The 115,343-nt window shown below is 45.1% G+C and carries 102 protein-coding genes, 1 pseudogene and 1 riboswitch (1 of these 104 running past the window's edge); of the genes and pseudogenes, 60 read left to right on the top strand and 43 right to left on the bottom strand.

Annotation, left to right across the window (positions count from 1 at the left end; translation table 11 throughout):
- The 4 genes from IJ23_RS11800 to IJ23_RS11785 all read left to right on the top strand — a co-directional run.
- On the top strand, positions 1–611 hold the 3' portion of the coding sequence (locus IJ23_RS11800; protein ID WP_033906353.1) for a Gfo/Idh/MocA family protein. The gene continues 322 nt to the left of window position 1, outside the view; only the last 611 of its 933 coding nucleotides appear in the window; its start codon lies off the left edge, out of view; it ends in the stop codon at positions 609–611.
- A 218-nt stretch (positions 612–829) separates the two neighbouring features.
- The gene (locus IJ23_RS11795; RefSeq protein WP_005373685.1) at positions 830–1,261 is read left to right on the top strand and encodes a YccF domain-containing protein; all 432 of its coding nucleotides are present in this window, start codon (positions 830–832) and stop codon (positions 1,259–1,261) included.
- Positions 1,262–1,953: 692 nt separating this feature from the next.
- Positions 1,954–2,292: a hypothetical protein gene (locus tag IJ23_RS11790; protein WP_017635147.1), complete on the top strand. Its 339-nt coding sequence runs from the start codon at positions 1,954–1,956 to the stop codon at positions 2,290–2,292.
- 257 nt (positions 2,293–2,549) lie between these two features.
- The gene (locus tag IJ23_RS11785; protein WP_005373688.1) at positions 2,550–3,398 is read left to right on the top strand and encodes a patatin-like phospholipase family protein; all 849 of its coding nucleotides are present in this window, start codon (positions 2,550–2,552) and stop codon (positions 3,396–3,398) included.
- A gap of 142 nt (positions 3,399–3,540) precedes the next feature.
- Here IJ23_RS11785 and IJ23_RS11780 read toward each other — a convergent pair whose 3' ends face one another.
- Positions 3,541–4,389, bottom strand: a complete 849-nt coding sequence (locus tag IJ23_RS11780; protein WP_017635146.1) for a pirin family protein — start codon at positions 4,387–4,389, stop codon at positions 3,541–3,543.
- 401 nt (positions 4,390–4,790) lie between these two features.
- On the opposite strand from IJ23_RS11780, the gene cspE reads away from it, so the two are divergent.
- From cspE to IJ23_RS11755, 5 genes are all read left to right on the top strand, one after another.
- Positions 4,791–5,000, top strand: coding sequence for a transcription antiterminator/RNA stability regulator CspE (cspE, locus tag IJ23_RS11775; protein ID WP_005373691.1), 210 nt, complete (start codon positions 4,791–4,793; stop codon positions 4,998–5,000).
- A 240-nt stretch (positions 5,001–5,240) separates the two neighbouring features.
- Positions 5,241–5,450 (top strand): hypothetical protein, encoded by a 210-nt coding sequence (locus IJ23_RS11770; RefSeq protein ID WP_005373692.1) that lies wholly within the window; start codon positions 5,241–5,243, stop codon positions 5,448–5,450.
- A 50-nt stretch (positions 5,451–5,500) separates the two neighbouring features.
- Positions 5,501–5,641, top strand: coding sequence for a PA3496 family putative envelope integrity protein (locus tag IJ23_RS11765; protein ID WP_017633782.1), 141 nt, complete (start codon positions 5,501–5,503; stop codon positions 5,639–5,641).
- 237 nt (positions 5,642–5,878) lie between these two features.
- Positions 5,879–5,978, top strand: a riboswitch (purine riboswitch).
- A gap of 89 nt (positions 5,979–6,067) precedes the next feature.
- Positions 6,068–7,084: an adenosine deaminase gene (locus IJ23_RS11760; protein WP_017819853.1), complete on the top strand. Its 1,017-nt coding sequence runs from the start codon at positions 6,068–6,070 to the stop codon at positions 7,082–7,084.
- 126 nt (positions 7,085–7,210) lie between these two features.
- Positions 7,211–7,684, top strand: a complete 474-nt coding sequence (locus IJ23_RS11755; RefSeq protein ID WP_005373699.1) for a peroxiredoxin — start codon at positions 7,211–7,213, stop codon at positions 7,682–7,684.
- A gap of 50 nt (positions 7,685–7,734) precedes the next feature.
- Here IJ23_RS11755 and IJ23_RS11750 read toward each other — a convergent pair whose 3' ends face one another.
- The 3 genes from IJ23_RS11750 to yghU form a co-directional block, all read right to left on the bottom strand.
- The gene (locus IJ23_RS11750) at positions 7,735–8,142 is read right to left on the bottom strand and encodes an SPOR domain-containing protein (RefSeq protein ID WP_005373701.1); all 408 of its coding nucleotides are present in this window, start codon (positions 8,140–8,142) and stop codon (positions 7,735–7,737) included.
- Positions 8,143–8,354: 212 nt separating this feature from the next.
- Positions 8,355–9,524: a D-alanyl-D-alanine carboxypeptidase family protein gene (locus tag IJ23_RS11745; protein WP_033906352.1), complete on the bottom strand. Its 1,170-nt coding sequence runs from the start codon at positions 9,522–9,524 to the stop codon at positions 8,355–8,357.
- 1,183 nt (positions 9,525–10,707) lie between these two features.
- Entirely contained in the window at positions 10,708–11,565 is an 858-nt protein-coding gene (gene yghU / locus IJ23_RS11735; protein ID WP_033906351.1) for a glutathione-dependent disulfide-bond oxidoreductase, read from the bottom strand.
- Positions 11,566–11,818: 253 nt separating this feature from the next.
- Here yghU and IJ23_RS25740 point away from each other — a divergent pair.
- Positions 11,819–11,938 (top strand): annotated as a pseudogene (locus tag IJ23_RS25740) (dihydrofolate reductase family protein); the annotation flags it as partial.
- A 64-nt stretch (positions 11,939–12,002) separates the two neighbouring features.
- Here IJ23_RS25740 and IJ23_RS11730 read toward each other — a convergent pair.
- From IJ23_RS11730 to IJ23_RS11720, 3 genes are all read right to left on the bottom strand, one after another.
- The gene (locus IJ23_RS11730) at positions 12,003–13,457 is read right to left on the bottom strand and encodes a sucrose-6-phosphate hydrolase (RefSeq protein ID WP_033906350.1); all 1,455 of its coding nucleotides are present in this window, start codon (positions 13,455–13,457) and stop codon (positions 12,003–12,005) included.
- A gap of 31 nt (positions 13,458–13,488) precedes the next feature.
- Entirely contained in the window at positions 13,489–14,412 is a 924-nt protein-coding gene (locus IJ23_RS11725) for an aminoimidazole riboside kinase (RefSeq protein ID WP_033906349.1), read from the bottom strand.
- Between the two features lie 165 nt (positions 14,413–14,577).
- On the bottom strand, positions 14,578–16,017 hold the full coding sequence (locus IJ23_RS11720) for a sucrose-specific PTS transporter subunit IIBC (protein WP_025767958.1): 1,440 nt from the start codon (positions 16,015–16,017) through the stop codon (positions 14,578–14,580).
- A 235-nt stretch (positions 16,018–16,252) separates the two neighbouring features.
- Between IJ23_RS11720 and IJ23_RS11715 the strand changes: the two genes are divergently transcribed.
- On the top strand, positions 16,253–17,239 hold the full coding sequence (locus IJ23_RS11715; RefSeq protein WP_005373712.1) for a LacI family DNA-binding transcriptional regulator: 987 nt from the start codon (positions 16,253–16,255) through the stop codon (positions 17,237–17,239).
- Between the two features lie 63 nt (positions 17,240–17,302).
- Here the strand turns inward: IJ23_RS11715 and IJ23_RS11710 are convergent, their stop codons facing one another.
- From IJ23_RS11710 to IJ23_RS11680, 7 genes are all read right to left on the bottom strand, one after another.
- Entirely contained in the window at positions 17,303–18,676 is a 1,374-nt protein-coding gene (locus IJ23_RS11710; protein WP_031781088.1) for a carbohydrate porin, read from the bottom strand.
- 995 nt (positions 18,677–19,671) lie between these two features.
- A complete protein-coding gene (locus IJ23_RS11705; protein WP_033906347.1) occupies positions 19,672–20,247 on the bottom strand; it encodes a hypothetical protein in 576 nt (191 codons plus the stop codon).
- A complete protein-coding gene (locus tag IJ23_RS11700) occupies positions 20,244–20,795 on the bottom strand; it encodes an AHH domain-containing protein (protein ID WP_050550087.1) in 552 nt (183 codons plus the stop codon). The genes IJ23_RS11705 and IJ23_RS11700 overlap by 4 nt, the downstream gene beginning before the upstream one ends.
- Before the next feature lie 440 nt (positions 20,796–21,235).
- The gene (fabG, locus tag IJ23_RS11695; RefSeq protein ID WP_033906346.1) at positions 21,236–21,955 is read right to left on the bottom strand and encodes a 3-oxoacyl-ACP reductase FabG; all 720 of its coding nucleotides are present in this window, start codon (positions 21,953–21,955) and stop codon (positions 21,236–21,238) included.
- A 299-nt stretch (positions 21,956–22,254) separates the two neighbouring features.
- Positions 22,255–23,049 (bottom strand): metal ABC transporter permease, encoded by a 795-nt coding sequence (locus IJ23_RS11690; protein ID WP_033906345.1) that lies wholly within the window; start codon positions 23,047–23,049, stop codon positions 22,255–22,257.
- A 3-nt stretch (positions 23,050–23,052) separates the two neighbouring features.
- On the bottom strand, positions 23,053–23,979 hold the full coding sequence (locus IJ23_RS11685; RefSeq protein WP_033906344.1) for a metal ABC transporter solute-binding protein, Zn/Mn family: 927 nt from the start codon (positions 23,977–23,979) through the stop codon (positions 23,053–23,055).
- On the bottom strand, positions 23,969–25,111 hold the full coding sequence (locus tag IJ23_RS11680; RefSeq protein WP_033906343.1) for a hypothetical protein: 1,143 nt from the start codon (positions 25,109–25,111) through the stop codon (positions 23,969–23,971). Before IJ23_RS11680 ends, IJ23_RS11685 begins: the two co-directional genes overlap by 11 nt.
- Before the next feature lie 208 nt (positions 25,112–25,319).
- Here IJ23_RS11680 and IJ23_RS11675 point away from each other — a divergent pair, with 208 nt between their 5' ends.
- Entirely contained in the window at positions 25,320–25,991 is a 672-nt protein-coding gene (locus tag IJ23_RS11675; RefSeq protein ID WP_033906342.1) for a cupin domain-containing protein, read from the top strand.
- Between the two features lie 73 nt (positions 25,992–26,064).
- Here IJ23_RS11675 and IJ23_RS11670 read toward each other — a convergent pair whose 3' ends face one another.
- Positions 26,065–26,304 (bottom strand): YdcH family protein, encoded by a 240-nt coding sequence (locus tag IJ23_RS11670; protein WP_005373737.1) that lies wholly within the window; start codon positions 26,302–26,304, stop codon positions 26,065–26,067.
- Positions 26,305–26,532: 228 nt separating this feature from the next.
- On the opposite strand from IJ23_RS11670, the gene IJ23_RS11665 reads away from it, so the two are divergent.
- Entirely contained in the window at positions 26,533–27,336 is an 804-nt protein-coding gene (locus IJ23_RS11665; protein WP_025767963.1) for an SDR family NAD(P)-dependent oxidoreductase, read from the top strand.
- 77 nt (positions 27,337–27,413) lie between these two features.
- On the opposite strand, the gene IJ23_RS11660 is transcribed toward IJ23_RS11665, so the two are convergent.
- Complete coding sequence (locus tag IJ23_RS11660; protein ID WP_017633593.1) at positions 27,414–28,316, bottom strand: LysR family transcriptional regulator; 903 nt, start codon at positions 28,314–28,316, stop codon at positions 27,414–27,416.
- 80 nt (positions 28,317–28,396) lie between these two features.
- Complete coding sequence (locus tag IJ23_RS11655; RefSeq protein ID WP_033906341.1) at positions 28,397–29,266, bottom strand: AraC family transcriptional regulator; 870 nt, start codon at positions 29,264–29,266, stop codon at positions 28,397–28,399.
- Between the two features lie 124 nt (positions 29,267–29,390).
- On the opposite strand from IJ23_RS11655, the gene IJ23_RS11650 reads away from it, so the two are divergent.
- Positions 29,391–30,539 carry an aminotransferase-like domain-containing protein gene (locus IJ23_RS11650; protein WP_017819834.1) on the top strand — a complete coding sequence of 383 codons (1,149 nt, stop codon included), beginning with the start codon at positions 29,391–29,393 and terminating at the stop codon, positions 30,537–30,539.
- Positions 30,540–30,949: 410 nt separating this feature from the next.
- Positions 30,950–31,978, top strand: coding sequence for a hypothetical protein (locus IJ23_RS11645; RefSeq protein ID WP_033906340.1), 1,029 nt, complete (start codon positions 30,950–30,952; stop codon positions 31,976–31,978).
- Positions 31,979–32,057: 79 nt separating this feature from the next.
- Here the strand turns inward: IJ23_RS11645 and IJ23_RS11640 are convergent, their stop codons facing one another.
- Positions 32,058–32,384, bottom strand: coding sequence for a DUF4156 domain-containing protein (locus IJ23_RS11640; RefSeq protein ID WP_025767966.1), 327 nt, complete (start codon positions 32,382–32,384; stop codon positions 32,058–32,060).
- Between the two features lie 225 nt (positions 32,385–32,609).
- Between IJ23_RS11640 and IJ23_RS11635 the strand changes: the two genes are divergently transcribed.
- Positions 32,610–33,320, top strand: a complete 711-nt coding sequence (locus tag IJ23_RS11635) for a lipoate--protein ligase family protein (protein WP_033906339.1) — start codon at positions 32,610–32,612, stop codon at positions 33,318–33,320.
- A gap of 285 nt (positions 33,321–33,605) precedes the next feature.
- On the top strand, positions 33,606–35,174 hold the full coding sequence (locus IJ23_RS11630; RefSeq protein WP_033906338.1) for a DEAD/DEAH box helicase: 1,569 nt from the start codon (positions 33,606–33,608) through the stop codon (positions 35,172–35,174).
- Positions 35,175–35,279: 105 nt separating this feature from the next.
- Here the strand turns inward: IJ23_RS11630 and IJ23_RS11625 are convergent, their stop codons facing one another.
- Positions 35,280–38,159, bottom strand: coding sequence for an MGH1-like glycoside hydrolase domain-containing protein (locus tag IJ23_RS11625; RefSeq protein WP_033906337.1), 2,880 nt, complete (start codon positions 38,157–38,159; stop codon positions 35,280–35,282).
- 220 nt (positions 38,160–38,379) lie between these two features.
- Here IJ23_RS11625 and IJ23_RS11620 point away from each other — a divergent pair, with 220 nt between their 5' ends.
- The gene (locus IJ23_RS11620; RefSeq protein WP_005373761.1) at positions 38,380–39,291 is read left to right on the top strand and encodes a LysR family transcriptional regulator; all 912 of its coding nucleotides are present in this window, start codon (positions 38,380–38,382) and stop codon (positions 39,289–39,291) included.
- Here IJ23_RS11620 and IJ23_RS11615 read toward each other — a convergent pair.
- Positions 39,244–40,179 (bottom strand): LysR family transcriptional regulator, encoded by a 936-nt coding sequence (locus IJ23_RS11615; protein WP_033906335.1) that lies wholly within the window; start codon positions 40,177–40,179, stop codon positions 39,244–39,246. The genes IJ23_RS11620 and IJ23_RS11615 overlap by 48 nt on opposite strands.
- A 198-nt stretch (positions 40,180–40,377) precedes the next feature.
- Between IJ23_RS11615 and grxB the strand changes: the two genes are divergently transcribed.
- Entirely contained in the window at positions 40,378–41,007 is a 630-nt protein-coding gene (gene grxB / locus IJ23_RS11610; protein ID WP_033906334.1) for a glutaredoxin 2, read from the top strand.
- A gap of 10 nt (positions 41,008–41,017) precedes the next feature.
- The gene (locus tag IJ23_RS11605; protein ID WP_033906333.1) at positions 41,018–42,142 is read left to right on the top strand and encodes an alkene reductase; all 1,125 of its coding nucleotides are present in this window, start codon (positions 41,018–41,020) and stop codon (positions 42,140–42,142) included.
- Positions 42,143–42,225: 83 nt separating this feature from the next.
- Here IJ23_RS11605 and IJ23_RS11600 read toward each other — a convergent pair whose 3' ends face one another.
- Genes IJ23_RS11600 through IJ23_RS11590 form a run of 3 tightly spaced genes read right to left on the bottom strand, consistent with a single transcriptional unit; the run spans position 42,226 to position 44,603 of the window.
- Complete coding sequence (locus IJ23_RS11600; protein ID WP_033906332.1) at positions 42,226–43,284, bottom strand: zinc-binding dehydrogenase; 1,059 nt, start codon at positions 43,282–43,284, stop codon at positions 42,226–42,228.
- A 4-nt stretch (positions 43,285–43,288) separates the two neighbouring features.
- Positions 43,289–43,801 carry a 2,4'-dihydroxyacetophenone dioxygenase family protein gene (locus tag IJ23_RS11595; protein WP_033906331.1) on the bottom strand — a complete coding sequence of 171 codons (513 nt, stop codon included), beginning with the start codon at positions 43,799–43,801 and terminating at the stop codon, positions 43,289–43,291.
- A 40-nt stretch (positions 43,802–43,841) separates the two neighbouring features.
- A complete protein-coding gene (locus tag IJ23_RS11590; RefSeq protein WP_033906330.1) occupies positions 43,842–44,603 on the bottom strand; it encodes an SDR family NAD(P)-dependent oxidoreductase in 762 nt (253 codons plus the stop codon).
- Between the two features lie 131 nt (positions 44,604–44,734).
- Between IJ23_RS11590 and IJ23_RS11585 the strand changes: the two genes are divergently transcribed.
- Positions 44,735–45,757: a helix-turn-helix domain-containing protein gene (locus IJ23_RS11585; RefSeq protein ID WP_033906329.1), complete on the top strand. Its 1,023-nt coding sequence runs from the start codon at positions 44,735–44,737 to the stop codon at positions 45,755–45,757.
- Positions 45,758–45,777: 20 nt separating this feature from the next.
- On the opposite strand, the gene ehuR is transcribed toward IJ23_RS11585, so the two are convergent.
- Positions 45,778–47,211, bottom strand: coding sequence for a MocR-like ectoine utilization transcription factor EhuR (ehuR, locus tag IJ23_RS11580; protein WP_081886418.1), 1,434 nt, complete (start codon positions 47,209–47,211; stop codon positions 45,778–45,780).
- Between the two features lie 271 nt (positions 47,212–47,482).
- Between ehuR and doeA the strand changes: the two genes are divergently transcribed.
- The 6 genes from doeA to IJ23_RS11550 all read left to right on the top strand — a co-directional run bounded on the left by doeA (position 47,483) and on the right by IJ23_RS11550 (position 54,149).
- Positions 47,483–48,670: an ectoine hydrolase DoeA gene (gene doeA, locus IJ23_RS11575; protein ID WP_005373780.1), complete on the top strand. Its 1,188-nt coding sequence runs from the start codon at positions 47,483–47,485 to the stop codon at positions 48,668–48,670.
- Positions 48,671–48,723: 53 nt separating this feature from the next.
- Complete coding sequence (gene doeB / locus IJ23_RS11570) at positions 48,724–49,731, top strand: N(2)-acetyl-L-2,4-diaminobutanoate deacetylase DoeB (RefSeq protein ID WP_005373782.1); 1,008 nt, start codon at positions 48,724–48,726, stop codon at positions 49,729–49,731.
- Between the two features lie 123 nt (positions 49,732–49,854).
- Entirely contained in the window at positions 49,855–50,334 is a 480-nt protein-coding gene (locus tag IJ23_RS11565) for an Lrp/AsnC family transcriptional regulator (RefSeq protein ID WP_033906328.1), read from the top strand.
- Positions 50,335–50,489: 155 nt separating this feature from the next.
- Positions 50,490–52,010, top strand: coding sequence for an NAD-dependent succinate-semialdehyde dehydrogenase (locus tag IJ23_RS11560; protein ID WP_017633578.1), 1,521 nt, complete (start codon positions 50,490–50,492; stop codon positions 52,008–52,010).
- 41 nt (positions 52,011–52,051) lie between these two features.
- On the top strand, positions 52,052–53,455 hold the full coding sequence (locus IJ23_RS11555) for an aspartate aminotransferase family protein (RefSeq protein ID WP_033906327.1): 1,404 nt from the start codon (positions 52,052–52,054) through the stop codon (positions 53,453–53,455).
- A 172-nt stretch (positions 53,456–53,627) separates the two neighbouring features.
- On the top strand, positions 53,628–54,149 hold the full coding sequence (locus tag IJ23_RS11550; RefSeq protein WP_033906326.1) for a DUF2058 domain-containing protein: 522 nt from the start codon (positions 53,628–53,630) through the stop codon (positions 54,147–54,149).
- 92 nt (positions 54,150–54,241) lie between these two features.
- Here the strand turns inward: IJ23_RS11550 and IJ23_RS11545 are convergent, their stop codons facing one another.
- The 3 genes from IJ23_RS11545 to IJ23_RS11535 form a co-directional block, all read right to left on the bottom strand.
- Positions 54,242–54,856: a LysE family translocator gene (locus IJ23_RS11545; protein WP_033906325.1), complete on the bottom strand. Its 615-nt coding sequence runs from the start codon at positions 54,854–54,856 to the stop codon at positions 54,242–54,244.
- A 77-nt stretch (positions 54,857–54,933) separates the two neighbouring features.
- Positions 54,934–55,326: a ribosome recycling factor family protein gene (locus IJ23_RS11540; RefSeq protein WP_033906324.1), complete on the bottom strand. Its 393-nt coding sequence runs from the start codon at positions 55,324–55,326 to the stop codon at positions 54,934–54,936.
- A gap of 19 nt (positions 55,327–55,345) precedes the next feature.
- On the bottom strand, positions 55,346–56,215 hold the full coding sequence (locus IJ23_RS11535) for a LysR family transcriptional regulator (protein WP_005373812.1): 870 nt from the start codon (positions 56,213–56,215) through the stop codon (positions 55,346–55,348).
- 105 nt (positions 56,216–56,320) lie between these two features.
- On the opposite strand from IJ23_RS11535, the gene IJ23_RS11530 reads away from it, so the two are divergent.
- Both IJ23_RS11530 and ansB read left to right on the top strand, forming a co-directional pair.
- Positions 56,321–57,577, top strand: a complete 1,257-nt coding sequence (locus IJ23_RS11530; RefSeq protein WP_005373814.1) for an adenylosuccinate synthase — start codon at positions 56,321–56,323, stop codon at positions 57,575–57,577.
- Between the two features lie 371 nt (positions 57,578–57,948).
- Positions 57,949–59,013, top strand: coding sequence for an L-asparaginase 2 (ansB, locus tag IJ23_RS11525; RefSeq protein ID WP_005387068.1), 1,065 nt, complete (start codon positions 57,949–57,951; stop codon positions 59,011–59,013).
- Positions 59,014–59,089: 76 nt separating this feature from the next.
- Here the strand turns inward: ansB and ppsR are convergent, their stop codons facing one another.
- Complete coding sequence (gene ppsR / locus IJ23_RS11520) at positions 59,090–59,926, bottom strand: posphoenolpyruvate synthetase regulatory kinase/phosphorylase PpsR (RefSeq protein ID WP_005373820.1); 837 nt, start codon at positions 59,924–59,926, stop codon at positions 59,090–59,092.
- Positions 59,927–60,177: 251 nt separating this feature from the next.
- Between ppsR and ppsA the strand changes: the two genes are divergently transcribed.
- From ppsA to tyrS, 4 genes are all read left to right on the top strand, one after another.
- On the top strand, positions 60,178–62,550 hold the full coding sequence (gene ppsA, locus IJ23_RS11515) for a phosphoenolpyruvate synthase (RefSeq protein WP_005373822.1): 2,373 nt from the start codon (positions 60,178–60,180) through the stop codon (positions 62,548–62,550).
- A gap of 170 nt (positions 62,551–62,720) precedes the next feature.
- Positions 62,721–63,500 carry a lipoprotein gene (locus IJ23_RS11510; RefSeq protein WP_033906323.1) on the top strand — a complete coding sequence of 260 codons (780 nt, stop codon included), beginning with the start codon at positions 62,721–62,723 and terminating at the stop codon, positions 63,498–63,500.
- Positions 63,501–63,693: 193 nt separating this feature from the next.
- Entirely contained in the window at positions 63,694–64,500 is an 807-nt protein-coding gene (locus tag IJ23_RS11505; RefSeq protein ID WP_033906555.1) for a LuxR family transcriptional regulator, read from the top strand.
- An 82-nt stretch (positions 64,501–64,582) separates the two neighbouring features.
- Positions 64,583–65,842 (top strand): tyrosine--tRNA ligase, encoded by a 1,260-nt coding sequence (tyrS, locus tag IJ23_RS11500; RefSeq protein WP_033906322.1) that lies wholly within the window; start codon positions 64,583–64,585, stop codon positions 65,840–65,842.
- 106 nt (positions 65,843–65,948) lie between these two features.
- Here the strand turns inward: tyrS and IJ23_RS11495 are convergent, their stop codons facing one another.
- Positions 65,949–66,983: an ABC transporter substrate-binding protein gene (locus IJ23_RS11495; protein ID WP_033906321.1), complete on the bottom strand. Its 1,035-nt coding sequence runs from the start codon at positions 66,981–66,983 to the stop codon at positions 65,949–65,951.
- Between the two features lie 137 nt (positions 66,984–67,120).
- Complete coding sequence (locus IJ23_RS11490; RefSeq protein WP_017819807.1) at positions 67,121–67,480, bottom strand: DUF6559 family protein; 360 nt, start codon at positions 67,478–67,480, stop codon at positions 67,121–67,123.
- Between the two features lie 112 nt (positions 67,481–67,592).
- On the opposite strand from IJ23_RS11490, the gene IJ23_RS11485 reads away from it, so the two are divergent.
- The 5 genes from IJ23_RS11485 (at position 67,593) to IJ23_RS11465 (ending at position 74,672) form a co-directional block, all read left to right on the top strand.
- Positions 67,593–68,474, top strand: a complete 882-nt coding sequence (locus IJ23_RS11485; protein WP_033906320.1) for a LysR family transcriptional regulator — start codon at positions 67,593–67,595, stop codon at positions 68,472–68,474.
- 104 nt (positions 68,475–68,578) lie between these two features.
- Positions 68,579–69,661 (top strand): efflux RND transporter periplasmic adaptor subunit, encoded by a 1,083-nt coding sequence (locus IJ23_RS11480; RefSeq protein WP_033906319.1) that lies wholly within the window; start codon positions 68,579–68,581, stop codon positions 69,659–69,661.
- A 10-nt stretch (positions 69,662–69,671) separates the two neighbouring features.
- Positions 69,672–72,734: an efflux RND transporter permease subunit gene (locus tag IJ23_RS11475; RefSeq protein WP_033906318.1), complete on the top strand. Its 3,063-nt coding sequence runs from the start codon at positions 69,672–69,674 to the stop codon at positions 72,732–72,734.
- Positions 72,731–74,233 carry an efflux transporter outer membrane subunit gene (locus IJ23_RS11470; protein WP_033906317.1) on the top strand — a complete coding sequence of 501 codons (1,503 nt, stop codon included), beginning with the start codon at positions 72,731–72,733 and terminating at the stop codon, positions 74,231–74,233. Before IJ23_RS11475 ends, IJ23_RS11470 begins: the two co-directional genes overlap by 4 nt.
- A 184-nt stretch (positions 74,234–74,417) precedes the next feature.
- Positions 74,418–74,672, top strand: coding sequence for a hypothetical protein (locus IJ23_RS11465; protein ID WP_005387084.1), 255 nt, complete (start codon positions 74,418–74,420; stop codon positions 74,670–74,672).
- Positions 74,673–74,773: 101 nt separating this feature from the next.
- On the opposite strand, the gene IJ23_RS11460 is transcribed toward IJ23_RS11465, so the two are convergent.
- Positions 74,774–77,182: a beta-mannosidase gene (locus tag IJ23_RS11460; RefSeq protein WP_033906316.1), complete on the bottom strand. Its 2,409-nt coding sequence runs from the start codon at positions 77,180–77,182 to the stop codon at positions 74,774–74,776.
- 303 nt (positions 77,183–77,485) lie between these two features.
- Here IJ23_RS11460 and IJ23_RS11455 point away from each other — a divergent pair, with 303 nt between their 5' ends.
- Positions 77,486–79,072, top strand: coding sequence for a BCCT family transporter (locus IJ23_RS11455; RefSeq protein WP_005373846.1), 1,587 nt, complete (start codon positions 77,486–77,488; stop codon positions 79,070–79,072).
- Positions 79,073–79,134: 62 nt separating this feature from the next.
- On the opposite strand, the gene IJ23_RS11450 is transcribed toward IJ23_RS11455, so the two are convergent.
- Entirely contained in the window at positions 79,135–79,863 is a 729-nt protein-coding gene (locus tag IJ23_RS11450; protein WP_033906315.1) for a UTRA domain-containing protein, read from the bottom strand.
- Positions 79,864–80,073: 210 nt separating this feature from the next.
- Between IJ23_RS11450 and IJ23_RS11445 the strand changes: the two genes are divergently transcribed.
- The 9 genes from IJ23_RS11445 (at position 80,074) to IJ23_RS11405 (ending at position 90,596) form a co-directional block, all read left to right on the top strand.
- On the top strand, positions 80,074–81,141 hold the full coding sequence (locus tag IJ23_RS11445; protein ID WP_005373851.1) for an ABC transporter substrate-binding protein: 1,068 nt from the start codon (positions 80,074–80,076) through the stop codon (positions 81,139–81,141).
- A gap of 12 nt (positions 81,142–81,153) precedes the next feature.
- Positions 81,154–81,978, top strand: a complete 825-nt coding sequence (locus IJ23_RS11440; RefSeq protein WP_033906314.1) for an alkaline phosphatase family protein — start codon at positions 81,154–81,156, stop codon at positions 81,976–81,978.
- The gene (locus IJ23_RS11435; protein ID WP_033906313.1) at positions 81,975–82,865 is read left to right on the top strand and encodes an ABC transporter permease; all 891 of its coding nucleotides are present in this window, start codon (positions 81,975–81,977) and stop codon (positions 82,863–82,865) included. Before IJ23_RS11440 ends, IJ23_RS11435 begins: the two co-directional genes overlap by 4 nt.
- Before the next feature lie 2 nt (positions 82,866–82,867).
- Positions 82,868–83,656, top strand: coding sequence for an ABC transporter permease (locus IJ23_RS11430; protein WP_033906312.1), 789 nt, complete (start codon positions 82,868–82,870; stop codon positions 83,654–83,656).
- Complete coding sequence (locus IJ23_RS11425; RefSeq protein ID WP_005373862.1) at positions 83,653–84,672, top strand: ABC transporter ATP-binding protein; 1,020 nt, start codon at positions 83,653–83,655, stop codon at positions 84,670–84,672. Before IJ23_RS11430 ends, IJ23_RS11425 begins: the two co-directional genes overlap by 4 nt.
- A 2-nt stretch (positions 84,673–84,674) precedes the next feature.
- On the top strand, positions 84,675–85,334 hold the full coding sequence (locus tag IJ23_RS11420; protein WP_017633566.1) for an HAD family hydrolase: 660 nt from the start codon (positions 84,675–84,677) through the stop codon (positions 85,332–85,334).
- 192 nt (positions 85,335–85,526) lie between these two features.
- Entirely contained in the window at positions 85,527–86,183 is a 657-nt protein-coding gene (locus IJ23_RS11415; protein ID WP_025767986.1) for a TetR/AcrR family transcriptional regulator, read from the top strand.
- Positions 86,170–87,498 carry an efflux RND transporter periplasmic adaptor subunit gene (locus tag IJ23_RS11410; RefSeq protein WP_025767987.1) on the top strand — a complete coding sequence of 443 codons (1,329 nt, stop codon included), beginning with the start codon at positions 86,170–86,172 and terminating at the stop codon, positions 87,496–87,498. Before IJ23_RS11415 ends, IJ23_RS11410 begins: the two co-directional genes overlap by 14 nt.
- Positions 87,495–90,596, top strand: coding sequence for an efflux RND transporter permease subunit (locus IJ23_RS11405; RefSeq protein WP_033906311.1), 3,102 nt, complete (start codon positions 87,495–87,497; stop codon positions 90,594–90,596). The genes IJ23_RS11410 and IJ23_RS11405 overlap by 4 nt, the downstream gene beginning before the upstream one ends.
- A gap of 507 nt (positions 90,597–91,103) precedes the next feature.
- Here IJ23_RS11405 and IJ23_RS11395 read toward each other — a convergent pair.
- The 5 genes from IJ23_RS11395 to IJ23_RS11375 form a co-directional block, all read right to left on the bottom strand.
- Positions 91,104–91,943 (bottom strand): hypothetical protein, encoded by an 840-nt coding sequence (locus IJ23_RS11395; RefSeq protein ID WP_033906310.1) that lies wholly within the window; start codon positions 91,941–91,943, stop codon positions 91,104–91,106.
- Positions 91,944–92,107: 164 nt separating this feature from the next.
- Positions 92,108–92,956 carry a hypothetical protein gene (locus tag IJ23_RS11390; protein ID WP_005387103.1) on the bottom strand — a complete coding sequence of 283 codons (849 nt, stop codon included), beginning with the start codon at positions 92,954–92,956 and terminating at the stop codon, positions 92,108–92,110.
- A 395-nt stretch (positions 92,957–93,351) separates the two neighbouring features.
- Positions 93,352–93,618, bottom strand: coding sequence for a hypothetical protein (locus tag IJ23_RS11385; RefSeq protein ID WP_005373876.1), 267 nt, complete (start codon positions 93,616–93,618; stop codon positions 93,352–93,354).
- Positions 93,619–93,942: 324 nt separating this feature from the next.
- The gene (locus tag IJ23_RS11380) at positions 93,943–97,101 is read right to left on the bottom strand and encodes an efflux RND transporter permease subunit (RefSeq protein WP_033906309.1); all 3,159 of its coding nucleotides are present in this window, start codon (positions 97,099–97,101) and stop codon (positions 93,943–93,945) included.
- Between the two features lie 13 nt (positions 97,102–97,114).
- A complete protein-coding gene (locus IJ23_RS11375) occupies positions 97,115–98,272 on the bottom strand; it encodes an efflux RND transporter periplasmic adaptor subunit (RefSeq protein WP_005387110.1) in 1,158 nt (385 codons plus the stop codon).
- A 518-nt stretch (positions 98,273–98,790) separates the two neighbouring features.
- Here IJ23_RS11375 and IJ23_RS11370 point away from each other — a divergent pair.
- Both IJ23_RS11370 and IJ23_RS11365 read left to right on the top strand, forming a co-directional pair.
- Complete coding sequence (locus IJ23_RS11370; RefSeq protein WP_033906308.1) at positions 98,791–100,308, top strand: phospholipase D family protein; 1,518 nt, start codon at positions 98,791–98,793, stop codon at positions 100,306–100,308.
- A 90-nt stretch (positions 100,309–100,398) separates the two neighbouring features.
- A complete protein-coding gene (locus IJ23_RS11365; protein ID WP_017819795.1) occupies positions 100,399–100,986 on the top strand; it encodes a class I SAM-dependent methyltransferase in 588 nt (195 codons plus the stop codon).
- A gap of 54 nt (positions 100,987–101,040) precedes the next feature.
- Here the strand turns inward: IJ23_RS11365 and IJ23_RS11360 are convergent, their stop codons facing one another.
- Entirely contained in the window at positions 101,041–101,511 is a 471-nt protein-coding gene (locus IJ23_RS11360) for an ASCH domain-containing protein (protein ID WP_033906307.1), read from the bottom strand.
- A gap of 200 nt (positions 101,512–101,711) precedes the next feature.
- Between IJ23_RS11360 and IJ23_RS11355 the strand changes: the two genes are divergently transcribed.
- Together IJ23_RS11355 and IJ23_RS11350 are read left to right on the top strand one after the other, a co-directional pair.
- Positions 101,712–102,557 carry a tetratricopeptide repeat protein gene (locus IJ23_RS11355; RefSeq protein ID WP_005373890.1) on the top strand — a complete coding sequence of 282 codons (846 nt, stop codon included), beginning with the start codon at positions 101,712–101,714 and terminating at the stop codon, positions 102,555–102,557.
- Positions 102,558–102,570: 13 nt separating this feature from the next.
- Complete coding sequence (locus IJ23_RS11350) at positions 102,571–102,966, top strand: DUF2391 family protein (protein WP_005373896.1); 396 nt, start codon at positions 102,571–102,573, stop codon at positions 102,964–102,966.
- A gap of 9 nt (positions 102,967–102,975) precedes the next feature.
- On the opposite strand, the gene soxR is transcribed toward IJ23_RS11350, so the two are convergent.
- The gene (gene soxR, locus IJ23_RS11345) at positions 102,976–103,410 is read right to left on the bottom strand and encodes a redox-sensitive transcriptional activator SoxR (RefSeq protein ID WP_005373898.1); all 435 of its coding nucleotides are present in this window, start codon (positions 103,408–103,410) and stop codon (positions 102,976–102,978) included.
- A gap of 201 nt (positions 103,411–103,611) precedes the next feature.
- Here soxR and IJ23_RS11340 point away from each other — a divergent pair, with 201 nt between their 5' ends.
- The 5 genes from IJ23_RS11340 to fusA all read left to right on the top strand — a co-directional run bounded on the left by IJ23_RS11340 (position 103,612) and on the right by fusA (position 110,323).
- Positions 103,612–104,820 (top strand): MFS transporter, encoded by a 1,209-nt coding sequence (locus IJ23_RS11340; RefSeq protein WP_017635140.1) that lies wholly within the window; start codon positions 103,612–103,614, stop codon positions 104,818–104,820.
- A gap of 154 nt (positions 104,821–104,974) precedes the next feature.
- Entirely contained in the window at positions 104,975–105,856 is an 882-nt protein-coding gene (locus IJ23_RS11335; RefSeq protein WP_025767997.1) for a LysR family transcriptional regulator, read from the top strand.
- A 101-nt stretch (positions 105,857–105,957) separates the two neighbouring features.
- A complete protein-coding gene (gene dgcN, locus IJ23_RS11330) occupies positions 105,958–106,962 on the top strand; it encodes an N-acetyltransferase DgcN (RefSeq protein ID WP_025767998.1) in 1,005 nt (334 codons plus the stop codon).
- Between the two features lie 50 nt (positions 106,963–107,012).
- On the top strand, positions 107,013–108,005 hold the full coding sequence (gene dgcA / locus IJ23_RS11325; RefSeq protein WP_033906306.1) for an N-acetyl-D-Glu racemase DgcA: 993 nt from the start codon (positions 107,013–107,015) through the stop codon (positions 108,003–108,005).
- A 293-nt stretch (positions 108,006–108,298) separates the two neighbouring features.
- A complete protein-coding gene (gene fusA, locus IJ23_RS11320) occupies positions 108,299–110,323 on the top strand; it encodes an elongation factor G (protein WP_033906305.1) in 2,025 nt (674 codons plus the stop codon).
- A 75-nt stretch (positions 110,324–110,398) separates the two neighbouring features.
- Here the strand turns inward: fusA and IJ23_RS11315 are convergent, their stop codons facing one another.
- Positions 110,399–110,593, bottom strand: a complete 195-nt coding sequence (locus IJ23_RS11315; protein ID WP_005373920.1) for a hypothetical protein — start codon at positions 110,591–110,593, stop codon at positions 110,399–110,401.
- A 187-nt stretch (positions 110,594–110,780) separates the two neighbouring features.
- On the opposite strand from IJ23_RS11315, the gene IJ23_RS11310 reads away from it, so the two are divergent.
- Positions 110,781–111,593, top strand: a complete 813-nt coding sequence (locus IJ23_RS11310) for an aminoglycoside phosphotransferase family protein (RefSeq protein ID WP_050550085.1) — start codon at positions 110,781–110,783, stop codon at positions 111,591–111,593.
- On the opposite strand, the gene nqrM is transcribed toward IJ23_RS11310, so the two are convergent.
- Genes nqrM through IJ23_RS11295 form a run of 3 tightly spaced genes read right to left on the bottom strand, consistent with a single transcriptional unit; the run spans position 111,571 to position 112,575 of the window.
- Entirely contained in the window at positions 111,571–111,780 is a 210-nt protein-coding gene (gene nqrM / locus IJ23_RS11305; RefSeq protein ID WP_017635136.1) for a (Na+)-NQR maturation NqrM, read from the bottom strand. The two genes, IJ23_RS11310 and nqrM, sit on opposite strands and share 23 nt — an antisense overlap.
- Position 111,781: 1 nt before the next feature.
- Complete coding sequence (locus IJ23_RS11300) at positions 111,782–112,288, bottom strand: NifB/NifX family molybdenum-iron cluster-binding protein (RefSeq protein ID WP_005387209.1); 507 nt, start codon at positions 112,286–112,288, stop codon at positions 111,782–111,784.
- The gene (locus IJ23_RS11295; protein ID WP_005373924.1) at positions 112,285–112,575 is read right to left on the bottom strand and encodes a DUF134 domain-containing protein; all 291 of its coding nucleotides are present in this window, start codon (positions 112,573–112,575) and stop codon (positions 112,285–112,287) included. The genes IJ23_RS11300 and IJ23_RS11295 overlap by 4 nt, the downstream gene beginning before the upstream one ends.
- 500 nt (positions 112,576–113,075) lie before the next feature.
- Between IJ23_RS11295 and IJ23_RS11290 the strand changes: the two genes are divergently transcribed.
- Positions 113,076–113,975 (top strand): ABC transporter permease, encoded by a 900-nt coding sequence (locus IJ23_RS11290; RefSeq protein WP_005373926.1) that lies wholly within the window; start codon positions 113,076–113,078, stop codon positions 113,973–113,975.
- Positions 113,968–115,197 carry a quaternary amine ABC transporter ATP-binding protein gene (locus tag IJ23_RS11285; RefSeq protein WP_025768003.1) on the top strand — a complete coding sequence of 410 codons (1,230 nt, stop codon included), beginning with the start codon at positions 113,968–113,970 and terminating at the stop codon, positions 115,195–115,197. Before IJ23_RS11290 ends, IJ23_RS11285 begins: the two co-directional genes overlap by 8 nt.
- Positions 115,198–115,343 lie beyond the last annotated feature (146 nt).

The following is a 115,343-nucleotide window of genomic DNA, read 5'->3' as shown; positions in this document are numbered from 1 at the left end:
CCGCAAAAGAGAGACAGCCACTCTATGTGGGCTTTAACCGTCGTCACATTCCACTTTACAACCAACATATGCCACAAGTGCAGCAAGGCAACATATCTGACTTAAAGTCGCTACGCTGGGAAAAGAACCGTCACCAACTACCGGGGGATGTTCGTACCTTTATATTTGATGATTTTATTCACCCATTAGACAGCGTTAACGTCACAGCCAAAGCCGATCTAAAAGATGCTTATGTAACTCATCAACTTGAAGGTAGTCAGTTGGCGCGTTTAGATATTCAGTGGCAACATGGAGATACTTTGCTCCACGCCTCGATGAATCGCCACTTCGGTATCACTACAGAGCGCGTTCAAGCTTGTTATGCAAACAAGGCAGTTGAGTTCGACTCCTTCGTTGAAGGCAAACTATGGCAAGCTAACCAAGAGCAAAAAATCAATTTGAAAGACTGGACGCCAATGCTAACGAGTAAAGGTTTCCATTCGATGTTGCTCGACTGGTTTGGCGTCGTTGAGTCTGGAAATATTGCTAATGAAGTAGTAAAACGCAACATTGCCAGCCATCGATTGGCAGAGCAAATTTGTCAATATATCGAGAAAGTTGTCTCTAGATAATGCGATTCTTGGCTATATGCTTGATTGAGTATTACGCTCTATACTAAAAAGACTTGCCTTAGGGAAGGCATTCATTCTCTGTTAAGACTACAGCGATTATTCTATCAATCAGGTGAATGAGGGCACAAAAGCACACATCGACAAAACAGACGGTTTAGATTTGTTTTACGCTGCTCTCAGGTATCTGAATCATCACATTCAAGAATAAAGGAAATAGAATGAGAACACTTGGTAACATCATTTGGTTTGTATTTGGTGGCGTATTTATGGGGTTGCTATGGTGGTTTTTTGGTATTTTGGCCTTTATTAGCATCATCGGAATACCTTGGGGGCGTGCGTGTATCGTTATGGGTAATTTTTCCTTTTTCCCATTCGGTAAAGAGGCCATCTCACGCGATGAATTGACCAATGAAATGGACATTGGCACGAGTCCGCTCGGCGTTATTGGTAACGTCCTTTGGTTTGTATTTGCAGGCCTTTGGTTAGCTATCGGTCACGTACTTTCTGCAGCAGCATGCTTTGTCACCATAATCGGCATTCCGTTTGCGCTCCAACACCTCAAGCTAGCGGTTATTTCACTCGCACCAATTGGTAAAACGGTTGTATCGTCAGAAGAAGCTGCAATGGCTCGATACAACATCAATCGTTAGCAAAAAGCTAATGCGCTTTCTATCCTCTGGGCAGTCATGCTCAGAGGGTAACGCCCGTCAAAAGTAAGCCTATAATCGCTATCGCATATTCAATAATGGCTGATTGTATATTCATACCGTCACCTTTACGTTGAAGTTTATCCTAGCTCAGCACTGCTTTACTTTTATAATTAATCAATACACCCAAGTGAGTTCAAGATGCTAGACTCATAGCGTCGTCACTGATTCAAACTCCAAGAACGACGTAACGAAAAAGCGAGCTATCCTATGCTCGAAATATGGGTTCTTTCCCCCTCGAAGTAGAGTTCAACAACAAAAAAGACGAACTATAAGCATAGCCAAAATTAATGCTTTTCGACCTAAAATATCTCACATCAATCAAAGAAAGCTTCTAAGATTTTCTCTTTTTGAGTAAATATAGACAGTTACAGTAGCGAAATTCTTCTCGGTAAAAATCCCCACTCAATCTCATGATCAGTTTTTAAAAAAAACAACAAAAATTCGTTGTTATCTAGAGTAATTATTTTATTTGTCGCAGAGCAATTCCATCAATATCATTTGCGACATCGGAGTGCTAGAGCATTGAAATTTTTAGCATTTATCACAGGTATAGAACGTAAAAAACCTTTTATTACTTATTTTTCTTTTTTACATATGTTCTAACTCAACGTCTATTCAGACAGGAATATACCGTGGATAAATATCAAGCAGCTTATGCTAAACGTCTAGAGAAACTAAATGGGGATCCATCTCCTAAAACGATAGCCCGCCTTTCGGCTTGGGATGCGTTTTTTAACAAGGAGTACGAGCTCCAAGACTTGGAATACCAGCTATCGGACGCTGCGCACCAGCACTATGAACAGTCGCATGCGAAGAGCGACATTAGCTTCAAAGAATTCAAACGAGCGTTCTATAATGAATCCATCAAAATTTACAATTTAACTGATGGCGCTTCTATCCAGAAAGTATTCACCCCATTACTTTTGCTTACAACGCTCTGGATAGTGTTTGTATGCCTATTTAACAAGTGATCATCAAACTATTCCAACAACGATCAGTATGGGACTACAGGTATGGCTCTATGTAAGGGGGCTAATTGGCTCGGTCTCCTTCACTAAATTAGCGACTCAATTACCCGCAATTCCATAGGCTAAAAGTGACAAGGGCATCCGTTGATGCCCTTTTTATTCAAAGGAACGCAACCTAGACCTTTGGCCCACTTGGGTATAAAACCATTATGCGTTAAGCTGCACGCTATTATCCGATTGATAAAGAGTGGAGCGAAGTGATGGAAAAAGTAGGCTCTCGAGCATTGATTGTCGAAGGTGGAGCCATGCGAGGCGTATTTTCATGCGGCATACTCGATCATTTTCTTGCTAGCGAGTTCTCTCCATTTGATAGCTTTTGGGGAGTGTCTGCGGGTGCTAGCAACTTGGCTGCCTACTTAGCTAAAATGCCCGGACGTAACTTAAAAATCTACCTCGATTACAGCTTAAGAAAAGAATTTATCTCTCCATCTCAACTTCTACGTGGTGGTGATATGATGAACTTAGACTGGATGTGGAATGTCACCCTCGAAGAACTTGGCATCGATAAATCTGCGCTCAAAGCTGATTCACGACCTTTCTTTTTAGGCGTGACGCGTCAAGACAATGGGCAAGCGGAGTACCACCTTCCTGATGTCGACGACTTGGCAGAAACAATGAAAGCCAGCAGCGCACTGCCTGTACTTTACCGAAATGGCGTATCACTGAACGGAATTCAATACGTTGATGGTGGCGTCTCAGACGCACTTCCTGTTGCAGAAGCAATAAAGCGAGGAGCCAAAAAAATTATGGTTTTACGCAGCCAACCCGCAAGCTATCAAAAGCCAAGAGGAAGATTCAGCGCCCTAACTAGGAGGATGTTGAAAGAAACGCCCGGATTAATTGAACCGATGTTGACACGTGAAGTTCGCTACAATCAGACCTTAGCGCTGATCAACAACCCACCACCTGGTATCGAAATCATTCAAGTGTGTCCTCCTGAAACATTCAAGTTGAAACGGCTGAGTCGATCGCCAGCACCACTGCGTCATGCTTATGAGTTAGGAATTGAAGCAGGAAAGGAAGCCATCATACGATGGAGTCAGAAGTAGAAAAAAGCCACGTGGATTAAACGTGGCTAACGCAAATTCGATGGCAGTGGATTATCGTATTTGCTTCTGGTCGAGCCCAATATTCAGGCTCAAAACTGTTTTAATTTGCTCGCTAACTGAAAAAGCGAGTAGGCAGTCCAAACTAGTAAGTTTCAAACAACCCAGAGTTGTAATCTTGGATGGCTTGTTCTATCTCTTCCATGCTATTCATGACAAAAGGGCCATAATGCACCACGGGTTCATTAATTGGCTCACCAATAAAGATCAGTGCACCACTCTCTTTTTCGGCCTGCAATTCAACCCATTCACCTTTCGATAAAATGGCCATTTCGCCTTGATTGATCTCACGACCTTTTAATTGAATACGACCTTTATAGACATAGAGCATCATGTTGTTGTCTTGATCCGTGTTCAAATTCAAAGCTTGCCCCCCCATCGCTCTCCAATCGGCTACCGTGGCAGCAACACCTGTCTCTGTTAGCGGCCCCTGAATTCGTTCGTTGTTTATAGTCATATGACCCGCAATCAAACGTACAACCCCCGTATTCGGAGTATCAAACTCAGTGATCGTTTCAGGTTGAAAGTCATGATATTGAGCTGGCTGCATCTTATTTTTCGCAGGCTGGTTAATCCAAATTTGGAAACCATGCAATTCGCCTTCCTTCATAATAGGCATTTCGCTATGGATGACGCCTCTTCCTGCCGCCATCCACTGTGCACCACCGGAACGAAGCTCACCAACATTATCCATATGATCACGATGCTGGAAATGACCTTTCAACATATAAGTAAGCGTCTCAATACCTCGGTGCGGATGCGGAGGGAAACCGCCGATATAGTCAGCGCGGTCTTCTGATTTGAGTTCATCCATCATCAAAAATGGAGAAAAACTAGCATGATTGAAACCCGCTACTCGGCGAATTTTCACTCCATCACCATCAGCAGTAGGTTGCGCAGGAATAAGCTGACGAATTTCTCTGAATGTACTCATACTAGTTCTCCTAGTTTATCTTTGTGACCGCTTGCAAATCGCATGTTTAATCTATGGCTATCTATAAGGTTCTATTTTAGGTTGATGAGCTAAAATTATGAGCCATACTATTCGTTCTACTTATTCAACTTTTTCGAACAATACAATTTATCGAGTTAATAATGAGCACATTTAATTTATCTAAAATAAATGTAGCTATTTTCTAAACAAGGTGTATAGTGTGCCTTGGCTCTTAGAAGAGAGCTGTTAATGCAACATTTAGTTTAAGTTTCCTCTCAGTAAAATCTTGAATCCCCAATTCAGACACCTGCGTACAACTTCCTCTTGATTGAACATTCAATAGCTTAGAAAAGATCCACAAAACAAATCATAATTTTAATGTTTAATTCAAAGGTATTTTTATGTCGAAAGTAACTGGTTCAGTAAAATGGTTTAACGAAACTAAAGGCTTCGGTTTTCTATCTCAAGACAACGGCGGCCAAGATGTATTCGTACACTTTAACGCTATCGTTTCTGACGGTTTCAAAACACTGACTGAAGGTCAGAAAGTAAGCTTCAATGTAGAGCAAGGTAAAAAAGGTCCTCAAGCGACTGAAGTAACTCCTCTATAAGACTGCTTTTCTTGGTGTAGCATGCCCATGCTGCACCAAACCTCTCTCCTTCAAAAATATTCTTTCATCAATCACTCAGCCTAATTTTAGGCATTGCTTTGTGCTATCTAAAATAAACTGAATAGTACTGCTTAATTTATTATTTATAGGAAAAATCATGTCCTCAAAAAGAACTGGCCGTCAAAGGCATTGGTATCAATTACTTAACAAAGAGAAAATCACTAAAAAACAGGAGAATAAATGTTAGAAATTGAATTTAATTTAGAACAACCTCAAACCTCTTGGAACGCTAAAATACATCAATTAAATGGTGATATTTTACGAAGGCACGTATTACCGAAACTTCTTTCTCATAGCTTCATGATCGATTTTGAATATTGTGAGAAAACGCAATCTGGAACTATTCTCTGTGATTCAGGTTCAAAGTTAGGAAGTTTTACTGTTAACTGATTCAGTTTTCATGCATTAATGGATAATGCAACTAATTTGGAAGGTATCCAATGGCTAGAAAAAGTAAGAAGCAGTCAGAAAAAGACAAAAAAGAGTCTGAACAAAACGCGGCGGCGGTAAAGCAGAAAACTCGACGCCGCATAGAAGACATTATGGAACAAAGAGAATTTGATAAGTTATTCGATCTATAAATGCTCTCTAGTGCTTTCTCTGCCTTTATCGTTGTGCAAGGTACCGCCACCTACCTTTGCTCAAACGAATCTCCACTCTTTTAGACTACTCTTCTAATTACACGTGCCTCTCACACACGCAAAAACAACTGGCTCCTCTATACTCAAGTGACTTGCAAATAGTCGTTTCGCTCACAGGAAAACCCGTGACTAATGACAGTTAGGTTATTTGCGTATAGCCAAAGCGATATTTTTGCGTATAATCCCTCTCGTTTGCTTCGTATAACCCCAATGATATGGTTTGGGGGTCTCTACCAGTTCCCGCAAAGTGCTGATTACGAAGAGTTGAGATCATCGTGGGTCTTACTCTTTGTGATAGCGTTCGATTTATTTCTATCTATACCTATTCTTAGAGTAACTGCATCCACAATACACATAAGGTGGAATATGAACGCATTTATTCAAGGTCTTCCAAAAGTAGAGCTGCACTTACATATCGAAGGTTCACTTGAGCCGGAACTCTTATTCAAATTAGCAAAACGAAACGGCATCGAGATCCCTTACTCTTCTCCGAGTGAACTACGCAGCGCATATCAGTTTACAGACTTACAATCATTTCTCGACCTCTATTACCAAGGAGCGGGAGTTCTGCGTACGGAGCAAGATTTTTACGATCTCACTTGGGAATACTTACTGCACTGTAAAGAAGACAACGTTATTCATACCGAAATCTTTTTTGACCCTCAAACACACACAGAACGCGGCATAGACTTTGACACTGTTATCAATGGAATCGCTCGTGCGCTAAAAGATGGTCACGAAAAACTTGGCATTACCTCGCAAATTATTGCGTGTTTTCTCCGTCACCTTTCAGAAGAGAGCGCCATAGAGACCCTACAGGCTATTCTGAAACACCGTGATAAGATCATTGGTGTTGGACTAGATTCTTCAGAACAAGGTCATCCGCCAGCTAAATTCAAGCGCGTATTTAAACAAGCAGTAGAAGAAGGCTTACTTACCGTTGCTCACGCAGGTGAAGAAGGCCCCGCACAAAATATTAGCGATGCAATTGAAATGCTTTACGTGAGCCGCGTGGATCACGGTGTTCGCTGTGTTGATGATGAAGCATTAGTTGAATCCTTAATCGAAAGCCAAATGCCACTGACAGTGTGTCCGTTATCGAATCTTAAGCTATGTGTATTCGACGATATGAAAGATCACAATATTGTGGATTTGCTACGAAAAGGTGTCGCTGTAACGATTAACTCAGACGATCCTGTGTACTTTGGTGGCTACATGACGGATAACTTTCTGGCCGTCAACAACGCACATCCAATGAGTAAGAGTGAACTTGCCCAATTTACAATGAACGCGATTGATGCCAGCTTTATCGATAACGAGTTAAAGGCGAAATATCGTCACCTTGTTAGCCAATACGTAAACCAGCACGAAGCTTTGCAATAAAGGCATCAGTGCCACGCCTTAGGCCAAACGCGTAGGTATTAAAACCCTACAAAAACTCTGTGGTTAACCGCATTTATAAACGCTAGACTGAGAAAGCTAAACTAGCACACAAAAAGGAATAGAATCATGATTCAACAAGGCCAAGCTCTACCAGTTGCAACTCTAAGTGAGTTGACTGCCGATGGTATGGTGAACCACGACGTTACAGAACTGTTTGCGAACAAGAAAGTCGTACTCTTTGCTGTACCTGGCGCATTCACCCCTACCTGTTCAGAAGCCCATCTACCAGGCTATGTGGTATTAGCTGATGAGCTAAAGGCAAAAGGTGTTGATTTAATTGCGTGCGTTTCTGTAAACGATGCATTTGTGATGCAAGCGTGGGGCGAAGCTCAAAACGCTTCTGAGATTTTGATGTTGGGTGATGGCGACGCTAGCTTTACTAAAGCATTAGGTCTTGAAATGGATACAGGCGGCTTTGGTGGTATTCGCTCACAACGTTACGCAATGATCATTGAAAACGGCACAGTGACTAAGCTAAACGTTGAAGAGCCAAAAGAGTTTGAAGCAAGCAAAGCAGAAACGATTTTAGCGGCGCTTTAAGCTTACTCCTAAATACAAAAACGGAAGCCATCGCTTCCGTTTTTTGTTGGTTAACGCATTCTCACAACACTCGTTTGTTGCTTACGCTGCATTTCCGCAAAAGTCAGCACAAACGGGGATGACTGCTTTACACGGCTTGGTAATGAAGAAAGCGCATTGTAGGCATCCTGCTTCGTTTTAAAATCACCAACAGTTACCGTATACCAACGCGTGCCTCGGCTGTTTTTCCAGTTAACCCAAACCGGATGCTTAGGATCGATATAGCGAATATAATCTTTCACATCTTTTTCTTGCTTTAGCGCGAGTACCTGCATCGTGTAATGGTTTGGGTTTAAATAACCATATGCATCCTGAGAGGTCATGACTCCAACACATTGGCCGCTATCGACCTCCTGCTGGTAAGGCATAGCGCAGCCCATGAGCGATAAAATCAATGTCAAAGATAAAATCTTGTGCACGTGTCACTCCATTCTTGTTCTAGTTTCTTTTCTCTCGCACCCAAAAACACAAAACGCTCTTGGTCAGGTAAAAACACACCCTTACAAGAGGGCCTGTGTTTTAACGCAACGAGTATTCCAAAAACGTAAGGCGACCACGTTGGTCGCCTTAGTAAATTGATTTAATAGAACATTAACAAGATAGAGTGATATAGACAGAAGTTCGCTACTGTTTAGAACCAGCTAGCGACCAATTGCTTAAACCAGTCTAAAATTCGCTTGAATAAACTGCCTTCCTCCACGGACTCCAATGCAACGAGCTCGGCTTCATTTACGACCTTACCGTCGACTTTGTAAAGCACTTTACCAACCACTTGTTGCTCAGAAATTGGCGCAACTAAATCACCGTTGTATTCAACTTCCGCTTGCAGATTTTTTACATCTCCTTTTGGCAAAGTGAGATAAACATCGTTAGCTACGCCGACAGTAAGCTCGTCTTTTTCGCCCATCCAAACTCGAGCTTTCGCAAGTTCCGCACCCGCCTCAGTCGGCATTACCGTATCGTAAAAGCGGAAGCCATAACTCAACAGCTGCTTGCTTTCTGATTCACGAACATTCTCACTCTTCGCTCCCATCACTACGGCAATCAAACGCATATCACCTTGTGTTGCAGAAGTCGCTAGACTATAACCCGCGCCGCTTGTATAACCAGTTTTCATGCCATCGACATTCATACTACGATCACGAAGCAAGCCATTACGGTTGTATTGAGTGATGCCATTGTAAGTAAACGAGGTTTCGCTATACAGCGGATAGATATCAGGTAAGTCACGAATAATCGCTTGGCCCAACTTGGCAATATCATAAGGTGTCGAATATAAACCGTCACTGTCTAGGCCGTGAGGGTTGGTGAATGCCGTGTTAGACAATTCAAGCTTGGCGGCCCAACTATTCATCAAACTCACAAACCCTGATTCACTTCCCGCAACATGCTCAGCAATAGCGACACTGGCATCGTTACCAGATTGAACAATCAGACCACGGTATAAGTCAGACAAAGAAACGGAAGTATTGACTTCAATAAACATTTTTGAAGAATCTGGGAAATTTTTTGCCCAAGCATTTCGGCTGATGACAACCTCATCATTCAACGTAATATTGCCTGTATTAATTTCTTGACCAGCTACATAAGCAGTCATCAACTTCGTTAAACTCGCGGGGTTTAAACGTTTGTGGGCATCACGTTCAACCAGTACTTTCCCCGTATGGAAGTCCATCAAAACATAACCACGAGAACTGAGTTCCGGCGCATTTGGCACAACTGAAGGCGCAGCATAAGCCAACGAGGATACAGCAGCGAACCCTGTAATTAACACTGTGTGTAATATAGAACTTTTTCTCATCATGACATCTTATCTTAGTAGCATTTAAGGCTTACAAACGGTACCCGAATGAATTCAAAGCGCGGGATTACCTAGTTAAAAAACGAGTATATTGAAACGGCGCTCAGTTACAGCCACCTTGTTACGATTGGTTACTTTTACTCAATGTTTGTCGAAAATAATGAGAGGTAGGTAGAGCTTTCGCCTTGAAGAATGAAACAGGAGCGAAAATAATTCCGTAACGCTATGTTTTTTGAGAGGGGAGAAAAAGCGCGCAAGTCAATTCAGGGAGTAAGTTGGTATAGGAAAAGTAATTGAGCTTTTATCCATATCTAAATAGGAAACAACAAAAACAATCAACAATAAGCCCAGCTAATTATTTACCAAGAAAACATATTGAAAACGCATCATAAAATCGTAATTAATTATCGATAAATTTAAAAACCTAATATTATAATTTATGTAAATTTCATTTATTATTAAACTGGAGAAAAATACAGCTTTCCTTTTTTAAAACTAAGAGACGATTTTTTCGATGTTTTTAGGTTTATCTCATCAGAGAACTTGGTATAACAGTGAGGGATAAGGCATCCGGACTTAGCGCGAAAGGATAACCCACTGTTATTTAAGTTCACACGCTGCTTTTTAATGACTAGAGACTTTAAACTGCGGTTACCTTCGGTTTGTGCGGCTATTCTTTGACGTATCCCAACCCAGTACGACTCAAACGACGACATCATACATATCCTCTTTCATGATATAAGCATTAATAATTAAACATCGCTAAAAGCTAAGCTTGTCTTAAATAAAAGTACTAGAAATTAATTTTATTTCTTCAAAACAAATCAACCCGCATATTCCACATAAATTTAGTGGTTATGTCAAATATTAATTATCATTAATTTTATTTATAATGGATATAAGATCAGTTTATAATTTTTAAATAATTTAATTATTAGAAAGCAGTATGACCAGTCCATATTTAACATGGAAATATGAGCTTTGTTTTGCATCATAATATATAAATACATTAAAGATTCATCTACGAACTAAATGCTCTTCAAGAGGTGATATAAATTAGCATTTCGAGACTAAATGAGAATAAAAATAGCGCACCGTATATGGTGCGCTATAGATTTGATTAAGGTCACTGTATAAGCATAGATAAAACTAAACTCATTTGACGTAGCTAGGCCAAGATTGCTTATGGTTTAAGTTTCAATACTCTATCAATATCTTCTGCGCTGTGGCGCTCAGGTAACTGCTCCCATTCTTCACCCCATGAACGGTTCACAATTCGACCACGTTTTACCGCTTCACGCTCATCAATTACTTTTGCCCAACGCACAACGTTTTTGTAGCTTTCTACGTCTAAGAATTCAGCCGCATCGTAAGCACGACCCAACACAAGGTTGCCGTACCATGGCCATGTTGCGATATCAGCGATGCTGTACTCATCGCCACCTAGGAATTCATTGTTCGCAAGACGCTTGTCTAATACATCTAACTGACGTTTTGCTTCCATTGTAAAGCGGTTGATTGGGTACTCGAACTTCTCTGGTGCGTACGCGTAGAAGTGACCAAAACCACCGCCTAGGTATGGCGCAGAACCTTGCAGCCAGAATAACCAGTTCATTACCTCGGCACGTTTCGCGCCTTCTGTTGGTAGGAAGTGACCAAACTTCTCTGCTAGATAAAACAAGATGTTGCCAGATTCAAACACGTTCACTGGCTCAGAACCCGAACGGTCAACCAATGCCGGAATTTTAGAGTTTGGGTTAACAGCCACAAAGCCAGAGCCAAACTGGTCACCATCGCCAATCTTAATCAGGTACGCATCGTATTCTGCTGCCGTTACGCCTGCCGCTAAAAGCTCTTCAAACATGATCGTCACTTTCTGACCGTTTGGGGTACCCATTGAGTAAAGTTGGAATGGGTGCTCACCAACTGGAAGCTCTTGCTCATGACGTGCGCCAGAATCCGGACGGTTGATGCTCGCCCACTGACCGCCGTTTTCATTATCGTTTGTCCAAACTTTTGGTGGAATGTATTCGTTAGCCATTGTTTTCCCTTATTGTGTTTGAATGCATCTTCAAACTGACGGGTCTTACGCGCCAGCAAGCATTATTAACATCACCTCTTCGCCAACTGCGATTAGGCATACTCAAGATATTAGGTCGAATTCGCTAAATAAAAGTCCTGCAATCTCTTTTAGTTAGAACCTTTGGTTATGGGATTTTCTTTCACGCTATAAGTAAAAACGTCGCGATAATGTGAACTAGGTTCGAGATGCCAACGATGAGTAAGCTACACTCGGCGGCGCACCTCTATTTGGGGATTTAGAACAACCGCTAAACTTCAAAGTCACCAAGAATGAAGTTGTTCTGGATACCTTAGTTCAAACAACTTACGTGCGTGATAGGCAGTTAAGTTAGATAGTTAGAAAGAAAAACGCCCTTCACTAAATCAATGAAGGGCGTTTTAATGTATTCGAAACCGTTACTTAGCTGATTCAAACAAACCAGAAATACCTTTCAAAGGGAAAAGCCTTGCTTGCTCCAACCCTCTCAACGTTACCGTATTCAGGTCATCAATAAAGAAACGACTGGTCATCGTGTGTTTGCCACCATTAATGAAAATCTCGATGACAGAATTGTCGATATATATATCAATCGTCTGCTTAGCGTCCAATCTTGGTGCTTTTCGAATGCTACCAAATTCTTCTGCGTACAAATGAGACATGTGACGACGGTCCAGCATAAACTCGTGCTTTGTCGCACTAAAGACGATGTTGTCACCTTTGAGGTTACTCAGCTCAAGTTCAAAGCCATCGCCCTCAAGGTCTAATTGGATCAAACAACTTGTGCTTTCCAGTGTATGGGACTGTGCAAAGACTACCTCTTCTTTTCTTAAACTCTCCAATTCAGGGAGTGGAGTTTGAACAAGAAAACAATCTTTCAACGTTAGTTCTCTAGGAAGAGACAACATTCCTGCCCACTGGTGTGTGACCGATGGCGTGTCGATTTCTGGCAACCCTATCCATGCAATAAGAATGCGACGCCCATTCTCATCTAAATAGGTTTGTGGGGCGTAGAAATCAAACCCATAATCTGGCTGTAAAATATCTTGGTGGTTTTCTAAAGTCATCGACTCTAGGTTCAACTGATCACCCACGATATACGCGACAGAATAGATGTTTTTGAAATCATAAGGATTACTACTGCTCACGCCCTGTGGAGAAAACAGCATCACCGATTGACCATTAATCTCAAATAAATCAGGACACTCCCACATGTACCCAAGGTCAGAGAACTTGGTCTTGATAGGACCTTTATGCTGCCACGTTTTCAAATCTTTGCTTTGATAGAGCGCCATAGAACCATGCTCGGTTTTGGTTTGAGCACCCACCACCATCAAATAGTCGTCGCCTTTCTTCCAAACTTTTGGGTCACGAAAGTGCTCCGTGTAATGTTCGTTCTCAATGACTACACCGTGCTTTTCAATGCTGCCGTCTGAATCCATGGTGGCAAAACACTGTGTTGGGATTCGATTCCAGTTTTGGTCACGCTTGTTGCCAGTAAAAAACAGCAAAGCCTTGTTGTTTTCAACCAAAGCACCACCAGAATAAACACCATGTGAATCGTAGTCTTGGTCGGGATGAAGACCCACGCCATGATCAGTAAAATGGATGAAGTCTTTAGTAGAAAGGTGATACCAATACTTCATTCCATGGACTGGTCCCACAGGCGTCCACTGGTAAAAGATGTGGTGCTCACCATTGAAATAACACAACCCATTTGGGTCATTTAACAGCCCAAATCTAGGGGCGATATGAAAACTAGGAAAGCCTTTATCTTGCTGACGTGAAAGTGTCATTTCTTCGATATCACACTGAGGGATTTGCTCAAGTCGGCGATATCTTTGCTCTACAGTCCAACGGTTGTTTAAGCTCATAATTTTTCTCAACTGAAATTGGATCTGAAGATCATTGCCCAATAAATTGCAGCAACTCTGTCTGGGTCGGAAGCGCGGTCATTGCGCCTTTTTGCGTCGTCGCTAATGCACCACAGCCATTTGCCCATTGAATCGCAGAGCTAACAACAGGATGATTTTTCCAATCGTCATGCTGAGACAGACATGCCAGTAGCCCTCCGACAAAAGCATCACCCGCACCTGTGGTATCAATCGGACTAACGACTTGACCAGTGATCAGCTCACTCTGATTTTCAAAGACGCGCCAAACGCCTTTAGCACCTTGTGTCACCAAGACCAAAGCAATATTCAAAGCGGCTATTTGTTGTAAACCTTGCGCCATCGATGTTGAGTCAGTTAAGAACAAAAGCTCCTCTTCAGAGAACTTAACCACATCAGCCATCGCTACAGCCTTCATCACTACAGCTTGGATCTCTGATTGATCTTGCCACACTTCATCGCGCAAGTTAGGGTCAAAGCTAATGAAACCACCAGCGGCTTTTGCTCTTTTGATCGCCTCAAACGTGCTGCTTCTACTTGGCTCATTTGCCAGTGAAATTGAGCAAACGTGTAGCCAGTCACCTTGCTTAAAGTTTGGGATGTCTTCAACAGACATAAACTGATCAGCGCTCGGTTTTACCATAAACGTAAAGCTGCGCTCACCTTGCTCGTCTAAATCCACCACCACTGTTGATGTTCTTTGCTCAGGATCTTTAACGAGAAACTCCGTGCTCACGCCCTCTTGATCGAGCGTTGATTGCATGAAGCGACCAAATGGGTCATCACCTACACGTCCAAAAAACGCACTCTTACCAGATAGACGAGCAATAGCTACGGCGACATTCGCTGGTGCACCACCGGGACATTTGAGTAAAGAAGTCTCAGATTCCGGTATTAGATCGACAACAGCATCACCAGTTACCCACACTTGATTCATCTTGCTTACCTTGAAATTAAAGCCCTGATAGTCCAACGTGTTGAACACCTTCACTACCAAGTAAAAATTGAAAAAGGCTAGCCAAGCCATTAGTGCTTGGCTAGCATCCCAAACATTTAGGAAAAGAAGTGGATTTTGGGGGACTCCACCCCTAAGGAGTTCAGATTAAGCCGCTGCTTTTCTACCGACTTTAGCGCGGTCACGCATACCAAGAACAATGGTGAGAACAAATGCGGTCAAGAACGCGATCACCATACCCGCGATGTAGTACCCAATCTTCTCTGGCGTAATGGAAATGATGCCTGGAAGACCAGCTGCGCCCAATGCCTGAGCTTTCACATTAAACATTGTGATGAACGCACTTGATAACGCCGCAGCGCAAACTGCCGCAATAAATGGGTAACGTAGTTTTAAGTTAACACCAAACATAGCCGGTTCTGTAATACCCAGCAAACCCGTAACACCAGATGGAATCGCAATACCTTTCATCTTCTTATCTTTGCTCATCACGCCCACCGCCAACGCAGCCGCTCCTTGAGAAACGTTAGACATCGCCGCAATAGGAAAGATAAAGGTGCCGCCCGTCGTCGCAATATCCGCAAGAAGTTGAGTTTCAATAGCAATGAAGCTGTGATGCATACCAGTAATAACAAACGGAGCATAAATAAGACCAAATACCGCACCACCAACAAAGCCAGCAGTGTTGTATAGCCAGTTCAGACCATCACCCAATAGGAAACCGATATCACGCGTGAACGGACCGACGACAGTAAACGTCAGCAAACCCGCTATGAAAATCGCCAGTAATGGCGTTAAAAGGTTGTCTAAAACAGAAGGTATGACTTTACGTAAGCCTAGCTCAACCTTCGCAAGAATGAATGCCGATACCAAAACCGGTAACACCGAACCTTGGTAACCCACTTTTTGGATTTCAAAGCCAAGAATATTCCAAACCGGAATGTTGCCAGACACAGATGCGCCGCCGAATCCCCAACCATTCAGCAAGTCAGGGTGAACCATCAACATACCTAGCGCCGCCCCTAAATATGGGTTACCGCCAAACTTCTTACTGGCTGAAAATGCCAGCAGAATAGGCAGGTAAACAAACGGCGCGTTCGCAAACGTGTTGATCATGTTCGCCAAGTCTGTCAGTCCTGGGTTGGCATCAATCAAAGATTTGCCATCAATGAACAAGCCTTGAGCAGTCAATAGGTTATAGATACCCATCAACAAACCACCAGCGACGATTGCTGGAATGATTGGAACGAAAATATCAGACAGCCCTTTCACCGCGCGCTGAACGATGTTTTGTTTCTCTGCGCCAGCAGACGCAACGTCGTTGGTGGACATTTCACTCATCCCCGTCAACTTCGCCATTTCTGCATAAACTTGGTTTACGATGCCTGATCCAAAAATGATTTGGTACTGACCCGCAACTTTGAACTGCCCTTTTACTCCTTCAAGGCTATCAATCGCTTGTTCATCTATTTTTTGCTCATCTGCAACGGCAAGGCGTAAGCGTGTCGCACAATGCGCAAGTGCGGTGATGTTGCTTTTACCACCTAATAGAGTTAACAACTCTTTTGCTACTGCCGGATAATTCATTTCATACCCCATTGGATTATTATCTGAGCTTGCGAAATTTTCGGGAACGTTTGCAAAACAGATTTTTGCTCAATAAAACCAAATGATCAAAGATAAAGCAGAGAGAATGTGAGAATGATCGTCAAATTCTCTCCCTAAGAGCAGTATAGGAGGTTAGAATCGCTACTTATCAAAGAGCTTTTCATCTTCTCTTTGCAAACAATCCCAAAAACGAAAAACAGAATGGATAGGAACAATGGCGAGTCTGCATGATGTCGCCCGTCTGGCTGGCGTATCAAAATCAACAGTGTCACGGGTTATAAACGATGAATATGGCGTAAAAGAAGCGACAAAACTGAAGGTCCGCCAAGCAGTAGCGGAGTGTGGCTATGTGCCGAACCAAGTCGCTAAAGATCTAAAATCTCAAAAGACCAATCTGGTTGGTGTCATTGTTCCTCGGGTTTCCTCTCATGCCACATCCCAAGGTGTCGATGGATTAACCGATGTCCTTGAAAAAGCCGGGAAACATGTCTTACTTGCTAGCACTCACCAAGCCCACGAAAAAGAACTGGAATACATTCAGATCTTTAACCAAAAACGGGTTGAAGGGATCATTCTTTACGCCACCCACCTCGATTCCAAACTGGTAAAAGCAATTCAAAACTCAGCCGTTCCAGTTGTGCTCGTCGGTCAAGATGGTTCCATGTTTAATATTCCAAGCATCATTCATGATGACGCACGAGTAGGGTTTGAAGCGGGAAATAGACTGGTTGCAAAAGGTTGCCAAACCATGGGTTTTATTGGTGTGCAAGGTGACGATATCGCGGTAGATAAGCAACGCTCTGAAGGATTTGTTCAAGCGCTACAGCATCATGGTTTTGAGATCGCCTTCCATGCTCGTGGTGACTTTACCATCGATTCTGGCTATTCATTGGCAAAACAACACTTAACAAAGAACCCTAAGCTAGATGGCTTGTTCTGTGCGACAGACCGTATTGCTATCGGTGCGATGAGAGCGATTCAAGAGCTCGGGTTAACACCGGGTAAAGACGTTTTAGTGCTAGGAGTTGGTGATGATGAGCTCGCATCAGTGTGCACCCCAACCTTATCAACATTTAACTATGCATTTGATAAAGCGGGTGAAAATGGTGCGAAACTGCTACTAGATAGAATTGCCAACAGAAGTTTTGAAATGAGTAAGATGGTACTAACCTTCAAAACAATTGAGCGTCAGTCCTGTTAATGAAAAAGCGCCAACTGAAATCAGTTGGCGCTTTTCTTATTACTCTTTGTCGGTTAGATCCCTTTAGAACCAAGTTTCCATTTGCAGTGCAAACAGAACTTCACCACCATCACCCATCGTTGCAGCACCCGCATCCTGGCTAATCGAGTAGCCATTCAAGTCTTCGCTCCAATCAACGTAGCTAACTGCAAAACGTAGCTCCGGACGGTCAAAGAAACCTGCAGCGGTAGACATCTTAAGCGTTGGTGCAATTGTCGCTTTGTAAAAACTGCCACTTGCTTTATCAATCGCATTGTCTAGGTCCATGTATTGGTATGAGCCTTCATAAACCATCTCAAAGTTCTGCGTAAACTCTTGCGCTAAGCGGATGTTGAACGATGCCCACGTAAATTCATCATTTTCAGCAAAGCGATCTTGGCTGTGTTCTGCTAGCAACGCAGGTGCTACACGCCAGTTGTCGCCGATGCGTGTTACACCATAGCTGAACAAGCGTACGGCTTTTGCGTCTTCTAACAAATCTCCGTTTGAACCGATGCCTTTAAGTTCCGCACCCAGTCCATCACCCATCAAAATACCGGTTTTAGAGAAGCCTTCACTCATGCCAAAGAAGTTATCGCCATGGTAAGCAAACATCGCATGTAAACCTTTGTCCGCTGCGCCTTCTACGCGATCATTGTTATCAGCAGACGTCATGCCGCTCAGCATCAATTGCCAATTACCGAAGCGGTTGTTCATTGTCGCGATATAGTTTTCAACATCTGTTGACGAGCTATCAATCTCACCAAAATCACGACCATAGATCGAGAAGTTTGCTTTCCACGAATCGCTCATTTGGACGTCATACACACCAGCACCAGTACCAGATAAGAAAACAATATCCGAGTCAAAGAAGTGAATGTCAAAGTTATCACGGTCAAATCGTTTACCAGCCCAAAACGTCGCGTCAGCAAAAGCTCTTGATTCAGAGAACATACTCAACTTGTTTAGCTCAGCATATACCTGACGAACGTTTAATTGACTCTCGCTCGCCGTCCATTCGTTATTGGTTTCCGTACTATCTGCCAACATGATTCGGAACAATGCGCTGGAACCATCATCTGCAAAACGTTTGTGAATAAGGTTTGCTTCCACATAATGATCATCCTCTACCCCTAATCGCCCAACTGGAGCGCCAATAGCACCAGCTGCCGTCATGTAAGGACCAGTACCCACTGCACCATTCAGATCGTCATTAATCAGTAGCCCGGAACGAGCGTAGCCATGAAACTCAAAGCTTGAGGCTTTCTCATTTGCTTCTGTGGATGCTTTTTCTGTCTGCTCAAGTCTCTGTTCTAATTCATTAATTCGCTTTTCAAGAGCGTCAACATCTGTTGCTGCGAATGCAGGTGCAGTAACCAGTCCAAGCGCTACTGCCATCGTCAAAGTGTGTAGTTTCATTTCCATAGTCTCACGTAAATTTATACTTAGGCATATTGCAAACGTTCCCAAGAAAAATCGCAAACTTATGGTGACTTTAAATGTCCATCTAAAGCCTGAATTTCAGAGCGCTCGTACTCAGAGCGTCTCTACTACTTATATCAATGAGGGCGATAATATATAAACTTTTCGGGAACGTTACCGCAAAGAGGTGATTTTGTTACTTCTATCACGTTCAATTGTGTTACTTACAGAAAAATCATTAACCAGCGCACATTTGAATTAATTGTTAGCGCTAGAGGAAGTAGTTTGAAGGTGACAGGCTACAAAGAAGGGGTTTAGTGTTCATTTGAGAGAATAGTGCTCACGCGCTTCCCTATGCTACTTGATGGTAACTCATCTCTATTTGTTGATGAAAAGTAGCAGCTAAGGTTGAACGTAACTAAGAGCGAAGCGGATCTCGATACCTTGGTTCAAACAACATGAAAGGCTGTTAACGCCCTTAACTTTCGTGAAGAGCGCTTTGCTATTCTAATTCAAGCTAACGAAACTCATTTTTGGAAAATTGAGTTGTAGGTTTTGCTAAATTAGCATTTAATGGACAATTATAGATGTTACAAATCCTTTTGTCGGTTGGCCAAATCAACCCACTCACTACATATTAGAAAGGAATCTCGACTTAATAGTTCTTCTCGGGCTTTCTCAGCTTCTCATTTTCATTACGCTTATTAAAACTGCGCTAATTAGTGTATTCGATATAGTCGCCTGTAAAAAGCGGCTCCCCGTCCTCTTTGATACTAGAGATAAAGACTGCTTTGCAATCCCGCCACCTGACGCCTCGACTGCATGATTTCATATTCTACTGTTACTAAAGAAAAGACAGAACTAGCAATAAATGCAACTTCTAATTTGGCTCTACTGTGAAAAACCACGACCCGATTAACCCACTAACATTAGCTTAGGTATTGCAAATTTCTAGTGTAGTGGTTGGATTCATTAACCCCATTGGTCAACTACTAAAACGGATCCAGCAAATCTTCATCAAACTTAAGTCCTTCTAGTCCATGCTCTTCGCACAAAAGCTTGAAAGATTCTGTAGCATAGAGCACTGTACAGCCTTGTAAGCGAGATTTGAATACATAGCGTGGTTCGATATCCTCTTCATCAAATTCAATGGTTTCCAGACCATCTTCAAAACCATCGGTATGTTTCTTAAGGCACATAGACTCATCTTCAGCGCCAAAACTAAGGCAATTAAAAGCATATATGGTTTCGTCACCAACGTTTATAGGCAAGAACTCCCCCTCAGACGCTAGTACCGATTCTAGCTTATCGCATGCACCTGCAGTTAGCGCTAGATATGTGCTATACCATGTTGATATGTCCGGCATCGTAGAGTTTTTTCCTAAAACATCCTCAAAATCGCCAACCACACCATCTTTCCAAATTGGTAGTAAAGGCTCATTAGTAGAAGGCTGCAGTCGGAGTTGCCTTACTAGCTTTTTATTACCAAGCTGATTAGCAAGATTCATAATATCCAGAGTTAGAGTTTTAAACTCCTCAGGGCGTTGCTTTAACTGGTAGATTTTCATGATTGACCGCTCCAGCTAGTGTCTTTCTTTTCAATAATTTTCTGCGGATATCCACCATGCAGAAGTTTGTGCTTTACTCTTTGTAAGCGACTAATCATTGCCTGCTCAGGCAGCATTGGAGAACTAAACGTATTCACAATCCATGATTCATAGTTATACCGATGTATCTCTCGATGAGCTGGTGCTTCACTGCCTGCCCAGTGACCTTTGTCATTTTTATAGCGAGGTAGCCAAGCGCCATTCAACGGGTCATTGATTCCAATACCGTGAGCATGAAGAGCTAATCGTGTCACAACAAGTCTAACCTGCTGAAACCGCCCTTTACCCGGAATGATATGATGTGGGTCATGGATGCTACTCGGCTTAGGTTCACCAACTGCAGTGAGATTACGAGCCAGCACACAAGTCGGATGATGAGCCTCCTCGAACAACTCATCTTCATCTTTCAACTTGTTTTCAGCACGGCATGTTTCAAGATCCTGCTGTAGCATCACCTGAGAAGTGATCTTTTTTCGCTCATGCTGAAGGTGTGCCCAATCCTTTTCCAAAGCATCAGTACGCTGCTTGCAAGCTTCTTTAGATTCATTGTTAAGCGCAACACTATTCTTTTTGTCGTGATATTCAGGCCGCTTGACATTCGTAGTAATAAATAACCAACTCTAATGCAGATGGGTTGCTAGGTCGAATAGGCTTTGGCGTATACTTCACAATTCCTTCCTTGTATGTTTGGTCAATTAGATGTGACTGGCACAACAGCTTTAATAAGAGCTGTAAGCTACCAGAAAACAAGTGGCTACAAAACACTCAATACAATCAGTTTCTTCGCTAATAAAAGTAAGCAATTATACCTTCCATCACGTACTATTGACTGATTCCACTGAATCATTTAGGAGCAAAAAAATACCAGCAGGTCAATTAATGTTCCTCAAACAAAAACGCCCTTCACATAAATAAAGGGCGTTTGTTATTTGACGTTTTGATTAGCGAGCTATAACACCAGCCCACCGTCAATCTTGAGCACTTGGCCTGTGATGTAGGCGCTCTTATCTGAGGTTAGGAAAGAGACGCCATTGGCAATATCTTGAACTGAGCCCATGCGCCCTAATGGGGTTTTGCCTTCCATCATTTGAATGACTTTCTCTGGCAAGTTCTTGGTCATGTCGGTGGCGATAAAGCCTGGCGCGACACAGTTGACGCGTATCTGTGCACCCTTTCTTGAAAGTTCTTTCGCCCAGCCTTTGCTCATTGAGATGACGCCGCCTTTACTTGCGCCGTAGTTGCTCTGGCCGATATTACCATCCGTTCCCACTATAGAAGAAATGCTGACAATACTACCTGCACCCTGCTCTAGCATGACAGGAGCAACACGTTGGGTGAGTAAGAACACCGCTTTTAGGTTCACGTCGATCACGCTGTCCCAGTCTTGCTCTAACATGTCTGGCAACAGTGCATCTCGAGTGATGCCCGCGTTGTTAACCAGAGCATCGATTCTTCCGTGCTGCTCTACAACACTTTCTACTACTTCACTGACGGCTTCGGCATCACACAAGTTGACTTGATAACTGCTTAGCTGCGCCGACTGACTCCATTCCACGGGCGATATGTCTAGCCCGATTACGTGGAATCCATCCTCCAGTAATTGCTCACAAATCGCTTGGCCAATACCACGAGCCGCACCAGTGACTACTGCTACTTTTTCCGGTTTCATCTTGGTCTTCCTTAAATGTTGAGATTACAAATTCGCTTGTATCCCTAGCGTTTTTGTTTTTATGCCTAGTCGCGTTACAGCTGCGCTTCTCATACGCAGGGTCTTTTATATCTTATAAAAACTATAGAAACAGTCTGGGAGTCGGATGTGAACTAATCAAGGCAACTTGATGACTATGGCAAGATCAACGTAAGAAAGTGTGTTGGAAGGCGCAAAGTTACACGATTGGAGGACTTGGATAGAAAAGTATTGGTCTGATTACTCAAGTACTACGTCATCAGACCAATATTACTTGTCTCTTAATCTCTTACAAAAGCTGGTTTTGTTATTTTCACCAGAAAAGGCTGAAGCAAGAGATTAAACAACATGCCAGTAATAAACAGGGTGATCACAATACTCGCGCCACTTGGTGAGTCGTAGCGAGCCGATGCGGCAATACCCGATAAGATCCCAACAATACCGATGCTGATGCTGGCGACAAAGAATCGAGTTCCCTTCAATGCTGCCGCACATAACGCTGGAATCACCAACAAAGCAAATTCTAAATAAATACCGGTTAACTTGACCGTAATGGGCATCAGAATAGCAAAGATCAGATAAAAACCACTACCGCGCATAAACGCAGGTTTTAACCAAACCAATAGCAACATCGCAGCGGTAATGAGTGCCAAAGGCCAAACGTCTGCCCAAGTCGCCCATAACAGTTGCCCATTAAGAATGCCTTGAATAAAGTCTCCGCCGTGTGGGTCTTTACTCACCAGCAGGATCGCCAGCGATGCAGACACGACAAACAAGCTGCCAATCATGGGCTCTAAATGTTGCTGGTATCGTTTCTCCATTAAGGCAATCAAACCGCAAAGCATCAAAGACATCACCCAAGGGCCAATCATTTCGCCAAAGAATGAGCCTGAGAACAGCGCGTATTGGCTCAACCAGTAGTGGCTTAGTGCTGCCCCCAATGCCGCGACTTGCGCCACCGCCAAATCTATAAAGATGATCTGACGATTAAGAACTTGTTGCCCCAGAACGATGTTGCCAACTAACGCAATTAAACCACACAAAACCGCAGGTAAAAGCCATGTATAATCCGCCATGACTTAGATCTTCTCAGGAACGGGCGGCACTAACACATCCAGTAAATCATCAATGACCTGATCGTACATCTCATCCAAGCTTTCACCCTCAGAAACGGTCAATGGCAGTTGAATCACAGGTTTGTCAGTATGATCTTGCAACCAGTTCGCTGGACGCTGATCCTGATGAGAGGAGTAAACAACCGCATCAAAACTGTCAGCATCTAACTTGGTAAGCGATTGCAGGTGAGATGTGGTCGGTGAAATGCCCGGTTTAGGTTCGAGATCGGCAATCTGCTTCATTCCGAGCCAATCGTACAAATAACGATACGTCGCGTGATAACCGACAACTTGCTTACCTTTTAAAGCAGCCCCTTTCTCATTCCATTCTTTAAGCTTTTTACGCCAATGAGCACGAAACTTCATACCATTCACTTGGTAACTTTGTGCGTTGTCGGGATCAATCGCTTTTAGGCGCTCCGTGACTTTACGAGATAATGGAATCATGTCATTTGCCGCAAATTGAACATGTGGGTTACCGTGAGCGTGTATATCTCCCATGCTACGGTCAACGTGAGCATGAGTATCTAACATGCGCACGAAGTCCGTCGCGTAGATCATGCTCGGCGCACCATTTTGCACCGCCGCATTGCTGCTACGAACTTGCAGCATAGGTAACCACCCCACCTCTAGCTCTGCGCCCGAACACATTGCCATGTCCGCTTGGCGCATCTTCGCAATCAAAGAAGGACGAGCTTGTACGTAATGTGGGTCTTGCTTAGCCGTTGTCGCTGAATAAATACTGGCATCTGGCGCGTGGCTTTCAAGAAAGGCTTTCCATTCTGGCTCACAAACGAAAATGTTTAGAGCCGAAGCAGGCGAAGCAATGATGGCAGCTCCTGCCGCCATCATCACCAAACTACATTTATTTAATGTCAGCTTAGAACGCATGAGCACCGTGCGCTCCAAATGTCATCACGTATTGCAGAGTGAACACGTTGTCTGTCTCACTGTCTTGGTTATCAATGCGAGTGTATTGCGCACGGATAGTACCGAAATGAGAAGAATCCCATGCGATCATCGCATCCATTTCTTTATCATTCAGCTCAGTGAAATGCATGTGGTCGCCGTGTGCATGACCATCGTAGCTTTCTGCTTCGCCGTAACGTAGACCAGCTGACCAGCTTGGGTTGAAGCGATAAACACCCGAAACATAGTAAGCGCTTAAGTTGTCTGGTGACTCTGCATCGTTTTTATATTTGCTGTCTACCACACCGTCTAACAGCATGTATTCAGCCGATAGCGTGAAGTTGCTGTATTTGTAGTTACCATCTGGTGCCCACTTCCACACAAAATCTGCGCCGTATAGGTTCGCACCCGTTACAGCCGCAGCGTGGCTGTGGTCATGTTCTTCTTCGTGACCATGACCATGGTCATGATCTTCGAATTCTTTAACTTTGCCATTTTCGTTACGCAGGTAACTTAAACCAAACTGCCAACTTGAAGATTCAGAGAAATCATTACCAAGCTTCAGCGTCGTGGTGTACACGCCAACTTCAGAACCATCTTCGACAGAAGACATTTTGCTACCACTAAGCGCTTCTACACCAAATTTTACGTAAAGGTCGGTTGGCAACACGATGTTTGCACGTACACCATCATCGTAGTAGTGCGAGCCAAGGAAAGTACGATAAGCAATTGGACGCTCAACAAAGCTATCGGTGTGCATGTGTTGGTTATTCAGGTAACCAAAGTCAGATAGGAATCGGCCAGCGCGCACGTTTACACCATATGGCAATGCCAAAGTTTCGATGAATGCCTCTTCAAGCTCTAATTCTGTCTCATCACCATGACTTTCAAGAACCGCGGTCAATGCGCCGTAAAACTTGTCGTCGATATTTGATGAGAAGTTTAATTCCGTATGGCCTAGACCAAAGCCTTCTTCGCGCTCAGAATTATGACGTTGGCCATCTTGGTAGTAGCCATCAACAACAACACCAATCTGTGGGTTCGATAGTGTGTCGGCAAAAACAGGGGATGCAAAAATGCTACCGATCACGAGAGACACCAATTTCTTATTCACTACTTTTTCCTTTTTGTTGTGTTATAACATTTAATTTTGCGATGTTATAATATAACAATTCTCATTACACAAGCAGAAATTTAAATTAGGCTCCGATTTCATGTTCGTACTCAATCCATGAATTGGGCTATCAACAAATGAATCAATTGATGTTTTTTATACGTATACTAATGAGAATTAGTAATTAAATAAGTAACGGAATTTCAATATGTTGAATATGGATTTTTCAAAAAGAATCGTGATAGATACTGCTCAACAGGAATGGATCGCCAGCCCTTCCAAAGGTGTGTGGCGCAAACCTTTGGAACGAGAAGCCAAAGAATCAGGGCATACCACCAGCGTCGTTAAGTACGAGCCAAATTCGCAGTTTTCGACTCATCCTCACCCTCAAGGAGAAGAAATATTGGTGCTCGAGGGGGTATTCTCTGACGAATACGGTGACTACCCTGCCGGCACTTACCTTCGTAACCCTCCAGGAAGTCAACACGCACCATTTAGCAAAGAAGGCTGTGTGATTTTAGTTAAACTAAATCAGTTCGAATCTGAGGGTCTTGAAACAGTTCGCATTAATACAAACCAAGCGAGCTGGCAGAGTGGTGTCGGTGGGTTGCAAGTCATGCCTCTGCATCATTTTGAGCACGAACATGTCGCGTTGGTTAAATGGCCAAAAGGTGAGAAGTTTCAACCACACCGTCACTTTGGTGGTGAAGAAATTTTTGTGTTATCGGGGGAATTTAAAGACGAGCTAGGAACCTATCCTCCCTACTCTTGGATACGCAGTCCACATATGAGTGAGCACTTTCCTTTTGTAGAGCAAGAAACGGTCATTTGGGTAAAAACAGGCCACCTGCCACTCCAAGCTCCTGCTCAGCAATCCTAGTGTTTGCACACTTGGCATCGTCCATTGGAACTAAAATCGGCCCGCAATTTACGAGCCGATGATCATTTCGTCACTAAGAACCCATTATTCGCGAGTGGAGCCAGTCTTTGAGCTCAGCCCGGTTATGTTTTAACACGTTCATTTCGTGATCATCAATCGGGCTTCCTTGAAGTTCTAGTACGCGGATTTCCTTATCTAAAGCATTGTAGTTTTTAACGGTTTCAGCAAATGATGCATCGTTTTCGGTAAGCTGAGTAATGGTATCCAAATGTTCTGGGAATTCATGAGTTAATGAGTGATTTTCACCTAACATAGAGACCTCTTGGCTATTATTTGAGTACAAAATAGTGCCTAATTTTTGAGCACCACATGTATAACCGTAGCATCTAATGAGACGTTAATTCGTCGCACCGTCCACAAAAAGAACAACAAAGTTATTTTCAATTTTTCCTAGAAAGTGTTTTCTTTTTAGTCTCAATAGTCGAATGCAAAAGATGCCACTATGATCGTTCTATATTAACCCTCAACAATGAGAGCGATCATGCGAAAGACAATTCTAGTTACTGGATCTACTGACGGTATTGGTTTAGAAACCGCGAAAATGTTAATTAACCGTGAACAACACGTAATAATTCATGGCCGGAATATAGAGAAAGTTCAACAAGTTGAGCAAAGTTTGAGGGAGATGAAAAGTGGTAAAGTTGAAAGCCTTGTTGCTGATTTATCCTCTCCCAATGCGGTAAAACAGATAGTGATGGAGATAACAGAACGGTTCAATCATTTAGACGTCATCATTAACAATGCTGGTGTGTACGCAACACCAAATCCAAGAACTAAAGAGGGTCTTGATGTACGCTTCGCAGTCAACACCATTGCTCCCTACTTACTCACTAGAGAGCTATTGCCGTTGCTCGGAGATACGGGTCGTGTGGTTAATTTGTCTTCAGCTGCACAAACAACAGTAAACACTAGCGCTTTACTCGGTAACAAACCATTGTCAGATGGCGAAGCATATGCCCAAAGCAAATTGGCATTAACGATGTGGTCACGAGCAATCGGACTAAAGCTTAAGAACACTGGCCCTATGTTGGTATCAGTAAACCCAAAATCATTCCTAGGTAGTAAGATGGTTAAAGATGCTTATGGGGTTGCTGGTGGTGATATCCGCTTAGGAGCAGATATTCTAACTCGCGCTGCGCTATCAGAAGAGTTTGCTCAAGCGCATGGTATGTACTTCGATAATGACATTGAAGCATTCGCGCCCCCACACCCTGATGCATTAGATCAAAGCAAAACACAGCAGATAATTGATACTATTGAATTAATCTTAAGCAAACTCTATTAATAACAATTAAGAATTATCTTGAGGTTCGTTTTTATTCGGACCTTAAAAACAATGTATTCGATAAGTGAAACTTGTTATCACTTTTCCGCAAACTCCCAATAAGGTGGCGTGCCATAGTATTCAGCAAAGTAATCAATAAAGGCACGCACCTTAGGCGCAATTAAACGAGAGCTTGGGTACACAGCCCAAATCCCAGCATCCATCGCTAAAGGGTGATCTTCGAGTACTTCCACTAGCTGACCACTTTGTAATTCTTGATAAACACTCCAAACCGAGTTGATAGAAATACCTAACCCGTTTACCGTCGCGTCTCTCATCGCATCACCATTATCAGTTTTAAAACGACCAGAAGTTCTTACATTGACCATTCCATCTTTTGTATTGAATGACCAATTATTCATTCCAACTAAGTTAATACATTGATGATTCGTCAAGTCTTGGGGCTTGTTAGGTCTCCCAAATTGTTCAATATAATCTGGTGATGCAACGATAATACGACGATCTGGCGCAAGCTTTCTTGCGACCAATGAAGAATCTTTCAACTCAGCGACACGAATGGCGACATCGAAACCTCCCTCAACCAGATCAATAATGGAATCAGAAAATCGGCAGTCCACGGTTAACCCTGGGTAACGCGCCATAAAACCTTTTAATGCGGGCACAATATGCAAGCGACCAAAAGTTGCAGAGGCGGTTATACGTAATACTCCCGTTGGCGCACTCTGCCCTGATCCAACAGCTCCCCTTGCTGCCTCCACTGTTGCAAGGACCTCCTCCGCGTGAGGTAAAAAAGCCTGCCCTTCTTCAGTTAAGGAAACTTTGCGTGTGGTGCGATGAACTAAACGAACTCCTAAGCTGTCCTCAAGTTTGTTGATGTGCGCACTAGCGACAGCAGGAGAAAGTCCAAGCTCCTGACCAGCCATGCTGATGTTGTGTGTCGAAGCCAAACGGACAAATAGCTTTACATGATCGATGTTCATTTAATTTTCAATTATTTGTAAAAAATCACCATATAGAGCTTAGCATTCTCTTCCTTACGGATAGTAAATAAATACTCCAGTTAGAAAAAACTGATGGGCAGATAGAAGTCCAGCTCAAACGCCTCATCATGGCTAAGGAAATGGTTTTTATGATAGTGAACATAAGCGGGAGTAGAACGCTGCTTAAAGCCTGAATTCGGCAACCACTTTTCTAACACCATACTCAATTGAGGAAGAAGCTCTCCATATACCCCTGTTAAGCGAAAAACAGCATGCAAACCACCCGGAATCGTCATTTGATTCACGACACCGCGTACTTTAAGCGGCTTATCAATCGCCATACAAGCCACATAGCGACACTTATCGAGCTCGACCCAAGCGGGGTTGGAGTGATGCAAACCGTATTGAACCGAAAAGTCCCGATTCTCAGAGCTTGCCCACGCCTTCAAAATCAGCCACGCATTGCGAATGGAACGGCTATAACCCTCATGCCGCACATAAGCCGCAAAGCGTTGTGGAACCTCCATAATTTTAGGTTCTGGCAACTCGCGTTTAGCAACCCGATGATAACCCGCAGCCACTTCCGGATCTTTTAGATACGGCTTTTCTGCGACTTGTAAATCATGTTTTCGCCACGCGCCAGGAGACATAGCGAACGTTGCTCTAAACGCTCGGCTAAAAGAAGATACCGAGCTAAAGCCGCACTTGTTAGCAATGTCTAACACCGATGAGCTGGTATCAAACATCAGTTGATTGGCGGCGTATTCCATTCTTGTGCGACGGATATATTGATGGACAGACTCCCCTACCACATCTTTAAAAATACGATGGAAGTGCTGTTCAGAATAGGCTGCTACATCTGCTAGCTCTTTAGCCGATAAATCTCTGCTAATGTCTTGGTGAATGTAAAACAGCACGTCATTGATTCTGGAAACTTGTTGATGGCTCACGGAGTAAACTTTCGCTTAAATAGCATAAGTGGACATGTTTAACAGCATAAATGGACACACCAAGCTTGGCAATTTACCTATACTATTTCTGACATAAAAAAGACATTTACGAGAAGCACAGCACATGGAAATCGCACAGTCATTACAACAAACTAAGTCATCCTACATCCGAGAGATCCTCGCAGCAGCGAGCGATAAGAACGTCATTTCTCTTGCAGGTGGCTTGCCGGACGAAAAAACCTTCCCGATCGACTTAATGAAACCGACGCTCGAAAACCTCGCGAATATGCCAGAGGTGTTTCAATACGGCGCAACAGCAGGCTACGCCCCGCTACTTAACTTTTTGACCGATTATTACCAGCTGCCGGAATCTCATTTGGCTATGATCACAACGGGCTCTCAGCAAGGGCTAGATTTGATTGCGCGTGCGTACGTGAATCCGGGCGATAAAGTGGTGATGGAAGCACCGAGCTACCTTGGTGCTATGCAAGTATTCGGTCTAGTGCAAGCCAACATCGTGACCGTTTCACAAACCGAGTGTGGTCCAAACCTTGAAGAACTTGAACAATGCTTTGCTACACAGCAACCGAAAATGTTCTATGCTGTGCCCGATTTTCACAACCCAACGGGCGTGTGCTGGGCGCTAGAGACTCGCCAAAAAGTTGCCGAGCTTTGTATACAATACGACGTGGCATTCATTGAAGACGCACCATACCGCGAGCTACGTTTTTCTGGTGAAGCGCTTCCACTGGTTTCGGACTTCTGCCCACAGCACTCCATCGTATTGCGCTCTTTCTCCAAAATAGCTTCACCAGGCTTGCGTATTGGTGTAGTTACGGGCAAGAGTAGCTACCTTGAGCCACTCATCAAAATTAAACAAGGTGCCGATCTGCACTCTAGTATTCCTATGCAAGCTTTGCTGCATGGTCTACTGCAACATGACAACTTCGAAACGCACATTTCAACCATCTGTGCGCTTTACAAATCACGTTACGATGTCATGTTTGCTGAACTGCAAAAACAGCTGCCAGAAAGTTGCGTACTCAAACCCGTCGATGGTGGTATGTTCGTTTGGGTCGAAATTCCAGAATGCGACACCTTCGAACTGGCGAAAAACCTTCTCGCAAACTGGGTTGCTGTAGTGCCTAGCCCGGTCTTTTATCCAGAAGGTTCAAAGGTAAAAGCCGCTCTGCGTCTTAACTTTACCAATGCTACACCAGAAGAACTGACGACAGCTGTCTCTCGACTCGCGGATGTCCTCAACACGTTGTAATTGAGCGCGAGTGTAAGAACCTGCCTTTGAGATTCAAAAAAGTCTCAAAGGCAGCATCAAAAAAGTTCCCCAAAAAAATTTATATTTTTCCTTCAAATCAACTCTCTACAGTAAGTGCCTGTTTTCTCTTGAACCTCTCACTCATATAAAAATGAGAACTCAATCACGTATTTGATGGTTAGAAAAGTTACGTCTATCTTTCAGTCAAAGACATCAACTTCGCAGCGTTAATGCTCTCAATTTCAGACACTTTATCAATCGTGGCTTAGCGGTTGATAAACGACTAAAAAAGCATCTGTGGGCAGACCCACTACGAAGGGTTGACCAGAACCATTCTGAATGTCGCGAGCCAATCTTTTGATTGGCAATTACGTCAGTGAATCGCACCAAATGACAGAGGGGTTATCAGGATGAATACTCGAACCACGACAGGACTCGTCACCATCGGCTGGTCCGTTACACTTTCACTTTTTACCGCATTCGCCGTGTATGCCAATACGTCGCCAAACTGTAGTGACGTATTAGCGGGCAACACAACCGCCGCATCGCAAAAAATGATGGTTTTATTGGGCGAAGACATCACCAAATCCAACCGTATAACTACGGTGATTCCAGCCGAAAACAATCCATTTGTGACCGAAGAACTGGTTTCGGTTTCTAACGACGTATCGCCAAACGGTCGTCTTTCACAAAAGAGTTTGGAAGAGATTCGGAAAGTCCGCTCAAATCTAGAGAAAGCAGCACAGGAAGTAAGCCGATTACAGGGCACTTTTGAAGTGGCTTTCATCAGTTTGATTGATGGTTACTGCCAATTTTCTAATCATAAACGTACTCAACATGCCAAAATCGACTTTGACCATTTGGAAGGCCTCACTTTGTATTCAATCCCCGCTTTAATAGCAATGGTCGATCAGTCGTACTCCATGGCAAAGAATCGAATCGCTAATGAGCAGAAACAGTTAAGCGACATTGAAAAAGAGAAACAGCGGCAGAAACAACAAGCAACCGCGGCAGCAGCCGCTCGTTACCAAGACGGTAACGTACTCGTAAGAGTCGAGAACTTTGATGGCGCTAATGTGACATTTTCCGTTACTAACATTGGATCACAAGGATCATTACAACCAAATTTCAACACGTTTAATGCCTATCGCACCGAAAGTGGAGAATTAATCTACAAGTCAGAATCTTTATTACACCTGGCGGATACTGCAGGTAACACACTTGAAACAATGGGTATCGCTGAGCTCTCATCACAAGGTGGAAGTGACAAATCGATCTCTCCTGGAGAAACCCGAAAATTCGTTACTAGCATTGCTTCAGAAGTCGCGCCACATACGCAGTTGAGCTTAGAGTTTCCAGCCAAAGTGCTTAATACTGAGCGAGACTTTACATTGTCGTTTTCTGATACATCAGCGGTGGCGACAGCAAACGTCAATTAACGCAAGGTAGCCAGTATTTGTAGAGCGCATCAAAGACAGGCGAGCAACGCCTGTCTTTCAATTATGATCAAGCCAATAGCTACTGTTTGCACTTGTAAGCATTTGCAAACATCGTCACTGACGTAGAAAAGCTCAACGGTTGATATAAGTACAAGGTATCTGCGCCTAAATCTGCCGCCTTGATGCGCATTTGGTTTAGCGTCCCCCAAACCATGTCTTTATCGGCGTGAAGCCAATAGTCGTAAAAGTGTCCTTCTGAGCCGATCACGGTACCCATTAGTTCACAGTTTTCAATCGCATTCACATTGTCCCAAAGCACCTGTACTTGCTCAGATTCTTGAGTTGGGAACGTCACACATCCCGTTAATGATGCCGCTAACGCGAGAGTCATCACTCGCTTTTTCATACTTATATCGCCAAAATTTTTCATAGATGGCAGATTTTATGAATGGCTGATGTGATGACTAGCAAAAACTTTTTATCGCGTGTTCAAGTAGAATTAATGGACAACGGAAAAGATCCAAAAGGTGATCATGCAGCTAGCGAGCAAAAACCTAATAATCACAGACCTAGCAATAAAGCTGTATCTGAGATACAACAGTAATGATTAAATAGCCGCGAGGGATAGAGTTTGGTTGCTAAAAATAAGCTAATTCGCTACACAGCTACGGAAGTCGCTGATGCATTTGACAAAGAAGATGAGCTCATTAAACAAGTTCAGTCCAACCAACTCTCGCAAGTGCTATTACTTTGGCAAGTAAAAAGTCCAACGCTCGTGCTTCCCGCGGGTAAGAAATGGCCAGTGTCTAATGAGTTAGAACATGCGTTAAATACGTCTGGCTGGAAGCTCTTTTCTCGTAAAACCGGTGGTGCCCCAGTCCCTCAGGTGCCAGGTATTATCAATCTATCCCACATTTACCACTGGCCAGAAGGCGAGCCTTACAACATCAAAAAAGCGTATCTCGATTTATGTGCGATATTAACGGTTTTCTTTAAACAGCTCGGCGTGAAAGTGGATGTTCATGCTACGCCTTATTCCTACTGCGATGGCGAGTACAACCTCAACATTGGCGGGCAAAAAGTCGTGGGAACCGCGCAGCGTGTTTTACTTAAAAAAGGCGGCGGACAAGTGGTATTGTCACAAGCATGCATTCTGATTGATGCCGACGTCGAGAAGATTGTCGAACCAGTACGAATGTGTAATCAGCTTTGCGGTCACAGCGATGATATTCGTGGTGATGTCCACACACCGCTCTTCCATCATGTATCCGACCGCCCATCGGTAGATTCGCTCTTTCAGCAATTGACGAGTGCGTTTTTAACGCATGCAAAAGCGAAGTAATGAAAGGAGCAAGCCTCCCCCACACTCCGAACAGCATTTGATAAACTAAAACTGCATACCGTGATAACGATGTAAGAATGGGCATCGCCAACGTAAAACCATTCAATCGATCGACCAAACCAGTTATCAGTTTTGCCTGCCAAAAAGAAATGAGATCCAGTTCAAATATTTATCCATGACGGAATTAGTTGAAGCCTGCGCGTAAAAGCCTCAGAATGTCGCACTTTTCGCACCGATTTGTTTTCGGCGCGTTGTTATCTAACTCTACAATTGAGAATCATACATATGGGTTTTACCTCGTTAGGTCTATCTGCTCCAATCCTTAAAGCTATTCAAGAGAAAGGCTACGACACCCCTTCGCCAATTCAGGCAAAAGCAATTCCTGCTATTTTGGAAGGGAAAGACGTAATGGCAGCAGCGCAGACTGGTACAGGTAAAACTGCAGGCTTTACGCTACCGATTCTTGAGCGTTTATCGAACGGCCCTCGCGTTCGTGCTAACCAAGTTCGTGCACTTATCCTGACGCCAACGCGTGAACTTGCGGCTCAGGTGCAAGAAAACGTGTTTATGTACGGCCGTCATCTTCCACTAAGCAGTGCGGTGGTTTTTGGTGGTGTGAAGATCAACCCGCAAATGCTGCGTCTTCGCAAAGGTGCGGATGTGTTGGTCGCGACACCAGGGCGCCTGATGGATTTGTACAACCAAAATGCGGTGAAGTTCGACCAACTGGAAGTGCTAGTGCTGGATGAAGCAGACCGTATGTTGGATATGGGCTTTATCCGTGACATTCGTAAGATCCTAGCTCTGCTACCAAAACAGCGTCAGAACCTACTGTTCTCGGCGACTTTCTCGGATGAAATCCGCGACCTTGCGAAAGGCTTGGTGAACAACCCGGTTGAGATTTCAGTGAACCCGGCAAACTCGACGGCAAGAACGGTTGAGCAAAGCATCTACCCAGCAGACGTGAAAAAGAAAGCACCGATGTTGGTTAAATTGATCAAAGACGGCGATTGGAAGCAAGTGCTGGTGTTTACGAAAACGAAACACGGCGCAAACCGTCTAGCGAAGTTCCTGATCGAACAAAACCTACCGGCTGCTGCCATCCACGGCAACAAGAGCCAAGGCGCACGTACCAAAGCACTGGCGGATTTTAAATCGGGTGAAATTCGTGTGTTGGTCGCGACGGACATTGCTGCGCGCGGTATCGATATTCCTCAATTGCCGCAAGTGGTGAACTTTGAGCTACCTAAAGTGGCAGAAGACTACGTTCACCGTATTGGTCGTACTGGCCGCGCGGGCGAAGTAGGTAAAGCGATTTCACTCGTGTGTGCGCTAGAAGCATCTGAGTTGTTTGCGATTGAACGTTTGATTCAAGAAGTACTACCACGTAAAGAGCTGGAAGGTTTTGCGCCAACCAATGTGGTGCCAGAATCTAAACTGGATACTCGCCCAATCAAACCGAAAAAACCTAAGAAGCCGAAAAAACCAAAAGCGCCAAATGCTGCAAGTGAAAACGCCCCAGCAACCGATAAGAAAGCAGGCAATGGTGCAAACAAACCTAAGCGTCGCTTCAACGCTGGTAACAACGGCAACAAAAACAGCACCAACCAAGGCGGTGCAGGCAAGCCTAAAGGTAACCGTGAAGGCCAAGGTCGTGCACACAGCAAACCAGATGACCGTAAACCTAACGGCAACAAGCCAAATGGCAATAAACCGAGTGGAAATAAACCAAACGGTAATAAGAATGGCAACGCTGGTAAACCGTCTGGTAACCGCAAGCCAAACAATGCTAAGCCTGCAGGAAACAAACCGTCAGGTCAGCGCCGTAAACCTCGTCCGCAGGCTGCAAACTAACCTGTAAACGGCCACCGATAGCAAATACAACAAAGCCGCTGATAATCTCAGCGGCTTTTTTTCTTAAAACACAGTTTTTTTAGAATACAGCTTTGTTAAAACAGTCTACATTAAAGGTGTGATTCGAATATCTGCGATTTGCGCTTCGTTCTTTTCACCCTCAATACCACCAGCGTAGATGTAGGTTTCATTCGATTTGAGGTAACTCATATTGAAGTGGTCCTTCAGCGCGATCTGATAGGTTTTTCCCTGCTCCAACGCTACTTCAATTGGCGTTGAGTAACGCATACCTTGGTTTTCACCAATATGGCCCATCTGCAAGTAACCTTGGCCAACCACCTTACCTGCATCATCCAATACCTCTAACAATTTCACGGTGTTCGTGATGCCAGTATTAAGTTGCCCTAGGTTATTGTTGTACCAAGCATCGAACTGGTAAGTGCCCGTTACAGGGGCTGTAAACGACTCTGCACCTTTTACGATGCCACTGTCTTTACTCACCGTAACCACTGAGACATTGTCTTTGAGTGGCTGATATTCGCCATCGAGTTTGATGCGGATCTCTTCACCGACACAAACTGGTTGGCTTGGGTTAGAACGGAAGCCTTTATCGTTAATGCTTTCAGCCAAATAACAAGCAAAACCTGTTGGCGTATCGGAATAAGATTGAGCAATCACGTTCTTTTGAATCAGCTCGCCATTGCGATACAAGTTCACGTTGTACTTGCTCGTCACGTCAATCGAAACCGAATTATCAACGCTTTTTACTACCAGTTTTGGCTCTTGCGGAGAATAAACGCGGCTATCTTCACTCACATACGGTTTCACACCAGAAACTAAAGTAATGCTGCTATCTACGTTCACTAGCGCGCCCAGTGTCACGTGGAAATGCCCCTCTTCGTCCATTGTGACATTTTCAACTGGGTAGTAGCCCGTTTCATCTTTGCTTACTTCAGGCAAATCAATGGTTACCGAATAGTTATTTCCTTTAAAGGCAAAGTTTTCCAACGTGATTTGTTCAGACTGAGCCAACAAGTTATTGCGCACCCAACTTGTGATAAATGGCTTCACTTCCAACTTACCCGTTTCGGTATGGATGCCGAATAGGGTCTCTACCACCATGTTCAAGTAGCCACCCACAGACCAAAGCTGACGCTGAGAGTTAATCACTGGGCCATCCAAGCTCTGGTCTTCGCCATGATCACTATGGATGATGAATGACTTACCAGAAAGCCACTCTAAGTTTTCCATGTTGGATAAATTAGTTGCCGTGCCACGAACCAACGATTGAATCGCATTGTTCGCCGCAGCCACGTTTTGTGTTTGATGCGCGGCGCGCAAGCTGTACGCGGTAACAAATGGCCAAATTGCGCGATTATGGTACACAGGCACGTCCGGTTGTTGAGGGAAGTAAACCGGCACGCCAAACTCACTGTGTGGGTAATTGGCCAAGATTTGTTTCGCCTGCGCATCACTTGCCACGCCACTGATGATCGCCAACGCTTCGCCCAACATATCGTATTTGTCGACCGCAATGTCTTTGCCATTGTCAAACAAATAGCTTACGTACATACCGCGTTCGGCATTCCAAAACTGCTCGTTGATAGCGGTTTTTAACTGCTCAGCCCAATCGGTGTATTTGACCGCGCTGGTTGAGTCGTACTTCTCTGCCAACTTAGCCGCGAGATGAATCGCGCGGTAGTGAACCACGTTTGTCGATAACGCTTTGCTGCTCCCAATCGTATTGACATCGTTTGGCGTCCACGTTGAATACGTTTGCTCACGCCAATCGAGGAATGATTGTTCGCCAGTGTATAAACCAGATTTCGCATCAAAAGCCGCCAAGCGATCGGCTTCAAGTGTATTACTGATAGCGTTATATGCGCGCTCAGCAAATTGGTTGTACTCTTCCCCATCTAATGCCGAAAGTAAGCGTTCAGCACCAAGCGCCCAAGTCGTGCGATCGGTACTGATTGGCCAACTGCCGCCAGTGCCCGTGTCTTGCACAATCTGCTCGCCATCGTATTGCTGATCGGTCGTATCGCGGAAAGCGGACAATTTGAAATTCAAACCATTTTGCACCCGAGTTGGATTCATCAATGCAAGCGAAAGGTCTGCTGCGTACGCCAAATCACGCGTCCATACGTAATGCCACTTCGCGCCCGTCTCAAAAACTTCCGCTTTGATTGGGTTGTTGTAGTTGTAATTGCCGTCTTTGATTTCAGAAACGGCGAGCTGGTCTAGCTCTTTCATCGTCAATGCAAACAACGCGTCAAACGCGACATCACCCGACACCACTCGCGGTCCTGTTTGTTCATTAATCACTAAGCCTTGGTCGAGCGCATCACGCAATTCTGTCGTCGTTGAAATACCAAATTCACGCAGCTCAGCTTTAGGATCTTTCACCGAAAAAATCACGGTATCACTCGAGTCATCGTAATTGGCGAACAGTTTCACTTCTTTATTCTGATGCCCTTCATGCACCATTGCAGGGTCGAGAATCGCATCAGAGTAGTATTTTTCCGCTTCTTCTTGCGTTGCTTTCGTCACAGTCATTGTCGCGCGACTTTCATCGGCAAAGCTCACAGAAAACTTGTAATACCCTTTGTCTTCAAACGTGATCTCAGAGTTACAATCATCGTTCATACACGCTTCATTCGTGTCTGGTTTTGGCAGGTACTCTTGAGCTTTATCGAACGCCGCGGGCTCCTCAAAATAGGTGTATTGGATCTGCCAACCCGGATCAGCAATCTTGAACTGATTGCTACCTCGAGCGACGCGCAGTACGGTTTCGTACTCGTTATTACCCAAAGAGTTTAGCTTGGCATGCTCTGCCGTGCCCCAATCCCCATTTAAACCACGTAAATATAAGTCGGCTGAAATAATTGGTTTGTCGACTGACACTGGCGCATCAGAGGAATCTGACCCACATCCAGCAAGACCAATACAAGACGCGACAGCAAGCGCAATAAAACTCGGTTTCATGTTCATCCCTTAGATTGTTGTTTTGGCGACAGTCTAAAGAACACCTTTTTGAGGAGAAAATAGGAAGTCAGGAGCGAGCTATAGATAACATCTATACGTCAGACCCCAACAGTGATGTAGATCTATGAAATGCGCATAATTTCAATCAAATGAGATTACAGATTTGTGATTTATAAATGAAATTGTGCAAAATACCCCTCGTTCTTAGAGGGGAAAGAAAATGGACAAATCTCTGCAGCAATTTTTACTGGTTGCACGCTGCCAAAGCATCAGTGCTGCGGCAAGAATGGCAGGGTTAAGCCAGCCAACGGTAACAAGCAATTTAAAGAAGCTGGAAGAGAATCTCGGCGTGACGCTGTTTGAACGTCATCCTAATGGCATGGTGTTGACCGAATACGGACGCATCCTCTATCGCCATAGCAACGCGATGCAGCATGAATACAACCAAATGATGCAAAGCATTGATGAACGGAAACAGTATCAAGTCGGAAAAATTAAAATGGGTACTGGCGATGCGTGGTGGCCGCTGTTCGTCAAACAAGCACTCAATGAACATCTGACCAAGCAGCCATCGGCATCTACACACGTCGAATTTGGCAACCACTTAGGCTTGATGGATTCATTAATCAACGAACAGATTGAATTCTTCATCGGCCACGAGATTGTCGGCTTGTCGTCTAAATGCGATGTTACGTTTATTCCGTTATTTCAAACGGTTGATGCCTATTTTGTTTCCCCAAATCATCCACTGCTAGGTAAAACCGTCACCGAAGAAATGCTGCACGAATACCCCGCTCTTTCGGTCACTTATGACGCTAAGAAATTCGCTCACGTCATCGATAACCCAATCCCGAAACAAAATGAACGCGAAAGGCAGCAACTGGATGACAGACCGACTTACGAAGTGGATTCTCTGCTCGCCAGCATTGATGTACTGAAAGAAAGCGTCGCGGTGATGTCTTATACTCGCCATCTGCAACCGTATTTGGAATCCTTTGGCTTACGATGCTTAACCATGGAAAAAGAACCAAACCCTGGCACCGTCGGGATTTATCGCCACCGCCGAGAAACCTCCGAATCGCATCTAGAGCTGATTGCTGGCATCACTCAGCGCGCTAAATTGCTCAACTAGAAAGTCCAAAAACAGGCGAACTCGTTTCGGTTGATATTGGCGGCTTTGATAAATGACATGCAAATCCGCTTCAGCGCCTTGCGAAAAGGCGCTGAAGTTTTTCATATACCCATCCAAAACCGTTACTAAACGTTGTTGTTTTAGGTCTTGCTGAATATCTAAAATCGATTTCAACGCAATCCCCGCACCGTCCAACGCCCATTGTCGAATCACTTCACCATCATCAGAAAAGCGCTTTGGCGTGACCGTAATCGATTGGTGAGACTCTTCATCTTTAAAGTGCCACGTTTTTAATTCTTCATTACTGCGCACCATCGCTAAGCAGCGATGATCCGCGAGATCTTGTGGGCAGTTTGGGATACCTTGCTTCGACAAATAATCAGGTGACGCGCACAGCACACGTTGACTCGACGCCAGCTTGCGCGAAATGAGATTGCTGTCCGCTAACTCACCGTAACGAATCACTAAATCGAGCCCCGATTCAGCCAAGTTCGATAAATTATCATTAAGATAAAGATAAGGCGTCACATCCGGATATTGCTCAGAAAAAGCCGACACCATCGGCGAAATAATTTGTTTGCCAATATCTCGTGGAGCTGAAATTTTCAACGTTCCGCGCACTTCCGAAATACCCGTTTGCAGTAAGTTTTCCGTCTCTTTCACGCTATCAATGATGTTCAGACAAGCTTGATGGTACATTGCCCCTGCGTCTGTCAGTGATACGTGGCGTGTGCTTCGGTTGAGCAGCTTTACGCCATAGCGTTCTTCTATCGCTTGCAGCCTTGCCGTTACCGTCGCCGGAGACAAACCTAACTCCCTTCCCGCCGCTGCCAGACCTTGATGTTTAACGATGCTGACAAACAACGTCATATCCGAAAACTTATCCATCTTCGCGCCCTTGTTGTTTGGAAAAACTGAATAATCAATTCAGATATTACCCAATTATCAAATTAAATCGAATCCATATACTGACCCTATCGACATTGTTTAGACCCAGAACGTTATGTGACAGGGCAAAGTTAAACGCCGTAACGCTGTACAACGCACAACAACACGCCCTGCCCAGCCAGAGATAGGAAACAAAACATGAAACTGTACATTTATGAACATTGCCCCTTTAGCGCCCGCGTCCGTTTTGTTGCAGGCATGCTGAATATTCAGCTCGACGTCGTCAACATTGCTTATGACGACGAGAGCACCACCACAAACATCATCGGCGCCAAACAAGTTCCTCTTTTGATCAAAGACGATGGTGAAGCCATGGCGGAAAGCTTAGACATCATCAACTACTTCCTTGAATTGGCATCTTCCAATGAAAGCAGCCAACCCTCAACACCGGTTTTAGACTGGCAAAAACAAGCGTTTTTACCGCTACAAAAAGTCGGGTATCCGCGTTGGTCAAACATGACGTTACCGGAATTTGCAACAGAAACCGCGAAACAAGCATGGCGTGCAAAAAAAGAAACCGAAGCGTTAAATTTTGAAGCTTTGATTAACGATACACCTGCGATTGCGAAAGAAGTCGCCGCTTTGATAGAACAAACCAAACCCTTGCTCAACCTAAGTTCAGAAAAGCAAACATCACTGGTTGATCAAGCCATTATGTTCTCCATTTTGCGCGGTTTCTTCAGTGCTTCCGAAGTGCAATGGGATCCAGCCGTACTTCACTGGATGGCAAGCGCTCGTAAAGCGACCAACGTGCCAGTGCTTATCTGAGGAGCGCAACATGAAACAAAGAACAAATAAGCTGTTTGAACCAGCTCAACTGAAATCGTTGTCACTACAAAACCGTATTGTCATGGCACCAATGACTCGCGCACGCACCACTCAGCCGGGCAACATCCCGAATGAGATGATGGCAACGTATTATCAACAGCGCGCTTCTGCCGGGCTGATCATTTCCGAAGCCACACAAATTTCGGACGATTCTCAAGGCTACTCGTTCACCCCTGGCGTTTACACCGATGCGCAAGTGGCGGGCTGGCAGGGTGTGACCCAAGCGGTCAAATCACAAGGCGCAGCGATGTTTTGTCAGCTATGGCATGTGGGCAGAGTGTCTCACCCAACATTCCAAAATGGTGAACAGCCTATCGCGCCATCTGCGCTCGCTCCGGTAGAGACGCAAGTTTGGATTGCAGATGAACAAGGCAACGGCAATATGGTCGATTGTGTTGAGCCTCGCGCCATGACACAAGCAGATATCAACCGAGTTGTCGGTGATTTCGCGAACGCAGCCAAACGCGCCATTGAATCGGGTTTTGATGGTGTAGAAATCCACGGCGGGAATGGGTATCTGATAGACCAGTTCTTAAGAACCAATTCAAACCATCGAACAGACAACTACGGCGGTTCACGAGAAAATCGTATCCGTTTTCTTATCGAAGTAGTGGATGCAGTTATCGCCGCTGTTGGTGCGCATCGAGTTGGAGTGAGATTGGCACCATTCATTACGTTTAAAGATATGGACTGCCCAGATATCGTGCCAACGATCTTAGAGGCATCAAAACAGCTACAGGAGCGCGACATTGCCTACTTGCACTTGTCCGAGGCCGATTGGGCCGATGCACCAACGATTCCAGAGACGTTCCGAATCGAACTTAGAAAGCGCTTTCGCAACGCTATCATTGTCGCAGGTCGCTACAATCCTCAACGAGCAAACGAAGTGTTAGAGAAAGGTTACGCGGATCTTGTCGCATTCGGACGGCCGTTCGTAGCAAACCCAGACTTAGTCTCTCGCTTGCAACATCACCATCCGTTGGCAGAACTCGATGGCTCAACGTTGTTTGGCGGAAACGAACGAGGCTACACCGATTACCCTGCTCTGCAACATGAATGCGCAGAACAGGCCTAACAAAAAAAGCCCCAACCTAGCTGCTACGGTTGGGGCTGTCACCAAACTAAAATTGGTTTTAGCTAGCTAAATCTGGCTAAGAGTTAAATCACTTCTAACGCGCCGCTGCGCCAAGGTTCGATAACCACTTTGATGTGGTCGTTGGGAGTCATTAACTGTCTAAACGCATCTTCCACACCATCGATCCCTACTTTGGCAGTGAGCATTTTCTGCCAAGGCAACTTATGTTCGGCAATCGCTTGTAGGCATTGCTCAAACTCGTGCGGTTGGTAGTAGTAAGAGAATCTCAAGTCGAGCTCTTTTACCGTTGCGTACGCGTAGTTAATGATTGCGGGTGTCGTATGGATACCCGAGATGACGATTCGCGCTCGGGCAGGGGCGCGGCGCATAAAATCGTCAATCAAGGTATGCTTGCCCACACATTCATAAATGACCAGACGTGAGTTCATCGCGTACTGCTCACCAACGGCGATCTCGTCTTCCTTGGTCGGGTTGATCAATCGATTTGCGCCAAACTCGCTGGCAAGTTGCAGCTTTTCTTCCTGAAGATCGACCGCAAGAATATTGCTGACGCCACGTTGTTTCAGTGCAGCAATCACAGCCAGCCCTATAGGACCGCAACCGACAACCAGCGCTGTTTCTTCCGTCTCGATTTCACTGCGATTGACCGCGTGCAAACCGACCGCCAGTGGTTCAGTCAGTGCCGCCGCCTCAGATGGCATTCCGTCTGGCACAGGTAGCAATAACGCTTCATCAAGCAGGAAGTACTCAGAGTAAGCGCCATAAGTACCCGGAGTAACACCAACGCCCGCGCCATTTTGACTGAGCAACATCGGCACTGAGGTGACTCGGCTACCAACGGGTAATGTTTGTTGTGTATCAGCACCGTATTCGACAATTTCCGCGCAGAACTCATGCCCCAACATTACTTGAGCGTGCTCACCGGCTTCATCAGGTATCAACCCGAGCTGGTGGAATACATCAAATACCTCATCCGCGTGTCGAGTAATGTGAAGGTCGGAGCCACAAATGCCACAGGCAAGGCTGCGAACCAACACTTGTCCCGCTGCAGGTTTGGGGATTTCGACTTGCTGCAGGCGGACTCGGCCATCCTGCATTACAATACTGTTCATCTGTTGCATGGGGTTACTCCGCAAGAGCATCACTCAGGGCAGCAATCGCACCCGGTTTGATATAGCGCGCAGTGAAGCCTTGCGTTTTGGCAGCGGCAACCACCACTTGCTCAATCCAACCTGCATCCATAATGTTGATGAAGTTACCCTCTTCGTCAAAGTTAATGTTCGCACCTTGGATCACCATAAAGCCATCAGCACCACCCGACTCTTCTGGACAGTGAAAGGTATGAATCGAACCACCTGGCTCATACAAATAACTACCAGCGGTTTGGACTTGGTCTGGGTATTCAATGTAGTGCCAAGCGCCACTCAGTGTATAGAAATGCACCACACCAGTATGGAAGTGCTTAGGTAAAGTCACGCCCGGTTTGAATTTGGCGCGAATCACCCAAGTCCCGTTTTCTGGGTCAAGAAACAACGGGTAAACATCCACACCCGGTAGAGCGTCTTTGATGAGCGACTCCTCATTGGTATTAAGAGTTAATAAGAAATCTTGGTGCTGAATAACTTCTGGTAATGACATAACTTACATCCTCGCTATTGCTGTAATGTGGCGTACTCACCTATCCCATAAGTGGGTACTTAAAATTCTCGAAACCGTCAGATGCGCTGATGGTACAACCGTTGATACAGTTGGCTTTCTCGCTGACCAGAAACGCCACCACATCAGCAATCTCTTCTGGTTGTGTGAAGTTTTGACGCATCTGTTCTTTGCGGATGTGGTCCCACAGGCCAATCTCTTCGTATTGCCTTAACATCGGAGTATCAACGCGTCCCGGAGCGACAGCGCAAACACGAATACCCAATGGTGCGAGTTCTAATGCGGCGCATTTAGTCATCATGTCGACCGCTGCTTTGCTAACGTTGTAGGTAAAGGTCATTTCAGACGCCATTTGCGCGTAAACAGACGATGTATTGAGAATTACGCCCGGTGTACCTTGTGCTTGGAATTGTCGCCCAGCGGCGAGAATGCCGTAGTAGACACCGTTTTGATTGACCTTTGAGATCGGCTCAAAATCTGCAACTGGGTCGTGGTCAAGCAGAGGTTTCGGGGCGCCGATGCCCGCGTTGTTGATCATGATATCGAGCGAGCCAAACTGTTCGGCCGCATGCTTGACCATGGCTTCCACTTCTTGGTATTCGGTGACGTCTGCAACAAATGTTCGTAGCTGCTCTGCATCGAAGTCTTGATACACATTGAGTGATTGAGGGGAAATGTCGACAGCAAGTACTTTCGCGCCTTGTTCCAGCAGCTTGTGAATAATGGCTTGGCCAATTCCACCTGCAGCGCCGGTGACAATCGCGGTTTTATTGATAAGTTCCATACGGCTTCTCGTTCATGTGTTGTTGTTATCAAAATGTAACCTAGATCAACTCACTGACACTCACTTGACCTTTTGCGAAGTAAATTTGATACATTACGATTTACAACCTGTTAACATTTAAAAATCGAGACATGTATATCGTACGAAGTGGCGCTGCCGATAAATTTGATAGCTTGGTTTCCGAACTGGGGCAGAATCCGGTTGAGATTATGGCTGCCGTCGGGCTGTCTGCGGCGCAGTTTCGCAATCCCGATACGTATCTCGCCTACCCTAGGCTGGCTGAATTGCTGGAGGAAGCGGCTGCTCGTTGTCAGCAACCGCTGTTTGGCGTGTTGCTCGCCGAGCGTCAAAACCTACAGAGCTTGGGAGACTTGCCAATGCTGGTTTCCCGGGCGCAAACGGTCGGTGAAGCCTTGGCGCGGGTGAATGATTTTCTCTATCTGCATTCGTCAGGAGTCACTCTCAACATGACCCCACAAGATGATTGGGTACGGTTGTCGCTCAATATTGATGTGCACAGCGAACGAGGTATCGCACAGCTGATGCAGCTCAGTGTGTCGCACTTAGCCATGTTTGTTGCGAGCTTACTTGATATTGAAGCGAGCTACTTCACTTTACACCTTACCCAACACGCAAGCTTCGAGGCAGAACAGAGCGAATTTGCCCAGCAGAACAAACTGCGTTTCGGTGATAAGTTTGACGGTATCCTACTTAAAGCGAGTCTGCTTAACGCTAAGAACCACCAAGATGAAGACGCACTAGAGCGCCATTTTCAGCAGCACCTCAAAGAGCTGCAAACTCGTTACCCCAACAATCTCAGTGACCAAGCAGCAAACATGATTGGCCGTCTGCTCTCAACCGGAGAATGCAGCGTTGAGCGCGTTGCAAGAGCATTGGATCTGCATCCGAGAATGCTGCAAAACAAGCTGAAACAACAGGGCACAAATTATCGGCAGCTTTTACAACAAGTGCGTCAGGATTTCGCCGAACAGCGATTGCATGAGAATATTCAGAGTATTACCGATATCGCGTTGCAACTGGGCTATGCAGAAACTGCGGTCTTCAGCCGCCACTTTCGTCGCTGGACGGGAAAATCGCCAAGGCGATGGCGACAAGAAAAAACTCAGTTACAAACGTTTAAGCCCATCAGTTAAAAGCATAGATAACCTATCGCTCAGACCAAAAAGTGTGAGGTGGGAGGGTTGGTATCGAGAATTTCAGCAATCACAGATAACCCGTGTTTGATGTAGCCTCGATTAGTCTCTGCTCCCAAACTGATTCGCACGTAAGGCATTGGCTGATTAGTATCGAGAACAAACGGTTTGTATCCCGTGATCTGCACCCCTGAACGCTTAGCCGAAGCAACCAGGTCATCGCTATTCCACTGCTCGGGTAGTCTCAACCAAATATGCTGTCCATTCGGGTGCGAGCTATAAACATGCCCTTCTAAAGCGGCTTTTGCTATTCGCTGTCGCTTAGCAAACTCATTGACTTGAAAGCGAATAAGTCGATTTAACGTACCGTTTTCGATCCACAAATGAGCGACTTCAAATGGTAATGGAGTCGCAGACCAACTCGTAGCCGCTAAACGACCAATCGCGTGCTGCAGAAAATGACGTGGGACCGTCAGATAGCCAGTGCGCATGCCTGGCGCTACAACTTTGGTTAAACTGGTGACATAGAAAGCTTGTTCGGGTAACAATGTGGCAAGGGGTGGGACACGGTTAGGTTCTAGTGCTCCATACACGTCATCTTCAATGACATAGATGTCGTATTGCTGCGCAATATTCGCTATCGCCTCTCGGCGTGCAACATCCATATGCGCACTAGTCGGGTTAGCCATGCTCGGTGTGCAACACAATACCTTGATTGGTTTGTGTTTACATGCCCATTCAAATGCATCCGGCGTTATACCAAACTCATCCATTTCAAGTGGTTGCAACTTAAATCCAAGCATTCTCGAGCGAGAGATCAAGCCATGATCAACCAAGTGACCACAAGCAACTAAATCACCGTGTTCAACAACTGTGCTTAAAGCCAACGTTAAACCATGGCATGCACCATTTGTGAGTAATATTTGATCGGCACCCACATCCAGCCCTTGGCTACTTAGAAATCGTACTCCTGACTCAATATGATGAGGCTGACCTGTTACCGGCTTTGCTTTACTGATCAAACCACGATTGTTTGTTTGCCCAGCAATCTCCATTAACGCCTGATTAAAAAGCGTAATGTGGCGATCGGTCACCACTGGATGTGCAATCGACATATCAATTTCATCCGGCGTTTCTTTCATCTCTTGTGTCAGCATGAACTCCGTGTCCGTACTTTCATCCACAAAACCTGATTTGACAAAAGTACCATTCCCAACCCAAGACTCGATCGCCCCTTTTTTCTCTGCATAACCATATGCATGGCTCACCGTTTGTACGCTGACGCCAATTTGCTCTGCAAACTCACGATGTGTGGGTAATCGAGTTCCCGGTTTTAGATAACCACTGCGGACACATTCGACAAGATAGTTACCAATGGAGATGTATTTAGCGGTGCCTGGCCGAACGATCGGGTTCAAAGAAATTGTCATGACACAATATTTTAATTGATTCATTTTTAACGCTCATTGTAACTTCTATTTAACAAATGGCGAACTTTAACTCACAAAACGAGGTGAAATGCACAAAAATAAACCACAATTGTAATGATTGACATGAAATGTATGGGTTAAACAAACATGTTAAACAGCATCGTTCAATCCAAATACAACCCCAGAGGTAAATTGCAATCATTTTTAACGCAGATCTGGCTAGCTGGTAGAAGGTAGAAATACCTCAGCGTCTCCGAAGGCCCATAAGGCGTCGGATTTCTAACAAGGAGAAAATATGAGAGGCGTTGCTTTGCATTTTACACTGGATGAGTTCCAGGATCGGTTAACGAAAGTTCGGCAATCGATGGAAGAAAGAGAATTGGATGTCCTTATCATTCATGACCCTTCTAACATGGCGTGGCTGACAGGCTATGATGGGTGGTCTTTTTACGTGCCACAATGTGTCGTTGTTGGTCCATCTGATGAGCCAGTTTGGTTTGGACGCTGCCAAGATGCCAACGGAGCATACAGGACTGCGTATATGTCGGCAGAAAACATCACCTACTATCCAGACCATTATGTAATGAATCCGCCGCTACACCCGATGGATTTCCTGGTCGAAGCCGTACTGGCTCCGCGCCTTTGGGATCGTGGTCGCATCGGTGTAGAAAAAGATAACTATTACTTTAGCGCCACCGCTTACGAATCACTCACCACGCACCTACCGAATGCTCAACTTCTCGATGCAACTGGACTAGTCAACTGGTGCCGCGCCGTTAAATCCGATCAAGAACTGGCGTACATGTACCGTGCCGCTCGCATTGTTGAAAATATGCACCGTGTCGCGTTCGACATGATTGAACCAGGATTACCGAAACACCACCTTGTTGCCGAGATTAACCGCCAAGCCGTGCTCGGGCATGAAGACCACTTTGGCGATTACACCGCGATTGTGCCGCTTTTGCCATCAGGTTCTGATGCTTCCGCACCTCACCTGACTTGGGATGACAGACCCTTCAAGAAAGGCGAAGGGACGTTTTTTGAAATCGCAGGGGCGCACCGCCGTTACCATTGCCCACTCTCACGCACTATTTTTCTTGGCGAGCCTGACGACAAGTTTAAACGAGCCGACGAAGCCCTAACTCTAGGACTTGAAGCGGGCTTGAAAGTGGCAAAGCCCGGAAATACCTGCGCCGACATCGCCAATGCACTAAACCAGGTTCTCGATAAAGCGGGATTCTCACGCGAAGGCGCCCGTTGTGGCTATCCAATAGGTTTGAGCTACCCGCCAGATTGGGGGGAACGAACCATGAGTTTGCGAGACACCGATAAAACCATCTTGAGAGAAGGTATGACATTCCATTTTATGCCGGGGCTGTGGTTCAAAGATTGGGGGTTAGAAACAACGGAAAGTATCGTCATTACCCATGATGGAGCAAAAACATTGTGTGATTTTCCACGCCACTTATTTGTTAAACACTAATTTTCAAACCTTAAGCTCTGTTGAGCCAGGTCTGAGAACTAAAAGGACTTGATATGCAAAAAAGCTCGATCACAGCCACCATAGACTTTGACCGAGAAGGTGTACAGCACGGCTTTTTAACGCTGCCCTATTCACATGACGACTCCGCTTGGGGCAGTATTATGATACCTATCACCGTGATCAAAAATGGTCACGGACCAACCGCACTGCTTACTGGCGGTAATCACGGAGACGAATACGAAGGCATCACCAGCCTGCTAAAATTGACGAACTCGCTTCAGGCAGATCAAATCCAAGGTCGTGTCATTATTGTACCCATGATGAACTTACCTGCGGTACAAAATGCCTCACGTACGTCGTTTATCGATAAAGGGAATTTAAATCGCAGCTTTCCTGGCAACCCCATAGGCACAGTGACCGAGAAAATTGCGGATTATTTTACTCGTTACCTAGTTCCTAAGTGCGATTTTGCGTTAGACATTCACTCAGGTGGTAAAACGTTAGATATCGTGCCGTTCGCCGCTGCCCATCGTCTCGACAATCTCGATCAAGAAGAAGCCTGCATATTAGGTGCAAAACTGTTTGGCGCACCTTACACCATGATCTTGCTCGAAATGGACGCCACCAGCCTGTATGACACTGCCGTGGAGTCTCAGGGAAAAATCTTTGTTACCACCGAACTCAGAGGAGGCGGAACCAGCACTCCAGAAACCATCGCTTATTCCGACCGTGGCATTCGCAACTTCTTACGCTTCTCAGGCAACTTGCCCGGTGACTACGAACAACCAACCCAACCAACTAAGTTATTAGATATGCCTGATGCAAGTTGTTATGTGCAAAGCCAGCACCACGGCATCACAGAATACTTATTTGATCTTGGCGATACCGTCAAAAAGGGAGATGTATTAGTGAGAATCTTCTCGACCGAGCGCACAGGTACCGCCCCCGTTGAGTACAAGTCACAGCGCAATGGTATTTTCGCGGCGCGTCGTTTTCCTGCTATGGTGAATATCGGTGACACTATCGCAGTTATAGCCGAAGACTGCGGCGAGATAGGCTGATTGAAAAGCCAACTAAAGAAATCAAAACAAATGGCATACCAGAAGCAAACTGGAAAGCACCTTATAACAGCGACCAGTCATCAGCCTTTATGAAATGATTAGTATTCAACAGGGAGACTCATAATGCGCCTCGATCGCTACGACGTAAAAATTCTACAAATACTTCATGATAATGGTCGTATCACCAAATCTCACCTTGCCGAGGCCATCAACCTATCCGTGAGCCCTTGCTGGGAGCGCGTCAAAAAACTGGAAGAAGCAGGCATCATTGAAGGTTACGGAGCAAAAGTAAATACCGATATTTTGTTCAAACGAACGTCAGTTATGGTTGAAGTTACGCTCAAAGAACACAACGCCCAAGCGTTCAAACGCTTCGAGCAACTGGTTCAACATTCACCAGAAGTCACTGATTGCTATGCCACGGGCGGTGGTGTCGATTACATCCTTAAAATTCAGTCAGAAGATATCGACCAATATCAGCGGCTTATCGACAACTGGTTAGACTCAGATGTGGGCATTGAGCGCTACTTTACTTACATTGTGACAAAAACAATCAAACGTGATGCGGACACATTCGAAGTAAACCAAAACGCTTTGTTATAAAAGGGAAAATGCGCATCAGGCGTGAACAGAAAAAACACCATATTTAACGGCACTAAAAAGAAAGTTCTGACGTTTTAAACCTCGGTATCAGAAATTATTTCGGTCACTTCTCCATTACAGTTTCATTATGGACAACGATGCTGGGAGAAGGACTCATGACAGCACTGCACAGCTTACATGCAGAGGAATTAAAAGCCTCGCACGACATGATGGCGATAATGAAAGACGTACGTTTGGTGAGAGGTTTAGCGTACGTAAATGGCAAATGGGTAAGTGGTGATCAATTTCATCCGGTGGATAATCCAGCAGATGGCACGGTCATCGGTTACATCACTAAGCTTTCTCAGCAACAACTCTATCAAGCGATTGATGAAGCCGACCAAGCCTTTCGTCAATGGCGAAAAATGCAAGCAGAAGAGCGCGCTGAAATTCTCATGCGTTGGCACGACCTGATTCTAGAATCAAAGCAAGATCTTGCTCATTTGATGGTGATGGAGCAAGGAAAAATACTAGGTGATGCTGTAGGTGAGATTGACTATGGCGCATCCTTTGTTCGTTGGTTTGCCGAAGAATCACGCCGCTGTTATGGCGAAACCATCCCAAGTCATATTCCGAATGCGCAGCTATCAACGGTGCGCGAGCCAATTGGTGTCGCAGCACTGATTACGCCATGGAACTTTCCTAATGCCATGATCACACGCAAAGCCGCAGCCGCACTAGCAATAGGCTGTCCGGTGCTCATTAAGCCCGCCAGTGAAACGCCTTTTTCTGCGTTAGCGTTGGCAGAGTTAGCAGACCGAGCTGGCTTTCCACCTGGTGTATTTAACGTGATCACTGGCGATGCGGTGATGGTGTCACAAACCTTGTGTCACTCCGATAAAGTCAAAGCGCTCTCGTTCACAGGCTCAACTCGAGTAGGCAAACTATTGCTACGCGACGCGGCACAAACCGTGAAGAAGTGCAGTATGGAGCTCGGTGGTAACGCCCCTTTCATCGTGCTGCCAGATATGGATGTCGAGCAAGCAGCCAAAGCCGCCGTGGATGCGAAGTTTCAAACCGCAGGACAAGACTGCTTGGCCGCAAACCGTATTTTCGTCCCTGACGATAAGTACGAAGCGTTTTTGGAAGCGTTTGCCAAGGAAATGAGCCACATCGTTTTAGGTAATGGCTTAGACGAAAAAACCACCATGGGACCGCTTATTAATCGCACTGCGGTGGATAAAGCGCATGATTTGGTGCGTGACGCGCTCGACAAAGGCGCGCGATTGGTAGCGGGATACCACCAGCCCGTACCAGGCGAAAATTTCTTCGCGCCGACATTGCTAGCCGATGTAACCCCTGAAATGGCGGTGTATCGCGAAGAGAATTTTTGTCCTGTGGCAGGCGTATTGCCTTACCAAGACTTAGATACCGTGATTGAAATGAGCAACGACACTGAGTACGGCTTAGCTGCCTATGTTTATGGTCACGATATTCACCAAATTTGGCACTGCATGCGCGGTTTGGAGTTTGGCATGGTGAGCGTGAACTCCGTCAAAATGACAGGGCACCCTATCCCATTCGGCGGCGTGAAACAGTCCGGTCTTGGACGAGAAGGAAGCCGTCACGGATTTGAAGAATACAGCGAAATCAAATACTGCTGCTTAGGCGCTTTACCAACCGTCAGTGGCAGTTGAGGCACGAAATATGGATATCCAATTATTCGAGGAGAAGGATCATGAGTAACAAAACCCAACAACTTTTAGAGATCGATCGTCAGAGAGTATTTCATGCCTCAACCCACCTGAAGCAGTATTCGGCCGGGGAGCTTTCGGGAAGAATTATCTCGAGCGGAAACGGAATACGCATCACCGATTCAGAAGGCATCGAGCTGATAGACGGCTTTGCCGGGTTGTATTGTGTGAACATTGGCTATGGCAGGACCGAAATGGCCGATGCGATTTATGAGCAAGCCAAAGAACTGGCGTACTACCACACTTACGTCGGTCATACGAACGAAGCGCTCGTGACACTGTCAGATCGCATCATCAAAATGGCGCCTGAAGGCATGAGCAAAGTTTACTACGGCATGTCAGGCAGCGACGCGAACGAAACTCAACTTAAGTTGGTGTGGTATTACAACAATGCTCGTGGTCTACCAGAGAAGAAAAAAATCATTTCGCGTGACCGCGGCTACCATGGTTCAAGTATCGCGTCCGGTTCAATGACAGGTTTACCGTTGTTCCACGCCCATTTTGATTTACCACTTGAGCGTATCAAACACACCATCGCGCCATATTATTATCGCCGTGAAGACGAGAGTATGTCTGAGCTCGAATTCTCTCAATATTGCGCAGATCAACTCGAAACGATGATCTTGGAAGAAGGCCCAGAAACGGTGGCAGCAATGATTGCGGAACCAGTGCTCGGTACTGGCGGTATTGTGCCACCACCAGCAGGGTACTGGCAGGCGATTCGCAAAGTGCTCGACAAATACGATGTGCTCTTGATTGCGGATGAAGTGGTGTGTGGCTTTGGTCGCCTCGGCTCCGATTTTGGCTCACTCCATTACGACATGAAACCGGATCTCATCACGGTAGCGAAAGGGTTAACCTCAGCGTATCAACCGCTGTCTGGCGTGATCGTCGGTGAACGAGTTTGGAGTGTGCTAGAAAACGGCACGGACCAATGGGGCGCTATCGGACACGGTTATACCTACTCTGGTCACCCAATGGGAGCGGCAGCTGCGAACTGCAACCTCGATATCATTGAACGTGAAGGCTTAGTGCAAAACGCGGCCGAAGTCGGCGCTTACTTGCAGCAACGTATGGCAGAGACGTTTAACGATCATCCATTAGTCGGTGATACTCGTGGCGTTGGCTTGTTGCATGCGTTGGAGTTTTCTTCAGACAAGCTTCGCCGAGCACACTTTGATCCAAACTTGAAAGTAGGCCCGAAAATCGCGGCGGCCTGTTTAGAGCAAGGCTTAATCGCTCGCGCTATGCCACATGGTGACATCCTCGGTTTTGCTCCACCGCTTATCGCGAATCGTAACGATATAGACACCATTGTCGACAAAGCGCATCAAGCGGTAAACAAAGTGATGGATAACCTCGTCACATCTAAACAGTGGCAGCCATAACCCACCTAGATTTCAGTAATGCTCGCGGGCTTTGGAGAAGGCCCGCTTTGCACTTTCCATTAAAGAGACAACAAGCCAACCAAACATTTTAGACCCATAGAAAGCACTATTATTTACTACAAGTGGCAATAGTGGGTAAAATGCCCAAAATTGCGCACTAACTGGATGAAACATGGCAAAACTTACCCTTCAAGAACAAATGCTGAAAGCTGGCTTAGTTAATGAAAAGAAACTAAAGAAAGCGAAGAAAGGCTCAAAAAAATCACGCGTTCAAGCACGCGAAGTAAAAGCGGCGGTTGAAGAGAATAAACGCCAACAGTTAGAGCGTGATAAACAATTGAGCGAGCAGCAAAATGCTGAGCGATTAAACAAAGAGATCAAAGCGCAGATCAATCAATTGATTGAGATGAACAAGATCGACTTAAAAGATGGCGACATCAAATACAACTTCACTCACGGTACGCTAGTGAAATCACTTTATGTAGATTCACTTATCCGCGAGCAGTTGATCAAAGGTATTTTGGCAATCGCAATTTTTGGTGAAAGCTATGTTGTCATTCCACGTGGAGTAGCGAATAAAATTGCTCAACGTGATGAGTCCGTCATCATCGAACAAAAAGAACCTGAATCGGACATTCCAGCAGAAGACGATCCATACGCAGATTTCGTCGTGCCTGACGATTTGATGTGGTAACAATAAATAATCGATGCATCAACTAAAAGAGCCGCTGATGTAACATCAGCGGCTCTTTTTATAGAAAAATAATCTACGGAGATGATGTGTTGTTATTGCTTACTTAGTAGCAAATTCGCACCTGATGCGGCTAAAAACAACGAACATCCGCGATTGAAACGTTTCGCCATTTTTGGATTTGAAAACCAGTGCCTCAAGTACAAACCAAAGATGGCATAGATTGAAATGGCGACCATTTCTAATATCAAAAACGTCGAGCCAAGGGCAAAAAACTGCTCTTGAACGTTGGCATTGGCATCAACAAATTGCGGCAAGAATGCAGTAAAAATAAGTATCGCTTTCGGGTTGCCAGCAGCAAGCGTAAATTCTTGCTTCGCAAGTCCTACGTAATTGCGCGAATTGTCCAAGTCAGAGATCGGGCTGGACTCTGAACGCCAAAGGTTAAACGCAATCCACAGTAGATACAGCACTCCTACCAACTTTATTGCCAAAAATAGCATTTCTGACGTATACAAAATCACAGCCAGACCTGATGCAGACAACGCAATCATCGCTGAAAAAGCAGCAATTCTGCCTAAACTGGCCGTAAACGCGGCCCTAAAGCCGTAACAACGCGCATTATTCATTGCCAATAAATTGTTTGGGCCTGGAGCCATATTTAGAGCAAAGCAAGCAGGAATAAAAAGGAGAAGCTGCCAAATATCCATAATAAAATGGTCTTAGTGAGTGATTTTGATCGGTACCCTAACATCTGTTAATAAAGTGAGTAAACCACAAACCGATCTTAAAGCAACTCAGCATCAAATCGTGCCGTGCGAGCTTGAACTAACGTGCAGTTCGTTTCAGCCATCAGCTCCGCCAAGGTGATGTTTGGGTTTTGTCTCACCAAACGTACCAACTTCACGTCCAAAGGTTCCAATTTGTCTTGGTGAGCAAGTAGAGCTTGTTCGATTTTGTTGATCGCAAATCGCATCGTCTCTGCTTCTTCGTTTTTGAGATGCTCTAAAAACGCTTTTACATCCAAAGCCTCGCCTGAGATTTGCCAGTGACGAGATCGTCTAATTCTCTTAAGATCGCACTGTTTTTCTGCTGCGAGTGTTTTCGCTCGCTTGGCATGGTCGCCCCCAATACGGTGAATCAAGGATGGGAGCGAAATCGTAATCTTCGTTTCTTTCATGGCCTTTTCTTTCATCGTCTTAGCCCTCAACCACCGACACATTCTCGCCAACCCAAGCCAACAACTGTTTTGCCGCTTTGGATAACACCTGATTTTGACGCACGATGTAGCCGAAATCAGTGTTTGGAAAACTTGGCAAAGGCGTAACTTCTCGAGAAAGCTTTAATCTCGGATCGAGCGAAAAATCCGGCACAATAGCAGTCCCAAACCCCGCTTCCGCCCAGTCGATTTGTGCTTCCACACTGCCCACTTCCATCACGCGATGCTTAGGCAGATTTAGCTCAGGTAAAGACGCATCAATCAGCTCTCGGGTTCGAGTATCGTGCCCTAGCAGGATCAGCGTCTGGCTCTCTTTTCGATTGTCTTGCCACTCAAAAATGTTATCACCAAACGCACACCAGTGAATTTGCGTGAGAGGCGTAAAATGCAGCGGTTGACTCTCTTTTTGTGCGATAACAAAGCCGATATCGGCACGCGCACTCTTCACCAAATCCACCGCTTGAGAAGATGTGGTGTTGAACAATGCCAAGTCGATCCCCGGATATTCACTTTTGAATTGCTGAAATGGTTTGATAAGCAGTAAACGTGAAACAATATCGCTCGCCGCAATAGAAAGCGTCCCCTGCGTAAGATCGTTGATGGCATTGAGATCCGACTGACAAATTTGCAGCTCATTGAGCATCCGCTGCGCCGTAGCTAACAAACGCTTCCCTGCTTGCGTCAACTGCACAGGATTTCGCTCAATCAATTTCGTGCGCGTGGCTTGCTCCAACTGCTTGATATGCAAACTTACGTTCGGCTGCGTCATGTGCAGTTCCGTCGCTGTTTTACCAAAGTGTTTTACCTCTGCAAGAGTTACGAAGGTTCGCAGCCAGTTCAAATCTAACATTGCCAATTCCGATATGAGATTCTTATCAAGTTAATGAGTATAATTAATTTCTCTTATTATGGCGAACACCTTAAGATTTTTGCATCTGTTTTTGGAGATTAAATTATGTCGTCTATCGTTGTTGTGGGTGCAAACTGGGGTGATGAAGGCAAAGGCCGCATCGTTGACTTTTTGGCAGAGCAAGCTTCTGCGAGCATTCGTTTCCAAGGTGGTAACAACGCGGGTCACACCGTGGTTAACGATCTAGGTACGTTTAAGCTGCACCAGCTACCAAGTGGCGTATTCAACCCAGACTGTTTGGCAGTGTTAGGTCCGGGTATGGTTATCAGCCCTGCGTTGCTGTCTCAGGAGATTGCGGAAGTTGAAGAAGCGGGCGTAAAAGTGAATATGTGCATCTCTGATCGCGCAACACTGTGTCTACCTCTACACGCACTAGAAGATACGCTAGAAGAACAACGTTTAGGCGACAAAGCATACGGTTCAACTCGTCAAGGTATTGCACCTGCTTACGGTGACCGCGTAATGAAGAAAGGCATCCTAGTTGGTTGGTTGAAGCAACCAGAAGTATTGGTTGAACGCCTTCAATTCATGATGGATTGGAAACTGCCGCAACTGCGTGCACTTTACCCGACGTTCGAGTTTGAACAAACCGCTGAAGAACTGGCGAACTGGCTGCTAGAAGTCTCTGCACCTTGGCGCGATTCAATTTGCAACGTAACGCTTCCTCTAAAAGAACTACAAGCGAAAGACAAAACTCTATTGTTCGAAGCGCAGCTTGGCGCGGGTCGTGACCTTGTTTACGGTGAGTACCCTTGGACAACATCTTCTAACGTTGTATCAATGTACGCGGGTATCGGTAGTGGCCTTCCGGCACTTCGTCCTGAACGCGTTATTGCGGTTGCAAAAGCCTTCAGCTCATCAGTGGGTACTGGTACGTTGATCACTGCAATGGAAGAGCAAGACGCTTTCCGCGAACTTGCTGGCGAGTTCGGTGCAACTACGGGTCGTCCACGCGACATGGGCTACTTCGACGCAGTCGCTACGAAAAATGGCGTTGAACTGCAAGCCGCAACTGAAATTGCACTAACGAAAGTAGACTGTTTGACTGGCCTTAACGATCTGAAAATCTGTGTTGGCTACGAAGGCGACCACAGCGAAAACCCAATCTGGCCTCAAACTGCCTCTCTTGCGCCAATCTACGAGAAGATGGAAAGCTGGAGCGAGGACATCACAGGTTGTCGTAAGTTTGAAGAGCTTCCAGTAGCAGCACAGAAATACGTTCTACGCATTGAGGAACTCATGGGCGTACCAGTAAAAATGGTGTCTGTGGGTCCTGGTCGTGAACAAATGATTATGCGATAAGATGTGAATTAACACATCATTGGCAAGCGGCTTTTATCTGTTCCGGGGTAAAGCCGCTTTTTTTTACACTGTAAACTTTGGAAAATTGCACGGCTAAATTCATGTTTAATAACCTCATCACGAGACTCCTACCTCCTTCTATTTATAAATCAATAAATTATAGGACTTAACACGTTGTGCACGTTACTAGCACATCTCACTTGTTAAAGAAGCACGTCAATTAGGTTAACTGGTTGATTTGATATTCTTTAAGTGATTAGTTGATCACGATCTTCATCTGCAATTTGTTGAACTAGTACTCAAAAAATCTAACCCGCTGTTTTTAGGATAGATGAGTTCCCCAACATCCAACCTAACAGCAGGTGATTCCCATGACGAAAAATCTTTTCCGCCTCAGTACGATAACCCTTGGTTTGTGCCTTAGTTCTTTGTCTTTCGCGCAATCCGATCTTCCGAACATTAAAATTCTTGCCACTGGCGGCACCATAGCAGGCGCAGGTCAATCTACAACCGAGTCAAACTACACAGCAGGTAAAGTCGGCGTTGAATCATTGATTTCTGCGGTGCCGAGTATGACCAACATTGCCGATATTTCTGGAGAGCAAGTGGTCAGTATCGGTTCACAAGATATGAATGATGAAGTGTGGCTAAAATTATCGAAAAGAGTTAATGAGCTACTCGCTCAAGATGATGTTGACGGCATCGTCATTACTCATGGTACGGATACGTTAGAGGAAACCGCTTACTTCCTTGATCTGACCGTCAAGAGCAAAAAGCCTGTCGTGATCGTTGGTGCAATGCGTCCTTCCACCGCAATGAGTGCTGATGGACCAGTCAACTTATACAATGCAGTCGTAACAGCCACCGATGAAGATTCAGAAGGACGTGGCGTGCTAGTCGCAATGAATGACACGATTTTCGATGCGCGAGATGTGACAAAAACCAATACAACCTCCGTCAGCACTTTCCAGTCACCCAACTTTGGTGCTATCGGCTACATTCATAATAGCGATGCCAAATATCAACGAAGCCCAGAGCGTAAACATACGACAGAAACCCCATTCGATGTATCAAAGCTTACTAAGTTGCCTAAGGTCGGTATTGTTTATAACTATGCAAATGCCTCCAATTTGCCGGTGAAAGCCTTTGTGGATGCGAAGTTTGACGGCATCGTAAGTGCTGGTGTCGGTAATGGTAACTTGTACCACACTGTGTTTGATGAGCTAGAGAAAGCGAGTAAAGATGGCGTTGTTGTTGTAAGAAGCTCCCGAACGCCTAGCGGCTCAACCACTTTGGATGCTGAAATTGATGACGAAAAATACGGCTTTGTTGCCGCTGGTACATTGAACCCACAAAAAGCACGTATCTTACTGATGCTGTCACTGACTCAGACCAAAAACTATCAAGACATCCAAAAGATGTTCCAATACTATTAATTCTGTCTAAGGTTCATTCGATAGAGGAGGTACACACCTCACCTCCTCTTACACATAGCGACATGAGCGTCTCTTGTTAGCCAAACAAGCGACGCTTCATTCCTGCTTTTTCCAGAATACGCGTAGTAATTTCCTCAACAGACAGAGAGGACGTATTGATATATGGGATCGCCTCTCTTCTAAACAAAGCCTCAACAGTGTCTAGCTCCAGCTTGCACTGCTCTGTGCTAGCGTAATCACTTCCAGACAAACGATTCTCACGGATTTCAGTCAAGCGCTCGGGATCGATCGTCAGCCCAAACAACTTATGACGATGGATCTCAAATTCAGGCAACAAACGCATCATCTTCACATCTTCCGCAATGAACGGATAGTTCACAACACGTAAACCAAATTGCATCGCCATGTACAAGCTAGTCGGCGTTTTTCCGCTGCGCGATACTCCCAGCAGGATAATATCGGCTTGTTCCAACCCTTTTAGCGTGATGCCATCATCATGCGCCAATGTGTATTCAATAGCCGCAATACGGTCAAAATAGGTGTCGGAATCTTTCCCCACGCTGCGAGAACGCTGCAACTTAGGCTTTGGTGCCATCTGAATGTCGTCTTGCACTTTCTGCACAATACTCTCCAAAACATCGTAACTGTATGCCGGCGCTTCAAGCAGCATTTCACGTACTTCTGGAACGACAATTGAGAAAAAGACCAGAGGTTTGACGCCATTGCGCTGGTAGGAAGTTTCAATTTCTTTGACTACGTCAGTAGCTTTGTCCTGGCTTTCAACAAACGGAAAGGTTTTTTCGTTAGGAATGAACGGAAATTGACCGAGAACAACATGCCCTAATGTCTCACATGTTATCGCCGTACCGTCAGAAACATAGAACACATCACGACTTTGGTTATTTATTTGCATTTCTGTTTAATTTTTCAAAATCTTTTGAGTAGGATGGTACACATAATATTAATAAATCAGTTTGGCTTTCAGTTAGGTTCACCACAGCTTTAAAAATTCTTTTGAATTTTTTTCAGCCAGAACGTAATCGTTTGCCTTTGATATCAATCTAAATGAAGCAATGTATGGTCAACGTGTAATAACAGCCAACATGCGATTGTTTAGATCGATTTAAGTCCCCCTACTAAGCTGCAATGTTTCTGGAGAAAGACATGCAAAAGAACACCCTCTGGTTCAATGGCCTATCCATGGATGATGTCGACAAAGTCGGCGGTAAGAATGCTTCACTTGGCGAAATGGTTTCTAACCTAGCAAACGCAGGCGTTTCTGTACCAAATGGTTTTGCGACAACCTCATACGCGTTTAACCAATTCCTTGACCACGAAGGTTTGGATGAGCGTATTCACCAATTACTCGATGAACTAGACGTTGAAGATGTAGAAGCTCTGCGTAAGACAGGTGCAAACATTCGTCAATGGGTATTAGAGGCCCCTTTCCCTGCGGACCTTGAACAAGAAATTCGTGAAAACTACCAAGAACTGATCGAAGGCAATCCTGAGCTTTCAGTCGCAGTTCGTTCATCTGCTACGGCAGAAGACCTACCTGATGCTTCTTTTGCTGGTCAGCAAGAAACGTTTTTGAACGTGAAAGGCATCGACGCAGTACTAGAAGCAACTAAGCACGTTTACGCTTCTCTATTTAACGACCGTGCGATTTCTTACCGCGTTCACCAAGGGTTCGACCACCGTGGCATCTCGCTATCTGCGGGTATCCAACGAATGGTGCGTTCAGATAAAGCCTCGTCGGGTGTTATGTTTACACTAGACACTGAATCGGGTTTCGACCAAGTTGTCTTCATCACCTCTTCATGGGGTCTAGGCGAGATGGTCGTTCAAGGTGCAGTAAACCCTGACGAGTTCTACGTTCACAAGCCAATGCTTGAAGCAGGCGAACACCCAATCGTTAAGAAAACATTTGGTTCTAAGTTGATCAAAATGATCTACTCAGATAACCAAGAAATCGGCAAACAAGTTGATATCGTTGATACTTCTGATGAAGAGCGCAACACGTTCTCATTGAACGACGACGAGATCAAAGAGCTCGCAAAACAAGCAATGATCATCGAAAAGCACTATCAGCGTCCAATGGACATTGAATGGGCAAAAGATGGCATTGATGGCAAGCTGTACATTGTTCAAGCGCGTCCTGAAACCGTATGTTCACAAACGGAACAAAACGTGATTGAGCGCTACGAGTTACAAAACAAAGCGGATGTTTTGGTTGAAGGTCGTGCAATCGGTCAGCGCATCGGTAAAGGCGTGGTTCGCTTGGTTGACTCTCTGGACCAAATGTCTTTAGTCCAAGAAGGTGACGTGCTAGTTACAGACATGACTGACCCAGACTGGGAACCAGTGATGAAAAAAGCATCTGCAATCGTAACCAACCGTGGTGGCCGTACTTGCCACGCAGCCATCATCGCTCGTGAGCTTGGTATTCCTGCAATCGTTGGCTGTGGCGATGCGACAAGCAAGTTAACCGATGGTGCAACCGTGACCGTATCTTGTTCTGAAGGTGAAACGGGCTACGTTTACCAAGGTGAACTTGAGTTTGACGTAAAACGCTCTTCTGTTGATGAACTGCCACTGCTACCAACAAAAGTGATGATGAACGTGGGTAACCCTGATCGCGCGTTTGACTTCGCGCAAATTCCAAATGAAGGTGTTGGTCTTGCTCGTCTTGAATTCATCATCAATAAGATGATTGGTATCCACCCGAAAGCATTACTTAACTTTGATGCACAAAGCGATGAGCTAAAAGCAGAAATCACTCAGCGTATTCGTGGTTACAAAGATCCTATCGATTTCTACGTAAGCAAACTGACAGAAGGTATCGCAACCATTGCTGCGGCATTTTGGCCGAAACGCGTTATTGTTCGTATGTCTGACTTTAAGTCTAACGAATACAGCAACTTGGTTGGAGGTAAAGCATACGAACCGCATGAAGAAAACCCAATGCTTGGCTTCCGTGGCGCGTCTCGTTACATTTCTCCAGTGTTTGAAGACTGCTTCGAGCTAGAAACTCAAGCAATCAAACGCGTTCGTAACGAAATGGGTCTGAAAAACGTTGAAATCATGATCCCATTTGTGCGTACACCAAGCGAAGCAGCATCAGTGATTGATTTGCTAGCGAAGTTTGATCTGCGCCGTGGCGATCAGGGTCTTAAAGTCATCATGATGTGCGAACTGCCATCCAACGCGGTCCTTGCCGATGAGTTCTTGAAGTACTTTGATGGCTTCTCGATTGGCTCAAACGACATGACTCAGCTAACGCTTGGTCTTGACCGTGACTCTGGCGATGTCGCACATCTATTTGATGAGCGCAACCCAGCGGTTAAGGTTATGCTTCAGATGGCGATTGATGCGGCAACAAAAGCAGGCAAATACGTTGGTATTTGTGGTCAAGGCCCATCAGACCACGACGACCTAGCGGAATGGCTAATGGATCAAGGTATTAGCTCTGTATCACTAAACCCAGATACGGTTATCGATACTTGGTTAAAACTAGGTAAAGTTAGCAGCAAGTAACACACGATAAACTCTAGCCCTCACACTCCCCTTGTGAGGGCTTTGTTATTCACACGTCATTTCACAATCAGTTCGTGATTCCTCTCTCAAGTTCGTCATTTAGTCAATTTCATTATCAAAGTCTGATGACCTAAAATGAATGGTATATCGATAACTCCAGAGAGAATTTGATGAAAAAGCCTATCGCACTCCTTACTACATTGATGCTCCTGGCATCCCCTGCTTATGCCGATTGGGATGAAATTTCCAATAAAATGTCTGAGCTTGGCGACGCAGTTTCTGATACTGCCCAAGATGCTTGGGACGACACCAAAGCGTTTTCAAAACAAGCGTGGCAAGATTTCACGAATTGGTCCGAGGAAGCGATCAATACCGCAGGCGAATGGACAGAAGCCAGCATCGAGAAAAGCAAAGAATGGATAGATGCTGCCGACAAAAAAATTGATGAGCTGATGGAAGGCGATACGCCAGAAGAAGCTCGCCAAGCCGTGGACTTAATGGCAGATAGCGCTTTGCTCAAGTTATTTAATGAAAAGCCGGAGGCAAAAGCTATTTACGACAACGCGTACGGCTACGCGGTCTTTGATTCTCGTAAATTATCTTTGCTGTTTCACACCAACTCAGGGTCAGGAGTCGCAGTGAATAAGGAAACAGAAGAACGCACTTATATGAATATGTTTGGTTTGGGCGTTGCACTTGGGGCTGGCGGCAAATTTTACCAACAAGTGGTTCTGTTTGAGAGCAAAGAAGACTTTGATACGTTCGTCAACGAAGGATGGGAGGCCACAAGTGAAGCCTCTGCTGTTGCGGGCGAAGATTCAGAGCAACTTTCAAAACAACTTAACAGCGGCGTCGCCGTCTATCAGTTGAACGCTAAAGGTTTGCTCATCGATGCTAACGTGTCTGGTTCTAAATATTGGGTTAACGAAGAGCTCACTAACTCGCAGTAATGCATAGCAACTAATCGCTTAAATAAAACCGTTGTTCTGCACCCTTATCAATAAGTTAACGGGGATATGATTCCTCAAAACTGAGCACTTACGCAACTTTCTCTATGGAAGTCACCAGAAGATGGCGACTTCCCTTTCTCGTTGGATTGCTTTTGGTTATGCTTGCGCAAAACCACCTGCAATTCGGTATCCCATGCCTGACAATAACTTTAATAATCTGCTAGCAGAAGCAATTTCTGCTCTTAACACGCCTAACTTTACTCCTAAACTTATGCGTGTCATTCGCACTCTTTTTCATTTTGATTGCGCAGTTATTTTAGGTTACCGAGAAGGTAAACATCCTATTTATCTCTACGACTCAATTGAGAACGAGCGAGAGTTACTTTTTCAACGCTACCTTACTGACTCATTTCAAAATGACCCTTTTTTTCTCAAACTAAACGAGACAAAGCAACAAGGCGTATTTACGCTCAAAGACGTGGCGCGTAAAGGCGTTGACTTCACCTCATACTGCGAGCAGTTCTATCATCAAACAGGGTGGAAAGACGAGCTTAGCATGCTAGTCGAAGTTGAATCTGGCCGTTGGGTCATGCTGTACTTCGGATATATGACTGATGGAAAATACTTTTCTCAGCAACAAATCAATAAGCTAAAGCCCTATTTCCCGATAATTCAGTCGCTTTGTCAGCAGCATTGGAAACAAACGGAATTTACCTTTTCTGAGCCTGTTTTTGCACAGAGTGCTTATTCTGGCAGTATGCGAATAGCCATTGAGCAAGCTTTAGCAACGTTTGGCGTAGAATCACTCACCCGTCGCGAACAAGAGGTGGCTTCGCTTCTCGCTCAAGGGTTTGACACCAAAGAAATTGCCGCGCGGTTACACTTAGTTCAAGGCACGGTCAAAAATCATCGAAAGCGAATTTACTCGCAATTAAATGTGTCTTCATTGAGTGAGTTATTCCAGCTTTTCCTCAATCACCTCATTCTCCATTCAAGATAAAAAACTGTCCCTTAAGGGATATATCGAGAAAAGGTGTCGCGTTTTAGTCTGAATACAACAACCACTAAAACAGACAAAAAGAATGACGACACCATTACTGCAAGATTTACAAGATCGTGGCTTGATTGCACAAGCCAGCGATTTGGAAGAAATTCAGACACTTCTCTCACAGCCACAAACCGTTTACTGCGGCTTCGATCCTACAGCTGGCAGCTTGCATATCGGCCACCTCGTGCCTTTGATTATGCTTAAGCGCTTTCAAGATGCCGGACACCAAGCTGTTGCCTTGATTGGCGGTGCAACGGGCATGATTGGCGACCCAAGCTTTAAAGCGACTGAGCGCAGTCTGAACTCAGAGGAAATCGTCTCAGGCTGGGTTAACGATCTTTCTAATCAAATTCAGCAGTTGATGAATCACCAACTGGCCAAGCCGATGATCATGGTAAACAACGCTGACTGGATGAAGTCGATCAATGTGATCGACTTCTTCCGCGATGTGGGTAAGCACTTCTCAATCAATACTATGGTCAACCGAGAATCGGTAAAACAACGCCTGCAACGACCTGACCAAGGTATCTCCTTCACCGAATTTAGCTACGCCCTACTGCAATCGTACGATTTTGCCGAGCTAAACCGTCGATACGGTTGCCGTTTGCAAATCGGTGGCAATGACCAATGGGGAAACATCGTCAGCGGGATCGATTTAACTCGCCGTCAAAATGGTGAGCAAGTATTTGGCTTAACTCTGCCGCTGATCACCAAATCCGATGGCACCAAATTTGGCAAAACCGAAGGCGGTGCAGTATGGCTAGATCCTAGCAAAACCTCTCCTTACGCGTTCTACCAGTTCTGGCTTGGCGCAGAAGACGCCGACGTTTACCACTTCTTGCGTTACTACACATTCTTGAGCTGCGAAGAAATTGCCAGCATTGAAGCGCAAGACAAAGCAAGCCAAGGTAAGCCACAAGCACAACGTATTCTCGCTGAAGAAATGACGCGATTTGTTCATGGCGAAGAAGGCCTAGCCAGTGCCGAGCGTATCACTCAAGCTTTATTCAGCGGTAATGTGCAACAACTGAGTTTGGGTGAATTAAAACAGTTGGAGTTGGATGGTTTACCAAGCATTGAGAGCACACAACAAGATTTGGTTGAGCTGTTGATTGAGTCGGGCTTAGCAAGTTCGAAGCGTGTTGCACGCGAACACATCAGCAACAACGCCATCAGTGTAAACGGTGAAAAAGTGGCGGCTGATAACCCGAGTTTAAGCTTCCCACTGTTTGATCAATATTGGTTACTGCAACGCGGTAAAAAGCACTTCTGCCTCGTGAAGCGTGCCGCGTAGTAACACTCGAAGTACAAAGCCCATAAAAAATTCCCCTCACCGCTTTCGTGATGAGGGGAATTCAAATTTGAACGATTTTAAGCCTAACAATAGGCAAAGGCGTTGCTTATTGCGTTCTTAAACGTTGCCAGTACTTTTCGTAAATCGCTAACGTTTCTGCGCCAACATCATTAATAAACTCGCCTTTTTTCATGTCTTCTGATGAAGGGAAAATAGTACGGTTATTTTTCAACTCTTCTGGCAATTTGTCACGCCCAGCGTTCGTTGCCGACGCATAACCCAAACTGGTCACGATTTCCGCTTGGTTCTCTGATTGGTACATAAAGTTAATAAATTTATGCGCCAATGCTTTGTTTTTACTGCCAGACGGAATAGTGAAGTTGTCCATCCATAATACCGCGCCCTCTTCCGGCATCACGAACTTCAGCTCAGGCATTTCAACCTGTCCTTGGAATGCGTTGCCGTTCCATTGCATGCCGACCGATGTTTCACCGGACACGTAAGGGACTTGCGGCGCATCTGAGTTATACAGTAATACGTTGTTTTTCAGCGCAACTAGAGAATCGAAAGCCTGCTCGATTTCTGCTTCGTCTTTTGTGTTCACGCTATGGCCATTTTTCTTCAGCGCCATACCGAACACGTCGCGGACGTCATCAATCAACATAACTTGTTGTTCGTATTGCGGCTCCCATAAGTCAGCCCATTTTTTCACTGGTTGCTCAACCATGGATTCGTTGTAGCTGATCCCTGTAATGCCCCAAATATAAGGCAGAGAGTAATCATTTTTCGGATCGTGCGCTTGGCCAAGTAAACCGTCCATTGTGTCTTGCATGTTTGGCACTTGAGCGTGATCTATTTTCGAAAGCAGCCCTTCTCGACCCATTTTTTCAATGAAGTACGCAGAAGCAAAAACCACATCGTAACCAGAACCTTTTAGCAATTTTAGCTTGGTGTACATTGATTCATTATTCTCAAAGGTCGAATAATTAATCGTAACGCCTTCTTGTTTTTCAAACGCTTTTAACGATGCTTCCGGCAAATAGCCACCCCATGCATAAACGTTCAACGTTTTGCTATCTGCATGAGCAAACATGCTGAGCACAAGAGCACTCAGCCCCAATCCTTTGATGATTAATTTCATGGTATGCGATCCAACCAGTCCAGCGACGCGCTGGGATTCGGGTGCATAATTAGGTAATTGTTACCCAATTGAAAGAAAATTTAATTAATCTTTAACAGCAAAAATATTTATCGAATTTATAAAATTAACGCATGTTTTTAATATCGACTGTGCATACCAAAATGATGAGACATTCCATCTTCCATTCGGCCGCCTTTCCAGCCACCAGAGCCGAGTAAATTAAGCACATCTTGAGCGGTATAGTCGGCACCAGAAAAGAAATCATGCGCCACGTCTGAGCGTATTGCTTGCAACTCTGGTTGATTTTCCAAATCAAGATCTTGCGGATCCGCATATAATGCTAACGCAATTTTTTGTTGGCACGCGCTTAACTCGCTGGTGCTCGTCTTTACCTGACCAACCGAAAAGTACTCACGACTGCCGTATCCCACCACCAATCTGGTACTCATTAGTTTAATCACTTTCTTAATGCGGCGACGTTGTATAAATCTCAACATGTTGAAGTCCTTATTTATATTTTGATAATTAATAATAAGTTTTGTATACCACACATCAATACTCTAGAGTGTCAGGGTTTAGCACGGCGCTCAAAGAGTATGGAGTTCAAGAGTGAAAATTGACGATCTAAAACTGTTCACCAAAGTCGTCCAACTTGGCAGCTTTACAGCGGCAGCCAATGCTTTGGACTTGCCACGAGCAAATGTTAGTCGACGCATTGGAGAACTGGAACGTTACCTCGGAACGCAACTTTTTCACCGCACCACTCGCAGCCTTTCGCTGACAAACAAAGGCGATGCCTACTACCAAGATCTGCAAAAAGTACTCACCTTGCTTGATTCGGCAAACCAGCAAGCCAGTAACGAAAACATCGAGGTCAGCGGCAAAATCAAACTTGGCCTTCTGCCAGAAACCTATGAACATCTTCAACCCATTTTGTTTGAATTTCAGGATCAATACCCGCAGGTTGAACTCGACATTCGCAATATCAACAATGGCTTTATTGATATGTTTCAGCAAGGGTTGGACATCGCGCTGCACGGCGGCATGCTGTTTGACTCAGACATTGTCGCGAGAAAGATCTTAACGCTAGACCGATGTGTCGTTGCCTCACCGAACTATCTTCAAACTCACGGCACGCCCGCCACATTAGAAGAGTTGAGCGATCATCAGTGCATTTGTTTTCGTTGGCCAAATGGCAATGTCGACAACCTTTGGCATTTTCAGGAACAAAACGTAGCGCTCAAACCAAAACTCATTTCCAACAACATCGGCTTTATTAAAAGCTCCACAGTGCTTGACCGCGGCATCAGCTATATCCCAAAACTGTTGGTAAAAAATGAGCTCGAATCCGGTGCATTGGTGCAAGTATTGTCTCAATATGCTGTCACGGAAGAAATGGGGTGGTTACTCTATCCTCAACCGAAAACGCTGAACCAAGCTAGCCGGTTACTTATTGAACATTTGTGCAATAAAATCCCAAAACTTTTGTAGTTTGCATTTATTGTCATAAAATTTGTGACATTGAATCATGCGCACGCATGATTATCTGAACATCTGTGAATTATAAGATGGCGCCGAAATTATGGAGCCATCTTATGAATCATCAAATCAAAATCGCTGCGCTGAGCACTATCGCGCTCTCTCTACTCGGCTGTAATCAAGCCCAACCTCAGGTTGAGGAGCCAAGCGCATCCAGACCCGTTCAAGTGATTGAAGTCAACGAAAGGAATGAAGAACTCAACAAATCATTCAGCGGGATCGTAAAAGCAAAAGAAACCGCCTCACTCTCTTTTCGTGTACCCGGCACCGTGGAAAGCGTGTTCGTAAATAAAGGCAGCTTGGTAGAAAAAGGCCAAGTCATTGCCATGCTGGACAAGCACGACTACCAAGTCTCACTAGAAGAATTACAAGCACGCATGTTAGAAGCACAATCAGCCCACAAACTCGCGAAAGCCGAGTTAAAGCGCGTAAAACAAGCGACTTCTGATGATGCCATTGCCAGCGTAAACTTAGACCGAGCCATCAGCAGCTACGAACGTAGCCTCTCTGCCGTCAAAGTGGTTGAGAAAAACATCCAACGTGCAAAAGATGCCCTACGTTACACCACTCTACGTGCACCATTCACTGGCATTGTTGCCGACGTTTCTGTTGATCCACATGAACAAACCTTGCCGGGCGGCAGTGTTGTGTCAATTCAGCAAGAAGGCAGTTGGGAAGTCGACATCGACGTACCGGAAAATATGATTGCGCAATTCGCACTAGGTCAGCCAGCATCGTTGACTTGGTATGATTCGGAGCAATCCTACCGAGCAACCGTGGCAGAAATCGCGCCGAAGAAGCACCTGCTCAAACAAACCTATACCGTCACGCTAGACATCGATTCGATTTCCAGTGCGCTATTCAACGGTAAAGCAGTCACAGTAAATACCGCGCTCAACACCAGTCACTCAAGCCATTGCTTTCCTTACTCTGCAATTTTGGGTGAGAAACAGACTCTGCACGTGAATGTGGTTCGTGATGCGGTTATTCATTCAGAGCCTGTCAATCTTGACTCTATCGACGCATACCAAGCGTGTGTGACCGGAAGTTTTGAGCAAGGCGATTATGTGGTGATCAGCGGTAGCCATTATCTGAGCGAGGGCGATGCCGCCCCAAACCTGACCATCAAGACGTTGTAGGTGCGAATCCATGATCAATTTAGCTGAATTCGCGATTCGCCAACGTAAGTTCGTTCTGTTCTTTATCGTATTGAGCGTGATCGCTGGCATCTATTCTTACTTCGACTTAGGCAAGTTGGAAGACCCGAGCTTTACGGTAAAAACTGCGGTAGTCGTGACCCTTTATCCGGGTGCGTCTGCCGAAGAAGTCGAGCACCAAGTCACCGATACCGTGGAAACCAAATTGCAGGAAATGGCAGAGTTGGATCGCTTGCGCTCATTGTCTCGCCCAGGTTTGTCTATGGTCTTTGTTGACCTCAAAGAGAGCCTTAATTCCAAAGCACTTCCGCAGGAATGGGACTTATTGAGACGCAAAGTGGACGATGTAAAACTGCAGCTGCCTTCCAGTGCACAGATCAGCGTAGTGCAAGACGAGTTCTCTGAAGTCTACGGCATGCTTTTCTCTATCCACAGCACAGATGCTGCGCCAGAAGAGTTGCGTCGCTACGCCAAAGAGCTGCAACGCCAAATCAAAGCCGTCGACGGCATCAAAAAGATCGAGCTACACGGCATTCAACCTCGCGTTGTACATATCGATATGCCAGACGAGCGCTTGGCTCAATATGGTTTGTCGATAGCACAAGTTTGGAACCAACTGAGCACACAAAACAGCACGTTCGAAGCGGGAAAATTCGATGCAGGTACAGAGCGTATTCGTATTGCGCAAACCAGTGAGTTTCAGTCTCTAGAAGACATTCGCAATTTAATCATCAATGGTGGCACCGGCGAGTTTGGCTCGGGGTTGATTCGTCTTGGTGACATCGCCGACATCACCATGGGTTATCAAACACCAGCATTGGCAGAAAACCGCTACAACGGAGAGCCCGCTGTCACCTTGGCGGTGAGCCCAGTTCAAGGCATTAACGTGGTGTCACTTGGCGATACGATTCAAGACATCATCGCTAACTACCAGGCAACGCTGCCGCTGGGTGTCGACATCTCGACCGTTGCTTATCAACCTGAAGAAGTACAAAAGTCTATCGACGACTTTGTTGGCAACCTGCTTGAAAGTGTCGCGATTGTTTTTGTGGTGTTGTTGGTTTTCATGGGCTTTAAGAGTGCAACCATCGTTGGCGCAAGCTTGCTCCTGACGATTTTGCTCACGCTTGTATACATGAACATCGCCAGCATCGATTTGCACCGTGTCTCGCTAGGTACGTTTATTCTCGCACTGGGCATGTTGGTGGATAACGCCATTGTGATCACCGATATGATGATCGCCAAGCTCAACAAAGGTATCGAGCGAACTCGCGCCGCGATTGATTCCGTCAAAGAGACCGCCGTGCCACTTTTAGGCGCAACTATCATCGCGATTATGGGTGCAAGCCCAGTGTTGTTCTCCAAAACCGACTCCGCCGAGTTTGCGAGCTCTGTGTTCTACATTGTGGCATCGTCACTGTTGCTTTCATGGATCGTCGCGATGACGTTTACAGTATTAATGGCGTGGATGTTCATCAAGCCAAAAGCTAACAGCGAAGAGACCAAACCGAGCCGTTATAAACAGTTGGTATTCTGGACGGTGGACAACCCGCGTAAAGCTTTAGCCGCTTTGGTTCCGTTGATTTTAGTCACCGCCGTGGCAATCCCGTATGTGGCCGTGAACTTTATTCCTCAGTCGGATCGCTCAATTGTGTTTCTCGATTACTGGCTACCCAATGGTGCCAAGATTGAACAAACCTCGGCAGACATGCGCAAAGTTGAAGAATGGTTGGTCGCACAACCAGAAGTGGAAAGTATCTCTAGCTACGTCGGCACCAGTGCACCTCGCTTCTCGGTAACGGTAGAGCCTGAGCCGCTCGACCCTGCCTACGGCCAGATTCTGATCAACACCAAAGACTACGAGAGCATCAGCCACTTGGTAACGCGTGGGGATGATTGGCTGAAAGAGGCGTTTCCTGATGCCGAACCTCGCTTTCGAGCGCTGAAGCTGGCAACCAAAGATAAGTTCGCGGTTGAAGTGCGTTTTTCTGGTCCGGATGAAACCGTATTGCATCAACTAGCGGCGGAAACGAAAACGATTTTTGCTTCAAACCCTGATGCAAAATACATTCGCGATGATTGGCGCCAAGAAAGCAAAGTGCTCAAGCCGATTCTAAACCAAGACAAAATGCGTCAAGCAGGCATTAACTGCGCCGATGTCGCTTTCGCGCTAAAACGCGCATCAGACGGCATGCCGCTCGGACAAATGAACCTGAATGATGAGTTGATTCCAATTCAGCTACGTGGCACATCGCAAAACATGGCGTCACTAGAAACGCTACCTGTGCGCTCGCTACTTGGCTTTAACAGCGTTCCGCTTGGTCAAGTGGTGGATGGATTCGAACTGGTCACCGAAGAGAGCATGATTTGGCAACGCGACCGCGTGAAAACCATCACGGTTCAAGCGGGTGTGAGCCGAGACTCCACACCAGCGAACGTAAGAAATGCCATTAAAGATCAGGTTGAAGCTATCCAACTTCCGGCGGGTTACAGCATGGAATGGGGCGGCGAATATTACGATGAAGACAAAGCGGTCACCGACATCATGAAGCAGCAACCAAAAGCAATGCTGATCATGGTGATCATTTTAGTCGCGATGTTCAACGGCTTTAAGCAGCCAATCATCATCCTCGCAACGCTACCACTGGCAGCATCAGGGGCGGTGTTTGCTCTGCTTGGATTCGATAAACCATTTGGCTTTATGGCGCTAATCGGAGCTATTACACTGACCGGGATGATCATCAAAAATGGCATCGTACTAATGGATCAAATTGAGCTCGAACGCACAAATGGCAAGAGCTTGTCTGACGCGATCAAAGAAGCCACGATCAACCGTACTATGGCCATTTCTATGGGTGCGTTAACGACCGCGCTCGGCATGATCCCGCTGCTGTCAGACCTGCTGTTTGACCAAATGGCGGCAACCATCATCGGAGGCTTGGCAGCCGCAACCATATTGTCACTGTTTGTCATGCCTGCACTGTATCGCCTTGCTTACAAAGAAAAAGTACCATCCACACAAACCAACGCTGAGCTAGAGGAGGCGTCATCGTGAAAAAATTCATTCTAACGCCTGTCGTTCTAGCCCTAAGTTTAGCGGGCTGTGCGGTGGGACCAGACTACCAAGCACCGACCACCAGTATGGCAGAAACCTACTTGAACGCCGAAAATGCAGGGTTGAGTACCGATTTACAACACGTTGAGTTTTGGTGGACTAAGTTTCACGATCCGGTGTTGAATCAAATGGTTCAAGACATGCAGAACCAAAACATTCCGCTGAAAGTGGCGGCCGAGCGGGTGAAAATGGCCAACAACTATAAAACCATGGTGGAGTCATTCAAGGTACCGACAATTAATCTTAGTGCGGTTTACATGAACTATCAGTTCAGCAAAAATGACTCTTCACTCGGTCCGATATTGAATCCACTCAGTGATTCCATGCCGGGTCTGCCACCTCAAATTGGTAACGTCACCCTAATGGATAATCAGCACGATGGCGTATTTGCAGGCGCGAGTATGGCTTGGGAGGCTGATCTGTTTGGGCGTATCGACCGCCAAGCAAACGCGGCACAAATTCATCTCGAACAAGCTCAAATTTATCAAAACGGCTTGAACACGGTGATCACGGCGGATTTGATTCATAACTACTTGCAATACCAAGGCGCAAGCGAACGCCTTGAGTTGGCAAAGTCGAACTTAGAAGATCAACGACGTACACTTGATCTCGTCGAAAAAGTCGTGCGCAGCGGCTACGGTTCTGATCTCGATTTAGCCCAAACGAAGGCCACACTTGCGGCAATGGAATCGCTCGTTCCGCAGTTAGAGATTGCCCAACAAGCGCACAAACATCGTTTAGCAGTATTGCTTGGTGAGCCGCTAACACAAGTCGAAATCCGCCTATCTAAGCAGCATAGTGTACCTGTCATGCAGGACATGGTGCCGGTCGGTTTACCTTCCGATCTATTGAAACGTCGTACCGATATTCGCTTAGCCGAGCGTGAAATGGCCGCGCTCAATGAAGAGTTAGCAGCAAGCGTTGCTGATCAATATCCGAAGTTCTTTTTGACGGGCGCTCCGGGGTTGTCGGCGTCAAGCTTTGACGATCTCTTCAGTAGCGATTCTTTCGGTTGGATGGGTGCGGCTGGCGTAAGCTGGAACTTGTTCGATGGGGGGCGTGGCGAAGCGATTGAAGCCATCAACCAAGCGCGTTTTGATTCGGCGACATTGTCTTATCAACATACGGTCGAGGCGGCTTTAGCAGAAACCGAATCCACACTGTTTGCTTATGGTCGCAGCCAAGAAAGTCAGCGCCGAATCGATGATGCATTGAAAGCCACCAATAACGCCGTCAACAAAGCCAAGTCACTGTACCGCGCTGGCTTGATTGATCACTTATCGGTTTTAGATGCGCAACGTCAGCAACGCATGATGCAAGATCAGCAAGTCGCGGCAAAGTTACAAACCGCACAAGCTACGATTACGCTCTACAAATCGCTTGGTGGTGATTGGACGATACGACCAAAAGCACAACCCCAAACGAATGCCAAAGGTTAGGTTTCTTACAAGCCTCACACCTTTGCGTCATAACGGATGCCGTTAAATCGGTTAAAAAGAGGCCACTTAGATGGCCTCTTAGTTTGTGAGGCAAATATTTCTACCACCCATACCCTCTCTCGGTTGTATAATACGACTCTGAAATATTTTGTTACGTTACCTCGGTAACCCCTGAGACTGCAACATGAACAACAGCAGATGGGTCGGCTTTATAGGCGGCACGATTGTCTTACTTAGTACCTTTATCCTCTTCGGATCTTCCGTCCACGCTGCTTGGTACCGAATCCCTGCGGAAGCCATTCATGGTATCGCCTTCACTTTGGCTTTTGGTTTAGGGTTAAACAGCCTGCTGGCGTACGCGACGGCAGTGATTACTCTTGCTGCACTATTCTACATTGGCTTTGTCGTTAGCTATCGGGTCCATCAGAAACTTAAATAAACTTCTGTCTCAACCTGAGCTTAATAACGGATACTTGGTAACTAAAAAGGGAGCAAACGCTCCCTTTTTAGTTATCAGCATGTAGATGTTCTATGCCCGCTTTAATCATTAAGGTGGCATACCCTCAACGACTGCTGCATACCTGAAACATCATCACCTAAATACTCAACCGTCATTGGAACCTTGGCCAACAGAGTAAAACTAGAGTCACTGAACCTTCCATCAGCATCACTCTCCAAATGAACAAAAAACGCAGGCTTATCCGCAATCAATGTAATTTTCCTCCCTTCAATAGAGACACCTATATTGGCTTTCGCTATCGGCAAGGTTTTTAGCTCGTGAGTACTAAACCATGTGTTGCTTATTCTGTCTTCACCGATTTGCGCTTCAACATAGAAGAAGCCTGACGTAAGTTCGTCCTTCTCGATCGATTCATCCAATTGCCACAAAATCGTATTGCTGTCTGCTATGACTGTTTGTTCTAAGCTCCAACATTGCTTTTCTTCCCCTTGCCAATCTACCCACTTAAGCAGTGCGTTGACGCTTGCGGACTCTTTGGCATCATTGAGCAAATGTAGGCTCAACTTGCCTGTATGCTCGGAAAATACCAAATACTGTGGCGCAAAAAATCGCTTCGCATGGTAGTGCAACTGCTTCCATCGACCACTGTATTCCAAACTAGACCAAGAACTGACAGGCCAATTGTCGTTGAGTTGCCAGTACAGCATGCCGCGACAAACTGGAGAAATGGCACGCCAATGATCGCATGCAGTTTTGATCGCGATTGCCTGCTGAACTTGACTTAAATACAGCATGCTCTCGAATCCAGAGGGAAAACGAAAATAGCGCGTGAACATCTCTGTAATAATACTATGACCTCGAGGGTTCTTCTGATGTTGTTCGAAAGTTGGGGATGTAATATTCCAGTCTTGCTCAGGGACAAACCGCTTAACTTCAGCAAAAGATGGCCAAGATTGAAAACCAAACTCAGAGCAAAAACGAGGATTCACGTCAACGTAAGCACTGAATGATTTTCCTGAATGCCAAACGTCCCAAAAGTGCATATCGCCTTTACTATCATCATGCCACGCATCACCGAAATCCAGTTCACCATTACATGAGGAACTTGGCCAGAAACGGCGAGTGCTATCTTGCTCGGTAATCTCCTTCTCAATCATGCGGTTGAGGCGATCGTAGTTAACCGTGTATTTGACTTTGCTGCGCTTAGATTCGTCATACCAACCAATAGCTCCAATCACTTCATTGTCACCACACCAAAGTGCGATTGATGGGTGCTTCTTAAGCCTCGGGATTTGGAATCTAAGTTCTTCTTCTACGTCTTTTAAAAACTCGTCGTTTGATGGGTACAACGAGCAGGCGAACATCATGTCTTGCCACACCAACAAACCAAGTTCATCACAAAGGTTATAAAAGGTTTCACTCTCGTACTGACCACCGCCCCATACGCGAATCATGTTCATGTTGGCGTCAACCGCACTTTGCAAAAGGTTGCGATAACGTGTTTCGTACTCTCGCCCCGGCATTGCGTCAATAGGGATCCAGTTGGCACCTTTAGCATTAATCGGTACGCCATTGACGATAAATTCCATTGCAGAGCCGTGCTCATCAGCTTGGTTATTTAGGGTTAACTGACGCAAACCAATGTTGTGCGTTAACTTTTGCTCTCTGCAAGAAATGGTAATGGGATAGAGATACGCTTCGCCATAACCCGATGGCCACCAGCGTTGAGGCTCCAAAATGTGGAACTGGCAATGATAGTGACCACTTCCTTTTGTTTGAATACATTGACGCCCACCATTAAATTCAACCATCATTTCATGGCGTTGACTGTCCGTTTCCACTTCAACTACTACATCAAGAAACACACTCCCATCGGCTTGCCATTGCTGCTCTGTCGAGAAGCCTTTGAGCCAAAGCTCATTCACAATGTCGATTTGAATGGGGTCGTAAATACCCGATACCATCAAGCAAATGCCCCAGTCCCATCCGGAATGGCATTGTGTTTTGCGGATCAAGTTCATGTGTGGAATTTGGTTGTTGCCCATTGCCGATGGAATAGGAAATGGCAGTTTTTTTGCTCTTGCGATACCTTCTAAATCCGCCCGAGCAAACTCAACCCGAATCGTGTTAGTACCTTGCTTTAAATGCGGTTTAATATCCACACGTTGCTGGGTAAACATGTTGCTGCAAGTTAGTGCTAGCTCACCATTAACATAGAAGGTTGCCAATGTATCGACACGAGTTAGCGTCATCCAAATTTGCTTGGCAGACAACGTAAACGCGTCGACGTCAAACTCACGTGAGATATGCCACTCACACTCTTCAATCCATCGAACTTTGTTTTCATTATCGGCAAAATAAGGATCTGGAATCTGCTCTGCTTGTAAAAGCGCCGACACATTATCGCCCGGAATAAACATTGGAATTTCAAGATTGGGGCGCTGTGGCGAGGTAAGCATCCACTGCCCGTTAAGTTCGAAGTGAGCCATCGAGTTAAACCTTAGCTTGGGAAAAACATGTTTTCTCAATGTAATCCTGATAATCCCATGCAAAAACAAGGGAAATGTTAATTACATACGAAATGCGGTGCATTTCACGTAAAAACTCTTTCTTTTGATCTCTACCCAAAAATCAGCAACTTGGCTAACCTGTTAAAAATTAATCGAAATCTAAGGTTATATTTGCAACTTCGACATGTTAACATCATCGGCTTTTTGAACATCCTCACACTTTTCGTCGAAACGATGTGAGGGGAAATGCACGGCTTCATAGCCCTAAAAAGCGAAGTAATTATGTCAAATATGACGAATGCCGCCTCCCACACAGCGCCTATTCAGGATGCTGACTATTCTGCTATTCATCCCCCATCTTTACTCAAGCGCCTCGAACTCACCAATCCTGTCTTTTGGTTAAGTGGTAGCTTCCTCACTCTATTCGTTTTACTTGCTCTAACGAATACCGACTCTCTAACCGCAATGGTTAACACCGGCTTCGGCTTTGCTACTAAATATTTCGGAGCTTACTGGCAAGTACTGCTTCTTCTGAATTTCCTAATTGGTTTGGCTCTTGCGTTTGGTCGCACTGGTTATGTGCGCCTAGGTGGTCTAGCGAAACCTGATATTGATAACTTTAAGTGGTTGTCAATCGTACTCTGTACTCTACTTGCAGGTGGTGGTGTGTTCTGGGCCGCAGCTGAGCCTATCGCGCACTTTGTGACTGCTCCGCCTCTATACGGGGAAGCCTCACCGAAAACTGCCGCAATCAATGCCCTATCTCAGTCTTTTATGCACTGGGGCTTCTTAGCTTGGGCGATCCTTGGTGGTCTATCTTCCATTGTCTTAATGCACTTGCATTACGATAAAGGCCTGCCTCTTAAGCCGCGTACTCTGCTTTACCCTGTGTTTGGTGATAAAGCCATTAAAGGCTGGATTGGTGATGTTGCTGACGCATGTAGCATCATTGCAGTAGCAGCAGGAACCATCGGTCCTATCGGCTTCTTAGGTTTACAAATTAGCTACGCGCTAAACTCATTGTTTGGCCTGCCAGATACGTTCGTAACGCAAAGTATGGTTATTATGGCGGCGATCCTGATGTATACCCTTTCCGCACTGAGCGGATTGAGCAAGGGTATTCAAATCGTCAGTCGTTACAACATCATTTTGTCTGTACTATTAATTGGTTACATCCTGTTCTTCGGGCCGACAAGCTTTATCGTTGATGGCTACGTGCAAGGCGTTGGTCGTATGGTGGATAACTTCTTCCCTATGGCACTTTACCGTGGTGATACAGGCTGGCTAAGTTGGTGGACAGTATTCTTCTGGGGTTGGTTTATCGGTTATGGCCCAATGATGGCGATCTTTATTGCTCGTATCTCTCGTGGTCGTACAATTCGCCAATTAATCATGTCTATTAGCATCGCGGCACCGCTGATTACTTGCTTCTGGTTTAGTATCGTTGGTGGCAGTGGCCTTGCGTTTGAACTTGATAACCCTGGTTTGATTTCATCTGCGTTTGAAGGCTTTAACTTGCCTGCAGCACTGCTAGCGATTACTGGTGAATTACCTTACCCAATGATCATTTCGGTTCTTTTCCTGATCTTAACGACAACATTTATCGTGACGACGGGTGACTCGATGACTTACACAATAAGTGTAGTGATGACGGGCTCAACAGAACCAAACGCAGTGATTCGCTCGTTCTGGGGGCTGATTATGGGTATTGTCGCTATTGCGCTTATCTCAATGGGCTCTGGTGGTATTTCTGCATTGCAGTCTTTCATTGTGATTACCGCCGTACCTGTGTCTTTCATTTTGCTGCCAAGCATTTGGAAAGCACCCGGCATTGCAAGCAGAATGGCGAAAGAGCAAGGCCTCGTTTAAACCGCCTCTCTAACCAATATGCGAAAAAGAGCCCTTCATTGGGCTCTTTTTAATTCTGCGCTTTATCCTACGCTATCAATGCGAATCATCACTGCGTCTGGACGCCAATACTCGAATTCGCAGTCCATTAAATGCCCATCTTGTTTGTAGTTTACCCGCCGAATTTTCAGAACGGGTTGTCCTTCAACTAGGTTCAACGCCTTAGCGACATGAGCAGGAGCTGACGTGGGAATCACATCAAAACGAGAGCGCTTTGTCTCGTAACCATACTTCTCACGATAAATGCCCGTCAGGGACATGGTGAGGTTCTCAAACAATATACCCTCAAACAGTGCCGCTTTGAGCACGTTCTCAACAAACAATACCGCTCGCCCATCAATAAAACGTAACCGTTCAATTACATAAATTGGGGTAATTAGCTCCACCTCTAACGATTTGGCATACTCACCTGCGGCCATTTCACTTCGCACGTTGAGTAACTTAGTTTCTGCAATACGATGCTGCTCTCGAATCATCTGATGGAAGTGAGAACGAGACAACGGGTTGTAACAGATACGCTCAGGAGATACATACCAACCCCGGCGCTCTTCTCGATAAATAAGACCTTCAGTTTCTAAAGACACCAACGCATCTTTGATAGTGATTCGAGTTGTAGAAAACAGCTCACTGAGCTCTCTCTCTGACGGCAGTTTTTGTCCTTCCGACATGATGCCGGAAAGAATCTGCTGTTTTAAGCTGCTTCTAATTTTTCCTAATTGGGTACCAAATTGTCCGGTGCCTGTCGCTCTCATTCTGATCTAGTCCAACGATAATTTGACGAATAACATAAGGCGTTTACGTAACAAAAATATGACATTAATCAACAGAACACATACTGAACGTATGAAATATAAGTGCCATATAAAATCAGCAAAACTGTCAAATTACTTGCGCTAAATCGTCACATTCCATCCATAGCATACAAAGCGAACTTACTGACCTAGTCCAGAAGGATGGAGACAATGAAAACTTTGCTAAGTCGTTCAATTACCGCACCAGCGGCAATCATTGCGGTAACGCTCGCTACGCCAACAGTAGCGAAAGAAGCCGATATTGAATCTTTGGTAGCAGCAGCACAAAAAGAAGGGGCGGTTTACAGTGTGGGTATGCCTGACAGTTGGGCAAACTGGAAAGACACTTGGGCTGATTTAAAGTCAAATTACAACCTTAAGCACCAAGACACGGATATGAGCTCGGCTCAAGAAATCGCAAAATTCGAAGCTGAGAAGAAAAACGCGACCGCAGACATTGGTGACGTAGGCTTTGCCTTCGCACGTGTAGCGGTTAAAAAAGGCGTCACTCAGCCATATAAACCAACAACTTGGAATGACATCCCAGATTGGGCAAAAGACGAAGATGGTCATTGGGCACTTGCCTACACTGGCACTATTTCTTTTATCTCCAACAATAACCTCGTAAAAGACGCGCCAAAAACGTGGGATGACCTATTAAAAGGCGACTACAAAGTGACCGTAGGTGACGTAGGCGTAGCAGCACAGGCAAACAACGCGGTTCTCGCCGCAGCTTTCGCCAACGGTGGGGACGAATCCAACCTCAAGCCTGCGCTCAAATTCTTTTCTGAACTCGCGAAGCAAGGTCGTCTTTCATTTACCGATCCGAACATCGCCAACCTAGAAAAAGGCGAAGTTGAAGTGGCGATCATGTGGGACTTCAATGCATTGAACTACCGCGACAAAATTGACCGCGACCGCTTTACAGTGAGCATTCCTCAAGATGGCTCTGTGATTTCTGGTTATACAACCATAATCAATAAATACGCGAAGAACCCTAATGCAGCAAAGCTTGCTCGTGAATACATCTTCAGCGATCAAGGGCAAATCAACTTAGCAGAAGGTTATGCGCGTCCAATCCGCACCAACATCACACTGCCTCAAGCAGTGCAAGACAAGCTAATTGCTAATGACCAATACAGCAATGTTCACCCAGTGACTGACTTCTCAGCTTGGGAAAAGTCCGCACGTAAGCTGCCACGTCAATGGCAAGAAAGTGTCTTAATCCACCAGCAATAAGAGTAAGTCGTTATGAGCAATAAGGTCATCCTTGTTGTTCTAGATGGACTGAACTATCAGGTAGCCCGTGATTGCATGGGCTACCTCAATGGTCTTCTAGAACAAAGTCGTTCCCAACAAGAAACTCGCGCAACGCTTTATCCTGTGCAGTGTGAGCTGCCCTCTATGTCTCGCCCACTTTATGAGTGCATTTTAACGGGCGTTCGCCCTGTAGAAAGCGGCATCGTAAACAACAATATCGTTCGTCTATCCAAACACGATTCCATTTTCAGTTTGGCAAAAGCCCAAGGAAAAGTGACCGCTGCGGCTGCCTACCATTGGGTAAGTGAGCTTTATAATCGCGCGCCATTTGAACCTGTTCGCGATCGTTTCACGCATGATGAAACCCTGAATATCCAGCATGGCTGCTTTTACCATTGGGATCATTATCCTGATGAAGCCTTGTTCCTGGACGCAGAGTATTTACGTCGCAACTATCAACCTGATTTTTTATTGATCCATCCGATGAATATCGACGATACAGGACATAAGTTTGGCCTAGACTCTCGCCAATACCGCAATTGTGCGCGAGGTGCAGACATTATTCTTTCCAACTACATCGATCAATGGCTTGCTGATGGGTATCAAATCATTGTGACCAGCGATCATGGCATGAACAACGATCTTTCTCATGGTGGGATTTTACCTGAAGAGCGAGAAGTTCCCCTGTTTGTCATTGGTGATAAGTTTACCCATCAAGATTGTCATGTTAAGCAAACTGATATTTGTGGCACCGTTTGTCAATTGCTAAACCTTGACCACACGAAGCCATACACTCAGGAATTGTTAGCACTATGAGCAGTTCAGTCCTCTCCCCAAGCTCCAGCGAATCACGCTCAAATTTGGCAAGTACTTGGTTAAAGCGCTTTAAGCCAGCCATTTGGTTGGTGCCTTTCGCGCTGTTTTTCTACCTATTTCAACTCGCACCGATGATTTGGGTGCTGTTAAACAGCTTTATCTACGATGGCGAGTTTGCCTTCGATAACTACATTGAAGTGCTCGACTCCGCCTTTATGATGCAGGCGTTTGGCAACAGTTTGTGGTTAGCTATATGGTCGAGCATTTTTGGCTTAGCCATTGCGACTCTGTTGGTCTCTTCTCTGCGCAGAGTCGATTCTAAAGTCCGCGACGGTGTGATTGCGTTTACGAACATGAGCAGCAACTTTGCAGGCGTACCTCTGTCATTCGCTTTTATTATTATTTTGGGCACCAATGGGGCGATTACCCTTTTGCTCAAGCAGTATGGCTTACTCGGTGATTTCGACCTTTATGGTAAATGGGGCCTGCTGGCCATTTACATCTACTTCCAAATCCCGCTGGCGGTGTTGTTGCTCTACCCTGCGTTCGATGCGTTGAGTGATGATTGGCAAGCAGCTGCTGCGCTACTGGGAGCCAAAACATCACAGTATTGGGCGAAAATCGCTCTGCCAGTGCTCTCACCAGCCTTATTCGGTACCTTTATTATCTTAATAGCCAACGCAATTGGCGCATATGCGAGTGTTTATGCGTTGACCTCCGGTAACTATAACGTCATCACAATTCGAATTGCGAGTCTGGTATCGGGAGACCTGTTCCTTGAACCTAATCTCGCCGCTGCAATTTCGGTGATTCTAATGGCGTTACTTGCCTTTATCACAGTGATTAACCAATGGCTCATTTCGAAAAGCTATGCAGGTAGGAAGTAGTCATGCACAACGTTAATAATCGATTCCATAAAACGGTGGTTTATTCCATTGTTGGGATCATGCTCATCCCGATTTTAGCGACCTTTGTCTATTCGCTTTCATCACGCTGGGGCGCCACGGTGCTTCCAGATGGTTTCACTTTTGATTGGTACGTTAAATTGCTGACCGACCCACGCTTTTTGCAAGCGTTTGGGCGTTCGCTGTTTATTTGTATTGCTTCGCTAACCCTCAGTGTGATTCTGGTTCTGCCAGCGATATTCGTGGTGTTTTACTACTTTCCGAAGCTCGATAAGCTCATGAACGTATTGATTTTGCTACCATTCGCTGTACCACCAGTGGTGTCCTCCGTCGGCTTGCTTCAACTTTATGCTGACAGTGAAATCTCCCTTATCGGTACTCCTTGGATTCTAGTAGGTACTTACTTCACCATCGCGTTACCGTTCATGTATCGTGCGATTTCTAATAGCTTCGAAGCAATTAACCTTAACGATTTAATGGACGCTGCACACTTGCTAGGGGCAAGCACAACCAAAGCGTTTTTGATGGTCATTTTACCTAACCTCAAAAAAGGACTGATGGCATCGCTTTTCCTTTCATTTTCATTTCTATTGGGAGAGTTTGTGTTCGCCAATATTTTAGTCGGCACACGTTATGAAACCCTGCAAATCTACTTGTATAACATGCGTCAGACGAGCGGCCACTTTACGTCTGCCTTAGTGATGACCTACTTCCTATTTATTTTTTTACTGACTTGGTTGGCAAGTCGTTTCAGCCGAGGAGTCAAACAATGAGCTACGTAACAGCGAAAAATCTGACTAAACGTTTTGGTGATAACACCGTATTTGAGGACATTCACTTTAACATCGAGCAAGGTGAATTCATTACGCTTTTAGGCCCTAGCGGTTGTGGTAAATCGACACTACTTCGCAGCCTTGCTGGGCTTAACCCTGTCGATGGAGGCGAGATTTGGGTAAACGGAGAAGATATCACGCATCAAGTCCCGCAAGAGCGTGGTATTGGGATGGTCTTTCAATCGTATGCGCTGTTTCCCAATATGACCGTCGAAGGCAACATTGCATTTGGCTTAAAAATGAAAAAGCTTGCGAATGATGATATTCGACGTGAAGTGGCTAAAGTCATCAAACTGGTGGATCTGGCAGGTAAAGAAAAACACTATCCGCATCAACTTTCTGGCGGTCAGCGCCAGCGTGTCGCACTCGCTCGAGCGTTGGTGGTGAAACCTCGCATATTATTGCTTGATGAACCACTTTCTGCGCTTGATGCCAAAATCCGCAAACACCTTCGTCAGCAAATCCGAGATATTCAGAAAGAGATGAATCTCACCACTATCTTCGTAACTCATGACCAAGAAGAGGCGATGATTATGTCTGATCGTATCTTCCTAATGAGTAAAGGAGAAATTGTTCAAGCAGGAACACCTGAAGAAATCTATACTCATCCTGCTAACGAGTTTGTGGCCGGTTTCATGGGGCACTACAACCTTGTAGAGGCCAATAAAGCCAAGCAACTCTTCAACATTGATACCGAATGGAAAGTGGCGATTCGCCCAGAGTCTATATATGTAAAAGAGCAAGGTCGTCAATATGATAGCCACATCTCAGCGCCACAAGTAGGTACGATCACCAACCACCAGCTTCTAGGTAATGTTATTCGCTATCAAGTGAACGTTGAAGAGTGTGAGCTCACTGTTGACTTACTTAACCGCTCTTCAGAACGCTTACTAGCGAATGGCAGCCAACTAGAACTACTCTTTAACCTAAACGAAATTCAACCAGTGAGAGCCTAAACATGTCCAAACCTTTGTATGTTTTTGATATGGATGAAACCCTAATAAACGCTGACTGCGCAATGATTTGGAACGAGTTTATGGTTGAGAAAGGCATCGCGACTGATCCTTTATTTATTATGGAAGATCAGCGTCTAATGGCCTTGTACTCTGAAGGCAAAATGGACATGGAAGATTACCTAGCGTTCTCCATGAAGCCACTAGAAAACATGCCGATTGAAGAAGTAAACGCCTTGGTTGAAGAATGTGTTGAAAGCCATATTTTGCCTAAACAGTTCCCTCAAGCCAAAACCCTGATTGAGCAACTGTCTCGTGATGGTATAGATATGGTTATCATCTCTGCCAGCGTCACTTTTTTGGTGGAAGCCGTTGGTCGCCGTCTTAATATTCCAACCGCACTCGGAATTGATTTAATCGAGAAAAACAACCGTTATACTGCTGAAATCGACGGTATCCCGAGTTATCGTGAAGGCAAAGTCACGCGATTAAAACAGTGGCTAGAAAATCAGCCTGAGCCTTATTCCGAAATCCATTTCTATACCGATTCAATCAACGATTTACCGCTTTGTGAATACGCGAACTACGCTTATCTGGTAAATCCATGCCCACAACTAAAAGAACACGCCAACAGACCGAATTGGAGTGTGTTAAGTTGGGGGTGATATAGCCTCACAAGACCGTTCTTCCTAAGTAAATACTTTTCTATTTGTTCAAAGAGCAGTTCTTTCTGCTCTTTTTTACTTCTCTTCATCACAAATTAATCACTTGATTAAATACTGATTAATTTTTCACATGTCGCATGAGAAATCAGCGTCTTATAATTAATCAAATGTTTAATATTTTGAGAGAAGATTGTGACGGAAGCGCATCGAAGGGCGGGAAGACCCACAGATAATATCGACGCACGGGAAAAACTGATTTTCCACGCGCGCGAACTCTTCACCATTATGGCTTATGACAAGGTCTCTACTCGCCTAGTCGCGCAGAAAGCAGGCGTGAACGTTGCGATGATTCGCTACTACTTTGGCAACAAAGAAGGCCTGTTCGAGACCATGTTGCGCGAAACACTGTCACCGATGCAAAAGCAGATGCAGACGTTGGTATCCAACAGTAACGAGCAAAACTTTCTCGATCTAATGCGTACCTACTACCGCGAAATGATCAAGGTACCACAGTTCCCACGCTTAGTTGCCCAAGTTATGCATATGCCCCCATCGGAAACCCAACGCAAACTGCTCGAAAAAGTCTTCGCAGATATCAGCAAGCCAATGCAAGGCGTGATCTTTGATAAGTTGATTGACAGTGGCGTTTTACGAAAAGACGCCGACCCTCAACTTTGTCGCGTCTCTTACATCAGCTTGATGGTGTTTCCTTTTATGGCACCACCAGCACTGCTCGCCATTCATGGCATTGAACTTTCTGAAGCCTTCTTGAACCGATTATTCGAACACAACATACAACTGATGAAACATGGATTTTTAGACTCGGGCGACCAATATGAAGATAAATAAAAAGCTGCTGTTCTTTCCTGCTCTTGCGGTGGGGGTCGTCATTCTGTTTTTGGCGATTAGCCTCAAACCAGATTTGCCCGTAAAACCCGCTGGAGATCGTGCACGGTTGGTCGAGACGATTCCACTTGAGCTGAAAGCGATTGCACCTGTTGCTATTGGCTTTGGTAAAATCGCACCGAAAGTTGAATGGAAAGCGATAGCCGAAGTGACCGGTAAAGTGGTTTACCGTCATCCGCAACTGGAAAAAGGACAAGTGCTGCAAGCAGGAACGGAAATCTTGCGAATCGACCCACTCGATTACGAGTTGAAACTGGTTCAAGCTCAAGCCGATCTCAAATCTGCTCAAACCTCTCTGGCTAAGCTGAACCAAGAAGAAGCGAATCTCAAAAGCACACTCAAGATAGAAGCCAACCGTCTGGTTATCGCCAACAAAGAGTTAGACCGTAAACAAAACCTACGTAAGAAAGGCTTAACCTCGCAATCGGATGTAGATCAGCAAGAGCAAAGCGCGCTCTCTCAACGTAAGTTAGTACTGGATATTGAAAATCAAATTGGTTTGATGCCGGATGAGAAACGAGTCGCGGAAGCCCTAGTTAAAGTTAATGCATCAAAAGTGGATGAGGCCGAACGCTCGCTTGATAAAACCATCATCACGCTTCCTTACGATTTGCGTATTGCTGACGTAGAAATTGAGAAAAAGCAAGTGGTTAACCTCCAACAAACCATGGTGACAGGACATGGTATTGATGTCATGGAAGTGGAAGCTCAACTATCCATTCATGACATGCAAACTTTGGCGGCGAGCATCGGTGAGTTTGTCCGTGATGAATCTGGTATTCCACAACCTGATATGAATGCGATTCATGCCAACATTGAACTCAGCAGCGGTAACCTCTCTGCAAGCTGGCCTGCGAAAGTTGCACGCATCAGTGAAACGGTTGATCCAAGCCAAGCGACTGCCGGTGTGATTCTGGAAATTGAACAAGACTACCGTGCATTAAACCCAACGTCTGCGCCTCCATTGGTGAACGGCATGTTTGTGCGTGCCTTGATTGAGGGACAAGAGAACCCGAGTTGGGTCATCCCAGAGCGTGCGCTTCATGGCAATAAGATTTACCTGATGGGCGATGACAATCGTCTGCAAGTCGTCACGGTTGAAGTGTTATATCGTCGCAATAACCAAGTGGTGATCGATGGTGAACTAGAGCAAGGTCAGAAGCTGATCATCAACGATTTGCTGCCTGCGATTAACGGCATGCTATTGAAAGAGTCACCTGAACAGTCAGAAACGGCTATTGAGGAGTCTGATTCATGATCCGATTCTTCGCCAAGCATCCAACAGCAGCCAACTTGCTGATGCTAACGCTGCTGATATTGGGGATTTCTTCACTTTCCACGATTAAGCGTGAAACTTTTCCTGAGTTTGATCCGCCCTACATCCTAGCTGGTGTGGTTTACCCCGGCGCTTCCCCTCAAGAGGTAGAAGAGAGCATCTGTATCCGAATGGAAGATGCTGTCGATGGCCTTGCCAACATTAAAGAAACTCAGTGTGAAGCGATTGAGGGTTCTGCGCGTCTTATCTTAAAACTGAATGAAGAAGCCGACATTGGGCGCATGTTGGTTGATGTTCAAACCCAGATCAACTCGATAAACGACTTCCCACAAGAGATTGAATCTCCTGTGGTCCAAGAGCTCGATTGGAACGAGCCAGTTGTGGATGTCGCGATCACCGCAGATACCACATGGCCAGAGCTAAAAGCGTATGCCGAACAGCTTAAACGCACGTTAAAAATCGATTACGATGTCTCTTTGGTTGAAGTTGCTGGCTTCTCTGACCACCAATACCGAGTAGAGTTAGACACTCAAGCTATCCGACAACTTGGTTTGAGTGTTGGTGATATTGCGGACCAGATTGGTCGTCAAAACGTCAAGTTGCCAAGTGGTAATGTCGAAACGCCAGATAAGAACTTTCTGATCCGCTTTGACGAACGACGCGTGACGCCGGAAGAGCTTGAGACTATCGTCGTGGGCTCTGGTACAAATGGCTCAATCATCCGTCTAAGAGATATTGCGACGATTACCGACCGGTTTGAATTGGACGAACAGAAAGTCCTCTTCGATGGTCACCCTTCTGCCCTACTAAAAGTCAGCAAAAACAAAGAAGATGACGCACTGCGTATCAAGGAACGGGTTGCTCAATTTGTCGAAGAACAACAAGCTATCGCGCCAGACGGTGTGATGCTACAAATGACCAATGACCTTTCATCCGTGCTTTGGGATCGCCTGACCATGATGGTCAAAAACGGTTGGCAAGGTATCATTCTGGTCTTCGCCACCATGTGGTTGTTCTTTAGTTTTCGCTATTCCTTTTGGGTCGCAGCTGGTTTACCCGTTGCCTTCTTAGGTGGGTTATTTTTGATGGCGCAACTTGGCCTGTCCATCAACATCATGTCTTTGGTCGGGTTACTCATGGCCATCGGTATCATGATGGATGATGCCATCGTTATTGCCGAATCGATTGCCGCTCACCTCGACCGAGGAGAAGAGATCGATGATGCCGTTATCAAAGGAGTGAAAAAGGTACTGCCAGGGGTAATTTCTTCCTTCCTAACTACGGTGTGTATTTTTGGTAGCTTGTTATTCCTGCAAGGTGAAATGGGTGCGGTACTTAAAGCAGTTCCTCAAGTTCTGATCCTCGTTTTGAGTTTGAGTTTGGTGGAAGCCTTCTTGATCCTACCTAACCACCTTTCTCATTCGCTACATAAACAAAAGCAAGAGCGAAAGACACCGAAGTTTAAACAAAAGCTGCTCGCTTCTTTTGAAAACTTCCGTAACACCACCTTGGTCAACGCAGTGGATAAAGTGGTCGAGTATCGCTATGCCTTTATGGGTGGCGTAGTTGCATTACTTCTTATCTCCGCTGCCACGTTAGTAGGTGGTTTACTCAAGTTCCAACCCTTCCCTGAGTTGGATGGCGACATTGCAGAAGCGCGCATTATTCTTCCTCCGGGTTCTTCTCTGTCTCAAACGGAAGCTGTCGTCGATAAGATCGTCGCTTCCGCTCAAAAGCTAGATAAAGAATGGACAGAGAAAGTGGAAGACGGCAATCCATTGGTTCTACACATCACCAGTCAATTCAACGCTAACGCCGACGCGAATGAATCTGGCCCTCACATTGCCACGGTACGTCTGGATTTGCTGGGCGCCGAGAGTCGTAACACACTCATCGATGAATTTATCGACGCATGGCGTGAAGACATTGGTGAACTTGCGGATCCTATCTCACTGGTATTTAAACAACCGACCATGGGGCCGGGTGGACGAGCGATTGAAATTCGAGCGAAGCATGATGAACTGGATGCGCTCAAAGCCGCCTCTATCGACATTCAACAGTACTTAAATGAGTTTGACGGTGTCCATGGCGTGTTGGATGACATGCGTATGGGTAAAGAAGAAGTCTTGGTAAAACTGCGTCCGGGCGCAGAAGCTTACGGGATTAACGGCCAACTCATCGCCAATCAATTGCGTGCAGCTTTCTTTGGCCAAACCGCAGACGAGATCCAAGTTGGGGTAGAAAACATTTCCATCGAAGTTCGCCTCGATAAAGCACAAGCCGGTGACTTACAGCAATTGGCAAACTTTCCGATTATCTTGTCCGATGGCAGTCAAATCCCCCTCGCAACCATTGCGACTTTGGATTTCCAACGTAATTACGTAAGAATCCAGCGCATTGATGGCTTGAGGACTGTGAGCGTATTCGGCGATATCGACAATACGAAAGCCAACTCAACCGCCATTATTCGTCAGTTCCAACAGGATGAGGCGCCAAAGCTTATGCAAAAGTATCCTGGTCTTCGCTTTGATTTTGAAGGTGAAGCCAAAGATACCGCTGAAACTGGCTCATCAATGGGTAAAGGCTTCTTGCTTGGTTTATTTGGCGTGTTTGCGATTCTGAGTTACCAATTCCGCAGTTATTTGGAACCATTCGTCGTCATGCTTGCGATTCCCCTCGCCTTTATTGGCGTGGTATGGGGACACATCCTACTCGGTCACTCATTAAGTATGCCAAGTATGATGGGCTTCGTCTCATTAGCAGGGATTGTGGTGAATGACTCGATTCTGTTAGTTCAGTACATACGCCATCATGTGGATGAAGGGGATAATGTACATGACTCAGTAGTCAAAGCCAGTCGGGAACGCTTTAGAGCAGTATTCCTAACATCAATGACCACTGCAGCAGGTTTGCTTCCGTTACTGACTGAAACCAGTTTGCAAGCACAGGTTATCCAACCACTGGTTATCTCCATCGTGTTTGGTATTTTCGCATCCACTCTGCTGGTGTTGTTTATGATCCCTGCTGCGTATGCCATTTTAGCTGACTTCGGCCTAGTCCATAAGCACGAAGAAATCTAAAACGACTGATAAGTAAACTTATCAAAATGAACAAGAACGGCTTAGGTCGCTTTTTGTTCAATACCAATGCGTTAAAAAACACACAATCACTTAACAAACAGAGGGTTATTGTGTCTCATTAAGTGTAAATATGAACAGTTAAGGATTAAGTATGTTGAGCTTTATATAACCAAATCAAATAACCAACACAAGATTTATAATATGTTTTATTGTCAAAAACGGCATTTCACAGAGTAAAAATACACGCAGGCAACACATTCACAATTTAAACTCACGATAATGAAAACATTGATTGAAGAATTAACATTTTAACAATCATTACAACAATGTTAACTTTAGCCTCGTTGGTCGCGCTGGTGGTAAGCCTCTCACCAAGCCTATTGTCAGTTTTATATGGACGTTCGACCACCTCCAAAATGAATAGACACCCAATTTGGTGCCCTTTTTTCGCCCGTGAAAGCATTCTTCGCGGGCCTTTTTCTTTAAGTTAAGTATGAACGCTCTGGATCAACTTTTTTTTGCCAACCTTTCGGATTTGGAGGTAGTATGCGAATCAATAAGCGGAGACAGTGCTAGCAACTCTAAAACATTTTTTTCAAAGATTTCATCCGCGTGTCTTACCCAATCTAAAAACTTTTTTTGAGCAAACATAGGCTCGATTTCATATAAAAATTCAATACTAAAGTAAAACTCATTTTTGATAGGCAAATTGTACACTCTTCGATAGTCTTTTTTATACTCCAAATTTCCTTCTACATATTTTGAAAATGTATTTCCACCAATCTTGATATCTTGGCATTTGATTGGAGGGTAACCACGAAGAAACTCTCCTACAAGGAACTCTTCTTTCGCTCTCTTTTTTTCTTCGTTTATCGGGTCCATTCCCCAACGATGATTTGCATACGCAATGGCATCATTCATCAACTCTGTATGATCACCTTTTTGAGAACCGTCAGGTGACTCTACAGCATGATAAAAATCTACGTACTCTTTCTCTATAAATGAAGATAGTTGATTAACACTAGTAATATATTTATCTGCAGACTTAATCCTTAACCTAATATATAAACCACCTTGTTTATTGATTGGTAATAGTGGATTTATTATTTTATTTTGAAAAGAGAAATAAATCGTGGCCAAGTTTATAAACTTTTCATGCCGCTCTACTTTTGAATCAATATTGAATCGTTGTAATTCAATAAAATCTTGGTATACATGACCTTCATATATATTGTTCGGACATTCAAATGATAGTACTAAGTCATCTATCTGGAATACATTATGTAACAAGTGTGCAAAATCTGGTTTCCCTCTAAACCCATCTTTAAAGATTTTGATAAAATTCATATTTATATCTCTTGTTATTTAAATATGTATTGATATTTGTGATAGGCTCTATACTAAATCCATTGGCTTTATATGCGCCATGGCGTACAAAGGTAAATAGACATCCAATTTGATTCATTTTTCTCTCATGGCTACATACTTTGCTAGCTTTTCTTGACGCTGTGTTACTCTGCCTTAGTTTTTTCGTTCAATCCCTTTACCGCTTTGGCTGTATACGAGTCGATGAGCGGAGACAAATCCAGTAATTCCAATACTTTTTTTTCAAAGGTTTCATCCGCACTTCTCACCCAATCTAAAAACTTCTGCTTAGCAAACATCGATTCGTACTTATACCAAAACTCGATGCTCAGGTAGAATTCATTTTTTATGGGTAAATTGTATACTCTTCGTAATTCACTCTTATACTTAAGATTACCTTCTGAGTATTTTGAGTATTTGTTTTTTCCAACTTCAACTATCTCACACTTTATTGGTGGATAACCACTTAAGAAACCTCTAATTAAATATTCTTCTTTTTCTCTTTTTCGGTGTTCACTTTCTGGAATTTCTCCCCATTGTTTATTCGCACGCTTAGTCAATTCTTTCATCAAGTCTGTATGATACCCCCTCATAGAGCCTTCACTTTGCTCCGGGGCATGATAAAAATCATAATATTCTCTCTCTAAAAATGAGGACAATTGACTAATATTATCAATATCTTCTCCAGTAGATTTAACCCGTAGCCTAATATATAATCCACCTTGTTTGTTAATAGGAAGCAAAGGGTTTAATATTTTCTTCTGAAACAAAAAATATACCGTAGCTAACTTTACAAACCTTTCATGCCTCTCTATTTTTGATTCAACATCGAACTGTTCTAAATTAACAAGATCCTGGTATACATGTCCTTCATATATGTTGTTCGGACACTCAAATGACAGCACTAAGTCATCTATCTGGAACGCATTATGTAATAAGTCAGAGAAATCCGGCTTTCCTCTAAAACCATCTTTACACATTTTAATAAAACTCATATGTCTATCTCTTACTCTTCAAATATGCATCAATACCTTTAAACGAACGCCTGCAATATGAGTTCTAATTCAAGTAAAGGTAAGCCACATACTAAGGTATTATGAAGGTCAAAAAGGAGATCGGATCTTTTCAAAATTTTAAATATCTAACATCACCTCCACTTTACTGAAATCTACACTTTTAAAAGTTACATCCGCTCCATCCAGCAATAGCTCATCAAACACGCCAACTATTGATAATAGGCTTGAGGATCTGATCTCCACCCATAAAATGAGAAACAAAAAAGCCAGCCTTAAAAGGCTGGCAAGTAGAGCAACAAGGTCAGTGCTTACTGCTAACTAACACCGAACTCGTATTGGATTCATTTTCGTCTGTTAGTCTCTTTTATCGGCGTTTATGACTTGCTTGCTTTCTCTTTGTGGCACGTTACCTTTACTAACTGTTCTTGCTCATCTTTAATGTTTTTCACGATACGCTCATCACGTGCGTGAATGGCATCCATGTTCATTTGCTGAATATCTGCTATAGCTTCATGTTTCATTTCAGAAAAGTCCTGACGTAAATCTGAGCTCCACTCCTCTTTGTCTAAAGTGTTAGCAGCAGCGATTGGTGATGACATTACAGCAATAAGACTTAGAGTAGATAGAAATACGCTTTTCATAATAAGCTCCTTGAGGATTAGCAGTTAATTTTAATTACAATTTATATATTGCACATACGATGCCAACTTTTATTTTGTTATTTTTCAACAACTTAAATAAACCCTCATATTCAACGTTATCTTCGTCTGGTAAATTTCGCTAACCAAGTGTCAAATTAACCATACGAATTTAAAACATTAGAAACATACACATTGAAAATGCTTTGTCAGGCAGTTTTCTCATCAGATAATTACGTAACTGCCCACTAAAAAATCGCTTTGAATCAAAATGCGGAAACAAAAAAGCAGCCCGAAGGCTGCTCCTAATCGTTAACATCAAGCTTGTTAACTCGATACGCTTGCTTCAACGCTCGACGTCACTGGCGACTTTCTGAAACGATTAATCAAACGATGGATAAACCTCTTAATCGATCTGAAAATATTTTTAATATCTTCAAGCATTAAATACAAACAAGGCACCAACACTAAAGTCAGAACCGTTGCGTACAACACCGCAAAGCCCAAAGCGACAGCCATCGGTATGACAAAACGCGCCTGCAAACTCGTTTCAAACATTATCGGCAATACACCCGCAAACGTCGTTATTGAGGTGAGCGTGATAGCTCGAAAACGAGCACAACCCGCCTCAACAACCGCTTGTTTGATGTTCATACCCTTTTCTCTCACTTGGTTTACGTAATCTGTCATAACCAGAGAGTCGTTAATAACCACGCCAGCAGCGGCGATCAAACCAAATGTCGACATCATACTGATGTCTAAACCTAGCCAGAAATGGCCCCAAATCGCCCCCGTCAGACTAAACGGAATAACGGACATTACAATCAAAGGTTGGGTATAACTTTTTAACGGTACAGCTAACAAGATGTAGACGATGATCATGCCAGCAATAAAGAACAAAATCTGTTCATTACGCTGCGCAGCCTGCTCTTCAATATCACCGCCCAATTCTGTTTTCACAGTTGGGAAGGCTTGCTTCATGTCCGGTAAGATATTGTCGTCAATGACCTTAACGATTTCTTGAGGTTCAACCAATTCTTCGTCTATGGAACCATAGACATAAACGGTTTGATACCCGCCTTCACGTCGAATGCTACTCACGCCCGGCTGCTCATTGATCTTCACCACATCACCCAACATGACCTTCTTACCTGCTGGTGTGGTAATCACAGCGTAACGCAATGATGAGAATGCTTCACGCGTCAATTGCGGGTAACGCACCATAACTTTAATTTCTTCACCATCACGAATAATGCGCTGTGCTTCGCCACCATAAAAGCTGCCACCAACTTGCTCTGCGATCATGGTGAGATCCAGACCGAGATCGTACGCTACAGGCGCAAGAGACAGGAGTACTTCTTTGCTTCCAGAATCAATAGAAGATGAAATATCATATAACCCTTCTTCCTGCTGTAAACGCTCTATCAAGTAACGCCCAGCCTCGTTGAGCTCATTGATGTTAGAACCAAACAACAAGTAGCCAAACTCATCTCTGTCACCACCACCCGCACTCTGCTCGCGGATTTTGATGCTCTTCATACCGGGAATAACAGGCATAGCTTCACGCCAACGTCGAGCCAGTTCAAATGTATTGAACGGGCGTAACTCTTCATCAACCAGAGGTACTAATACACGACCTTCGGTGCGGCTTCTGTTGTACGACAGCACATCACGAATCATTCCTTGACCATGTTCTGCAATGGTCTCAGATTCGATCTTTTGCATGACACGTTCAATAGTCTTGAGTGCACTGATTGTCTGCTCACTTGAAACGGTATCATTCATTTCAATAGTGATCGCAGGATAGTCAGTCGGCACTTTAGGGTTGGGGATCACCCGAACATAATTCGCGTTGATCAAAGCCGCGCTGATCAGCAGTAAACCACAGAACACCGCAAACACTGTCCAGCGCCAATGGGTGCATGTTGTTACAAAGTTCCGATATGGACCATTTACAAAACCAAAAAAACGTTGGTTAAATCGGTCACGCCAACCACCTGGTTTAACTGGCTTAAAATGAGTATGCGCAAGGTGTGCAGGAAGGATCAGCTTCGATTCAATCAAACTGAAGATCAAACACAGAATCACGACCCCCGCGATACCATAAAAGAAGGCACTATCAATACCACTAGACAACAAGAATGGTGCGAATACAGCAATCGTTGTCAGAACACCAAATGTCGCTGGCGTAGCAACACGTTTGACACCGCGTACCACGTTATCGACACCGCCGCCCTTTTCTTCGATTTCACTGTACGCACTTTCTCCCATGACGATGGCGTCATCCACCACAATTCCGAGCACCATGATGAAAGCAAACAGCGAGACGATGTTCACTGTAATACCCAAAGCTGGCATCATCATTACAGCACCGAGGAAACAGACAGGTAGCCCAATCATTACCCACATAGCCAAGCGGAAACGTAGGAAAATGGTCAGCATAATCGCGACTAATGCAGCACCTTGCAGCAAGTTTTTCAACATCATGTCGAGACGCCCATTTAAATAATAAGTCGTATCAACTAAGACTTTGAGCTTAACATCCTGCGGCAATGTCTTGTTTTTTGCTTCAATATAATTACGAACGGACTGTGCAACAGGGATAATGTTCTGATCACGAGTTGCTTCAACAGACATGTAGATCGCATTTTGCCCTGAGTATTCAAAATAGCGCTCTTCTTCCGTAAAGCCATCTTTGATCGTGGCGATATCTTGCAGTAAAACCTTCGCACCATTTGCGCCAAGCTTTACAGGAATATTTCTAAACTCATCACCACGGTAGTATTGGTTTTCAATCCTTACTGCAATCATCCCTGAGTTTGTTTTTACTTCGCCCGCAGAAAAGTTGGCTGAGTAACGGCTGATCGCGCTGCTGATATCGCTCAACGTCAGGTCGTATTTACGAAGAACAAGTGGGTCTACTTCAATCGCTATTTCTTCTTCTGGCGCACTCAGATACACCAGCATGACGTTTTCTAACTGAAGTAATTCATCTTCGATTTGCTTAGCAAGCGGTTTAAGCTCCTCGAGCGGTCGGTCCCCAACTAACCCCATTTCGATTACATCTTGGCGCCATTCAACTTGGTAGACATTGATTGGTTCCATACCCGCTGGTAAGTTAGACAAGGTATCAATACGTTGGTTTACATCATCTAAGACACGCTTGATATCGGCATTAACGTCTACCTCGATGGAAACATACGCGCTACCTCTAGAGGCCGTTGAGACTGCTTTTTTAATCCCGGTGACGTCTTTAATCGATTCCTCGACCTTAACGAGAATACTCTCTTCTATCTCTTGAGGAGAAGCGCCAGGATAAGTCGCACGAACATCAATGTAGTTCACCTCAATATTCGGAAACATCTGCCTTTGAATAAAGAGAAAACTCACCACACCCATGATAATGATGAACACCATCAAAAGGTTGGCAGCGACGGGGTTATTCGCAAAATAGGCAATTAAGCCCTTTTGTTTAGTATCTTCCATGACAAACTCCTACTTACTGTACGACGGTTTCGGAGTCGTCACTCTTTTTTGCGATTTGTACCGCCATGCCTTTTTGAGGGTACTCTGGTAAGGTCAGTACCAACTTATCACTTTGCTCTAAGCCTTCGCCCACCAGCAAAAACTCACCTTCTGCTCTCAAAACCGTGACAGTTCTGGGTTGAAGTTGATTATCGCCATTCACCACCCACACGGTACGGTTTTTAACTAATTCCTGTGGCAAGCGGTAGATGTGCTTAAGTTCCTTACCAGTGAAGCTCACTTCAACGTAGGAGCCGAATTTAATTGGAGGCTGCTGGTTATCGACACCGTATGGGTCCGCGATTTGAATGACCATGTTAATCATTCGGGTAGCGCTATCAATCATGCCTAGATCACGAACTACTCGACCTTCTCTAGTGGTAGAAAACACACCTTGCTGCGTCACTGTCGCAGTGAGTTCACCAATGGATTCGGGTAAAAATGCACTATCAAAACCGGCAATGGGTACGTGCACCTCTGCCACTTCGATGTTGTTTAACGTGGCAACTCGAGAACCAGATGTAACAAATTGACCAACACCAATATCACGCTCAACAACCAGCGCATCGTAAGGTGCAACGACTTTGCAATTTTCTAACTCTCTTTTTGCTCGTTTGAGTGCCGCTTGAGCCGACTTCACTTGCGCTTGTGCGCTCAAAACGTGAGGCTTGCGTAAATACAGATCCGTCACTTGCTTATCGCTCAGTCTCTTTGCCTGACGTTTTGCCACTTCGGCTTTCGCTTGTTCCTCAATCAAGTTTGCGCGTGCACTAGCTAAATCGGCTTCAGCTTGTAAAACCGACGCTTCATAGTTGTCACTTTCAATTGTGAAAAGAACCTCTCCTCGTTTTACGATGCCACCCGTCACAAAATTCGGGTGCCAACTTGTAACTTCACCACTAACTTGCGCGGAAAGGTGTGTTTTTTCAAAAGGGACTAATTCACCGTGACTGGTAATCACCACTTTGTGATCGGTAGGAAAAAGAGAAGAAGCCTGAACAGTAGGCTCTGTAATTGCATCTTTGGTTGACTCTTTTTCCGGCGCAGTTGCGGCAATTGCAGCATATCCTGCATAAGAGCCTCCAACGACGACGAAGGGTAAAAGCCAACGTAATATGGGTTTTGCTAACATCGAAAATCCTTTTTTATTGTTGTTTTCAACACCACACTTTTATTCAGTCCATTGCTCCCGGTAAGCATGGTGGTGAGAGAATTGAATTTGAATAAACATCAAAGCGGCACTTGCCTAGTCTTTTAAGCAGCGAACTAGATAGTTATTGCCAATTCAAAGTTAATAAAATTAACAAAAAATTAACCAACTGCGCAAGTTGCTCTGACTTAACTTTTATTCTAAACAGCAAATGACATGCCAAGCATTTATTTATTAAAAATCATATGGTTATATAAAAACCATTATTTTATCCAGTGTGCTATTGGTCATAATCACCAGATATTAGTGATTATGACCAATACGGCCATAATGATAATTAAAATAAATGATTATCTGCGCTCTAAAAGTTGAACTTGGTGCAGGCTCTATGGCAATTCATTGATTAATCGCTCGTTATCAAACGGTTCTGGGTGCATGTGGCGTCAGCTTAAGTCTATAATTTGGAGTAGGTAACACTCTGTAAGACAAGGAAATGTGCTTTGTTACAAACGCTCGCCAAGTTGCTCTTCCCCTCGCTGCTCACTATTTTATCGGCATGCTCATCCGTATCGTTGAATGACGCCAGTGAAAAGTCCACCAGCTTTCAGCTCGGTTATCAAAAGGATTCTGTTCTTGCGCAGTACTTTGAAGCTTACGGGAGAGATCCTAAGTCCATAACTGGCTTTGCACCGTTAAATCAGGGACACGATGCCCTTCTTGCTCGAACCTCTTTGATCGAGTCCGCCCAGAAAAGCCTTGATCTTCAATACTATATTTACCGCGGTGACGAAACGAGTCAGCTAATAACGTGGCGCTTGTATGAAGCGGCAAAGCGTGGTGTTCGAGTAAGGCTGTTGCTTGACGATATGCAAAAGCGAAACGACGATGTGATGGCTGCCCTCAATGCACATCCTAATATAGAAATCCGCTTATTTAACCCGCATCAGTATCGCGACTCCCGTTGGTTCGCTCTTGCTAGCGATTTTGAACGTCTTAATCGTCGTATGCACAATAAGTCTCTGATTGCAGACAGTGTTTCCGCCATTGTCGGAGGTAGAAATATCGGCAATGAATACTTCTCTTTTGAATCGCAAGTTGAGTTTGGTGATTTTGATCTTCTGCTCTATGGTGAGGCGGTACAACAAACTGCCGATCAGTTCGACCTCTACTGGAATAGCGCCTATGCGATACCAATGGAATGGATTACACCGAATTCACAGCAAATTACCGACCAAGCGATTCAAAAGCAGGTCAATAAACTCCGGTTAGAGGAAAAGTTTTCAACCGGCCGCTATGACTTCACCCAACTGGATATGTACCAAGATCTAAAACAAGGCAAACTCAAGCTCTACTGGGGAGAAGCGAAAGTATGGTTTGATCTGCCCGGTAAAGTCGCAACCCGAGAGAGCCAACTTATTGATAATTTGTCGGAACTGGTTAAAAGTGTTGAGGATTCATTTGTGCTCATTTCTCCTTATTTCGTTCCAACTGAAGTAGGTACTCAAGCATTAAGTAACGCGGCCAAGCGAGGCGTTGATATCACGATTGTGACCAATAGCCTCGCGTCTAACGATGTGTTTGCCGTGCATGGTTGGTACGCAAAATATCGAAAAGATCTACTCGAAGCTGGAATAAAGCTTTGGGAAGTAAAAGCGAGCGCGAAACTCAAAAGTAAGTGGAGCCTCACGGGGAGTAGCAGAGCAAGTTTACACGCTAAAGCAATGACGATTGATAACAAAACACTTTTCGTTGGTTCGATGAACTGGGACCCACGTTCGGCCGCTTTGAATACCGAAATGGCCGTTGTTATCGAACAGCCAGAATATGTGCAAATGTTTCTAGAACAACTGCCGAGTCAACTGTCGAGTAACGCCTATGCCTTAACTCTGCGCGACGGGGACATTGTCTGGACCGACGTAAAAACAGGCGAAGAATACGACTCCGAACCAGAAGCAGGAGTATGGCGAAAAATGGGCGCTTGGTTCTCCGGAATATTACCGATTGAAGATCAGCTATAACAGCTGCCAATACTGCAAACCTCCCCAGTCAAGCAAAACAAAATGGACGCTAGTTTTGGGCAGGGGACACAACCAACATAAGGAAGTTCAATGCCAGCGCAATGGAATGAATACTATCAGAAAATTTTAAGCCAACCTCACCGCCCAAACGTGGAAAATGCCGTAAACCAACTTAAGATAGAAGGCAAAGTCGCTCTTGATATTGGCTGCGGAATAGGTCGAGACAGCCACTTTCTACTCGAACAGGGATTTAAGGTTCACGCATGTGATAGCAATGAAGATGCAGTAAAAACTTGTTTAACACGCTTTGAAGGTAATAAACGATTTTCGGTTTCGCAGTGCTGTTTTACTGAATTTAATTACCCTCAGTGCAGCTTGGTTATCGCAAATGCCAGTTTGTTCTTTTGCCCTGACACAGGCTTCAAACAAGTCTGGACAAAAATAGACAGCGCATTACAACCGGGCGGTATCTTCTGCGGCGATTTCTTGGGAGTGAAAGACTCCTGGGTTACCTCCGAAATGCACCCAAACATTACCGCATTAACAAAAAAGGAAGTGGAAAGCTTATTCGAAGGTTACGACCTCATTTCATTGCATGAAAGAGATGAAGACGGGACCACTGTAGTCGGAAGCCAAAAACATTGGCACATGTTTAGTGTGACCGCTCGAAAGCGCTAAAAATGGTCTCTCAGTAAAGAAAGCAGCACTTCAAATCAGTGCTGCTATCAGAGATTAATTGACGGGATACACCACTTCAAAACGCTCTAAAACCAGCGTACGTTTCTCATGCCAATCGATGTTCAACTCATCGCATTCAGCTTTAAAAAATGCAGTATGAGCATCACGCCACCAGTTTAAGGTTCTATCACCTTCGCCTTCTGCGTAGGCAAACTCTGCGGTTACATTCTCATATTTGCATGTACTTACGTCAGTAATTCGTATCACGCAAACCGGGTCCCCATCCCAATTCGTCACTACTTGTAAATGACCGACTTGGGGCATGATTTCACCATGCTCTCGATACCAAAGCTCCAAACTGCACGATGCAGTTTTCTGTCCAATACGAACCAAATCTGCGCATACATTCGCGTTGTATTCATCGGCACAATAATAGTCAGCACTGACTGATGGTACAGCTTCCCTTTGTTCTGGTGATAATAATTCTAGGAATTGTTCTAAGTAATCCTTAGCTCGCGCGTCCATGCTCACTCCATTAATCATAAATTCGCAAGGAGGATAAAAGATATCACAACAAATAACCACCAGGAACAAACTGAAAAACAACAAGAATATGACTTCTACGTAGACGACTGTTATTTCTTTTGTAATAACTTTGCTAAACGTTTGTGCTATTTGCTATTGTTGCATGGTCTATCTGTACTCTTCTCGTGAAAGGACGTTATATGCGCTTATTTATTGGTATTTTTTTCTCGCTGATACTTGCCTTGCCAACAATGGCATCGGAGGAAAAGTATTCAGAATCTGATCTGTTAGATAGACCATTAATGGAACGCTATATTTTAGATGAACTAAAAGCGCTACGTCAGGACTATCAAAGCCTAGAAAAGCGAATGATCACAGAGATCACCGATCGCGAGCTAACGGTCGCAGATAAATCGTTGAACTATGCCAACGTGACCGTTACATACTTCTTCTACATCATTGCTGGTGTCGCATCGCTGATTGCCTTTGTCGGATGGCAATCTCTGCGCGAGTTTAAACACAACACCAAAGAGATGGCTGATAAACGATTGGAGAAGATCGCCCAAGAATACGAGAAAAAGTTTGTCGCCCTTGAGCGAGATTTAAAACGCAAAACTCGCATTATCAGCGAAAACAACAAAGAGATTGAGAAAATCAACGAGATCCATAACTTATGGCTACGTGCACAAAGCTCTCAAACTCCAGAACAACGTATTGAGATCTATGATGAAATCTTATTAATTCGTCCAGGTGATTTAGAAGCGTTGACTTACAAAGCCGACGCAGCGATGGAAATCAACGAATACCATTGGGCACTTAGCATTTGTAACCGCGTACTTGAAGTCGATTACACCAACGGCCCTGCACTGTATCAACGCGCGTGTGCATACTCTCGCCTTGGTATCGAAGAGCAAGCTATTGAAGACTTGGAACGCGCAATTGAATACAGCCCATCCATTCGTGATTTACTTGCCGAAGAACGAGACCTCGAATTGCTGCACGGTAATGAGCGTTTTGAAAAGCTCTTACATCTAGCAAGCGAATAATGGAATAAACAGCATGAGCAGCCACTTTAATCTAGAAGACGCTAGCCAAGTATTGGTTGGCGCTTTTGCCCTAGCAGTCCCGATCTCATTTTCGGAGGAAGCGTGGCGATTGGGTGAGAGCCTACCAATGGCAAACTTGCTCATGCTGTTAAGTCTTTCTGTCATTTTCCTCAGTTTTTTCGCGTATCAAAGCGTGTTTCAAAGCCACATCAAGAATCGCGTATCCATCTTTATTTTTCGTGTGGTTATCGCGTACCTCATTGCGGCCGTTGTGGTAGCGTTAGTTCTTTTCTGTCTTGATAAACTGCCACTCATGAATGAGCCTTTGGTTGCGATAAAACGCGTTATCGTCATCACAATGCCTGCTTCGATGGGCGCGATCGTAGTCGACAGTTTCGACAAAGAATAGAGATAATCGCTACTCTTCTTCTAACGTTAAGTTCGACCCCGAGTGGTCTTTCCCTAATACATCTTCTGGGTTTCGAAGTGCGCAGGTTTCTAACGACAAGCACCCGCAGCCAATGCATCCGCCTAAATCGTTTTGCAACGCTTTAAGTTTTTGAATCTTTTGTTCTAACTGTTCATGCCAATGGCTTGCCATTTCTTCCCATTGCGCTTTGTTAGGGGCTTGGTGTTTCGGCAGTTCATCTAACGCATGTTTAATTTCTTCTAACGACAACCCAACTTGCTGCGCTGCTTTGATCACCGCAACACGGCGCAACACACTGCGATGGTAGCGACGCTGATTACCTTGATTTCTCCAGCTCGAAATCAGTCCTTTTTGCTCGTAAAAATGTAGGGCAGATACTTTCACTCCAGAACGTTTTGCCACTTCTCCTACGCTGATTTCCATCCTTGACTCCCTGCGTATCAATTTTGTTAAAAAAATGCTTTACCTCAAGTTTACTTGAGGTTTTAAAGTTGCACCATCTTAATTAACGCTAAACCCCGGCGATCTCAAGATAATGTATTCAGCGCGAACGACTTGGTTGTTAACCACAAGACAGTTGGACATCAACCTTTTGAAATCCATCGGGAGTTAGAGGCAAACATAATGAAAAATAAAACTCAGCCGTACTTAGCTGGCCGCTTCTTCGACAGTATCTCCTCTGGCTTATTCATGATGGCGCTGCCATGGGTCATGCTTTCCGAACCTAACATGGGCACTTTCGTAGCTTTAGTTTCTCTGAGCTGCACCGCGATTTCTTTTCTAGCAACGCCTTTCTTTTCCACTTTAATTGACCGACATTCACGCAAAGTACTACTCGTGCTCAATCAATGGATTCAATCGGGTATGGCTTTGGTGGTGTTCATTGCTTATTGGTTAGGGTTTGAGTCACACTGGTTGCTGGCTTTTGCGCAATTGGTGTATTGGGTTTCGAGTAATTTTGCATGGACGACCAACAACGCCTTCACCCAAGAAAATTATCAGCACCATGAGTATGCGAAAATTTCGGGTCAGCAAGAAATTGTAATGCAATCCACAACCCTCGGAGCTGGCGCGTTGGGTATTGTTTTGCTTGAAATGTGGGGTATGAAAGAGTTTGCTTTGTTTGCGGCCAGCGCCTCTGCGTTAGCAGCGATGTTCTATATTCTGACGCCTTATACCCAACAATTAAGGGCGTCAAAATCCGTTGCTTTCATCGCGCAACTCAAAGAGAGCAAACAAATATTCCGTCTCGAACCCCGATTTTATGGCTTTATTCTGCTCTCTTGCCTCTCTTATCCTGCATTGACGTATTTGAGCAAACTGGTGCCGATTTGGTTTTCTGAACAAGGCATCTCTGGCGATTGGTTTGCAGGGTTCAACATCAGTTTTGGCCTCGGTTCGTTGCTAACCGGCTTTATTGTCACCAAAGTGCTAAGCCGTGCCTCCCATAGCCACATTATGTTCGCTTCGATGGTTATGGTATCTTTTGCGCTTATCGGGATGAGTTTTGCGATGAGCCCGCTGACCATCTTATTGTTTACGGCGCTGTTTGGCGTATTTAACGCGCTAAATCGCATTGCGAGAGTCAACTGGATGCATCACACCGTAGCGGTTCATCAACGAGGTCGCGTCGATGGCGGCATCAGCATGTTTGCCACCACCATTCAATCTCTCAGTTACGTCCTGATTGCAATGTTGAGTCATTACGAACTAACACAATACGGTTTTGCAATCGCAGCTGCTGTCATGGTGTTAGCAGTGATTTTGATGGGATTACTCAGTCGAGACGTCGAGCCGTTTAACGACCTGCCCCTTCATGCAGCAGCAAAGTGAAGCATAGAAATTGAGAAGTTGAGAAATTGAAAAAGCGAGATAGGAAGGCAACCAACATCGTCTTCCTATTTTTTACGCCAGCACTTTTGCCTCTATCGCTTATCAGCAAGGTTGGGTATTCTGAAGTGACCAACATGAGCAGGGGGAAATCGCAGTGAACTTAAGGCAATTAGAAGTCTTTTACGCCATTATGCAAGCAGGAACGGTGTCAGGCGCGGCTCGCTTACTGCACGTTTCCCAACCTAATGTCACTCGAGTTCTCGCCCATACAGAACAACAACTGAGCTTCGCTTTATTTGAGCGTGTAAAGGGCCGTCTCGTTCCCACTCAAGAAGCCAAAGCCTTATTGCCAGAGGCTGAAAAAGTCTATCAACAACTCGGACAATTTCGCTCTCTGACCAACAAAGTCAAACAGGGAACTCAACATTTACGAGTCGGTGCCCCGCCTGTTTTGGCCGCGCACTTGTTAGCGCCGACTGTCGCGTTGTTGTCGAAAGAGCACGGCATCTCCTTTGAGCTATTAACGGCCAATCGCGATGAGCTGTGCTCAGGATTACTGAAACATGAACTGGATGTCGCCATTGCGTTCGGTGAAGAAACACCACCAGCGATCATGGGGCACGTGTTATTGAAAGAAAACTTAGCACTGATCGCTCCTAAAAGCGCAGCGATACCCGCAGAAAAAACCGTCATTTTAGAAGAACTCATCAGTCACGATTTACCCATTATCGGTTTAGATAGCCGAGACCCTCTGGGCTTGCTGTTACATCAAACCTTGTCAGCGCGTGACGAGCATTATCAACATGCCATTACCGTCCGCAGCTACTCCGCGGCGGCTGAACTGGTGAAAAACGAAGCAGGATTCGCGATTGTAGACCCTTGGACTGCAAAACAATATCGCCAAGATAATGCCGTTTCCGTGCATGCTTTGGAGCCAAATATGTCCTTCTCTGTCTCTATTTTATTCGCAGAGCACACACCTCAATCCATTGCGACAAAGCAATTTATCACCGCTCTAAAACAACAGATGGTTTAAAGGTATAACCTGAAGTTATACCTGCCTAACAAATAAGCATTCGGTTTCCTAAATCAGTCTGGCTACATTAATGAGCAATAACGATGACGAAGGGAACCATCATGCAAATTGCTCAACCTTACCTACTTTTTCTTGGCGATGTAACCGATCCACTTGCAGCAAAAACCGCGCGTGGCATTTACCAATGGCGACCTGAGATTTGCCTTGGCCAAATCCGCCTGACGCCAGAAACCGTATCGCTTGGTTTAACCGACATGACAATACAACAAGCGCAGCAGCAAGGAGCAAAAACGCTGGTGCTCGGCACGGCAAATCCAGGAGGCGTCATTCCCGAAGCTTGGCAAGCAACCTTACTTGAAGCGGCAGAGATGGGATTTGAAATTGCATCGGGCATGCATCAACGTTTGGCGGAATTTTCTCCTCTTGCCGATCTAGAACAACGCGGATTAACCAAACTGTATGATGTTCGCCATTATGATGCCCCGCTCAAGGTCGGCAATGGCAAAGCTCGTGCAGGCAAGCGAGTACTTACTGTAGGAACAGATTGCTCCGTTGGCAAAATGTACTCTGCCCTTGCCATTGAGTATGCATTGAAGCGTAAAAACTGTCGTGCAGAGTTCAAAGCAACGGGTCAAACCGGAATTCTCATCGCAGGCAGTGGCATTTCGATTGATGCCGTAGTTGCCGATTTTATCTCCGGCGCAGTAGAAGCGATCAGCCCTGAGTTCACCGATCACGATTGGGACATCATCGAAGGGCAAGGTTCATTGTTTAACCCTTCGTTTGCTGGCGTAAGTTTGGGCTTACTTCACGGCGCACAAGCTGACGCTCTGATACTGTGCCATGAGATTGGTCGCCCGCACATCCGCAACTTACCACATGCGAGCTTGCCAACCATTGAACAAACGATAGAAGCGAATCTGGCCGCTGCTCGCCTAACAAATCCAAACGCTCAATTAGTGGGTATTTGCTTGAACACTTCGGCGGTCAGCGAAGAAGATGCAGCCCAGTTATGCCAGGATTGGAGCGACAAATACCAAGTGCCCGTCACCGACCCTGTACGTTTTGGCGTTGATGCGGTTGCAGATAGGCTCCTTACGATTTAAGAAACATTTACGGTTTAGAAAATAACTGCGGTTTAGGGAAAACTAGTGAGATGAAAATTCATGTAGAACCTGTCACGATTGCCATGGCGACACCATTTCGCATCTCTCGCGGCAGTCGGACAGAGTGCCACGTAGTCCGCGTGACAATTGAACATCGAGGCATGACCGCCCAAGGTGAATGCACGCCATACCCTCGTTATGGTGAATCGGTTGAATCGGTGATTAAGGCGATTTCTCACGCCGCGCATGAACTGCAAAGTTTGTATGCCAAAGGCGAAGCTGATGTCATGGTTCTCAAAAGCCAGCTTCAATCGTTATTACCCGCAGGGGCGGCAAGAAATGCATTGGATTGCGCCCTTTGGCATCTTCACGCGCTTTTGAGCCAAAAGCAGCAGGTTCACGACCTCTTTACTTTACCCGAGGCGATTGTGACGGCGATGACGGTTTCTATCGACAAGCCGCAAGCGATGGCAAAACAGGCACAAGCTTACCTTAGCCAAGGCGCAAAACTGCTTAAGGTAAAACTGGATGGTGAAAACGTGATTGAGCGCGTTGCAGCAGTACGCGATGCCGCGCCGCACGCACAAATTGTCTTAGATGCGAATGAAGCGTGGCAAAACCTCGACCTCGCGACGGTATTTGCTCAACTCGAACCGCTAGACATCACCATGATCGAACAACCGTTGCCACAAGACTGCGATGACGTACTCGCCAGCATTCCGCACCCCATTCCACTTTGCGCCGATGAAAGTTGTCACACCAGAGAGCAATTACATCAGCTGGTTGGAAAATATGAAATGGTGAATATTAAGCTAGATAAAACTGGCGGGCTCACTGAAGCACTATTATTAGCCGACGACGCCCAAAAACTCGGTTTTAGCCTCATGTCCGGTTGTATGTTGGGGACGTCGCTTGCGATGCGTGCTGCCTTACCCATTGCTGCTCAGGCAAGCGTTGTCGATCTTGATGGCCCGGTGTTGCTCGGACAAGATGTAACGCCAAGCTTGGTTTATCGCGACGGCGAAATCGTTCTTTCCAAATAGCCTAAACAATCCAGAGGTTTTGCTCCAAAAGTCAGAACCTCTGAGTTTATGATCTCGATTAAAAAACAATCAGCCCCATCATGAAATAAATCACATAAATTATATGGTTATTGAGGCATGCTAAGATTCCAGTAGTCCAAGAAGGTGGTCTTATGCATCGAGTCATCCGGAAAATGACATGGAAGACGAATAGGCGGTAATCCCGCCCTACTCCAATGCAGTGCGTGGGTTTCTATAACAACCCACTTCCTAGCAATTCGTAGGTTTTTCACGCCATCTTGCAAGGAGGCTCTATGCCTATCAACAAAATACGCAATATCGCTTTTGTCGGTCAAACCGGGACCGGTAAAACCACACTGATAGAAAAACTGCTCTTCACCTGCGATGCCACCCACCATTTAGGCAGCGTAGAAAAAGGCGATACTGTTACCGACTTCGACCCTCAATCCATCCAATATCAACACAGTATTGAAGCAACGCCAGTCGCACTGCGCTGGAATAAACACCGGCTCAATATCATCGACACTCCGGGACAAAACGAGTTACTTGGCCGTACTATCAGCGTTTTTCCTGCCGTTGAAACATCTGCCCTTGTCATCGACCCTCAAACCCCACTAAACCAAACTTCCGATCGCTTATTCACCTTTGCTAAAGAGCAGCAAAAATGTCAGATGATCATCATCAATAAGCTCGATAACCACGGTAATCAGTTAGAAAGATTGATGGAGAACATCGTTGAGCATTTTGGTGACCACTGCTTGCCGATCAACTTACCTTCGGCTGACGGGGAATCTGTAGTTGACTGCTATTTCGAACCAGAATTGGGACGAGAAACCTTACTTGCAACGGTAGATGAAGCTCATGAGACCTTAATTGACCAAGTCATCGAAGTCGATGAAGAACTGATGGAACTGTATCTGGAACAAGGCTCCGAACTCACCGCAGAGCAACTGCATGATCCGTTTGAAGAAGCACTGAGAACTGGACATGTGATTCCTGTCTGTTTTGTCTCAGCACAAACCGGTGCGGGCGTCGAGCTGCTGCTACGCACCTTGGCGGAGATCATGCCCATGCCAAACGAGGGTAACCCTCCTCAACTGGAAAAGAACGGCAAAAAAATCAAAGTAAATTGCGAAACCTTAGAGCACACCGTCGCACACGTGTACAAAGTCAGCGTCGACCCATATATGGGAAAACTTGCCTACTTACGTGTATATCAGGGTGAAATCAATGCGGGCAGCCAGCTTTATATTGGCGAAAGCAACAAGGCATTCAAGGTTGGGCACTTATATCAACTGCAGGGCAAAGATAGAACCGAGATCCCTCGCGCGCTTACAGGCGACTTCTGCGTTTTAGCCAAAGTGGATGATCTCGAATTCGATTCAATCGTTCATGACTCTCACGAAGAAGATGGAGTTCAACTCAAAACGTTGGACCTTCCTGACTCCATGTATTCTTTGTGCTTGAAGCCTCTTAAGCGTGGAGATGAGCAAAAATTAGGAGATGTGCTGAATAAAATTGCCAGTGAAGACCCTTCTCTGCGCATCGAACATCGCGCTCGCACCAACGAAACCATCATCAGCGGCCAAGGGGAGTTTCACCTCAAAGTCGCATTAGAAAAGATGGCGAACGTGTACAAACTGGACGTCGAAACCTGCCAACCAAGCGTCGAATACTTTGAAACCATCACCAAACCTGCCGAAGGGCATTATCGACACAAAAAACAAAGTGGCGGTGCAGGCCAGTTTGGTGAAGTGCAATTGAAGGTTCGTCCACTCGAACGTGGTGCCGGATTTAAGTTCATCAACAAAGTAGTGGGTGGCGCCATTCCAACCGCGCTCATTCCTGCTGTTGAAAAAGGTATTTTGCAAGCGTTAGAGGAAGGCGCGATTTCTGGCAACCCAATTAAGGATGTGGAAGTCACCGTTTATGACGGTAAATATCACTCCGTCGATTCGAAAGAAATTGCGTTTGTCATCGCAGGTAAGAAAGCCTTTTTAGATGCGATTAACAACGCAGATCCTATTGTGCTAGAACCCATTGTCCAGATGGAACTGCACATCCCAACCGCGAACGTTGGCGATGTTTCTGGAGATTTATCTGGAAACCGAGGCTTAATCGAAGGCACCGAGCCAATCGACAGCAGCTTCACCTTACTCAGAGCCAAGTCACCTGTAAACGAGCTGCAAGATTACGCTCGTCGATTACGCTCTATCACTGGTGGTGAAGGCAGCTTTAGTATGACCTTAAGCCATTACGAGCCTGCGCCACCAGCAGTGCAAAAACAGGTCTGCCAAGGCAGTACACAACAAGGTTAATTCCCTAAGATTCAAATCAATCACATAAACAAAAAAGCGCCCTCATTTTGAGGGCGCTTTTAGGTAAAAGAAAAATTATTTATCGAGAGACAAACCTATCTGACTGATTTTGCTTTCAAACTCTTCGATGCTGTTCGCTTTGTAAGTCGGAGCACCGTTAAAGTAGCGCGGTTTCTCTGGCAGCATCGCATTTTTCAGCTCTTGTTCTTGGTCGATATTGTCATGGTAAACCGTTACACGATTTGGAATATCCTGCTTCATTACAGCCATTTTGGTTCTCCTTTATTAAGACGAATAGTAAGCGTAGAACGAATTTATCGGAGTACAGGCGTAACTGTGTAAAATTTAGACACCAACGACAAAATCATATTTAAACAGTTGCATTTAATATTTTTGAGGCACTTTGTCGTGGCTATTGGCAAACGTGAGTGCAGCGATTAAGGTGAGCTCTCTCTACATGAAGACAGGAAGTCCGGTGTCGCAACAAGAACTCAACCAAATGGGCAGTGCCAAAGTTTTTCTCATCGAAAAAGATGGCGTCCAAGTAATAGAAAAACGTAACCCTACTCAAATAGAAGTGGCGTTTTATCAACGCTATGCCGAGCAGTTTAACGCGCTTGGAATACACGTACCGCGCTTGATTCAACTCGACGACCAGAAAAACGTTCTGTACGTTGAATACGTTCCCCACGCAGTCGAGCAAGCATTCTTACTTGAAGATGATCGAGTCATTGAACAACTCGTCAAACTGCACCGACTTCCACCAACATCAGATGGTGTTTATCACCGCCACCAGTGGACACCACAAGCGACTCAACAAGCACTCGCAACACTTAAACTGGGCTCAGAGACAGAACAGTTCTTCCACCAGCTACAACAACGATCGGCGCACCTTTTCGATGGGCAGAACTTGATCTCCGGAGACACCAATGCAGGAAACTGGGGACAGCGCCAAAATGGCGAGCTGGTGCTGTTCGACTGGGAGCGCTTTTCTACAGGGCATGTCGCGATAGATTTAGCGCCGCTCATCGAGGGCATGGGCACATTTGATGATTACTTGAACGTAGCAGACAAATATATAAAGTGCGCAGAGAAAGGTGAAACAACAGAATTGGCGCGCGATATCGGACTAGCAAAAGCGTGGATCGTTGTCGAGGTAGTCAACATACTGGTCTCCAGAGAGAATCCGCAGACCAGCAAGTATTTGGACTGGTTTCGGCAAACCTTGCCGCAATGGGCCAAAAGCCTTAGCGCTCAGGTGATGAGTTAGGCTCTGAGATTTGATATAAACGCCTTTCAGGTTCTGCGCATGAGGTTTCGCAGTTGCATACTTTATCAACACCGACGTTGTTTAAACCGCCGCAACTTCCTTGAATGCGCTTGTTGTGAAAAATGACGCCAAGTGACATCAACAAAATGATTGCGAGAAAACCAAGAAAGGTAAATAACCAAACCATATTAACCTGCCTTATTAGCCATCGACTCTAGCTTAAGTATAGCAGGGCTAGATGTTGCTTTGAGTAGCGCCTTAGGTCTTGCCAACAAGGAGGGTTTTGATTTTTGGCCACCACAACCACAGGAGCCGCAGCCGCCTTTTTGTTTGTGAACACTTTTCTTATGATTGTTTGATGGGCGTCCTTGAGAGGGCTCAATCAAAGGCTCTCTTGGAACCGCAAGCACATCTTCCAAGGAACTACGAGTAGACAGCCTAAATACTGGCGTGCCACTGCTAAGTAGCTTTGCCAATACACGTTCACCGATATTTCGCACAAGAACAGCATCCACATTGTACCCTTGTAGAGACTGAATCAACTGAGACTTCGCATTACAACCCGCTTGTGGCATAGAAGCTATGTTCGCTAAGTTTTTTAGCATACCGTCAGTATCAGAATAAATAGCAATGTATGGTGCTTTTACAAAGTGGTTTGCCACCCGCTCACCATCATTAGGAATAGCATAAATCATAAGTTTGACTCCTCATTCGGAAAAACTAATGCATGACCTTCAACTAAACTTTTTGCGACTTTCAATCTTGCACTTTTTACTGTGTTACCAAAAGTTTGTCTAGAAACGCCCATCTGCTCCGCAGCTTGCTGCTGGCTAAGCCCCTCTAAGTCGGCTAAACGTAGCGCTTCTAACTCTTCTGGTAATATGGCGACTTGCTCCAACTGATTAAATGGAATGCCATTGGGCTTAAAGCAATGGTGAGCCGCACGTCCGCATATTCGTCTTTCTATCTTTGGTCTTGCCATCATTGTCCCTCAAAAACACAGAGTCAAATTACGCCTTAAACTGGCATATGCCAATAACATTTTTAGCATATGCCAATAAACTAAGTTTGCAAAAATCAACACGACAAATACGTAATACATCAGCATTAATTAGACATCTAATAATTTAGGGATTTTGATGACAAACGAACAAAAAGATCAATTCTAATTAACCGGATAATAAAAACGTTAGTTTGCGCAGATTTTTCATACAAATACACGCTAATGTGTTCATTTTATTGAAGAAGAAAAACTATAATCCAAGCAAATCATTAGTTTGAACACTAATGATTGTTTTATTTAAAAGGATGTATACCTAAGAAACGAAAAAGAGAAGTTTGACGACATTGGCCTGAGCTTAAAGGGTAATACTTTCGATACAGAACCTGTCGAACGAACATTACTTGGCCTAGGTGCCCTACTCTTCTTGCCAAATTAAGTTTCTTGAGAGCGCTTAGGTATATCAGAAAAAGGAAGTACATATGTCTGACTCAAATTGGCTCAGCGAATTCCCGGAAATGGATGCCTCTGATCTCAGGGCGATTCGCAAAACACTCGACGGCGCCTATAGAGATTTCTCTCGCGAGTATGGTGAACTCATTGAGTCTCTGTTTGATCCGCTCCTTGCGTTTCTTGTCTGGTTTGAAAAACTTCTGATTTCTACACCTTGGTTCATTATTTTAGGTGTCTGCACCACTCTCGTTTATGCCGCCAGCCGCTCTTGGAAACTGGCCGCTGCATGTTTTGGTTCGCTGATTCTGATTGGCTATTTTGGAATGTGGGAAGACACTATGCGCACGCTCAGTATCATCACTGTATGTACTATGCTTGCCATCGCACTTGGTATCCCTATCGGCATCGCTATGGCGCGCTCTAATCGCATTCAGTCGGTGGTAACACCATTACTCGACGTCATGCAAACCATGCCGGCATTTGTGTATCTCATTCCAGTTGTGATGTTATTGGGCATCGGGAAAATTCCTGGCCTTATCGCAGTAGTGATCTACGCGATTCCACCGGTTATTCGTTTAACCAATTTGGGCATTCGTCTAGTTGATAAAGAAGTATTGGAAGCCGCAACCGCATTTGGTGCCAGCACTCGGCAACGGCTTTTTGGGGTTCAGCTTCCGCTTGCAATGCCAACCATCATGGCGGGAATTAACCAAACGATCATGATGGCACTGTCAATGGTGGTCATCGCATCAATGATTGGGGTAAAAGGTTTAGGTCAGCCTGTTCTAAAGTCTATTACCAATCAATATTTCACTCTTGGTCTTCTCAATGGTTTAGCAATTGTCGCCCTAGCAATCCTTTTTGATCGTGCTTCACAAGCGTATGCGAAACGCACTCAAGCTCATTTAGGAGACTCAAAACATGACTAGTCCACTTATCGAAATCAGCGGTCTGTATAAAATCTTCGGCCCCAAGCCCAATAGCGTGATTGAGCGCGTTAAGTTGGGACATAGTAAAGAGCAGGTTTTAGCGGAAACGGGCCATACGGTCGGACTAAAAGACATCAACCTGCAAATTCAAAAGGGTGAAATTTTTGTCATTATGGGATTATCCGGTTCTGGAAAATCCACCATGATTCGCCACTTCAACCGATTAATCGATCCAACCATGGGGCAGATTTTGGTAGAAGGGGTGGATGTCATGCAACTTTCTAACAAAGAGCTTGAACAGTTTCGCCGTCACAAGATGTCTATGGTGTTCCAACGCTTTGGCTTGCTGCCTCATCGCACTGTTATCGACAACATCGCATATGGTTTAGAAGTTCAGGGAATAAATAAAGAGGCGCGCTTAGAAAAAGCAAATGAATGGTTAGAAACCGTTGGACTGACGGGTTATGAGCACCAGTATCCTGCTCAACTATCGGGTGGACAGCAACAGCGTGTGGGCCTTGCACGGGCACTGGCTACCGACGCCGAAATACTGTTGATGGACGAGGCTTTCTCAGCATTGGACCCTCTGATTCGGAGCGAAATGCAAGATCAGTTGGTAGAGCTGCAACAGAAGCTGCACAAAACCATTATTTTCATTACTCATGATTTAGATGAAGCGCTTCGACTTGGCGATCGCATCGCGATACTTAAAGACGGTGAACTTGTCCAACAAGGTTCACCGGACGAAATCTTACTGCATCCTGCCGATGAGTACGTTGAAGCCTTTGTAAAAGACGTCAATAGAGCGCGAGCACTGACGGTCGAAACGCTGATGCAGCCACCTTCGTACTGTGTTCGCGCTGAAACCATTGAAGATGCGCTGAGTGAAATGAAACGTGTTAAACGTGATTATGCCTACCATGAGACCAATGCAGGCTATCAAGGCGTGATAACACAGCAAGGATTGCTAAACGCAGCGAAGTTAACTCACCTATCAGATTGGCGTGATGATATCTATGAAGAGGTGCCTATCATCTCTCCACATTTAGCCATTGAGCAAGTGCTGACTGAAGTCATGTCGTGTGAATATTCACTGCCCGTCATCGATAAGCACGGCAATTTGAAAGGCGAATTAAATCGTCAGGTTATTGCGGAGCTGTTTTCTGATCAACGAAGCACAAAACGAGGCACTTCACGCTCAAGCTTCAATAACGTTTCTTAGATGATGTTGATAATACAACTCACAATAATGTGGGCTGTTATCAATTAACTCGCTCCCAATCCCCTTTTAGATATTTGTCTGTGGGCTCAAGCTTGATACCCAAAGCAACATTTACATTGTTCTGATTTTCCTGACAATTTCATGCT

This window comes from Vibrio sp. OY15 (assembly GCF_000742455.1).
Taxonomy (GTDB): domain Bacteria; phylum Pseudomonadota; class Gammaproteobacteria; order Enterobacterales; family Vibrionaceae; genus Vibrio; species Vibrio alginolyticus.
The sequence above is the reverse complement of the archived record's forward strand: the minus strand, read 5'-3'. Positions and strand labels throughout refer to the sequence as shown.

Bases quoted from the DNA above. Each gene is read 5' to 3' on its own strand.
- IJ23_RS11795 (WP_005373685.1), top strand. From the start codon at position 830: ATGAGAACACTTGGTAACATCATTTGGTTTGTATTTGGTGGCGTATTT.
- IJ23_RS11785 (WP_005373688.1), top strand. From the start codon at position 2,550: ATGGAAAAAGTAGGCTCTCGAGCATTGATTGTCGAAGGTGGAGCCATG.
- IJ23_RS11780 (WP_017635146.1), bottom strand. From the start codon at position 4,389: ATGAGTACATTCAGAGAAATTCGTCAGCTTATTCCTGCGCAACCTACT.
- cspE (WP_005373691.1), top strand. From the start codon at position 4,791: ATGTCGAAAGTAACTGGTTCAGTAAAATGGTTTAACGAAACTAAAGGC.
- IJ23_RS11770 (WP_005373692.1), top strand. From the start codon at position 5,241: ATGTTAGAAATTGAATTTAATTTAGAACAACCTCAAACCTCTTGGAAC.
- IJ23_RS11765 (WP_017633782.1), top strand. From the start codon at position 5,501: ATGGCTAGAAAAAGTAAGAAGCAGTCAGAAAAAGACAAAAAAGAGTCT.
- IJ23_RS11760 (WP_017819853.1), top strand. From the start codon at position 6,068: ATGAACGCATTTATTCAAGGTCTTCCAAAAGTAGAGCTGCACTTACAT.
- IJ23_RS11755 (WP_005373699.1), top strand. From the start codon at position 7,211: ATGATTCAACAAGGCCAAGCTCTACCAGTTGCAACTCTAAGTGAGTTG.
- IJ23_RS11745 (WP_033906352.1), bottom strand. From the start codon at position 9,524: ATGAGAAAAAGTTCTATATTACACACAGTGTTAATTACAGGGTTCGCT.
- yghU (WP_033906351.1), bottom strand. From the start codon at position 11,565: ATGGCTAACGAATACATTCCACCAAAAGTTTGGACAAACGATAATGAA.
- IJ23_RS11730 (WP_033906350.1), bottom strand. From the start codon at position 13,457: ATGAGCTTAAACAACCGTTGGACTGTAGAGCAAAGATATCGCCGACTT.
- IJ23_RS11725 (WP_033906349.1), bottom strand. From the start codon at position 14,412: ATGAATCAAGTGTGGGTAACTGGTGATGCTGTTGTCGATCTAATACCG.
- IJ23_RS11720 (WP_025767958.1), bottom strand. From the start codon at position 16,017: ATGAATTATCCGGCAGTAGCAAAAGAGTTGTTAACTCTATTAGGTGGT.
- IJ23_RS11715 (WP_005373712.1), top strand. From the start codon at position 16,253: ATGGCGAGTCTGCATGATGTCGCCCGTCTGGCTGGCGTATCAAAATCA.
- IJ23_RS11710 (WP_031781088.1), bottom strand. From the start codon at position 18,676: ATGAAACTACACACTTTGACGATGGCAGTAGCGCTTGGACTGGTTACT.
- IJ23_RS11705 (WP_033906347.1), bottom strand. From the start codon at position 20,247: ATGAAAATCTACCAGTTAAAGCAACGCCCTGAGGAGTTTAAAACTCTA.
- fabG (WP_033906346.1), bottom strand. From the start codon at position 21,955: ATGAAACCGGAAAAAGTAGCAGTAGTCACTGGTGCGGCTCGTGGTATT.
- IJ23_RS11690 (WP_033906345.1), bottom strand. From the start codon at position 23,049: ATGGCGGATTATACATGGCTTTTACCTGCGGTTTTGTGTGGTTTAATT.
- IJ23_RS11685 (WP_033906344.1), bottom strand. From the start codon at position 23,979: ATGCGTTCTAAGCTGACATTAAATAAATGTAGTTTGGTGATGATGGCG.
- IJ23_RS11675 (WP_033906342.1), top strand. From the start codon at position 25,320: ATGTTGAATATGGATTTTTCAAAAAGAATCGTGATAGATACTGCTCAA.
- IJ23_RS11670 (WP_005373737.1), bottom strand. From the start codon at position 26,304: ATGTTAGGTGAAAATCACTCATTAACTCATGAATTCCCAGAACATTTG.
- IJ23_RS11665 (WP_025767963.1), top strand. From the start codon at position 26,533: ATGCGAAAGACAATTCTAGTTACTGGATCTACTGACGGTATTGGTTTA.
- IJ23_RS11660 (WP_017633593.1), bottom strand. From the start codon at position 28,316: ATGAACATCGATCATGTAAAGCTATTTGTCCGTTTGGCTTCGACACAC.
- IJ23_RS11650 (WP_017819834.1), top strand. From the start codon at position 29,391: ATGGAAATCGCACAGTCATTACAACAAACTAAGTCATCCTACATCCGA.
- IJ23_RS11645 (WP_033906340.1), top strand. From the start codon at position 30,950: ATGAATACTCGAACCACGACAGGACTCGTCACCATCGGCTGGTCCGTT.
- IJ23_RS11640 (WP_025767966.1), bottom strand. From the start codon at position 32,384: ATGAAAAAGCGAGTGATGACTCTCGCGTTAGCGGCATCATTAACGGGA.
- IJ23_RS11630 (WP_033906338.1), top strand. From the start codon at position 33,606: ATGGGTTTTACCTCGTTAGGTCTATCTGCTCCAATCCTTAAAGCTATT.
- IJ23_RS11625 (WP_033906337.1), bottom strand. From the start codon at position 38,159: ATGAAACCGAGTTTTATTGCGCTTGCTGTCGCGTCTTGTATTGGTCTT.
- IJ23_RS11620 (WP_005373761.1), top strand. From the start codon at position 38,380: ATGGACAAATCTCTGCAGCAATTTTTACTGGTTGCACGCTGCCAAAGC.
- IJ23_RS11615 (WP_033906335.1), bottom strand. From the start codon at position 40,179: ATGGATAAGTTTTCGGATATGACGTTGTTTGTCAGCATCGTTAAACAT.
- grxB (WP_033906334.1), top strand. From the start codon at position 40,378: ATGAAACTGTACATTTATGAACATTGCCCCTTTAGCGCCCGCGTCCGT.
- IJ23_RS11605 (WP_033906333.1), top strand. From the start codon at position 41,018: ATGAAACAAAGAACAAATAAGCTGTTTGAACCAGCTCAACTGAAATCG.
- IJ23_RS11600 (WP_033906332.1), bottom strand. From the start codon at position 43,284: ATGCAACAGATGAACAGTATTGTAATGCAGGATGGCCGAGTCCGCCTG.
- IJ23_RS11595 (WP_033906331.1), bottom strand. From the start codon at position 43,801: ATGTCATTACCAGAAGTTATTCAGCACCAAGATTTCTTATTAACTCTT.
- IJ23_RS11590 (WP_033906330.1), bottom strand. From the start codon at position 44,603: ATGGAACTTATCAATAAAACCGCGATTGTCACCGGCGCTGCAGGTGGA.
- IJ23_RS11585 (WP_033906329.1), top strand. From the start codon at position 44,735: ATGTATATCGTACGAAGTGGCGCTGCCGATAAATTTGATAGCTTGGTT.
- ehuR (WP_081886418.1), bottom strand. From the start codon at position 47,211: ATGAATCAATTAAAATATTGTGTCATGACAATTTCTTTGAACCCGATC.
- doeA (WP_005373780.1), top strand. From the start codon at position 47,483: ATGAGAGGCGTTGCTTTGCATTTTACACTGGATGAGTTCCAGGATCGG.
- doeB (WP_005373782.1), top strand. From the start codon at position 48,724: ATGCAAAAAAGCTCGATCACAGCCACCATAGACTTTGACCGAGAAGGT.
- IJ23_RS11565 (WP_033906328.1), top strand. From the start codon at position 49,855: ATGCGCCTCGATCGCTACGACGTAAAAATTCTACAAATACTTCATGAT.
- IJ23_RS11560 (WP_017633578.1), top strand. From the start codon at position 50,490: ATGACAGCACTGCACAGCTTACATGCAGAGGAATTAAAAGCCTCGCAC.
- IJ23_RS11555 (WP_033906327.1), top strand. From the start codon at position 52,052: ATGAGTAACAAAACCCAACAACTTTTAGAGATCGATCGTCAGAGAGTA.
- IJ23_RS11550 (WP_033906326.1), top strand. From the start codon at position 53,628: ATGGCAAAACTTACCCTTCAAGAACAAATGCTGAAAGCTGGCTTAGTT.
- IJ23_RS11545 (WP_033906325.1), bottom strand. From the start codon at position 54,856: ATGGATATTTGGCAGCTTCTCCTTTTTATTCCTGCTTGCTTTGCTCTA.
- IJ23_RS11540 (WP_033906324.1), bottom strand. From the start codon at position 55,326: ATGAAAGAAACGAAGATTACGATTTCGCTCCCATCCTTGATTCACCGT.
- IJ23_RS11535 (WP_005373812.1), bottom strand. From the start codon at position 56,215: ATGTTAGATTTGAACTGGCTGCGAACCTTCGTAACTCTTGCAGAGGTA.
- IJ23_RS11530 (WP_005373814.1), top strand. From the start codon at position 56,321: ATGTCGTCTATCGTTGTTGTGGGTGCAAACTGGGGTGATGAAGGCAAA.
- ansB (WP_005387068.1), top strand. From the start codon at position 57,949: ATGACGAAAAATCTTTTCCGCCTCAGTACGATAACCCTTGGTTTGTGC.
- ppsR (WP_005373820.1), bottom strand. From the start codon at position 59,926: ATGCAAATAAATAACCAAAGTCGTGATGTGTTCTATGTTTCTGACGGT.
- ppsA (WP_005373822.1), top strand. From the start codon at position 60,178: ATGCAAAAGAACACCCTCTGGTTCAATGGCCTATCCATGGATGATGTC.
- IJ23_RS11510 (WP_033906323.1), top strand. From the start codon at position 62,721: ATGAAAAAGCCTATCGCACTCCTTACTACATTGATGCTCCTGGCATCC.
- IJ23_RS11505 (WP_033906555.1), top strand. From the start codon at position 63,694: ATGCCTGACAATAACTTTAATAATCTGCTAGCAGAAGCAATTTCTGCT.
- tyrS (WP_033906322.1), top strand. From the start codon at position 64,583: ATGACGACACCATTACTGCAAGATTTACAAGATCGTGGCTTGATTGCA.
- IJ23_RS11495 (WP_033906321.1), bottom strand. From the start codon at position 66,983: ATGAAATTAATCATCAAAGGATTGGGGCTGAGTGCTCTTGTGCTCAGC.
- IJ23_RS11490 (WP_017819807.1), bottom strand. From the start codon at position 67,480: ATGTTGAGATTTATACAACGTCGCCGCATTAAGAAAGTGATTAAACTA.
- IJ23_RS11480 (WP_033906319.1), top strand. From the start codon at position 68,579: ATGAATCATCAAATCAAAATCGCTGCGCTGAGCACTATCGCGCTCTCT.
- IJ23_RS11475 (WP_033906318.1), top strand. From the start codon at position 69,672: ATGATCAATTTAGCTGAATTCGCGATTCGCCAACGTAAGTTCGTTCTG.
- IJ23_RS11465 (WP_005387084.1), top strand. From the start codon at position 74,418: ATGAACAACAGCAGATGGGTCGGCTTTATAGGCGGCACGATTGTCTTA.
- IJ23_RS11460 (WP_033906316.1), bottom strand. From the start codon at position 77,182: ATGGCTCACTTCGAACTTAACGGGCAGTGGATGCTTACCTCGCCACAG.
- IJ23_RS11455 (WP_005373846.1), top strand. From the start codon at position 77,486: ATGTCAAATATGACGAATGCCGCCTCCCACACAGCGCCTATTCAGGAT.
- IJ23_RS11450 (WP_033906315.1), bottom strand. From the start codon at position 79,863: ATGAGAGCGACAGGCACCGGACAATTTGGTACCCAATTAGGAAAAATT.
- IJ23_RS11445 (WP_005373851.1), top strand. From the start codon at position 80,074: ATGAAAACTTTGCTAAGTCGTTCAATTACCGCACCAGCGGCAATCATT.
- IJ23_RS11440 (WP_033906314.1), top strand. From the start codon at position 81,154: ATGAGCAATAAGGTCATCCTTGTTGTTCTAGATGGACTGAACTATCAG.
- IJ23_RS11435 (WP_033906313.1), top strand. From the start codon at position 81,975: ATGAGCAGTTCAGTCCTCTCCCCAAGCTCCAGCGAATCACGCTCAAAT.
- IJ23_RS11430 (WP_033906312.1), top strand. From the start codon at position 82,868: ATGCACAACGTTAATAATCGATTCCATAAAACGGTGGTTTATTCCATT.
- IJ23_RS11425 (WP_005373862.1), top strand. From the start codon at position 83,653: ATGAGCTACGTAACAGCGAAAAATCTGACTAAACGTTTTGGTGATAAC.
- IJ23_RS11420 (WP_017633566.1), top strand. From the start codon at position 84,675: ATGTCCAAACCTTTGTATGTTTTTGATATGGATGAAACCCTAATAAAC.
- IJ23_RS11410 (WP_025767987.1), top strand. From the start codon at position 86,170: ATGAAGATAAATAAAAAGCTGCTGTTCTTTCCTGCTCTTGCGGTGGGG.
- IJ23_RS11405 (WP_033906311.1), top strand. From the start codon at position 87,495: ATGATCCGATTCTTCGCCAAGCATCCAACAGCAGCCAACTTGCTGATG.
- IJ23_RS11395 (WP_033906310.1), bottom strand. From the start codon at position 91,943: ATGAATTTTATCAAAATCTTTAAAGATGGGTTTAGAGGGAAACCAGAT.
- IJ23_RS11390 (WP_005387103.1), bottom strand. From the start codon at position 92,956: ATGAGTTTTATTAAAATGTGTAAAGATGGTTTTAGAGGAAAGCCGGAT.
- IJ23_RS11385 (WP_005373876.1), bottom strand. From the start codon at position 93,618: ATGAAAAGCGTATTTCTATCTACTCTAAGTCTTATTGCTGTAATGTCA.
- IJ23_RS11380 (WP_033906309.1), bottom strand. From the start codon at position 97,101: ATGGAAGATACTAAACAAAAGGGCTTAATTGCCTATTTTGCGAATAAC.
- IJ23_RS11375 (WP_005387110.1), bottom strand. From the start codon at position 98,272: ATGTTAGCAAAACCCATATTACGTTGGCTTTTACCCTTCGTCGTCGTT.
- IJ23_RS11365 (WP_017819795.1), top strand. From the start codon at position 100,399: ATGCCAGCGCAATGGAATGAATACTATCAGAAAATTTTAAGCCAACCT.
- IJ23_RS11360 (WP_033906307.1), bottom strand. From the start codon at position 101,511: ATGGACGCGCGAGCTAAGGATTACTTAGAACAATTCCTAGAATTATTA.
- IJ23_RS11355 (WP_005373890.1), top strand. From the start codon at position 101,712: ATGCGCTTATTTATTGGTATTTTTTTCTCGCTGATACTTGCCTTGCCA.
- IJ23_RS11350 (WP_005373896.1), top strand. From the start codon at position 102,571: ATGAGCAGCCACTTTAATCTAGAAGACGCTAGCCAAGTATTGGTTGGC.
- soxR (WP_005373898.1), bottom strand. From the start codon at position 103,410: ATGGAAATCAGCGTAGGAGAAGTGGCAAAACGTTCTGGAGTGAAAGTA.
- IJ23_RS11340 (WP_017635140.1), top strand. From the start codon at position 103,612: ATGAAAAATAAAACTCAGCCGTACTTAGCTGGCCGCTTCTTCGACAGT.
- dgcN (WP_025767998.1), top strand. From the start codon at position 105,958: ATGCAAATTGCTCAACCTTACCTACTTTTTCTTGGCGATGTAACCGAT.
- dgcA (WP_033906306.1), top strand. From the start codon at position 107,013: ATGAAAATTCATGTAGAACCTGTCACGATTGCCATGGCGACACCATTT.
- fusA (WP_033906305.1), top strand. From the start codon at position 108,299: ATGCCTATCAACAAAATACGCAATATCGCTTTTGTCGGTCAAACCGGG.
- IJ23_RS11315 (WP_005373920.1), bottom strand. From the start codon at position 110,593: ATGGCTGTAATGAAGCAGGATATTCCAAATCGTGTAACGGTTTACCAT.
- IJ23_RS11310 (WP_050550085.1), top strand. From the start codon at position 110,781: ATGAAGACAGGAAGTCCGGTGTCGCAACAAGAACTCAACCAAATGGGC.
- nqrM (WP_017635136.1), bottom strand. From the start codon at position 111,780: ATGGTTTGGTTATTTACCTTTCTTGGTTTTCTCGCAATCATTTTGTTG.
- IJ23_RS11300 (WP_005387209.1), bottom strand. From the start codon at position 112,288: ATGATTTATGCTATTCCTAATGATGGTGAGCGGGTGGCAAACCACTTT.
- IJ23_RS11295 (WP_005373924.1), bottom strand. From the start codon at position 112,575: ATGGCAAGACCAAAGATAGAAAGACGAATATGCGGACGTGCGGCTCAC.
- IJ23_RS11290 (WP_005373926.1), top strand. From the start codon at position 113,076: ATGTCTGACTCAAATTGGCTCAGCGAATTCCCGGAAATGGATGCCTCT.
- IJ23_RS11285 (WP_025768003.1), top strand. From the start codon at position 113,968: ATGACTAGTCCACTTATCGAAATCAGCGGTCTGTATAAAATCTTCGGC.